The sequence below is a fragment of the Vibrio hepatarius genome (assembly GCF_001274785.1).
Taxonomy (GTDB): domain Bacteria; phylum Pseudomonadota; class Gammaproteobacteria; order Enterobacterales; family Vibrionaceae; genus Vibrio; species Vibrio hepatarius.
The window spans coordinates 692058-807400 of the sequence record NZ_LHPI01000001.1 but is presented as its reverse complement, the minus strand read 5'-3'; the positions used below and the strand labels follow the sequence as shown (position 1 = coordinate 807400).

The window sequence follows — 115343 nt, the reverse complement described above, 5'->3', positions numbered from 1 at the left end:
ACAAACTATGGGGCAAAAGTGTGTTTGCCGTAATCGGCGCTGGCACACCTCTGGACAAAACCTTGTTAGTTACATTACTAAATTAGTAATTAATGGATAACTTCAAGTATAGGAAACTCCGCCAAGAAAAAAGCAAGACTTGAACCTGATAGTATTTGGTGAGGCCGACAATACTAATACCGATGATTTGCCCGTCTTTGTTGTGCAAGAACGCAGGGATGATCTACTTGTAGTTCTCATTTTCGATGAGGCGTTCACCGTCTGAACTGAGTGCAACGGGTGCCTAGGTTTCACCGTCGATCATTTCAAGATCGCTCAACCAACCTTGTGCAGGAGCAGCTTCGTCTTTCGGGCCATTGAGTTCGGTAGCGTGCTCGATATCGAGTGGGATTTGGCGCTTTTTGTTTTTGAAGTGCTCTAGAACGGCGGTTGGGTTGTCGTTGTTAAACTGGCGGCCATCGCTACCCGCTGGCAGTTCAAAGCAAAGTGATAAATAAGTTATGATGGTCATATCTGGCATCCAAGTGGTGGATTGAATGAAGTTTTCTCAAACCTCAAAAGTGGATGAAAGTTATAGAAAACAGAACACAACATACGTTATTTTATGTTCAAGGTTTTAAAGGATGATCCATATAAAATGAATAGCCACCCAAGACATGATTTCCTAAAAAGTACAATCACCACATTAAGAGAAAATGTTGCTGGTCTTTGTTCAAATCCTGACTGTCGTGTTTTAACTGTTGCATCTGTATCCGATAAGGACAAAACGTTAAACCTAGGGGTTGCCGCTCATATATGTGCTGCTGCTCCTGGTGGGCCACGATATAACCCAGTTCAAACAAAGGATGAAAGGCGAGCCTATGAGAATGGTATATGGCTTTGCTCAACCTGTTCGCGGTTGATAGATGACGATGCGGATTCATATTCAGTGGTATTACTCAATAGTTGGAAAAGCCAAACCATTGAATATGTAAGAAGTAATGTCGGAAAACAGATGCTTCCAAAGGACGAAATTGAGACTAGAGCTATAGCTGAAACTTTAAACTATGTCGGAGGTCGAGACCCTGCAGCGCTATTCAATAAAGGTGCTATGGCAGTCAAGCATTTTGACAAGCATTTAAGTCAACTAGACAACAGGTTTTCAGTTCAAACAAATGTCATAAATGGTAATACCCAAACACTTATTACACCAATCGCTGAGAATGTCAGTGTAAAGGTGACAATGGATCGCCAGACTGGTCGAGCTTTCGATAGCCAACTCAAAGAAATGAGAACATCCGGTAAGCCTGTAACGATACCTACGAGTTCAATTTCGTTTTCAGGTTCTAAACTTTTCGAAGCGGTTACTGATGGCCTCGGTGAAAGTGGTGAGCTTCGAATAGAACCACATGCCACCAAAATTAAATTGTCGTTATACGCGATATTGAATGGCAAACATCTTTACTTAGGTGAGTTCAACGGAAAGCAATACATTTTGGACAATGGGATTAAGTTTACGGCTTATGCTTTCAACAAATTCCTCAAGATCACAATGTTCTATGACGCAAACAAAGGGACTCTCCAATACAACTTCGTCGCATCTGTTGAGCAATGGGGTAATAAAAGCCTAAACAAAATTCCGTACTTTAAGAGACTTCTGTCTGCAAAAGATATTTTGCTGAATGGCGGTATCTTAGGGGTCAGTATTGAGTTCGAAGAGGGACATGAACTCAATCCATTTGAGGCCGAAAAAGATTTCTCTAGTGAAACAAAACGTTTTTTTGCCAGCATTGGAGAGTTAGTCCATGTCGTGGATTGCGTTAAAAAACTTTCGTCTCACTTCAAACTACCAGAGCCAACTTTTTGTGGCTTTGAAATCCCCGAAAATGAGTTTAAAGCACTTACAACCGCTAGCGTATTGACTGAGGGGGATATTCACACGAGTGGCACTGATGTCGGCTCATTTGACTTTTCAATGCCAAAAGAACATTACGAACGGTTACCCAATCAGGGAAGTGAATTCCCACTTGATAGGATTTCTTTTGTAGAAAACAGTCCAATCCCTACCGTTTTTGGAACAAGTTTTGATTTTCTCAAAATTGAACATACATACTTCAACATGAATGTTAAAACGGTAGAACACGAAGAATCGGTTTCGGTATATTTAGAGCCAACGGGGCAGTCCAGTAGTGTGGTTAGCTTAATAGATGAAAGAAATAAGACTTCAAAGCAATGACCACTATTGTTTAAAACCCGTTTAATTCAAAAGAAAGCCTTAGACTAGGGCTTTTGCATTTAACACGCAGCAAGCTTAGCTTGTGTGAGTCGGAGTGCTATTTATTAGGCAGATTGGGAGGCCCAACCGTTCGCTCTACTTGTTGCGCTTCCTTCTTAATCTGTTCGCTTTGCCTCGTTACTCGATAGGCGTCTAAAGCTGCTTAGAAATACCCCTTTGCCTGACTTAGTGGCTTTCACTACCGAGACATAGCCCGCTTGCTCGTGAATGTAGGTGAGTGTGGTATCTTGGATCACTTCACCCTGATCTTGCTCAAGGTGAACCAATCCATTGTTGCCGTCGATGTAGCTACCCGTGTATTGGTGCGGCATCAGTTGATCAATTTGCGCACGCATTCCAGATAACATTTTCTAAGAAAAAATGAAGATCAGCATTTTAAGAGAAATCATTCAGCTAAAACGTTTTGGGGCAAATCCCTCTCACCCTACCAACTTCAACGCCGAAGTTGTAATAATCCCCAATAGTACCGTTAGTGTCACCGATAGCATTGAGCCGATTAGCACGTATTCCGTGGCGGCTCTATCGTTTACATTTCTTAGTTCACCAAATCGAAATACCGATTTAGACGCCAGAACAAAGCCCACAGCGGCGAAGCTGCCTTGTAGTGTGAAAGTCAGGATCAGCAGTCTTTCTAGGTACCCGATTAACTGGCCGCCTTCTAATAAGTCTTTGACGCCATTGTCAGTATCGTTTTCAGCTTGTTTAAGACGCTTCGAATATTTGCTGAGTACCAAACCAATCGCGATAGAGGATGGCTTGGTGATGAGCAGGTAGGCAAATATAACGGTGATGATCTGCGTTGAGTTATTGTTGATGGTCAGTAGGGCAAAGAGTTCTTTTGCGGTGATGCCAGTGGCGTGAATAGCGATTAACACCAACACTAGACTGTGCAGCAATTGGTCGAGGACGAAAAAGCGCGAGCGTATATTTTGGTGCGTTTTCCATAGATCAATCAGCCAATGCGAAACGCCAACAATCAAAAAGATGCTTAGCAAACTCTTAAAGTCGCTGGTAACAAAAAGAATAGGTAAGACAGCGAGCGAACCTTGGACCAGCGCGTGAAAGAATAAAGCCGGAGAACGATGTTTGTGTTGGTTTTTGCACTCGACCCATTTATTCGGTTGGAGCCAGAAATCACCAATGATATGAACGGTGAGTAGGGCGAAGATTAAGAATATCAGTTCAGTCATTGCGGCTAACCTTGCATCATTTGTTCGAACAGCTCTATAGATTCGGCAATCAGTCCCCATTCGGAACGCTTTAGTGAGCTACTTATCGTGCCTTCGGTAATGTTAAGCATTTTAGCCAGTTCTTTTTGTTGGATCTTTGCTTGGCTTGCTAACAATGGAACAAGCACCTCACATTGTCTTGAGGTTAAGCCAGTGATTTGTTTATCAATAAACTTGACGATCAGCTCAAGGCTACGATTGGCAATGTTGGCGGCTTGGTCTGTTTGAATCAGCAATCTCTCGTCATTCATGCTTTCAATACCGCGACCAGAGAGGGTAAAAGCCTCACCCATTGAGCTCTCAACATGAAAACGCAGATTTGGCTCGCGTGCGATGGCAATACTCAAGCGGCAATCGAAGTGTTTCTTTATCGATTTCAGGTAGGTGCGCAGGTACAAGGCATAGCGCAGAGCGTTGTGGTAGTCGTGGATAATGACTTGAAACGCATCGCCTCGTTTGTTGTAAAAGTCGTTCTGATCATTGCCACTTTTTATCGTTGCTAAGGCTGACTGTAAGCCATACATGATCATATCGAACTCTTCTCTTGAGAGTTTGGTCGAGTCAACAATATCGCCAGTAATCACGGCAATAGACATGGGTGATTGTGTTGAGCCTTGTTGCGTGGATGCGGAAGATTGTGCCATGAAAGAAACTCACTTTGACGTTTTCGTTAAATTTAGTTTAATTTGACGTTTTCGTCAAATTTAATGGCTTAACTTTGAGAGTTTAATGTGTGAGTTTGATATTATCGTCAAAGTTTTACTGATTTGACGAAAATGTCAAAGTAGAGAAGACTGCCAATTTAAGTGTGATGCTTGAGATTCCGGTGGTTTAGACAACAAAAAAGCGCCTATATGTGAGGCGCTTTTCGTGTACGAGTTTTTAATCGCTCTTAGCGAGACGCTTTAAACTGCGCTTTACGCATGCGGTTCAATGCTGCCATGACGTCTAGCGTTCTCGGCTTGGCTAAGTCACCTTGGTTAGGCATAGTCTTAAACCAATCGCCTTCAAGCATCTGCGCGATTTCTTTTGCAGGATTGTTTGACCAACCTGGTAACTGTGCAAGTTGGAACCACAACCAGCCAATCGCGTTAATTTCGCTGCTTGATTCAAGTTGCTCTAGCGCGCTTAAATCAGTGAACTCTTTACCAAAGCGTAGTGAATCATTGCCTTTTGCTGAAACGCGGAACTTACCGTCAGCCAAGATCTTTTGTAGCGCTGCGCGGTTAAGTGAGCGAGGGCGGAAGGTCTCTAAAGGAGATTCACACTCGTTATGACGCTCACTAGGGTGCTGCGCGATAACTTGCTTGGCTTTCTCTGATACGTCTACTGCTTGGTAGTCATGCATTTGGATAACCGTATCGGCCACATCTAGGTAGTCACCAGAGCCGCCCATAACGATGATAGTCGAGATGCCAATTTCGTCGCGCAGCTGACCAATGCGGTCAACTAATGGTGTGATTGGCTCGTCACCTTTGCTTACCAACGCCTGCATACGTTCGTCACGGATCATAAAGTTGGTCGCAGAGGTATCTTCGTCAATTAATAAACCGTTTGCGCCAGCTTCAACAGACTCTTGCAACCAAGCTGCTTGAGAGGTTGAGCCTGATGCGTCTTGCGTCGAAAAGTCTAACGTGTCTTTACCCATTGGTAGGTGGTTAATGTAGTTAGACAAGCTGAGGTTGTGTACGCAGCGACCATCTTCAGCGCGAATCTTCATCGCGTTTAGACTTGTTACGATACGTTCACGGCCATCACCCGGGATATGGTTGTAGATCGAGCGCTCGATAGCGTTCAAAAGCGTCGATTTACCGTGGAAACCACCACCAACGATCAAGGTGATACCTTTGCGAATCGCCATGCCTTTGATTGGACCTTGGTTTGGCGTGTTGATGGTAATTTCAAATGATTCTGGAGAAGTAATCGCAACCGCGTCTTGCATCGGTAAATCACAGTTACCCGCAACGCGAGGTAGCACTGAGCCGTTACCGACAAATGCAATCAAGCCTAGCTCGTCAAGTTGAGAGCGCATGAACTCTTGGTCTTCGATGATCTCACAGTGGTGAATCAGTGCTTCTTTATCTATTTCGCGCTCTAACGTTGAACGGCGGATGTATTTAGGCAAGTGGAAGGTCAATAGGTTATCGGCTTTCTTACCAAGCGCCGAGCGACCCTCTGCTGGCAAATTGATGCGAAAACGTAACTCAATGCCTTCTTCAGTAAACAACACTGCGGTGCTATCAAGTACGGTTTGGCCTGTTAGCGCAATATCAATCGAGTTGTCTTGTTTTGCAAACTCAGCAAAGCTACGTGCGATAAAGTCGCGCGCGGCGATTTGGTAAGCGGATGACTTCTCGCGTAGCCATTGTAGGCCGGTTACCGACCAAGGTCTTACCGCACGAACGCGCGATGCAGACGCATAAGGATCTGCTTGAACATAATCAATATAGAAAGTGTAATCGCTAAAGTCGTACTGACCTTTAATTTGCTGGTAAGCACGATAGTTTTGTTTTTCGATTTTTTTTAGTTTTGCGGTTAACTGGTCCATACGACGTTCACAAGTCAGATAAATTTTGGGGCGGAATTATAAACCTATCTACACCCAATATGCGAGCGGATAAGCCCATTGATAGTGAGTGTAGGGTAGTTATTTGTTCAAACCAGCTTAAGCCGCTCTATCATAATCCGCTGGCGTGCGCATTCGGCGTATCAGATTGTTGCAGCAGCAGGATGGATTCAAACTCGTCGCAAGGCATCGGTTTACCATAAAGGTAGCCTTGTCCAACTTCGCACTCTTCAGAAATGATGAAGGTTTCGTGCTTGAGCGTTTCAACTCCTTCAATCGTCACCTGATAACCGAGCTTTTTAGCGATGTTAATAATGGAACGGACGATTTCGCGGTCTTCAGAATTGCTCTCCAAATGTTGGATAAAACTCTTGTCGATTTTGAGCGCGTCGAACGGGAATTTCTTCAAATAATTGAACGATGCGTAGCCAGTTCCAAAGTCATCTAGTGACAGTGTCACTCCTAGTGCCGATAGACTATTCAAGGCGTTAAGTGCTTTTACCTCATCTGCGATCAAACAACTTTCGGTCACTTCGAGTTCAAGGAATCTCGCGGGTAACTGATAGGTTGTCAGCAAATCTTGCACAGTTTCGACGAAGTGAGGGTTTTGTAATTGCACCGCAGAAACATTAACACTGAGTTTGAAATCATCAATTTGACCGACCCATTCGCCCGCTTTCTGAATCGCAGAGCGCAAGACGAAATTACCCACCTCGAATATCAAGCCATTTTGCTCCGCCAAGTGGATAAGCGGCTCATTTGATATGTCACCTAAGATTGGGTGTCGCCAACGCAGCAGAGCTTCTGCGCCGACCCATTTGCGCGTCGCAGGCGAGACTTTAGGCTGGAAGTAGAGCAGCAAGTCGTCATTTCTCACTGCTTGAAGTAGATAACTCTCTAACTTGTTGATGTTCTTTTGAATGTCAGACAAGTCCTGAGAGTAGAAACTGAACTTATGCCCCGAGTCCTTACAGGAAAGCATGGCTTCAAACGCGTACTTCAACAGACAAGTACTGCTGGTGGTATCTTTAGAAGTGGCAATACCGATATAACCGTGTAAATGGAGTTGCTCGCCTTCGATGTTAAACTCAAGCTGGCTCACATCCATCAATCGGCTACAAAGCGTGTGAATGTCTTGTTCAAGGTGCTTAGATGAGAAGATAAACGCCAAATCGGTTGATGTCGGCCGAGCGGTCTGCAAATTATAGTCACTTAAATCACCAGCGCGGTGATGGTATTGGGTGAGGACTTGATCCCAAACCTTATAACCGTACTTAGACTGTATACGACGGCCGTTGGCAAATCCCACGTGAACCACGACAACGTGCTCGTTTTCATCTCTTGAAGCTTGTCTAAGCAGCGTTTCAGTTTCGGTTTCCAGCGCGGTACGGTTTAAAAAGCCCGTGGCTAAATCGTGTCTTTGTTGGTAATGGACTTTTTGTTCGGCGGCGCGGCGCTTATCTATCTCGACATTCAGTGAGTAATTTAGGTCAACCAAGTCTTGAGTGCGATTCTGCACGCGAGATTTCAGAATATAGTTAAGCTCTTGCAAGCGTGTGTTTTGGTAAAGCGTCTTTAGGTGCGCCTCAATCGAGTCTTTAAACGACTCAAGTAAGGTTTGGTAAGTCTGAGAAAAATGGTTTTCTTTGTCATCCAGAATACAAATCGTGCCAAACACTTCGCCGTTCGGCCAGCACAACGGAAATCCACAGTAAGCGAGCAAACCAAACTTCATGTCTGGGTTGTCTTTCCAAATTGGATCGTTGCTGGCGTTTGGCACTAACAACTGGCGTTTTTCGTTAATGACGGTTTCACAATACAAGCCTTGTTCGAGCAGCTCGCTGTCGCCAACAGAGTAGGGATGACTGGTATTCGTGTTTGCGGCGAAGACTTCTATACGCTCTGGGTGAACGCGCATGATGAGTGCCGCAGGGACGCTGGTTACTTCTGCGAGCAAATTGACGATGGTTTGCCAACCATCCAGCATTTCACGGGGAATGCTGATGTCGGCACAATTGATCTTTAACATACACTATCCCTATGTGCTTTCTTCTTGTGTAAGAGCATTCCTTGGCTCTTATGTAATCATAGCCTTTATTGAGTAAACATTATTCATTTCGTGGATTTAGCCTTTCGCTCTGTGCGCTGTGCGACAGAAACAAAAGAGCCCTCAATCAAATTTGAGGGCTCACGCAAGTTCGAATGATCCGTCTAAAGATCGTAAACGCTATTCGGTATCTTTTTCTGAGAACATTTTAAGATCAATAGGTTGCGTATAATCGATGTTGTCAAAACCAAAACCGTTTAGCTGCATGAACTCTTGTTTGTAACCAGCATAGTCAGCCAATTGTTTAAAGTTATCACTGTTGAGTGAAGACATCAGTTGCGTCACTTTTTGCTGTGTTGCTGAATCCAGCTCCCAATCATCCATTCGAACTAAGCGTTCGCAATCAACAGGAACTTTGGCTGAGCCGTAGAGCTTGCTGCTGAATAGACGCTGCATTTGTTCAATACAGCCTTCGTGAGTGCCTTGTTCTTTCATCACTTTGTATAGCGAGATGATGTAAGGGCTCAAGCCAGGAATAAAGACACTCGCTTTGGTGACTAGCGCTTTACATACTGTTGCGTAAGCACCGCCGTCATAACAGGCTAACTTCAAGTTAAGAGAATGGCTGGTTTGATGAAGGTCGATCTTCGCGCGGCCAAGTGTACCGTCCAAGTAAATCGGGTGGGTAACTTCAGGTCCCATATAAGAGAAAGCGATCGTTTTGCACCCTTGCGCGATAGAGTCAGAGTTGATCAGTGTATCAACCCAAGATTCCCAATCTTCGCCGCCCATTACTTTGATGGTGTCTTGCGCTTCAGCTTCGGTCGCAGAGGTAATCGTTGTATCAAGCCAGTGGTCATTTTCCAGCAAAATGGTTGCGCCTGAGACATCTTGGCCAATGGGTTTAATCGCAGAACGCCATAAGTCTCCAGTCTCTGGATTCGGTCTTACGCCACTTGCTACGCTGTAAATAATCAGATCCACTTCGCCTTCAAAGTAAGTCTCGATCGCTTCGACCACTTCTTCTTTTATCTGACGTGAAAACGCATCGCCTTGAATATTAACCGCAATTCGGCCTTCTTGTTCGGCGTACTTTTTAAAGAATAGATTGTTGTAATAACCCGCAGAGCCTGTGCCTTTATCTGACGGCCCTCGTTCATAAGAGACTGAAATCGTGTCGGCTTTTGCACCACCAAAAGTCAGTGCGGTACGCGCAGCTAAGCCAAAACCAGACGAACCACCAATAATTAATACACGTTTGGGGCCATCGGTGATCGGTTTTGCTTGTTTTACGTAATTGATTTGTTGGAGAACTGCTTGCTCACATCCAAGTGGGTGGGCGGTACGCGCCACAACGCCGTTGATAACGGGCTCAATAATCATCTTTTCCGTCCTTTACCTAAAGGGATTAGACTAAGTTAGCGTAAAACTAAGTAAAGTTTATTGAGCTAGACCAACTAGAGATGATTAATTAACTCATTGGCAACGAATTCTGCAATCCAAGGCTGAGCTTCAGGCTTAGGGTGTAGACCGTCGGACATCATCCAATCTGGTTTGGTGATAACACCTTCGAGAAAGAACGGAAGCAGTGTGACTTGGTGCTGTTGGGCCGTCTTAGGATAGAGTTCAGCGAAAGCTTCTGTGTAGCGTTTGCCGTAATTAGGCAGAACACGAATTTGCATCAGCAGAGGCGTTGACTCTGATTGGCGCACCATATCAATCATTTTGCCGAGGTTGGTTTGGATTAGTTTTGGTGGGAAACCACGTAAACCGTCGTTGGCGCCTAACTCAATCAACACGTAATCGGGCTGATGTTGGGAAAGCAGTTGAGGTAGGCGAGCAATGCCATTTCCGGTCGTATCACCGGAGATACTCGCGTTGATGACTTCAACAGGCTTACCTTTGTTGGATAACACATCTGGTAATAAAGTTGGCCATGCTTTTTCGATCGGCATTTGATAGCCTGCACTGAGGCTATCGCCCAAAATCAATAATTTGCTCGCACTAGCTGGATTAGTAAAAACAAGAATAATGGCAAGGGAAAATAGACGAAACATGCAAACATCCGTAATTAAAGCAAACTCACTGTCTAAAGTAGTGTCTACTAATCAGGAACAATTAACAATCCTTGATGGTATAAACCTTGATATCAAAACTGGCGAAAGCGTCGCCATTGTTGGCAGCTCAGGTGCGGGTAAATCAACCTTAATGACGCTGCTTGCGGGCTTAGATACCCCAACAACCGGTAGCATCGAATTACTCAACCAAGACATTACCGCTCTGGACGATGAAGCGCGTGCCGCAATTCGTAGTGAGTTTGTGGGTTTCGTCTTTCAAAGCTTCCTTCTTATCCCAAGTTTAAGCGCGCTAGAAAACGTCACACTGCCTTGTTTGTTGAAAGGTGAAGACGAAGACGTGGAACGTGCGAAACAGCTGCTGAGCTCTGTGGGGCTCGAACATCGTATGCATCACTCTCCAGCCCAGCTTTCGGGCGGGGAGCAACAACGCGTCGCGCTAGCCCGTGCATTTATGATCCAACCTAAAGTGCTGTTTGCCGATGAACCGACCGGTAACTTGGATCAGCAAACCGCAGAAAAGGTGATTGAGCTGCTGTTTGAATTGAACAAGCAACATGGCACAACGCTAGTGCTGGTGACTCACGATATGACATTAGCTGAACTGTGCGAGCGACGTATTCGAATGCACGCGGGTCAGCTTGAGGAGTCGTGATGACAGCACAAGTATCAAAAAATCTTAACCGTCGTCTATTTAGCTGGAGTTTGGGTGAGATTCGCCACGGGCAACTTTGGCCAGTTTCAATCGCGTTAACGCTGATCATCGCGTGTATTTTTGCTTTAACTGCACTTGCCGAGCGTATGGAGCAGGTAGTGGTAAAGCAGGGCAAGGATGCGTTAACGGCTGATACGGTATATACGTCTTCCAATCCGATCCCTGAGCAGTTGATTGCCGCCACTCAGCAACAAGGCTTAACTACTTCGCTGCAAACCCGATTTGCGACAATGGCGTTCAGTGACAACGCGATGAAGTTGATTACGGTGAAATCAATCGATAGCGCTTATCCGCTACGCGGTGAAATGGTGCTATCGGACGGAAACGCCACGTATTCCAACATTAAACCGGGTGAACTCTGGCTGGACGAACGTTTATTCAATCAGTTAGACGTTAAAGTAGGTGACAGCGTCACGGTGGGTGATGCCGATTTTGTTGTCTCTGGCCACATTGTTGAAGAACCGGGATTGAGCTTTAACCCCTTCCGCCAAATGCCATCTGCTTTTATCCATGAGTCTGACCTAGACAAGACCGGAGCAGTGCAATTAGGCAGCCGCGTGCGCTTTAGTCTGTATATCAATGGTGATGAAAAGCAGATAGAGCAAGTGAAAGACGTTGTCACGTTGACACCAAGTGACCGCTGGCGTGACCAGAACAGCGCGAGTCGCACTAATGAAGTGTTCCAACGTACTGAACAGTATCTATCACTAACGGTTGCGATTGTCGTGATTATGGCAGCGACGACTTTGGTGCTCACTTGTCAGCATTATGTGACGACACGTAAGAAGACCATCGCAATGCTGAAAAGCTTAGGTGCGAGCCGTTCTTGGATCAGTCGTTGGTTGTCGATTCAGGTACTGATTCTGCTGGTTACGGCCGCTGTACTCGGTGTGGCAATTGGTGTTGTGCTTGAAGTGCTGCTACGTATTCCTTTAGTCGATTTGTTACCCGATCCACTGCCGAGCTACGGAATTGGTCCTGCACTGATTGCGATTATGACTAGCATCTTGATTGCAGTGCCAGCGTTAGGTATTCCGCTCATGAGCTTGTTGAACGTGAGCGCAGCCAATGTGATGCAAGATGCTCTCAGCTACGAGAAAGGTAAATCATACCGTTGGCTTGTATTAGTTCCACTTGTGCCAATGTTGGTCGCGTATTACGACAACACTATGGTGTGGATTGTCTTTGGCGGCATGATCGCGTTGTTCGTGGTGTTAGCGGTGCTGAGTTTGGTGGTGACGAAGAGTATTGCCAAAATGCCGCTCACACCCGCGATTAAGTTGGCGCTTAGCCGAATCAACCGCTCCAGTGTCTCTACTGGAATACAATTTGGCGCGTTGGCGCTCTCATTGATGCTACTCGCGGTGATGTGGTTAGTTAGAACCGATCTACTCACAGATTGGCAACGCACGCTACCTGAAGATGCACCAAACGCGTTTGCACTTAATATTGCCCCTTATGAGCGCGAAGCCTATTTGAAGGTGCTGGACGATAACCAAATCGAACGTTCGCAAGATTATCCGATCATTCGCGGTCGTCTTTCACAAATCAACGGCAAAGACGCCAAAGAATACGCGCAGGGCGGTGAAGGCACAGATGCATTGAGGCGTGAAATTAACTTTACGTTTGCAGATGGCATTCCTGAGCACAACGAAGTGCTTGAGGGACAATGGACTAATACTGAAGGCGTATCAGTCGAATCCGATGTAGCAACTGACCTAGGTCTAAGTATTGGCGACGAGCTAACGTTTGTTATCAATAGTCAGGAAGTGAGTGCGAAGGTCAACTCTATTCGTCACGTTGAATGGCGCGATATGAAGCCAAACTTTTATTTCATTTTCACGCCGGATGTACTGTCTGATATCCCTGCAACGTATTTGGTCAGCTTTAGGCTAAAAGAGCAAGATGACAGCTTGATCAATCAGCTATCGAGAGAGCACCCAACCGTAAGTTTGATGGACATTCGCAGTATGGGTGCAAAAATCCAACAATTGCTGACGCAGATTGTTTGGTCAATAACTGTATTAGCAGGATTAGGTGTTATTGCGGGAGTAATGTTGATATTTACCCTGTTACGCTTGAGTTTGGGGCAAAGACAGTCAGAAATACAACTTTACCGTACGCTAGGTGCAAGTAAAAAACGTGTTACACAAACCATTTGGGCGGAGTATGGATTGATGTCACTTATCGCTGGTGTGATAGCCGCAATCGGGGCAGAAATCGTGGTTGGAGCCTTGATGGTGTATGGCTTTGACTTATCACCCTCGTTGCATATCACGTTATGGTTTGCGTTACCTATTGTCACGTTTTTCACATTAGCGCTTGTTGTTAACAGCATGATTAGAGGCCTATTAGTCCCTATAAATAAAGCATTTAGCTGATGTTACTTAGGCTGAGTTATTCAGTTATCCACAAAATCGGTGGATAAAGTTTGGGATAACTCAGCCTGTAGATAACTCACAAATCGGCACAAGCCTTGTGTTGTGAACGTGTGGAGCAATTTTCTTATTCACACTGGGTAAAAATCTGGAAATCTCGATTTTTGAGTCAAGTGTTTTTTTCATTTTTTTATCATAAAAACGCAATTAATTTTCCTTGCAAAAATTGTGTTTTTCTTCTTAGCCCATAGACAGTAAAATGCACTTAGAATGAATGGATTAACCATATAAATGCAGTCTGAAAAACGTCAAACCACAGCATCTTCCATAGCCGTTATTGGTGGAGGTATCGCCGGTGCTACCGCAGCTGTCCATTTCGCAGAGCTAGGTCTTAACGTCACTCTTATCGAAAAAAAGAGCAGCTTAGTATCAGGGCCGCCGATCTGTCATTTGCACGCTGGTGGAAATTTATACAGAGAGATCTCAACCGAGCAATGTTTGGAGCTATTAAAGCAGTCCATTGATACTGCTCGCCTGTATCCCCACACGGTAAATAACCGCCCAACCATTATTGCTGTCCCTTATTTGGACGGTGGGACACCTGAAGAGCTATACGAACGCCTAATCGCGATTCAGAGCGCTTACAAAGAGCTGGTAGAACAAGATCCGGCTAACAAGGTGCTCGGCGAGCCAGAAGACTACTACCGTTTTTATTCCAAAGATGAAATCGAAGCTTTAAAAGATAAAGTTCAGCCAGAGCAGCCAAAGTCGTTTGATGATTGGTTGATCCCATTCGCGAAACATACCAATCTGGAGACGCTGCGATTCCCAATTGCAGTGGTTCAAGAGCCGGGCTGGAGCGTGTTCCGAATCGGAGCTTCTGCAGCATTAGCTTTAGAGCAAATGCCAAACTGTAATCTTCTGCTTAATACGCAATTAACCGATCTCGTTGAACAAGAGGGCGGTTGGAAACTCACTTGTGTTAATCAACAAGGCGAGAGTGTTGAAGTTAACGCCGACTATCTTGTTAACGCCTGTGGTTACGAAACGGGCAATATTGATGATTTAGCTGAAAAACCACGCAGTCGTTTAGTCGAGTTTAAAGCCGCATACGTAACCAAATGGACGGAGTACAGTGAGCTGTGGCCTGAAGTGATCTTTCACGGCCCTCGTGGCACACCAAATGGCATGGCGCAGTTAACGCCATATGCGAATGGCGTATTCCAACTACACGGTATGACGAAAGACATTACCTTGTTTGACGACGGTTTAGTGGCGTCATCGCAGCATTCGTCTCAGCCTAAGTTGCCAGTTAAACTGGAAGGTAAGATTACCTCTGGTTGGGACCATCAGGTGGCAGTAGAACGTTCCCGACGCGCAATTGAACACATGGCGCGTTTTGTTCCTGATTATCAACACGCGGTTGAGTACGGCACACCTTTGTTTGGTGCGCAGCAAATACCGGGCAGTGATGAAACGCTTCGTGCTGCAGACGTAACCTTTGAAGGCGAGCACTATGCGCGAATTGAAGTGGTTAAAGGTTCCTCAGCACTTGAGGCCGCGATGAAGATCGTTACGCAATGGCATCTGTATCAATACCGTCATGAGTCGATAGAGAGCTTACACCCAGTGAGTATGTCGCTGAGTGAACAGAGTATCGAAGAGAAAGCGACGGAAATGGCCGTTGAACGCAGCTACCCACCAGAACTCGCTCAATACTACGGCGAAGTGCATCAATAAAAAATGGCCCATACAGGGCCATTTTTTTCAACTACCGAATCCTAGTGCTTGGCTATGGTGTTAGTAACCAAAGTATTTTGCCCATTGGCACCAAACGTCTTGCAGTCCGAGCAGGTCGCCACGAACGAATCGTACTTTCTGACCGGGTTTTGCTTGCGCCAGTCTCGGTAGATCAATACGCGCCACGCAACCCAGTTTTGGATACCCACCAATAGTTTGACGATCATTAAGCAATACGATCGGTTCTCCATTGGGTGGCACCTGAATCGAGCCGAGAGCAATACCTTCACTCAAGTATTCTTTGTTGGGTGGGGCTACTTTTCCACCGCACAAGCGATAACCCATACGATCGACAAACTGACTGACTTCGAACTCTTGTTGATAAAAGCGTTCAAGCTGTGCAGGTGAAAAATCCTCAACCTGATAGCCTTCAATCACCCTGAGTTCGAGTGTGAGATTGTAATCGGGTTTAAAGCGAAAGGTCATTTGTATTGGCTTTTCTCTCACTTCATGGGCGGAAAAGAATAGCTCATCACCGGCCTTGAGCGGCTCACCTTTATGCAGTCCTCCCAATTGATCACGGGTGACCGCAGAGCAGCTACCAAGTTGATAATTAGCCTGAAAACCATGTTTAATCGCCAGATAACTACGAAGGCCGTTTTTAGGCAAGCCAAACGTCAGTGTTTGTCCTTTTTTCGCTGCGAATGTACACCAATTTGTCAGCGGAACGCCGTCCAGTTTTGCGTTGAGGTCACCACCTGCGATTGCCAGTTCACAATCATCATTTATCGCAAACTCAGCCTGGCCTAATGTGATTTCTAAGCAAGGGCAACTGGTTGAGTTGCCCAAAAGGTGATTTGCCCAGCTAAAGGCGTAATCGTCGACAGGACCGCCTTGTGTAATGCCAAGATGCGCTAAACCAAAACGTCCGAAATCTTGTAATAGGGTTTGCTGACCAGGTTTGACCACGGAAATACTTGCGATGTTGCTCATTGCCAGCCCTCCAAAATTTCGCCGCCTAACTCAAGAAATGTGGCCTTATCTATCGGTTTGAATTTAACCTTAGTACCGATAGAGAAAGGCAAGATAGGGGAGCCGTTAGGGTTGTATATAGTGACTGGACAGTTACCAATAATGTTCCAGCCGCCGGGTGACTCAGTCGGGTATATTGCAGTCTGGTGATTAGCGATAGCAACGCTGCCTTTTTGTACTTTTAACCGTGGCGACGATTTGCGAGGTAATCTGAGTTTATCATTCACGTTAGTAAGAAAAGCAAACCCTGCTGTGAAGCCAATTGCACCAACGGTATATTCTTGCGCGCTGTGTAGAGCAATGACATCTTCAAGGCTTAAACCTTTGGCCAAATAACTTTCTAAGTCAGGGCCGACATCTTGATGATAATAAACGGGCAACTCAATTTGCTCGCACTCAGGTTGGCCGGGCAGGTGTTCAAGAGCCTCTGTAACGATCTTTTCTAGATAAGGGACAAATTCGAAAATAGAGACTCGGTGCGGAAGGTAGTCAATCAGAATGGAATTGAATGAAGGGGTAACATTCATTATCCAAGAGCCAAGTTGATTCCTTAGATAGAGGCTAATTTCGCCAATTACCCAAGATAGTCGGGGACTTGGCTCAGATTCAAATCGTATGAGTACCGAGCACTCGGCAACGGGATCGATCGTTGTCTCTATATCCAAAGTTATTCCTCCCTGTTTAATGTCTCGCGTATGCGTTCAATCATTTGAATGGCGTCTTCATTGTCTCCATGCACACAAATCGTATCGGCTTCGAGTGATACGGTATAACCATCGAGTGTGCGAACTTTTCCGTATTTGGCAATTTGGGTGATTTGATCCAAGATCTCGTCTTCGTCAGTAATCACTGAGCCGGGTAGGCTGCGTGGAGCGAGTTGTCCGGAGCTTAGGTAACGACGATCGGCAAACGCTTCATACAGCAGTGGGACATCGTAGTTGTCAGCAATATCCAGCCATTCTTGTTTATCTGCGATCGCCAGCATCATTAATGGAACATTAAAGCAAGAAACCGCATCGACGACCGCCTCAAAGATATTAAGATCTTTGAGCATATCGTTATACAGTGCGCCGTGAGGTTTGATGTAGCTTAGCTCGGCGTTAACGCTCTCACACAGTGCTTTCAATGCGCCAACTTGGTAAATCACCATATTGCAGATTTCTTCCGGTGTGAGCGGGATGCTACGTCGACCAAAACCTTGTAAGTCTGGGTAGCTTGGGTGAGCGCCAATTTGAACGTCGTGCTTAAGCGCCATTTTAATTGTTTTGATCATGATGACAGGATCAGAAGCGTGGAATCCACACGCAATGCTGGCTTGATCGACGTATGGCATCACCGCAGCGTCGTTACCCATTTTCCAATGGCCGAAGCTTTCACCCATGTCACAATTTAAATTGATTCGATTCTTTTTCATTAAATGAAAACTCTTTAATCATCATGTTATTAAGATGTTTCAAAAGGCAAAATCAAACAGTGATCGGTTTCATTATTTGATTAAGAAGCTGATAAAAACATGCCGTTCCATATACCAATCTATATTGATAAGTGGAATAATAGCAGCTGCTAATATAGCCAGGAATATGAATGTTTAGGCACTCCATACTATTTTCGTCCCTCTGCTTAACGGGATTCATTGCATCTGCCAATGATAGTCTAGATGAATTAATGTCGATGAGCTTAGAAGAGCTGTCGATGCTAGACATTACAATGGAAACTGCTTCAAAGTTTGAGCAAAAACTTTCAGATATCCCTGCGTCGGTATATGTGTTGAGTGGCGAGCGCATCTTACGTAGTGGTGCTTCTACGATAGCGGAAGCATTGTCGCTCGTTCCTGGTGTTTACTTTTCAAAATGGAATGAAAACTCTTTCCATGTTTCATCCCGCGGTTTTCATGATGGCCTGTACAACAAAATGTTGGTTATGGTCGATGGTCGCAGTGTCTATAGCCCAATCTATGGCGGCGTGTATTGGAGCACTCTGGATTATATCTTGGCAGATATAGACCGAATTGAGGTGCTGCGTGGACCTAGTGGGGCTGTTTGGGGTGGCAATGCAGCCAACGGCGTTATCAACATCATCACCAAACCCGCGTCTGAAACACAAGGCACGTATTTGTCTGCGACGGGCGGGCGTTATGAAGCCTACGATGTTTCGATACGACAAGGCTTTCAAACTGACAGTGGTGTTTCCGCTCGCGCATTCTTTAAAGCTCGCAATAATCCCAATTATTTATCGCACCATACCGATCACTGGCGTACTGACACCGCTGGAATAGTGGTCGAAAATGACTCATGGTCGGTTCGCGCTGGCGGGACTAAAACCAGTACTAAAGAGTATTTCAATTTGGTCGAGTACGATTCAAGTGATCCGTACAACTTACCGATTGAGTTTGAAGATGGGAATCGCGACTACAATACGTCGAGCGTTTACGCGCAGTTTGCTTATTCTAAAACACTTGAATCGGGCGATAAGCTTAGTACCAGCCTTTGGGTTGACCACGTTGATGATGAATCATTGGAAGCACCGGGCAAATACACCACGCTTGATGTTGAGGTGAACTATCTCGCTAAGTTAAGTGACCGCCATGAGCTATTGCTTGGGGCGGGGTATCGCTATGTCGATATGGACTTTGGTTCCCACTGGCTGGATACCGATCTTTATAAACCTTCGATTTATCTGCGTATGTATGATATCGATGGTGCAGATGACTATATCGCCAACGTGTTTGTTCAGTCCGATTACCAATGGACGGACAAACTTAGTTCGGTGTTAGGGCTAAAAGCAGAACACTTCGAGCAAAACGGCGAGACTGAATTAGCCCCACAAGCACGTATGCTTTACCAATTCACACCTGAGCACAGTGGTTGGGGCGGTGTTGGTCGCGGAGTGGTCTCACCGTCTTACATGGACTCAAACGCCATCCAACAGTGGGTGGGTATTGAGGAAATTGGCGGCGATCTTTACGGCTTAACCTTCCTTACGATGCCTAACCGCGACTTGAGCACCGAGTCGGTTTGGACCTACGAGATTGGCTACCGTTTTCAACCCTCTTCATCGTTTGAACTGGATGCAACGGCGTTTTACAGCCACCATAAAAACATTCGCGCTCAAGACTGTAATACTTCGTTTACCCTTGTGGATTATGAGCATCTGAGATTCTGCTTTACCAATGATGACTATGACGCGAGTTCAAAAGGTGTGGAACTCGCATCCCGCTATGCGTTTAACGAGCAGCTAAGCCTATATGCAACTTACAGTTATCTGACAGTCGATGCTAAGTGGCAGGGGGGAGCTTTGTCTAATGGTGAAGCGGAAGCGTTTCTCTCGTTGCCTAAACAGCATATGGCGAGCATTCAAAGTGTTTGGGATATCAGTCGTTCGTGGCAATGGGACTTCATCGTGCGTTACAACGATATTGAGTACCCCGAGGATCCAATAGACGACATACTCGATGAGCTTGACCCACATTTCACGCTTGATACTCGCTTAGGTTGGCAAATGAATGAACAATCACCAACCATAGAAATCATTGCTCAGAAGGTATTTGCAGAAGAACTGTATGATTCTTGGAGCTTATACCCAAATGAGCAACTTTATTTCGTAAGGTTGTCGCATGAGTTTTAAGCTAACGATCGCTGGTACATTTTTGATTTTGGCAGGTATGTCGTTCCAAGCGCTGGCGAAATATACTCCTGAGCAAGTTAAAGCAGTCTATATTTATCGTATTGCCAACTTTATTCACTGGAATCAGGACTCGGTCATGACGCAGGTAAATATCTGTGTACCTGACAACCCGTCGATCAAAGAGATTCTTACCGAGATCACCCAAGACAAACAAATTCGCAATAAGCCAATTCGAGTCGTTGAGCAAGACTGTCATATCTTGTTTATATCGCAACTGGACAATTTACCTGTCTATTCAGACGTACGCCGAAAAACCGTGTCTATCAGTGATATGGATAACTTTACTGATAATGGCGGTGTTATCGAACTGAACCTAAACGATGGACGGATTAAACCACGAGTGAATCTCGATAACATTGGCGACTACTCGATTTCGTCTAACTTCTTACGTGTTTCAGATATTGAGGGAGGCGCTAATGAAGCTTCTCAGTGATATGCCGTTAAAAAGTAAGTTGGTTCTGCCAATTATTATGTTTGCAGCGATGATCTTTTTTACATCGCAGGGGTATGCGTTTTTTAGCGCTCACGAGGTGCAAAAAGAGAATTTAATCAATCGCGTCAGTGTGCTCGCTAAAGGTGTTGCTTACAACCTACAAGCGGCTATTTTGTTTGATGATCGCCTCAGTGCTGCTGAAGTGTTAGATGCGTTCTCTGCAGACAACGATATTGTTTCGGTAAAATTGTATTCTTCTGATAATCAGTTATTTGCGGAATATCTGCAACAAGGTAACGCTGTACCAACGCCGACGGAATCGCAACGCAAAGATATCGATAAACAACAATTTGCTGTGGGCGAAGACTTCATCTTCTTGCTTATTCCGGTAAGAGTTGAACAAGAAAGTATCGCAGAGATGAACATCACCATCTCAAAAGACTCGTTTCAGCAGCTTTACAACACCGCACTGACGAATGGGATGATCTTTCTTTTCCTACTCACCGTCGCGAGTAGCGTATTGTACTTTGCGGTGGATAAGTTCATCGTAAGGCCGTTACACACCTTGAATTTAGGTATGCGTAACTACATCAATAGTCAGCAAAAAGGCGTGAGTATCGAAAGTTCGGCGAACGATGAAATTGGCGACTTGGTTCGAGCGTTTAACACCATGCTGCAACGACTAAACCAACGGGATCAACAGGTGGCGTACACGCTAGATAAATTAGAGGCGGAAAAGTCCTTTGCAAATGAAGTGGTCGAAACAGTTAAACACGCGCTTATCGTTGTCGAGCCAAGCGGTGAAGTGAGGCTCTACAATGCTGCGGCTTGCCGTGTGTTCAAATGCTCAAGTGTCATTTGTCAGGGCGCGAATCTGGTTGATTTGATGTCTGACGATAACCGCCGCTTTATTAAGAATGCGCTAGAGAATGACTTAGAGTTTACTGATGAACAGGTTTGGACTAGAGATGTCTTTGACCAACCTCAGTTACTGCAAATCACCTGTACTAAGCTCACCAAGCGTGAACAGTTCCTTTTCGCGATACAAGATATTACCGAAGTAGAAGCTGCACTTAGTCGTCAGAGGCTCGCAGCTGGCGTGTTTGAAAATAGCCAAGACGGTTTGATGGTGACCAACGAGTCAGACGTTATCACCATGGTCAACCCAGCACTTACTGAGCTGCTTGGTTACCCTCAAGAGAGTTTGCTAGGTAAAATGCCAGAGCAAGTGTTTGACTGGCAGCAATTCCGCTCGCTGATGCCTGCGATTAAAGATGCTGTGATCCAGTTTGGACAATGGCAAGGTGAAGTGTGGGAGAAAGACTGCAACGGAAAGAAAGTGCCAATGTTTGCCAAGGTTTCTCGTATCAAGACTGCGCAGTCTGATAGTAAGTATGACTATGTGTATATCCTGTCTGACTTATCAAGTATCAAAGAAATGGAGCGACTTGAGTACTTGGCGCATCATGACTCGTTAACGGGTGTGGCAAACCGAGCGCAGTTATATCGCGTTTTAGACGAGACATTGAAGCAAGAACACGATGAAACATCGGGCTGGGCATTGCTCTACTTAGATCTTGATGGCTTTAAACAAGTGAATGATAGTTTCGGTCATGACGCGGGCGATGAGGTTCTCAAACAAGTTGCCCAGCGTTTGGTCGCGCAGGTTGGAACCCATGATTTGGTCGCACGCCTTTCTGGTGACGAGTTCGTCGTGTTTGTTAAATCGATAGACAAAGAGGCGCTTACTCCACTTTCTGAACGCATAATGGAAGTAGTCAGAGAAGATATTGTTTACCGCAACCAAATTTTGAACGTGGGCGTCAGTGTTGGTGTAACCTATGTAGATGAGCCAGAACAATCGATGGAATCGATCATCAAACGAGCAGATCTGGCGATGTATCAAGCGAAGAACAACGGTAAGAGTCGCATTGTGATTGAAAGATGATGTTTGGTGTTGTCTCACTTTTGCGCTATATTTCTCGCGCTAGATTCGCTAACATTAAATCAATTTATTCAAAAGGTTATAACAAATGAACGTCTTGGTTACTGGCGGTATGGGTTACATTGGTAGTCATACTTCCATTCAAATGATTCAAGCGGGAATGACTCCTGTAATTTTTGACAATCTATACAACAGTAAGAAAACTGTTCTTGACCGAATTGAAAAAGTTTCAGGTGTGAGACCGACTTTTGTCCAAGGTGATATTCGCGATAAAGCGGTACTGGTTGAAGTACTGAAACAACATAACATCGAAGCTGTGATTCACTTTGCTGGCCTCAAAGCGGTAGGTGAGTCGGTAGCGAAACCTTTGGAATACTACGACAATAACGTTCACGGCACTTTAGTGCTTGTGGATGCAATGCGTGAAGTGGGCGTTAAAACTCTAGTTTTCTCATCATCGGCGACGGTTTATGGCGACCCTGCGTCAGTGCCAATTACAGAAGACTTTCCAACCAGTGCAACCAACCCTTACGGCCGCAGCAAACTGATGGTCGAAGAGTGTCTGACTGATTTCCATAAAGCAAACCCAGAGTGGAGTATTACGCTACTGCGCTACTTCAATCCAGTTGGTTCTCATCCGTCTGGCGAGCTTGGTGAAGATCCTCAAGGCATTCCAAACAACTTGATGCCGTTTGTATCACAGGTCGCAGTTGGTCGCCGTGAGTTCTTGTCTGTGTTTGGTAGTGATTACCCAACCAAAGACGGTACCGGTGTACGCGATTACATCCACGTGATGGACCTGTCTGATGGCCACGTCGCTGCGTTGCAGAAAGTAGGGCGCAAAGACGGTTTGCACGTTTACAACTTGGGTACAGGTAACGGCTACAGCGTTCTGGAGATGGTTAAGGCGTTTGAATCTGCCTCTGGTAAACAAGTGCCATACGAAATTGTTGATCGTCGTCCTGGTGACATCGCGGAGTGTTGGGCAGACCCAGCAAAAGCGATGAAAGAGCTAGAATGGCGAGCAGAGCGTACTCTTGAACAAATGACGGAAGATACTTGGCGCTGGCAGTCGAATAACCCGCAAGGTTATCCAGAAGCCTAAACGAGATATCAAACAAAAAGCCACCGAAAATTCGGTGGCTTTTTTTAGTCGTTAAAACGGTGTAACTCTAAGTAAAGGGAGTTACTTAACTTCTTTGTCTTTACCCAGTGACAGAATCCACAATGAGATTACTGCAACTACCGCAAAACCAGAAAGAATAATAACTGGCATTGCACTGTAGCCAAGTACGTGCCAAATGATCGATTCTAATGTACTCATCTATAGCTCCTTATTGCCAGCCTTCAACGCCGTGCATGTCTGGCAGTTTATGCGCGATGCCTTTGTGACAGTCTACACACGTTTTCTCACCAGATGCTAGGGCTGTTGAGTGTTGATTTGCGCTACGTTCACCCTGTTCTGAGAAGTCCATGTATTCGAACTGGTGACAGTTACGACATTCCAGTGAATCGTTCTTCTTCAATCGAGACCATTCCCGCTCAGCAAGGTGCGCACGACGTGCTTGGAACTTCTCTTGCGTATCGATAGTACCGATAAAGTGGGCAAATAGCTCTTTCGAAGCCTGAACTTTACGAACGATCTTATCTGTCCATTCATGTGGTACGTGACAATCTGAACAGATTGCGCGAACACCTGAGCGGTTAGAGTAGTGAATCGTCTCTTGGATCTCGGCAACAATAGGTGCGTGACAACCAGAACAGAACTCTTCGGTGTTGGTTGCTTCCATACCTGTGTTAAATGCGCCCCAGAATAGAAGACCACCAGCAAAGCCCATAAAGAGTACAACACCTACCGCTGCTTTACTCGGACTCGTCAGCCGCTTCCAAAACGCTTTCAATAGTTTCATAGTTAGCCTCTTACAAACGGTTATTTAAGTGAGTCAACAGCTTCAAAGTTGTTCTTAATAAGCGGCTTAGCGTTTGCTTGTGGAACATGGCACTGTAAACAGAAGTAACGACGTGGTGATACGTCTGACAATACAGCATCTTCACGGTTAACGTAGTGGGTCACACTGATTTTAGTTGCGCCCATTTCTTTCGCATTTTTCCAGCTGTGGCAAGACAGACATTTGTTCGCATTCAATGACACTTCGTAGCCGCGGATGTTATGCGGGATTAGAGGTGGTTGATATACGAAACTTGAGTCTAGCACTTGTTCACGCGGGTACTTTTTGAAGCTATCGGCTGGGCGAGTATCTTCTAGCTCGGTCGCACCACGAAGAGATTCTAATCCACCTGTGCCACCTGGGTTGTCTAGTTCAGCCAGTACACTACCACTTAACAGCGCACCAACAGATAATAGTGCAACAAGTAATTTTTTCATTTTACATTCTCCGCCTTATGGCTAAATTCTTTTGATTGGTCGCCATATTTCAGGCGACCATCGCATTCTCATTAAGCAACTTTGGTGATCTTAACTGGACACTTTTTGAAGTCTGTCTGTTTAGACAGTGGGTCAGTAGCGTCGAGGATCAACTTGTTGATCAAGATGCGTGCGTCAAAGAACGGTACGAATACCAAGCCTTCAGGTGGTCGGTTACGGCCGCGAGTTTCAACACGAACTCGGACTTCACCACGCTTGTTAGCAATAACAACCTCTTCACCGCGGCGAACGCCACGCGCTTTCGCGTCAGCAGGGTGCATGTAACACACCGCATCAGGAACCGCTTTGTATAGCTCTGGTACACGACGAGTCATGGTACCAGTGTGCCAGTGTTCAAGAACACGACCTGTACATAGCCATAGATCGAACTCTGAATCTGGAGATTCTGGTGGTGCTTCGTATGGCGCTGAGATGATCAGTGCTTTACCATCTGGTTTACCGTAGAAGTCCCAACCTGAACCTTTCTTCGCGTACGGGTCAGAGCCTTCTTTAAAGCGCCATAATGTCTCTTTACCTTCAACAACTGGCCAACGTAAACCACGCACTTCGTGGTAACGATCGTACGGTGCTAAGTCGTGACCGTGGCCGCGACCAAACTGTGCATACTCTTCGAAAATACCTTTTTGTACGTAGTAGCCAAAGTGGTGTGAGTCATCATTCAACTCACGCGCTTCTTCAACTGGGAACTTGTTGATTGTACCGTTAGCAAACAGCATGTCATACATAGTTTTACCGCGGTATTGAGGCGCTGCAGCAAGTTGTTCTTCTGTCCACACTTCTTCCATCTTGAAGCGCTTAGAGAATTCCATGATCTGCCAAAGGTCTGACTTCGACTCGCCAACCGTTTCAACTTGTTGGTACCAAGCTTGAGTACGACGTTCTGCGTTACCGTAAGCACCTTCTTTCTCAATCCACATTGCTGTTGGAAGAATAAGGTCAGCGGCTTGCGCAGTCGCAGTAGGGTATGGGTCAGAACATACGATAAAGTTTTCTGGGTTACGGTAGCCAGGTAGACGTTCCGTATTGATGTTTGGACCTGCTTGCATGTTGTTGTTACACATGACCCAGTAAGCATTTAGCTTACCGTCTTTCAACATACGGTCTTGAACAACAGCGTGGAAACCTGGTTTTGGTGGAATAACGCCGTCAGGAATGTTCCAGATACCTTCTGCAATCTTACGGTGTTTAGGGTTAGCAACAACCATATCTGCTGGTAGACGGTGCGAGAATGTACCAACTTCACGTGCAGTACCACAAGCTGAAGGTTGGCCTGTTAGTGAGAACGGGCTGTTACCTGGTGTTGCGATTTTACCTGTTAACAAGTGGATGTTGTAGATCAAGCTGTTCATCCAAACACCACGAGTATGTTGGTTCATACCCATAGTCCAAAGTGACATTACTTTTCTGTCTGGGTCAGCGTACTGTTTCGCTAGTTCGATGAGTTTCTCTTGAGAAACACCCGACATCTCTGACGCTTTTTCTACTGTGTAAGGCGCAACAGATGCTTTGTATTGCTCGAAGCTGATGTCAGACATCGCGCCCGAGTTAGGGTTAGCTGCCGCTTTTTGTAGAGGATCGTCATCACGCAGGCCGTAACCGATATCAGTTGTCGCTTGCTTGAAGTTAGTGTGTTTGTTAACAAAGTCCCAGTTAACCGCATCGTTTTGGATGATGTAGTTTGCAATGAAGTTCGCAATCGCCAAGTCAGTTTGCGGAGTGAAGATGTAGCCAGAATCCGCTAACTCAAAAGAACGGTGGTAGTAAGTCGACAGCACGTTAACTTTAACATGTGGGTGACTTAGGCGACGGTCAGTAATACGAGTCCAAAGAACAGGGTGCATTTCTGCCATGTTCGAACCCCAAAGAACGAATGAATCTGCGTTCTCGAAGTCGTCGTAACAACCCATTGGTTCATCGATACCGAAAGTACGCATGAACGCGCCTACCGCTGATGCCATACAGTGACGTGCGTTAGGGTCGATGTTGTTAGAGCGGAAACCCGCTTTCATCATCTTAGCCGCTGCGTAACCTTCCATTACAGTCCACTGGCCAGAGCCGAACATACCAACGCTAGTCGGGCCTTTCTGCTTCAGTGCTTCTTTCCATTTCTCAGCCATGGTATCGAAAGCCACATCCCAAGAAACAGGAGTGAAGTCGCCTTCTTTGTCGTACTGGCCATCGCGCATACGAAGCAGTGGCTGAGTCAGACGGTCTTGACCGTACATGATCTTAGATAGGAAGTAGCCTTTAATACAGTTAAGGCCTTTGTTTACTGGTGCTTCTGGGTCGCCCTGAGTTGCAACCACTTTGCCATTTTGTGTACCAACAAGAACAGAACACCCTGTACCACAGAAACGACAAGGCGCTTTGTCCCATGTAATTTTAGTTTGGTCTGAGCTCGCGATCAGGTTCGCTGCAGAAGCTGGCAGGGTAACGCCCGCTACTGCCGCAGCTGATGCTGCTGCGTTTGCTTTCACAAACGCTCGTCTTGTCATCTTCATACTTCACCCTCGGTTTGGGAATGTTCGGTTCCAGTGTCTTTATCATTCGATTCGTCATTCAGCTCAGTTTCGATTTGGTGATAAACCAGAACTGTGCTCAAAACGTTCGGTAAATTGTTAATCGCGTCAATGGTGTCGGTAATGAATCCCTGATTTTCTGTTTCCAAAACCACGACAATTTTTCCCTCAGGGCTATCGCCGTAAATCTCAGCATTTTCGAATGCTTCGATTTGAGGTTTAATCTCGTCTAAGTGTTCAGGAGATACATGAACCACTAAGCTAGAAATATGCACTTCGTTAAGTGACATAGTTATCTTCCGTTATTGTTTAAATTGCTCACATTGATGGATGAAGTTGGGCATACCGAAACGCATGCGCCACAGCCATTACATTCATCAAGGTCTAAATTTGGTTGGGCGACTTTACCTATTTCTAATTTGAATCGAATCGCCATTGTTTCGCACGCATCACCACAACTGCGGCATTCAACATTTTGTTTCGCTAAGCAACTATCATTAATCGTCGCTTTTGCGTTCCACGGTGCGTCTGCTTTAGGAAGAAACAGTGATTCAGGACAAACGTCAGCGCACTGGTAGCAAAAAGTGCATTCGTCAATACTAAAATCGACGCTAGGGAAGCCCCCATCGCCTTTTGTGATTATCTTCGTTTCACATTTATCGGCACATTTCCCGCATCGAGTACATAAATCGGTAAACTGCGCTGGGTTAGCTAACCAAGGCAATCGAACTGTCGATTCGTCTACTCGAGTACGCGAAAAAAAACGCCGTCTGGATATGTCGATCACTGTGTAATCCAAATTTTAAGAACCTGAACTAAGCATAGTTCACAGTTCCCATTAATAAACTGTCATTTAAGCTCACATAAATTGTAAGTTTTGACATATTTGTATAAATACCCCTTAGGGGTTAATTGCCAGTAGTTCTTGTTTTAGATCAATAAATTCCGGATGGTTTGATCACATATTGTGCCAGCCGGTTAATAAGAGTATTAATAAAGGCGAAGAAGCGGTTAAGCATGGTGAAGCAGTGTTAAAGTTTGTTAAGAGATCGGTCACAAGTACAGTGGCAAAAGCGATGGGTTTAATCCTCGCTTTGTCGTTGGCGACAACAAGCTTTGCGATCATTACTTTGGCTTCAAGCTTAAACGATGCAGAGGCAGTTAACGTAGCTGGTTCGATGCGCATGCAAAGCTATCGATTGGCGCACGATATTCAGTCTTCGTCGGCCGATTACACCGATCATATTGTGATGTTCGAACGCTCGATTTATTCGCCTTCGATGAAAGCGCTGCAAAGTTGGACCGTGCCAAAAGACATCACGAATGATTACTACATGCTGATCATCCGTTGGCATGAACTAAAACATGTTTTAAGAAGCCAGGACCGAGAAATGTACCTCGAACTGGTGGCTGAGTTTGTTCAGCAAATCGATGCGTTTGTGTTTAAGTTGCAGAACTTTTCAGAGCAGAAGCTCATTAAACTCGCTTGGGTTGGTGGACTTGGTTTAGGTGGCATCCTGATCGTCAGCATGTTTGTCGTACACTATATTCGCAAGCAGATCGTTAAGCCGCTTAACTCGCTCGTGTCAGCGAGCCAACAGATCCAATCGCGCTCTTTTGATGTTGAGCTGAATGTGTCCTCAGAAAATGAAATGGGCATACTCACGCAAACATTTAACGATATGGCGGCGGAGCTCGGTAAACTGTATCGCGGGTTGGAAAAGGCCGTTAACGAGAAGACGCAGAAGCTCCAGCACGCGAATGATTCGTTGAAGGTGCTTTACAAATCTTCGCAAGAATTAACCGTTTCTCGAATCACCCACGACAACTTTGAAGCGATCCTAAAACATATTGTGAGTTTGGAAGGGATTGCGGCGGCCAAATTGGAAATCACTGCCGAGGGTGAAAAGCCACTGATTCTTACCGAAGGCGGCGAGTGCACCAAATGCGGTGATAATTGCCAAAGTAAAGCTTTGTCACTTGATGGGATAGAACTCGGCACGCTTTATTGGAAAGTGACGTTACCGTGCCCAGACCAAGCTTTGATTGATAACTTCGTTCAAATATTGTCTCGCGCCGTGTATTACAATCAAGCACAGCGTCAGGCCGAGCAGTTGTTGTTGATGGAAGAAAGGGCGACGATCGCCCGTGAACTGCATGACTCTCTTGCTCAATCGTTGTCTTATCTAAAGATTCAGGTTTCCTTGCTTAAAAGAGGAATGGCTAAACTGCCGGAATCCAATCAATTGGAGAAGACGACGCCGATTCTTGCAGAATTAGATACAGGATTGTCTTCTGCTTACACCCAGTTGCGTGAGCTGCTAACGACTTTCCGCTTGTCGATTACCGAAGGCAGTTTTGGTTCTGCTTTGAATGAAATGACTGAACAATTGAGCGAACAAACTGAAGCGAAGATTGAACTGAATAATGAACTCTCGTCGATTGAGTTGGATGCCAACCAACAAGTGCATCTACTACAGTTAATCAGAGAGGCGACCATTAATGCGATTAAACACGCCAACGCCAAAAAGATAGCGATTCGATGCCAAGAGACCGAAGATAAGGTCACCGTCTCTGTGATTGATGATGGTGTTGGCTTTGATAAACAAAATGAGAAACTCAACCATTATGGGTTGAGTATCATGCAAGAGCGTGCATCTAGATTAAACGGCAACCTAAGTGTGACGAGCCAAATGGGTGAAGGTTGCCAAGTATTATTAGAATACCCGAAGACTAAGGAAGTAAACGTTGAGCGAATATAAAGTACTGCTGGTGGATGACCATCCATTGATGAGACGAGGAATCAACCAACTACTCAGTTTCGAAGAAGAATTTGAAGTGGTGGCAGAAGCAAGTAATGGCGCGGATGCTGTTGCTTTGAACCACGAGTTGCAACCAGACTTGATCCTGCTTGATCTTAATATGAAAGGCATGTCCGGACTCGATACACTTAATGCGTTGCGCGCAGATGGTTGTGATGCTTCCATTGTTATTCTGACGGTCTCTGACAGCCCAGCGGATATCGAAGCCATCGTTAAAGCAGGGGCTGACGGATATTTACTAAAAGACACTGAACCTGATGAGCTGGTGGATCTGCTAAAACAATCTCTGACAGGCACCAAGTCTTACAGTCAGGAAGTGCAGAAGTACTTGGAAATGAGAGAACACTCGACCGATGTATTTGATGAGCTGACTGATCGAGAAATGCAGATCTTACGTGAGGTGGCGAAAGGCTATCGAAATAGACAGATCGCGGATGCACTGTTTATCTCGGAATCGACTGTTAAGGTCCATATGAAAAGCTTATTGAAGAAGCTCAAAGTCCCATCTCGCACCGTAGCAACAGTGATGTACTTAGAACGCTATGGCGATATGAAATAACAGTCTGTGTACTGAACGAACAATAAAAAAGGGCGCATATTGCGCCCTTTCTTTTCGCTGTCGATTACGCTGTCATTGGTACCAATACCAGTGTTCCGAAGATAACGGTAATCAAGCCACAAAGCACAGGTACTGACGTACGCTTAACCACTTCAAATGGGCTGATCTTAGCCATACCCGATGTCGCTACAACCACGCCAGATACAGGTGATACTGTACGGCCAAGGTTAGATGCTTGAAGCATTGGGATGATTAGGAATGCAGGGTTTAGTCCCATTTTAGCGGCTAGAGAAGGGGCCAGTTCAACAAACGCGTAGAATGGTGCGTTACCTGAGCCTGTTGCAATTGCTGCCGCTACAGTTAGACCCGTTAGGATCAGCATTAGAGCAATACCGCCAGCGCCTGCTGTTTCAGCTAAATGTAATAGGTTGTCGATTGCACCGATAGACATTAGGCCTTGTGCAAATACACCTGCCGCAACCAATAGCATCACCACGCCTTTAAATGCGTCTGCCATACCTGCGTAGCAAGACTCTAGGTCTTCCAGTGTCTCTTTGCCTTTAAAGCGCTTAGTCACGAAATCCACTAGTGCGCCTAGTACGATAGACAGTACAACAATGGTGTAGATATCTAATGAAAGACCAGGGATAGTACGACCGTTAAATAGGAAAACACCGATGATTGGAAGGAAAGGCAGTACCGCATAGTACGCAGGCGCTTTCACTTCGATCTCTGAAACGTCGATGCGTTCCATTGGTGAGTTTTCTTTCTTATCTAGGTATTTGTTCCAGAAGAATGCCGCTGCAGACATCACAATGATTGCGCAGATTGAAACAGGCAACACGGTTTGAACCGCGAATACGTCCAGCGCCATACCTGATTTCTCTGCTGCGATAACCACGTCACCAGAAGTAGGAGAAAGAATGATTGCCGCTGGTGACGCACACACAGCAACAGCTGCTGGACGAGAGATGCCCATCGCAGTCATCATCGGGAACAAGGTTGCCATCAACAGCACACCGAGACCTGTTGCCGAACTTACAGCCAAAGACATCAAACACGCGACAATGTATGCAGCAACTAATAGTACGTATGGCGATTTAATGACGGAAAGGGGTTTAGAAAACTGTTTGACTACAACATTGTTAGCGCCGATATGCGTCATGTACGAAGCAAAACCACATAGCAACATGATCTGCATACCCAAGCCGCCGCCACGGTACTGAAGCATGTATTTCACGTACTCAAGGGAGTCAGTCACCATGTTACCTGTTGACGCAACTTTTGAAGGTAGGACGGTGTGACCGAGGATGCCGGTCAAAATCAAAAGAATCAGACCCGCGGTCAACAGCACACCAGCGGGTTTATAACCCTTCACGATAAAATAGCCGACAGCAATTGTGACGGCCAAACCAATTAATAGCTCAAGCATATAAAGTCCTAAAAATTACATTTTGTAAAAAGTTTTTCAAAGTATGAAAAGGAATTTACAAAAATTGGTCTTGTAGCACGAGTGCTAAATTAGCTTCTGCTGATCTAGAGCAATAAATTGGGTTAAATAACAAATATGGTTATAAATGTTGAATTTTCGTCACAGGATGGATGTTAATAATATGTCGGTAGATGTTTGCAGAACTGCTAACTTAGAGCAAAAGAAGTGAGCGCAACCAAAGGGTTACGCTAGTTAATATATGCAACATCGACAGAGAGTGGTTTAGGCATCGCAAAGTAAAACCCCTGGTACATATCAATATCGAGATGCTGGATCGCTTGGAGCTGCTTTTCGGTTTCTACACCTTCAATAACGGTCTTTGCGCCAATGCTTTTTGCAAGGTCAATCGCGAACTTTAAAGGTTCAGTAATTCCATCGCAGTGTTCCAATAACATTGAACGGTCAAACTTAATGATGTTTGGTGTGATGTCTTTAACGCGCTCAATTGTTGAGGCATTGACACCAAAGTCATCAATCGCAATTTTGAAACCGTGTTGCTTGAACTGGTGCATGACGCGGTTAAGAACTTCAGGATTTTGCGTATCTAACTCGATGAGCTCAAGTACGATCTGAGAGTGTGTGAGTTTTAACTCTTCCACTCTACGAACAAGTAAACCGCTTTTAATGTCACCCATTGCTAATTTCTCGGCTGCAATAGGCAGTACATTCAAAAACAGAATCTTGTTTCTTAGAGCCGAACGGGCAAAGTTACGCATGTGAATAACGCGGCTTAAACGCTCAACATTCACTTTATCGTTGTCACTCACGTCAGTAGAACCAAAGAACAGATCCGGACGGATAGGTTGTTGATTACTATCGAATATACGTACTAGCGCTTCAAGTCCGACGATACTTTGTTGAGTATCGTATATTGGCTGAAATACGCTAGTCAGCGTTAGGCCATCGTAGCTAGCAATGTACTGCTGTTGGTCGTTGAGGGACAGACAACTTTCAAACTGACTTTGGGTATTGAGAATCATCTTAGCTGGTACACCTTCCTGAATATTTGTGAACGCAAATTTGTTAACCAAATGGAACAACGGATGCGCACACATAAGATACGTAAATGACCTAGGGCATTCTTTGGGTAGGAGTTGTTATATTTCAACTATCTACAGCAATATGTTTTTATAGAGTAATTTAAGAATGCCTTAGTTCTAAGGGGTATTTTCTGAAGTAATGTCTCAGAATCGTCATTTAGCGTTCATCAAAGAAATCTTTGTTTCTAATGTATTTCTCCATCAAATGATACGAGAAAGGTCGAATCAACCACGAAGCGAAAGATCGCCCTAAACGTATAAGTGTAGGAGTGTTTTCATATATTCGTCCATTGTATAGCCAAAGCATTTTGCCTGTATGTAGGTACAATCCTGCAAGAGGGGGCAAAAATGTGACGATGTCGAGGTCACAGCATATTCGAAAGGTTTTATGCGCAAGTTGATAGTGCTTTCTTAGCGAGAAACCACCGAATGCAGGTTGGCCAAAAGTCACAACGCGCTTGATGGATTTGGGATATTTATTCTCTAGCGCATCGGCAAGTACACAACCTATTGCACCGCCAGAGGAGTGCCCTGTGAAGGTGACTCTTTTACCTTGTTCGATGTGAGGGAGCAGTATGGTTTGCAAACGATCGTAAACAGAGATCCCTAAGCGATCACTCTTATGACTCGGCATACTCTCTTGGGTAAGTAAGTAATGAAAACCGGCGTGAATTGAATACTTTAAACCAAATTGATGACATTTTTTCTGCCACATCGCTAAGTTAAGCAACCAATCGACAGGGTTGTGAGAACCTTTGATAACGACAATGACTTCATCATTATCATTGCTCCAAAGGACACGAATCATCGGCTTACCGTAACGGTTATTGATGACGCGTTGGCCGTTAGGGGCAAAGCCGTAGCGAGTTTGCTTTAACACGCGTGAATAAGCCAAATTGCATAGAACAGCGTATCTTTCGTATTGATAACGTTTTAGTTTTTTCACTGAATGATGATCATTACTCTCTCTTTGAGCGAGTATGTCTCAGTTAGATGAAAGAACTATGACATCCACGCATCATTCGTAAAGGCACAATTTTTAGCCTAAAACAGCACTTTTGCGCACTATAACTAAATCTATCTTGTATGATTATATTAAGTTGTCCGGTGCAAATAAAACATCAGCGTACCTGATTTAACTAGCGCATCACACAGCGTATAAGCAGAGATGTACTGTTATGTAATTGATGAATTGGTCAATTAATGGTGAGGTATTTACGATTTTCATCAAAAACCTGCAGGGGCTGGAATGAACGTGGTATCAATTCGAATCAAGTTGGCTTTATATATGAGAATTGGCTAAGCAAGGCACTGGAACGCAGCTTTGCTTGAATAAAAATCTTCGCTAGGGAGAGCAGTAATGGGCAAAACATTTGAAGAGTTAACTACCAAGCAAATAGAGTTTATCGATAAACAAAATATCTATTTTGTTGCGACCGCCGCAGAGAGTGGAAAAGTAAACTTGTCGCCGAAAGGTGGTGATTCGTTACGAGTCATCGATTCTAAGAAAATAGCCTGGCTCAACTTAACCGGTAGTGGTAATGAATCTGCTGCGCATGTACTTAGAAACGCCCGAATGACAATCATGTTTTGCGCCTTCGAAGGCGCGCCGTTGATTTTACGTGCTTACGGCAACGCGACGGTGCTACACGAAGGTGATGCAGAATGGCAAAGCTATACTGAACTCTTTCCAACGTATACTGGCGCTCGTCAAATCTTCATATTAGATATTGAGTTAGTACAGGCATCATGTGGTATGTCGGTTCCGTACTTTAGTTATGAAGGTGACCGTGATGATCTCATTAAGTGGGCAGATAAACGCGGCCATGACGGTGTTAAAGAGTACTGGGAAACACGCAATCAAAAGAGCTTAGATGGCTTTGATACAGAAATCGTCGAGCGCACTGGGCTCACATCAAGCAAGTAAAACAAAGTTAGCTAAAGAATTGAGATCCAAACAACGTAGTAGGAAAACATGGCTGTATTAGAAATACTCACCGCACCAGATCCAAGACTTAAAGTCGCCGCAGAAAAAGTAGCCGATATTAATAAGGTTCAAGGTTTAATAGACGACATGCTGGATACCTTGTATGCCACGAGCAATGGAATTGGTTTAGCCGCAACACAAGTTGGTCGACGCGAAGCAATCGTAGTTATCGATTTGTCCGAACAACGCAATGAACCGTTGATTCTGGTTAATCCGCAAGTGGTATCTGGGCAGGACAAAGCCATGGGGCAAGAAGGGTGTTTATCTGTACCTGACTACTACGCAGATGTAGAGAGATACACCTCGGTTGTTGTAGAGGCTTTAGATAGAGAAGGCAATCCGATTCGAATCGAAAGCAGCGAGTTTCTTGCAATTGTTATGCAGCATGAAATTGACCATTTGGCGGGCAACCTCTTTATCGACTATTTATCACCGCTAAAACGACAAATGGCGCTGAAAAAGGTCAAGAAACACGTGAAATCCAACCAAAGAGCGACTGCATAGAGTGCTCAGCCGATTGGTTAGATGTAGTCGATCAGCTGAGTTGTACTACCGAAAACAACTGAACGTATTTTCGAACCAACTGCTGATCGGTCGCACGCTTAAGTGGGTGAGTGAACTTTACGTAGTAAGGACTTAAGTTAAAGTGTTGCTCTAGTGATAACGCCAACTGAGACTCGCTTTCGTACAAGCTTATTCCTTGCGTGCGGTAGTCATCAATCTCATCGGGCAATTGCCCCGTCCACCAATGGAGTAACTCACGGCTTTGTTTGCTGCGGGTGATCCAATGATCTGTCAGCATTAAAAGCAAATCATTTGGCTGCACAGCGAATCCATATTCCTCTTTCCACTGAGCTATCGTTTTAAGCTGCTTTTTGCGGCAAGAAGAGCCTGCGCTGACAAGATGAGAAGTAAGAATCCAAACTGAGCCGATTTCAGAGCTTACCCGATAATGATGTGGGTAATCCGTGCTGCTTATGCTTTCGAGAGGTTTGTATTCGTAGGCGTGGCCAAATTCATTCAACGTGCGCGATAAACGGCGGGCAAACGCTAAACCCAAATGGTGTTCGCTCATTCCTCTGTTATGTATGGTTGGGTAGTGCTTTTCGCACAGTTTCATGCAATCCGCCTGAAACTCATTCACACTTTGAATTAGCACATCCAATAACAATCTTAAAATCTCCATGACTGCATAAAGCAGGGTTAGGTTATCATGCTAGTGTAAAGTTCGGTTACACTTAATTGCCGAAAATTCACGTAGAGTTAATGGTTTATGTCTAAGATTGAATTTACATCACAACAAAAACAAGCGATGTCCAACGCGTTAAAAGGTTATTTAGAAGACGAGTTAGACGTAGAAATTGGTCAGTTTGACGCAGATTTTCTGTTTGATTTTATCGTCGATAAATTTGCACCAGCCTTTTACAACAAGGGATTGAGCGACGCTCAAACGGTTATGCAGCGTAAAATGATGGATATCGCAGATGAACTGTATGAGATAGAACAAATAAGTGAGTTTTAGCATTTTATATAAGTTCCTTCGAAAATTTTGAACGACTTCATCAGCTTGCAGCAGTGTCACCCTTGTAAAGATTGGTAAATAATCTGTTAAACCTATGGGGTGTTAGGTATTCTTTACTGATAAGAAGAATCATTTATTTGTGGAAAGCTTGCGATGAAACCTGAAGTAAAAAACTATAACCCTATTGCTCGAGCGGTACATTGGTTATCCGCTGTTGTGGTAATAGGTATGTTTGGTGTTGGATTGTGGATGGTGGACTTGTCCTACTACAGTGAGTGGTATCGCACCGCACCTCATTGGCATAAGTCTATAGGAATTCTATTAGCTATTCTGACTGTATTCAGAATAGTGTGGAAACATGTGACGCCGTCACCAAAGATTGAAGGTCAACCTTACGAAGTAACTGGCGCTAAGATTGCACACATTTTGATGTATCTACTTTTAGTTGCTCTGTTTGTATCTGGTTACCTGATTTCGACAGAAGATGGTCGTGGAATTGATGTATTTACGTGGTTTACCGTACCGGGGGCAGGCGCTTTCTTTGAAGGCCAAGCTGACTTAGCGGGTGAAATACATTTCTACGTTGCATGGGCATTGATTTTAATTGCGGCAGCACATGCATTGGCTGCGTTAAAACACCACTTTATTAATAAAGACAACACGCTACGCAAAATGATAGGAGCTTCAAAATGAAAAAGACGTTAATTGGACTAGCATTGGCAATGACACTGCCATTTGGTGCAAGCGCAGCGGATTACGTGATTGATACAAAAGGTGCACACGCATCGGTTAACTTTAAAGTAAGCCACCTAGGCTACAGCTTTATCAAAGGTCGCTTTAACAAATTTGATGGCGAGTTTTCTTACGACCCAGCAAACGTTGCGGCTTCTAAAGTGACAGTAAATGTAGACACTACAAGCCTAGACTCAAACCATGCAGAGCGTGATAAGCACATTCGTAGCTCTGATTTTATTGATGCGTCTAAGTACTCAAAAGCAACATTTACCAGCACTAAAGTCGTGGATAAAGGTGACGGTAAACTGGAAGTGATGGGTGATTTGAACCTACACGGCGTGACTAAGCCAGTGACTATCGATGCTGAGTTTATCGGTGCTGGTCAAGACCCTTGGGGCGGTCAACGTGCTGGTTTCTACGGTACAACTCGTCTAGAGCTTGCTGACTTCAACATCGCAGTTATGGGTTCATCTAGCTATGTTGATATGGAACTACACGTAGAAGGCGTGCAAAAGTAATATAAGTTACAGCTAAATATAGAGAAGCCCTCAACAGATGTTGAGGGCTTTTTTGATCAAGCGACTTATTTCCTGACCAAATTCTGAGTGAAACACTACGTCGTTGAGTGCGTTTTACGCTGTTTCTAGCGCTTTTTCTTCAACTAAAGACACGCGCTCGCCGTAAATGTTTCTAAGTGCCGCCAATACGTTTTCACGAGTTACCACACCAACCAATTTGCCGTTATCTAGGACTGGAAGTACATGTGGCTTGCTCACGCGCATTGATTTAGCTCGCTCTTCTAAAGACAAAGTGCTGAAGCGTGTCGCGATGCCAACGCTGGTTGTTGGGTAGAGCTGCTCTTTGTCGATACACAAGAACTCAGCGACGTCGACCAACTTATCAGACACATCAATCGCCACTACGTCACGAGACATTAAGTCGACCACTTTCTGTCCTGATACTGGCAAGTAATCTTGACACCACAAATCGACCATCACGTCGTGAGCAGAGAAGAAACCCACCAGACGACCTTCGACATCAACAACTGGTGCGCTGATGATATGATTGTCTAGCAACGTATCAATCGCAGTAGGGGTATGAACGTCTGCACTTAGAGTGATTGGATTTGGGTTCATGATGTCTTGAACAAGAATGTTAGTGCTCATAGTGGTTTCCTTAACTGACGCTAATTTTGTAGTCGTAGTGATCGTTGAAAGTGATGCTGCTTTAAGTTGTGGACGGCGATAGATACTCCAGTTAGCTAAGCCAACCAGTACTGAACCACCGACGATGTTTCCTATCGTTACCGGAATTAAGTTAGCGGTAACAAATTGCGTAATATTGAGGTCTGCGTATTGCGCTTGGGCGACGCCAACCTGAGTCCAAAAGCTTTCTGGTGCAAAGGTTTGAATGACGATACCAAGTGGCACCATGAACATATTTGCAACGCAGTGCTCAAATCCACTGGAGACGAACATTGCAACTGGTAGGATGGTCATTACCGCTTTAGTCATCGCATTTGCACTGCTGAAAGTTAGCCAAATAGCCAAACAAACCAGAAGGTTACATAAAATGCCTAAGGCAAACGCCTGAATGACAGTATGGTGAAGTTTGTGCTGCGCAATATTGAGTGCGTTAAGGCCCCATTGGCCGTTGTCCATTTGGTACAAACCTGCCGCACTGACAATGGCCAGCAGCAACATCGCGCCAATAAAGTTACCAACGTAAACCTTGCCCCATGTTTTGAGCATTTTGCCAAAAGTGATCTGTTTGTTTGCCCAGGCAATACTGGTTAACACAGAACTGGTAAACAGCTCGCCACCGCATAACACGATTAAAATTAACCCCATACTGAATGCTAAACCGCCTGCAAATCGGCTTAATCCCCATCCAGCACCTGCGCTACCTGTCGTGACGGTAATGTAAAAAAGAAATGCCAGACCAATGAATGCGCCGGCCATTACCGCAAGGCTTAAAGTCATCGAGCTTGTTTTCTTCGCTTTACTAAGCGCAAACTTTTCTGCTTCAGCCATCATTTCCATTGGTGAGAAATATTGAATGTTCGCTTGAGCCTGAGTCATAAATGCTCCCGGGTCTGAAAATGCATAGTTACCTCCTTATGTTTGCAAGAAGAAATCCCTCGTTGCCAATCCAGATTAGGGCGCGGTTTGCTACAGGTAAAATTGATAATTTTTAAAAACCTCATCAAAAATATTGATATAACAACGCCACTCGTTAAAATGAAACGGTTTGCGTATTTGTCGGTTATATCCGAAACATTTAACAACAAGTCCCAAGAAGAAAAATAAGTCCGAAAACAAGGATTGAAGCGGAATGAGATACTCACTAAAACAACTAGCTGTATTCGACGCAGTAGCCGATACAGGCAGCGTTAGCTTGGCGGCTGATAAACTGGCATTAACCCAGTCAGCAACCAGTATGTCTTTGGCGCAATTAGAAAAAATGCTCGGTCGACCGCTATTTGAGAGGCAAGGTAAGCAGATGGCGCTTACCCATTGGGGGATGTGGCTCAGGCCGAAAGCGAAACGTCTATTGCAAGACGCTCAACAGATCGAAATGGGGTTCTACGAGCAGCATTTATTAAGCGGTAACGTAAAGCTTGGTGCTAGCCAAACACCGGCTGAACATTTAGTTCCAGACCTTATCAGTATTATTGATAATTCATTTCCAGAACTGCGTATTCTGCTAAATGTAAAGAGTACCGACAGCGTTATCCAAGGCGTGCTTGATTACAAATACGATCTCGGCATTATCGAAGGACGCTGTGACGATAACCGAATCGAACAAGAGGTTTGGTGTCGTGACCACTTAACGGTGGTTGCCGCAGCCCATCACCCGTTTGCAAAACACAAGACGGTTAGTCTCGCTCAGCTTGAGCAAGCGCGCTGGGTGCTGAGAGAACACGGCAGCGGCACTCGCAAGATTTTTGATAGCTCCATTCATCATTTAATAGAAGACCTCGATGTGTGGCGGGAATACGAGCACGTACCTGTGATCAGGAGCATGGTTGCCAATGGTCAGTATCTAACTTGCTTACCATATCTAGATGTAGAGAGGTTTATTGATAGTGGGCAATTAGTGGCGTTGAATGTTCCAGATCTCAATATGGAACGTACACTGTCATTCATCTGGCGCGCAGACATGGTTGAAAACCCGTTAATAGAATGCATTAAGCGAGAAGGGCTACGAATGATGAAAGGCAAGCCAACGGTACTTTGATCTCCAATCTAGAAAATACTCAGTAACTAAATCTGTTGAAATATCGATTGCATCACGTAATTTGTGACTAACAATAATACTGTTGCGTACTTTATGTGATCTAGGTTGTGATATTTGCTCCATTTAGCACTATGATGCGTCCTTGTACTTTCGATGTGTATAAATCACATGAGGCGTAACACTATGGGCACACTAGTCGCTATTTCACTCACAACAGGTATTTTGTCCGGTCTTTGGGGATGGATTGCCGTCTCACTTGGGTTGCTATCTTGGGCAGGATTTTTAGGATGCACAAGTTACTTTGCATCACCTAACAGTGGTTTGAAAGGGCTAGCGGTAAGTTTGATGACCAACATGACTGGTGTGTTCTGGGCAATGGTGATCATCAATGCGTCGAGTTATGTTTCTTTGGAAATTATGGGTTACGTTATCACTGCTATCGTCTCTTTCATGATGTGTATTCAAGCTAAGAAAGCGTGGCTTGGCTACATTCCTGGTACTTTCATTGGTTGTTGTGCAACTTTTGCTGCCGACGGTAACTGGCAACTCGTTATTCCTTCATTAATTTTGGGTGGCGTGTTCGGTTACACAATGAAAGCGAGTGGTTTATGGCTACATCAAAAGTCAAATCAAACGCAATCAAGTAGTGAGCTTCCTACTCGTACTTAATTGTGAACCCCCGATTGATTTGTATCTGTTTGATACGCGGCATTGGCGTTGATCGTCAATGCCGCTTTTTTATGTGTTGCCGTTAGCCATGGTAACGACGCGTTTGAGTGTCCAGCGGAGTAGGATTGGAATACAATCCATGCCTTTTTTCTCACAGTGAGACACGATCGCGAGTGCTAGATCTGGCTTAGCGAACTTTTTAAGCACTCGGGCAACGACTTTTTTCGCCGGAATTGGGTGCTCAAGCGGGACTTTAACCATGTCTTTGAAGAAAGGTTCAAAACCATTGTTATACAGGAAGTGCTCTATATCGTGATCCGGCAGCTCGGTTAATCGGTGGCGTTCTTGATCGTGTCCAAGTTGACCTCTTACCGTGGTTGCGTATTTCTTACCAGCAGCATCGCCATCGGTCACTACGTGCCAGTCAATACCAAAAGCTTTGGCCACTTTGATCAAAGACTTTAATCCCGACTGAGCAAATTCAATAATCTGTACGCCTTCCGCAGCAAGGTTGTAACCACACTGGTTTGCCAGTTCATTAAACAGCCAAACTTCGGTTTCACCTTCTACGAGTAGCCAACAACGGGCAAATAGAGCGCCAGAGCGGTGGAAACGAATATGGAATCCGATTCGTCGAAGCTCATCGCGACTGAACTTTTGCGACGGTAGATAAGTCGTAATGGTACGGTCAGATTGACGCACTAAACGGCGTACGGAGTTTAATGGTACCTGGCTTAACAAATGGCCACTGTTGGTCGTAAGTATTTTCTGCATTGGTAGCAGTTGTAACAGGCTCCACGCACGGGCTAGGTGAGTAGGGTGTAAACGTCCTTCAGGATCTTCAATGATCAAAATAGGGCGAGCACAGCGACGAAGTTTATTTGGGCCTTTCGCCTGCAAATAGGCATTCAGTAACCCCATAAACAGCAAGCGAGTCTGTTTGTCGTTGGTTTCGGCAAACACCTGAGACAAGCTCTTGTTGCTCGAAGCACTGTTGTAAAAAATGCCGTCGCGCTGTTTGCGTGGATTCTTTCTCGCGCTGGATTTGAACGAAAAGTAGTGATCCACCAGCGTCACCATGGAATTTAGACTACTCTTCATTTCTCCCTTGTTGACGTGGCCTGGAACCGCCATTAAGCGACGACAGGTATTGTTAATCCGCTTCTCGATACGTGTATTCGCCGAGTTGTCATCTACGAACGGACGGTCAAAGCGTCTTGAATCCTTCAATCGAATCACAGGATGCAAGCTAATTAGCTCTTGGGCCAGTTTTTCCGAATGGTGCAATCTGAGTGGGTTTCCGTCTTTATCGAGAAACGTGTAGTGAGTTTCTATGTCGTAATCGGTTCGGGTTGCGCTTAAGCGATAAATGATGCGGTTAACGTTTTGGTCGTCTTTGGTCCAGATAGGTTTAATCCGCCGATATCTGCCTGAATGCAACTCTTGTTTATCGGTAGAGAGAAAACTCAAAACGATTTGTAGGTGTTGGGTTTGCGGATGTGATATCGAGTAATCAACGTGAAAGTCTGTCATTTCAAATTGATACGGAATGCCCTCGGCCGGTAACGCGACGGATAATGCGTCCAACAGAGATGACTTACCCCAGGTGTTTTCACCAATCAGGGTAGTGAGTTCGTCGAACGCAATTGACAGTCTTTTGATTCCTCGGAAACCGGAAATTTCGATCCGTTCTAACAGCATATAAAGATTCCAAATGAACTACTTCAATTTTTAGCATAATAGAAAACTCTCGAATAAGCAGAAGGTTACATCACAAACTCATTGCGCTACTCAGTTGTGAAGCGCCCAAGCACATGATTTACGTCATGTTCATCTATGTATACAGATTTGGAGTTACAACAATTTTGTGAAATTTAATGAATTTGTCATGCAGGATGCGATAGGATGTGCGGATGATGAGAGAAAAAAATATGAAAGATAAAAATAATAAGCCAGTCAAAATCAAACTGGCGCACATTAACGACACACACTCGTACTTTGAACCAACGTCACTTCAACTGACATTACATGTCCATGACCAAGAACTGACTCCTTACGTTAGTGCGGGCGGTTTCGCACGCATTGCAACCCGCACCAAACAACTCACACAGCTTGCACAAGAGCAAGGTAGCGAGTTTCTATTTTTGCACGCCGGGGATTGCTTCCAAGGCACACTGTACTTTTCCTTGTTTAAAGGCGAGGCAAACGCAGTAATGCTTAATGAACTTGGCATTGATGCGATGGCACTAGGTAACCATGAGCTAGATATGGGTAACTTGCCTGTTGCACAGTTTGCGAAACGAATTGATTTTCCTCTGCTTGCCGGCAACTGGGACTTGTCGAATGAAGACAAACGCAAAACATGTAAGCTAGGCGATAACCCCAAGGTTTACTCCTACCAGCCAGAGACTCGTGCGGCGAGTTGGATAACAAAAAACGTTCACGGCGAAGAGATCGCTATCTTCTCTTTAGCTCTTGATAAAATGGCGGATATATCCAATCCGGATTTTGATACGCCTTTTGTCAACGCGCTAGAAACCGCGAAATCAACTGTCGCAGCAATTCGCCAAGCTGGGATTAACAAAATTATCTTACTCAGCCATATGGGCTATGAAGCGGACTTAGAGTTTGCTGAAAAAGTCGACGGTATTGGCTTAATTGTTGGCGGTCATAGCCACAGACTACAAGGTGATTTCAGTGATCTTGGGCTGACGAAAGATGACCCTTACGGTGTACATATCAACGGTACGTATGTTGTGCAAGCGGGCTATCACGCGTTGAGCATGGGGCACTGTGATATTGAGTTCTCGGCCGACGGCGAAGTGATTTCCTTTAACGGAAAGAACGAGCTATTGCTTGGTCGACGTATCTTCTTGCATGCCAGCATGAGTGAATCTTGCGATGAAAATCCGTACAAGATTGCCCGTGAATACGTTGACCAACACCCGAACGTATTGGTGTGTAAAAAAGACCCTGAACTGCAACAGTTGTTACTCGACAAGTACACCAATCAAGTTAGAAAGTTGCAACGTGACGTAATTGCCGAAGTGAATAGCAAGCTTCGGCATGTGCGAGTACCGGACGAACAAGGGGGCAGTGAACTTGCGCCTTTAGTTGCGGAGTCATTTGCTTATCGAATGCGTAAAGATGGTCACGCAGTAGAGTTTGCCATTCATAATGCAGGCGGAGTGCGAAATTCACTTAATGCTGGTGACGTATCGGTAGCGGACATTGCCGGTAAGTTACTGCCGTTTGCAGTACCGATTGGCGTCTACGAACTTCAGGGTAAGGATATTGCCGCATCGATAGAAGGGGCGATTAATAACGCTCTGAACAACGGTGTGGAAGGTACAGGTGATGGTTCATATCCGTATACCTATAACCTAAGTTACGACTATAAATACGATGCTCCACTTGGAAAGCGTATTACCAATCTGCAGATCTTTGACTCAGAGTTAGGTTGGCAAGCAGTTGATGAATCACGCTTTTATGTTGGTACATCATCGGCGTACACCATGAAAGGTAAAGAAGGTTATGAAGCGATGACCAACATGAAAGGTGAAGGTGTCGTTACCTCTGCCTCAATGGCCGATTGCTTTATTGATTTTCTCAAAGACAACCCAAATATACTCAATCGCCGCGAAGACGATTCAGTATGCCAACACGGCACAAAGATTGCTGGTTCTTCTTCGAAATAACAGTATTTATTGTTATGGGGGAACTATGGGTAAAGATTGGACAGATATTGCCATGATAGTCAGTTGGATTGGTGCGTGGTCCGCACTGGTTTATTTGATTCCCATCAGTGGCATCTAACTTAAAGGAGCAATTTTGCTCCTTTTCTGATTTATCTATGGACGAAATTACTTAAGAGTAATACGATGCGGATCGTTTGGGGAGTAGTCGCCTCTGGTTTACTTATCGTCATCTCGTTAGATATTCATCTATCCGGTAAGTATAAGTCCTGACACTGTTTTCAGCACTTCGACGAGACCAACGTAATCAATTTGTCTGCGTTTATTTGAACGCAGTCAGTGTTGTTTGCGGCGGGATCGTTCTTATCATTCCTTATCGATCCCTCTGCTTTTGGAGGAATTATGACCCTAACTACTTACATTTGCTTCGCAATGCTGACCGTTTCCATGGTCTTGCTCGATATCTGGCAAACCCGAGGCGGAAATATCACGCTCAAAAGGGCGACAGCATGGAGCATCTTTTGGTTTGTACTCGCGTTTGGTTTTGCTGCGACTATCTATCTATTCTGGGATTTCTATGCCCCAAACAGCAGCTACAGCGCCGAAAAAGCGACATTATCATTCTTAACGGGTTATCTACTCGAGAAGTCACTCAGCGTCGATAACTTGTTTGTATTTGCGATTATCTTCGCGCAATACTCAGTACCTGAACATTTGCGACCTAGAGCGCTGCTATTAGGTGTTATCGGTGCATTGGTACTGCGGGCAATTCTAATCGCAGTGGGCGCGCAGCTCTTGGTTCAGTACCATTGGTTGTTGTACATATTTGCGCTGTTTCTGATTTGGACAGGTGTGCATTTAGCGTTTGATAAAGGGCAAGAGCAGGTTAGTCCACTGCCTGAAAAACTAATTCGAAAGTGGGCGAGCGTAACTAACGATTTTCGTGGCAACGCATTAACGGTGATAGAAAGCGGTCAACGCTTGTTAACACCGATGGCAATCGTCATTGGTGTGATTGCCTTCATGGACGTGATGTTCGCACTGGATTCTATACCTGCGATTTTTGCTGTGACACGTGAGCCGTTTCTTGTCCTCGCTGCAAACGTATTTGCGTTATTGGGGTTGCGTTCACTGTACTTTGTGTTGCAAGGGATGATGGATAAGTTTTTGTATCTGAAACCAGCGCTGTCGTTCATCATGGTATTTATCGGTATCAAGATGCTATTAGTCGGCTCTGCGTGGGAAATTCCTACGTTGGTTTCATTAGCGGTATTGATCCTTACCATGACTATCGCTGTGATTGCTTCAATGTTAAAACAGCGACAAATCACACAAGTCGACGCGCTAAGTAACGATAACCAAACTAATTAATTTGCGAGTAACAACCCGATTTTTACGCGGTATTTTTGTAAAAAATATGTGATGCAAGATCGGGTTGGTTACTTAAAAATAAATATGATTGCAGTTATTTTGGATATTTAGTTAATATGGCGCGGTTTCGATGAATAATTGGAATTTGGCGTTGTTAATCACTTGTTTCATTAGAAAAAGTAATCTGAATATCCAAATTTTGTCATTTTTTGAGCAATTAAATATTGCTTATTATTAGCCCATCGAAACGAATCATGCGATTTATAGAGAGGCAATCATGGCGCAAGTAATGCAAATGGGAGCTATCGAAACTCCTATCTCTATGGATAAAAAAACCTACGCGGTTTCTTTCAAAGGATTGATTGCACACCTACTGGATATTCTTTTCACTGACAATACACCTCGTGCGTATTACGCGAACGATTTGTCTGGTCACATGCAAAAGGATATTGGTCTATATCGTTGATATAAAGACTAATTTTTGAAAAGCGCTAACAATGTTGTTGGCGCTTTTTTATTTGCTCTAATAATTAGAAAATGAGCGAGGTTGGTTTAAAGCCAAGCAATATACAATACAAACAAAAAGGGCACCTGAAATGGTGCCCTTTTTTGGAAGTTCAACGTAAGGATTACTTCTTGCGGCAGTATTCAGCGATTACGTACATTGATTGACCGCCGTTAGCTTTACCAGAAACAAGCTTAGGATCGCTGCCAATGCTGATACCACGGATAACAGTACCTTGTTTGATAACTTGGTTAGTGCCTTTAACAGGTAGGTCTTTGATTACCGTTACGTCGTCACCTTTTTTCAGTTCAACGCCGTTGCAATCAAGTGGTTTGTCGTCTGCAGACATACCTTGCATTGCCCAGTTCATTTGCTCTTCTTCCATGTACATCATGTCTAAAGAATCTTGAGCCCAGCTTTCGCTGTTTAGACGAGTAAGTTGACGCCATGCAGTAACTTGTACCGCTGGTACTTGGCTCCACATGCTGTCATTTAGGCAACGCCAGTGGTTGATGTCCTGCGGGTCTTCGATTTCACCTAGACACTTATCACAGACCATGATCGCTGTATCAACAGTTACGTGGCTGTGAGGTGGTACTGCGTATGCCGTAAGTGGTGCATCAGCAGCACATAGTTCACATTTAGATTCGCAGCGTTCTAGCATTGTAGCTTCAGAAGACATAAAGGACTCACATATAATAGGGTGTAAATGAAGGTCGCTATTATGCACTTTATCCACAAAAAATAAAGGGGGTAGAGGCTTAAGAACATGATTTGCGGTAACTTAACGCTTGAGCCTACTTGGTGTTGGTCTCCGTAAAGTATTGTATTTTCGTGATTTGTTTTGCTTGAGTGACAATGTCACTAAATAGAGAATTCTTTACCTTAATCTGTACTCTCGGCATAATCTGACACATTGAAATACACATATTTGGGTACACCTTGGAATTACTGTCTATTGATTTTTTGGGCAAGCCGTTAAGGCTTGAAGCCTCGATGGCGGGCTGGCAACAACTGTTTTGGAATAATCAGTTGGTCTCACAACTCGATGCTGACGCAGAACGAGGCAGAGACTCTGTTCACGAGTTTAAGCTGTTGAATGGAGAAGACGAGTTACATTGCAAACTCGAGGCGAGCTTAGATTGGCAACCGTTTCTTATTGAATATCGAGCGACGCTTAATGACCAGTTGGTTGAGCAGGGAAGTCGTAATAGCAAAGACATTGAGCGACAAATTCCTTTTCAACCGCCAGTGCCAGAGCGACGCTTTAGCCTTGTCGGACTCGTTTCCCTTGGGTTTAAAGCACTAAAGAGTGCAAAACTGATCAAAGTGGTGCTCGCATCGGCGAGCCTTGCAGCGTATTCCTGGTTGTTCTCATTCCAATTTGCGTTGTCGTTGTTGGCATGTTTGATCTTTCACGAGTACGGCCATGTGAAAGCAATGAAGTACTTTGGGATGAAAACCAAAGGTATTTATCTCGTGCCATTCTTAGGCGGACTCGCGCTGAGCGATGAGAAAATCAACACCCGATGGCAAGATGTGGTCATTTCAATCATGGGGCCGATGTTTGGTTTTGTATTGTCTTTACTTCTAACGGTCGCCTACTTGGTAACTGGCGAGATGTTCTTCGCTGGATTGGCGGTGTTTAACGCTTTTCTCAACCTGTTCAACTTGCTGCCAATTTTGCCACTTGATGGTGGGCATGTGTTGAAAAGCATCAGTTTCTCGATGAATAGCGTTGCCGGAATCGTATTGTGCACATTGGCTGCGCTCGGTGGCGTCGCGCTTAGCTATTCACTCGGCCTGACGCTGTTTGGTTTCTTGTTAGTCATGGGCACATTAGAAATCGTATTCGAATGGCGAGGACGTCATTACAGTCATTTATTGCCACTCGACCGTTATGGGCAAATTGTATCTGCGGTGTGGTACATCGCGTTGGTAACGGGGTTGATTGGAATCATTTGGTACTTCGCTGGCACCGGCGATCAACTGCTGCAGTTGCCGTTAATGATTCTAGGAACATAAAAAAGGGAGCCATTGAGCTCCCTTTTTATTGATGGACTATGAGCAATTTGGTCGCTGCGTACCGTAATTGGGTAGCTTTTTGATTGTCGCAGAAAGATCTTTAATCCGCGTACTGTGCGACGGGTGAGTTGACAACAACTCAGGAGGATTGTTACCACCCGATGCTGCGGCCATGTTTTTCCACAAGCTGATGCTCTCGTTAGGGTTGAAGCCTGCTTTCGCCATTAATTCTAAGCCTACAACGTCCGCCTCAGATTCCTGAGTACGACCATAAGGAAGCAGAACACCGTATTGGATACCTAAGCCAAGCGCCGCCATTGTCGCGCTTTGATACTGTGCATATTCAGACGAACCTAACACTACCCCAGTGATTTGCAGACCTGTGTTGGCAAGCTGTGTTTGAGAGAGTCGTTCGTTGCTGTGATCTGCTAATACGTGCGCAATCTCATGACCAATAACGGTGGCGAGTTGGTCTTGGTTTTTCGCCACATTCAGCAGACCTGTATAGACGCCGATCTTACCACCCGGCAAAGCAAAGGCGTTGACTTGGTCACTATCAAAAACGACCACTTCCCAGTTTGTAAAACCAGGCTGAGCTGGAACGTATTGAGTCACACTCTTAGCGACGCACTGAACATACGCGTTGACCTTAGCGTCTTTGTTTACTTTCTGCTTTTGCTTCATCTGTTCAAAAGATTGAGCGCCTAAACTACTCATGTCTTGATCAGAGAAAAGCAGTAATTGGTTACGACCCGTAGGAGAGGAGCTGCAAGCAGCTATACCGATTGAAGCTGCTACAACTGTCAATTTCAGCCAATTACGCATCGAATTCTCCGTTTCATCCTCGATATTTTTCTCATCATAGCATTAGGTTACAATGCGGTGTACCCGAACATATTGAGAATAACGATGACTATTTGGAAACGACCAATCGATTTAGAACGCTTAAATGCCACTTCTGAAAATACTCTGATAGAACACTTAAACATTATTTATAGTGATTTTGGTGACAATTACATTGAGGCAACCATGCCAGTTTGTCACTTTACTCATCAACCGTTAGGCATGCTTCATGGCGGCGCTTCGGTTGTGTTGGCAGAAACATTAGGCTCAGTCGCGGCTAACTTCTGTGTGGATGAAGATTCTTATTGCGTCGGCCTAGATATTAATGCCAACCACGTACGCTCAATGCGCGAAGGTAAAGTGATTGGTCGTGCAACACCAATTCATCTTGGAGTGTCGACGCAAGTTTGGCAGATCAATATTACTGATGAGCGCGAACGTTTAGTTTGCACCAGCCGCTTAACCATCTCTGTGCAAAAGAAGCGCAACGCTAAGCAATCCCTTAAGGCGAGTCAATAATGGTGATTGAGTTCAGGTCTGGCAAAGTTATTGTCACTCCCCATGAAGTGGTGATTAAACTCAATGGTGAACACATGGTAACGCTACAGGCACAAGTCGATGCGGTGCAGCTGATTGGTCGCGGCGCTAACGTAATTGCGGCAAACGGCAGTGAAACTAAGTGGTCAATCAAGCTTGATAATGCTGAGCAATTATCTGAAATTGCTCAGCAAATCGGTTGTAAAGTGGAATAACCTTGAATTCATCGCCTTAAATAGGGAAACTTAGTACAGCATCCATTTAAAGAGATTTCCCCTTTATGAGTAGTCCTCGTCTTCGCGTTCAATTTGAAACCTTGTTTGAACATTACCAAGGGCAAGATTGCGGTGTACAGCTAGAAGAAATCACCGAGATTCTGTTTTGTACCCGACGTAATGCGCGAATCGTACTCAACAAGATGGAAGAAGAAGGGTGGATTGAATGGCACCCGGCGCCAGGACGAGGAAAACTATCTGAGCTGATCTTCAAGCGCAGTCGCTCTGATGTCAGCGAAACATTGGCAAGGCGATACCTTGAAGAAGGGAAGCTTGGTCAAGCGTTAAAAGTGCTAGATAAAGACACAGCAAAGCTGGCGCAAGTTGTTGAAAGCTATCTTGGTGTACAACATCAAGAAGGTTTGCAAGTGATTCGCTTGCCTTATTATCGACCGCTTTCCATGCTCAATCCGACTAAATTGGTTCGACGCTCAGAGCAACACATCATTAGGCAGGTATTCAGCGGTTTAACCCGTTTGGATGAAAATGAGAAGCTACAACCCGATTTAGCGCATTCTTGGGATCGGTTGTCTGCTACTCATTGGCGCTTCTACCTAAGACCAGCCGTACGATTCCACAATGGTGATCTACTCACGCCAGAAACTGTTATCGCGTCGTTGTCTAAACTCAAGCAGAAACCGCTGTTTTCGCACATCAACGATATTCAAATCACTGGTCATAACACAATCGATATTATGTTGGATCGCGCTGATTATCACCTGCCTCTATTGCTCTCTGAATCTTGCGCTAAAGTGCTGCTTCCTGAAAATGCACGTGGAGACGATTATGATCAGTTTCCTATTGGCACTGGACCATATAGAGTTACACAAAACGACGATAAACGCCTGATATTACGTGCCTTCGACAACTACTTTGGCTTTAGACCGTTACTGGACTGCGTAGAAGTGTGGGTGATAGATGATGTGCATTCAACCATGGTGTTCCCGAGTATCTCGAATCCAATCAAGCCTAAGACCGGCACGTTCAGTGATGATGTCGAATTAGATCCAGGTTGTACGTATCTATTGTTAAACCGCAAAAGTGGCTTGGCTAAATCTAACGATTGGGCGAGTTACTTTAGTCAGCGTTTGGGAGCGTTAAACCTCTATCAACAACTGCCGCAAGACAAAATTGTCGAACTTGGTGTGTTACCCGCGCATGGCTTGAAGCCGGGTTGGTATCACCATACTCGTCAAGGGAGTTACACCTCACCGCCGTCTTACCGCAAAGTGACCATTGCTTATCACGGCCAACACCCCATGTTTCCCACGCTTGTTAAGTGCATCGAGACGTTGCTAAAGCAAGACAATTTAGAGGTTGAGCTGATCAAATACGATTTAGAAGCGCCAAATATTGAAGATATCGACATTTGGGTAAAACCGATGGGGATCGCCAACAACCGAGACGATGCTCTTGCTGGTTGGTTATTGAATTACAGCGATATTTCTTTGTTGAGTAAGAACGAAGACTTCGAATTTTGGACAAAAGTGGTCGAGCAGTGGCAATCAGAAGAAAATTCCAACTTTCCGGCGAAAGATTTGGGTAAATCGCTAGTAGAAAAGATGCAAATTATCCCGATGTTCCACTGCTGGCTAGGTGTGAGCAAGGATCAATGTGGATCGCTGCAAAATGCCAAGTGTAATGCACTGGGTTGGTTCGACTTCAGCCAGGTTTGGGTGAAGCCAAACCAAAATGAAGGTTAGAGAAGTAACAACATGGCGAAACCTAACAAAAAGCAGCCTACAAAGACCGTAGATATTTATTGTGCTAAATGTAAAAGCCAGCTGTTCAAATACAGAAAGGGAGGTAAAGGAGCCTTGGTAAAGTGTTTTAAAGAGCGGATTGTTGAAGATTTCACAACGGAAAGCTGTAAGTGTCCTAGCTGCGGGCAGGAATTTGCTCGCGACACATTAGTTCGAGGTACTCCAGCGTACAAAATCATTGGCGGTAAAGTCACTATGAAGTGATAGTGAAACAGCATAACTTATTAATAAATTTATCGCTAAATTGGTTAAAGAAGTTTGTGTAAAATGAACGTGACAGCTGCGATTTTGATCTGAGTCGATAAAAATCGTAAAAATCTCGTTAACGGCTATCATTGTTTTGTAAAGGTGTTAGAATAACCGCAGTTTCAATTCGGTTTTTCCAACAATTTACTGAGGGTCGTCATGGAATTAGCTCTAATTGTAGCTTTCATCGTTGCTGCAGCCGTAATGGTTAAAAAAGAGATGGCAAGCGCTAAGTAATCGCTCATTCATACCAATTTTTCTTTTCTTTTTGATGAATGACTTAAAAGCTCCTTGAATGGGAGCTTTTTTATTGCGTGTAGTGAAACGTATAAAATCAAAGCCAGCTAGATGCTGGCTTTTTGCTAAGCAGATTTAGAACTCGTAGCTAGCTGTAATCGCCCAATTTCTGCCAGGTTGGCTGTGGAAATCAAGGTTATCATCGCTGTCTTTGCTTTTTAAATCGTTATATGTCCAATATTTTCGGTCGAATGCGTTAAATAGGCCGGCACGTAGGGTTAGGTCTTCTACTGGCATGTAATACATCGTCAAGTCTAGGATGCCATAGCCGCTAGCCGTGACATTATCTTCGTCTGACCACTTATCTTTGCTGTCTACCAATGTAACATTTGCCAAACCACCAAAGTTGTAGCCTAGGTTGTCGTAACCGAAACCTAATACTGTAGTTAGCGGCGCAACTGAGTCTAGATGTTTACCCGTTTTCTTATCTTCACCTTCTGCGTAACTCACTGCCAGTTTTGTGTAAGTACCTGTTGGAGCACCGAAAGCTCCATCAAGTAAGACAGTAGAGCTGAACTCCGCACCGCGAATCTCAACTTTATCTCGGTTTACTAATGTTTCAGAGTCCTTGTTAGGATCGCTGCTCACAAGCTCTTGTGAATCGATGAAGTCTTTGTAATCGTTGATAAAGCCCGTTAGTTCGAACTTAGTGTGCTCATTTTTACCACGGAAACCGATCTCATACGACGTGCTCTTTTCTGCTTCTAAATCAGAGTTAGGAACGAAAATAGTTCCGGTATCGTATTCGTAGTAAAGCTGCTCAACTGTTGGCGCTTTAAAGCCTTGGCTTACTTGAGCAAAAGTACTCAGGTTTTTGTTGAAGTGATAGACCGCACCCAATTTACCAGTGAATGCATCATTGTTGTTCTTAACGTGTTCAGACGTAAAACCATCATCTGTTGATGGATCGGCTTCGAACTTGTCATAGCGGATACCCGCATTAATGACTAACGCTTCATTTAACAAGAAAGCATTGTCTTGTAGGTACACGCCCCATTGGACAACTTTTGCGTCAGGGATTGTGGTTGAGCCTGCCTTATTTTTGCTTGGGTCATCGAGGAAAATATCTTTGTTATTAAGTTCAAAATCGGAATGCTTGTAGTTCGCGCCATAGGTTAGTTCATGTGACGAGCCCGATATATCAAGCAGTTTATCAAACTGGACATCGAACTGGATGTTATCGTCTTTCGCTTGGCGTAAACGGGAGCGGTCGCCGGCATAATTGCCTCCGAAACGATTAGATGGATCAACAATCTCGACATAAGAAACGTTGTTGTTTACGGTTTTGCTAGTTTGGTAGTTTAATTGCCAAAAAAGTTTATCGAATATGGCATTGTTGGCCTGATATTCGTGGTTGACGCCGTAACGTGTGCGAGTCGATTCGTCATGGCTTTGCGCGTTGTCGTAAGTAAAACTGCCTGCTGGCCCCATACTGAGGGTGTAGTTTCCGCTTAGTCGATTCTCATCGTATTTGTAATTGTAACGCTCGAATAGCAAGCCGATGCGATGTGCGTCATTGACTTGATAGTAAGCTTTAGCGAGTACGTTACTTAGATCTTTGTCTGCTGGGTTTTCTAGCCCACGATCGTCACCCTCAATATCGTCGCCGTCTCCAAATGTCTCGGTTTCATGGCCGTCGGCATACGTACCGATAAGCAACGTTTCCAAGTCACCTTCTCGCATAGCCCAAGTGAGGGTATTCTTAAATTGTTCGTCGTCAGAGGTGTAGCCAGTTTTAACGACAAAACGATGTTCATCACCATCAGTTTTCAGTACGTCTTCAGGATCTTTAGTGGTTAAGACAACGGTACCACCCAGAGAATTTGAACCATAAAGAGTGGAGGAGGGACCTTTATTGATTTCGATACTTTTCAGTGTATCAATCTCAACCATGTTTGGATAAATGGCTTGTGTACCACCGCCACCCGGATTAAAAGGTGTAGACTGTGCAACACCGTCGACAACGATTTGTACGCGATCACCATCCATGCCACGAATGTTGAAACCTGATAGACCAAAGCGTCCTGAAGTCGTTGCTTGAACTCCTGGTGTGTATTGAACTGCATCCTTTAAGTCGCTGGAAAGGCGCTTTTCCATATCTTGAGAAGATACTGATTCAATAGACGCTGAAACATCAGTTTTGTTTTGTTCAGTACGGGTAGCCGATACCACAACTTCATCTAATAGTGCATACTCTTTAGCATGAGCAGTGGGTGTGAGAGCCAAAATGATTGAGGCGGACAGTATTGAGCGTTTATACATCTTATAATTACCTTAAATCCAAAGGGTGACTTATTTATTTGCCACGAATTCTATTGGATCTAAATGATAATTACTATCATTCGTAATATTAACTATTGCGTTTTTACATATTAAGAAATATAGGATAGGATGAAATTTCCTTAGTATTCATAAATATATGACTGTTTTTGTAGCCTTGGTTGCGCTGCTGTTTTTATCTTACTTGTGATTAGTGTCACATAGATATCGAGGCTATAAGGAGCAAACATGCAAAGCCCCATTACATTAGAAGCATTACACATTCTCGATGCTATCGATAGAAGAGGCAGCTTCGCGTCTGCTGCCAACGAGCTAGACAGGGCACCTTCGTCGCTGAGTTATCAAATTCAGAAGCTAGAACAAGATCTCGATATCATGATTTTCGACCGTTCTGGTCATAAAGCCAACTTTACCGATGCTGGAAAGCTAATTCTTGAAAGAGGAAGAACCATTCTTTCGGCGACACAAAAGCTGGTTAATGATGCCAGTTTGCTGGCTAATGGTTGGGAGCTGGATATCACGCTGGCGTTTGACGGGATTATTCCAATCGAGAACTTTTTTGACTTGGTGGATGAACTCGGTAAAGTGAGTTCGACACGCATCAAACTCCAAGAAGAAATTTTGGCAGGCTGTTGGGAATCCTTAAATGATGGTCGTTCTGACTTGTTGATTTGCCCTAAGATGGACATCCTGCCGCATGACGTAAAAGCGGAAACCATTGGTTCTATGGAAATGGTTTGGGTCGCAGCAACGGATCATTACGTGCATAAACGTTCAGGTGAATTCAATGATGACGCGAGAGCGAAATACCGAGTTATCGCTATTGCAGATACTGCTCGAGAACAGCCGCCGATCAGTGTGAATATCACACAGAAGCAACCCCGTCTAACCGTGACAAATTTCGCCGCCAAAGTAGCTGCGTTAGAAAAAGGGCTTGGAATTGGCACTTTGCCGAGAGCGCGCGCGGAAAAACTGATTGAGCAAGGCACAATCAAGCGAATCGCAGGAACAGAGGCGCAACCTATAGAGGTGATACTCGCCTGGAAACGCAATAAGATTGGTGAAGCGAAATCCTGGTGTATTCAGTATCTTAAAAAGAACTTCAAGAACAATTCAGTGATATAAAAAAAGGGGAGCATTAAGCTCCCCATTTTGGTTCTGTGTATGTTTACTCGTTGAGTGGTAGCACCATGTCAGCAACGCCATCTTCAAACTGCACGTCTAACTTAAAGCCCATCTTTTGAGCCAGCATTAACATGCCTCTATTAGTCGGCATTGTCATACCTGACATCTGCTTCGTGCCTTTTTGACGACAGTAGTCGATGATCTTCTGCATCAATATTTTGCCGAGTCCGTAGCCCTTTAAATCTGAGCGGATAAGAATGGCAAACTCTGCGTCGGTATTTTCTGGATTAATCAGTGCGCGCGAAACGCCGATAATTTCCGTACCTCTTTGCGATTGTATTACCGCAACAAAAGCCATTTCTCGGTCATAATCAATCTGCGTCAAGTTGGCCAGTGCTTCATGGTTAAATTCACCGACGTCGGTAAAGAAACGCTTGTACAGATCTTCTTTGGTGACATTGCGAATAAACTCCGCATGTAACGGCTCATCTTCAGGAAGAATAGGGCGTAGTAGCGCTTGATCGCCGGTCTTTAACGTGACGGTTTGTTCGTATTCAACGGGATATGGGCGAATCGCTAGGCGTTCTTGTGCATCACCTTCATAGCGCTTGAGGATCAAATCCGCATCTAGAATGGTAAACTCATTGCCATTCGCCAATAGTGGATGGATATCCAGTTCATGGACTTGAGGGCAGTCGACTATCATCTGCGAAATACGCACCAACAGCTCAGACAGGCTATCAATGTTCATCGGAACAGGTAATTTTTGCAGTCTGATCTTGCCTTTTTTGAACGCTCGAACGATCAAATAACGTGCAAGCGCCATATTAAGTGGTGGAAGTGCAGACGCTGCATCTAGCGATTCATCCCACTCTGAGCCGCCTTGTCCTAATAGGATGACTGGACCGAACGTTTCATCCGTTTTGACCTTTATACGCAGCTCTTCACCGCCGGCAAGTTTCGCCATGCCTTGAACTAGCAGGCCGTGGATGTTTGCTGAAGGATAGAATAACTTCGCTCGGTCGAGAATAGATTCAGCAGCACTCGCCACTTCAGCGCTATTGCGTAGGTTCAGCATCACACCTTGAATATCGGACTTGTGTGCAATATCTGGTGAACGCAGTTTTACCGCGACGGGATAGCCAATCTGCTCTGCAACATGTACTGCTTCGCTGACGTCAGACGCAATCCAAGTGGGCAGAACGTTAAAGCTAAAGTTTTTCAAGAATGGACCAATTTGGTGTGTATCCAATGACACTGTATCTTTATCCAGTAATTTTTCTTCTATCCATTTTTTTGCTTCGTTCAACTCGGCGATATGCACTGGTTCAGCAGTTGTAGGTGTCTCCATCAACTGCTTTTGGTTACGTCGATACTCGACCAAGTGCATGAATGCAATAACTGCACTTTCTGGTGTGCGATAGGTTGGGATCCCTGCTTGAGTGAGAATGTGTCGTGCTGGTTTAGCGGTTTGTTCACCTGACCAGTTTGTCAGTATATTGAAGCGTTTATATCTAGGGTGTGATTTAATTGCATCGACAATCGCTTGCGCTGTCTGTTCTGAATGGGCTACGGCAGATGGGCTGTGCATGATAAGGATCGCGTCAGCACAATCTGCATCCATAACGGCATTTAGCGCCTTGATATACCGCGTATGGTCGGCGTCACCCACGATGTCAATAGGGTTACTGTGGCTCCAACTTTTCGGCAGTATTTCACTCAAAGAATCAATCGTTTCTGGTGCAAGCGTCGCGAGCTTGCCACCGCGCTCTAGCAGAGTATCCACCGCCATGATCGCTGGGCCGCCACCATTGGTAATGATCGCTAATCTTTCACCGCGCAGTGGCACTGAGTGGGTGAGTGTTTCTACCGCAGCAAACAGTTCATGAGAGTTCTTTACTCTCAACATACCGGTACGACGAATCGCAGAGTCATAAATAATGTCCAGTGTGTCACTGCCGCCAGTGTGCGCTTTCGCGGCTTTGCGGCCTGCTGCAGTACGGCCACCTTTCAACACTAGAATACGTCGGTTACGAGATGCGGCACGAGCGGCGGACATAAAGCGTCGTGCATCAGTAATTGTATCGACATAAAGCAGGATGGCCTCGGTGTGGCTATCAGTACTCAAGTAATCAAGTAAATCTGCAAAATCGATATCTAGTGCATTGCCGAGAGAAACAAACGCTGAAAAACCAATATCTTTGTCATTAGCCCAATCAAGAATGGTGGTACACATCGCTGCAGACTGAGATATAAACGCAATTTTGCCTTTTTGTGCAGTCACGGGAGAAAAGGAAGCGTTAAAGTTTTCCCACGGCAGCACAATGCCAAGACTATTTGGCCCAAGCACTCTCATATTGGCTGCTTTAGCGATTTTCAGGCAACGGTCTTGGATACTTTCGCCGTTATCCATGGCGAAATGCATATCTGCTGACAGGACAATAGCGGCTTTGACTTTCTTCGCCGCTAAGTCATGAAAAATCTGAACATTACGGCTAGCGTGAGTACAAATAATTGCGATGTCAGGCACGATAGGGAGCTCAGCAACAGAGCGGTAAGCGAGTACACCACAAACTGCTTCATGATGGGGTGTAACGGGCATGATCACACCTTCAAATCCACCGTGCAGTAAGTTTTTCATAATGATATTACCGGCTCGCATTGGTTTTGATGATGCACCGATAATCGCGACGGATTTAGGCTTTAGTAACTGGACTAATTGATTCATATAAGAGCTCCGGAGAGGTTTACCCCACAATCGTAACCAAGGTGTGACAACAATGCTGCAAAGATTTGACGTTGTTTTAATCAGATCACGAGTGAACACGTTGAGTTTGTGTTATGTGTCACAGAGTATCTGAACATTTATAAAATGGTGGGTTGATTCTGCTCGTGTCTAACGGCATGATTTACAGTAATTTCTAGTTAAGGCATTCGAAGATTTCATGAAAAAAATAGCAATTGTTGGCTTATCTGCCCTGTTGAGCGCTTGTGTTTCAAGTGATTACGTAACAGATGTTAGCTCTGAGAGTTATCGCGAAGATTACCAAGCACCTAAAGTTGTTGAGCCTGTTGTTACTCAAGAGGGTGTTTCGGAAGGTATTACTGAAACCAACGTCCAGCCTACAGTCGTTAAGATGTCACCAAAACCTGAAAAACAGGTCGTGAAGATGACACCTAGCAAGAAACCGACGGTTGCAATCACGCCTCCAACAGAAAAACAGAAATCGGCAAGCGCGCGCTTCGGTTACACGATTCAAGTCGTTGCCGTTGGTTCACAAGCTAAAGTAGAGCAGTTTGCACGTAAACTTCCTCAAAACGAACAGCCAATTTGGGAAAACTACAAAGTCGTAAACGGTACTAAGTGGTACACAGTTCTTTACGGTGATTACGCAACGCCTGCAGATGCGAAAGCAGCAATTGGCTCACTTCCACAGGATTTCCAATCTTTGAAGCCATTTGTTAAGAGCATCGATACGATCAAAAACTCTGACTACCCATCATTAAACAAACTTAATTAACTAAAAAGGGGCGCTTGCCCCTTTTTAGTGTCTGTTTATTGGCCGGTTAATTAGGATCCTGTACGAGTAAACACGCTAAACCCGTGTAACTTTCGTTGCTTTCTATTATCATAACCGCACCAATGCACCTGTTGTATCACGGAAAGATCTTTAATGACTAATACGACAATCTTACTACTTTGTGGTGGCGGCTCAGCTGAGCACGAAGTGTCACTGATTTCTGCTAATTTTCTTCAACAACAACTCGAGCTGACTCCAGAGTTTAGTGTGGTTAGAGTGACTATGGAGAAAGACGGCTGGTATACCAATGAAGGTAAACTTGTCTACCTAGATACCAACAGTGGTACATTGAACACAGAACAAGAGTCGATCAAATTGGATTTTGTTGTACCTTGTATTCACGGCTACCCAGGTGAAACGGGTGATATCCAATCGATGCTGGAACTGTCTGGTATTCCTTATCTGGGCTGTGGTCCAGAAGCGAGCACCAACAGCTTTAACAAAATCACTTCAAAACTTTGGTATGACGCATTAGGCATCCCAAACACGCCTTATATTTTTCTATCAGAAAACAACCAGCAGTCATTCGAAAGTAGCAAGCAAGCGCTTGAACAATGGGGCACGGTATTTGTTAAAGCGGCGCGACAAGGTTCTTCGGTAGGTTGTTATAAGGTATCTGAAGAAGCGCTGCTTCAAAAAGCGCTCGATGATGCATTCAGATATTCAGACCAAGTGCTGGTTGAACAGGCGGTAAAACCTCGTGAACTTGAGGTGGCAGCATACCAACTGAATGGCGAGCTGTTCATTACTAAGCCTGGTGAGATAAAAGCCCCTGAAGACGCATTCTACACGTACGAAGAAAAATACAGCGAAGCCAGCCATTCAACAACGGATGTCGAAGCAACGAACCTGACGGAAGAGCAGCAAGAGATGATTCGTGCAAGTTCGGAAAAAGTCTTTACTCAAATGCGTTTGCGTCATTTGTCTCGTATCGATTTCTTCCTGACGCCTGATGGAAAGATCTACCTGAACGAAGTAAATACCTTCCCGGGAATGACGCCAATTTCAATGTTCCCGAAAATGCTTGAGCACAATGGACATAAGTTCTCTGAGTTCTTAGCCGATTGTGTACGAAACTCGCTTTAACTCCAGGGTTTAAATCGTTTAAACACCATACGTTCAGCGCTGGCTTGTGCCTTGTTACCAACATAGTAATAGGGCATTGCAGCGCTTAGCCAACGACCTTGCTGCTGTATATCCTTCACTCGACTTCCTCGTTTGGCCAATTCTTTTGCCGCACCTACACGCAGTGATTGACCAGAAAACTTCAAATCTAAGCCAAGCTTATCGCTAGCGTGACGTAAAATTCGATAAATTGAAGAATCATCAAGTCGGCGATCATCGATGTTGCCGTGTTTACTAATCGCATTAAATAGTACGGAGCTGTTTGGGTTTCGAAGTGCAAGCCATTTGCGCAAACATAGCTCGGCAGTTTCAGACAGTGGATAGGTTTGGTTACCCAACATGACTTGAATACCTTCAGAAGAGAACAATAGATTGTCATCGGTTAAATCGCGGAGTTCACCGCGTTTGAGAAGACATTCAAACATAAGGTGATAAATGGCTAAGTTACGTATATCTCGCGGGTGTTCAGAACCAGAAAGTAGTTTAGTTAATTGCTCAAGGTGTACTTTTTCAAAAGCGTCTGTTGCCTTCGCATCTCCCGCTTTATCCAACCTAAGTTTCGATATTGCAATCTTGACCGAAGAGCTTGCACTAGGGTCGAGTAATTGCAGTATACGATGAATTAAACCAATAGTGACCGCGTAACGTTTGATGGTTGCATACTTTCTTGATGCGGACTCTTTTTCTATAAACAAACGCATCGCTGTCGCAGCAGCAGGAAGAGGGCGTACGGATTTCTTCTGACAGAATTCAACAAATAAATTCCAATCTTTTGTCATTGCCAACAAAGAGTTTCGTGAATACTGTCCATCAGTAAGAACATCCATTTGTTCGACAGATATCTCCTTCGAAAATTGATTCACATATTGACTCTTTTCGACTTCACTGGTTATCAGACGTATCTTTTTTTGCATTTTAGTGCACTATAACAACTTTATTGAGTACAAATATACTTGATAATGAGTTAGATACAATTATTATTAAAAGAAATAATACCAATAGAATGACGATTATGGCTGCTGCTTCTTATAGAGGTTTTACCCTCAAAACGGCTGGAAATTCGACGGATGTCTGGCAGGTGCAAATAAAAAGACACGTGTTGTCAGGTAGTCTGGCAGCCGTTAAGAAGAGTATCGATTGGTTTTGTGATACTGCGACGTTGATTGACCCAAAGGAGTTTAGTGCCTTAGAAGCATCAAGGCAACAAGCTTCAAAGGCATCTCAAGAAACCTTTAACGGCTTTACGATAAAGAACGATACCGGTGAAGCTAACGGTTGGTATTGTATGTTTAACGGCAAGTTGATTAAGGGCGGCAAGCTTGCGATCCAAAAGCATATCGAGGCATACTTAGTCGCGAAGCAGAAAGCTGAACAACAGCAAATAAAGAAGTAATTTAATATGACTCTTGTATATTCGACCGATGTGGGTCGCATTAAACCAGAAGAAGAAAAGCAACAGCGTCCTAAAGGCGACGGCATTGTACGTATTCAACGTCAAACTAAAGGCCGCAAAGGTAAAGGTGTTTGCATAGTCACTGGTTTGGATCTTGATGACGCACCGCTAAAACTCATGGCGGCAGAATTGAAGAAAGTTTGTGGCTGCGGTGGTTCAGTTAAAGACGGAACCATTGAGATTCAAGGCGACGCACGTGAGAAAATCAAAGCGCACCTAGAGAAAAAAGGCTTCACAGTTAAACTAGCAGGTGGCTAAACCTAACAATTGGTTTGTTAATCTCTGATTATCAAACTGATTATTAGGTATTTTATGGTAAATCTTTATGTTGAATGAATTGCCATATAAACGCAGCACTTACCAAACAATAGAATAGAGCACCGATGTGCTCTATTAATTAACGAATATCATTTAACATAACGTACATAATGCGCACTGAAAGAGGTAAAAAAGAAAGGTAACTTATCCAGCTTATTCAATCAGTTACCTTTACTTTTTACCCTTAAAATCAAGCTGATTTTTTTTGATTGGTAATTCGTTCAATGGCCTCTACAACACGACCATTTTTGGAACGTTCAGCCATGATAGCCAGCAACGTTAAATCAGGGTCTAAACCCAAAATAACTGCTATTTCACACGCTAGATCGTCACTCATCGTCTTACCATTTCTCCAGTTAGCCACTGTTGCATGACCGATACCGAGGTATTTAGCTACTTCTCGCGTGCTATATATCTGTTTTTCAACACATAATCGATTTAACAAATCTAAAGTTGTAATCATCTTTTTACCTCCTAATCGAAGTATATGACAAAACCGTGCTGTCTAGACCATATAGACACCGATAAGTAAATGATCTTTAATCTGATCCGTTCAAGACTTGCTGACTAACGCCGGCGAAGATTGAACTCTGTCAAGTCGTGAGACTTTGCGAAACATCACTACGTTCATGTATCCCTTATGATGAACACCCCCCACGATTTGAGGTTCGAAACTCTTATCGTGGGGCTCTTGAGATGTTTCCTAAAGCTTAACCAATGACCAAGAGCATCATTAAGGATCATCACCATGCAGAATATTACTCAAAGCCTAAGTACCGATTCTCGCCAAGACACACCAGAAAAACGCTTGTTACTTCAATCTCTTGCTCAAAAACTGTTTAGCCGCATCTGCGAAATCAACTTAAACACGCCACACAATGTCGTCTTTGCTGTCCGTTCGCACGAACTGGGCGAAATCAGCGTCGACGTGTACTGGTTTGTAAACAATGCGTTCGACCAGACACGCGCTAAAACTGAGTTTGATTCCTGCTATTACTGGCTTTCAAGCGACAGGATCGAACAATGGTTTTTAACCGTCCATAGCGGCCTCGATCAGCTTGAAGCGGAAACTAAAGCGGCGTAGTCCTTATGAATAGCCAGCGCGTTAAAAAGTTCATCAGCCTTGTGGCTATCTATTTACTAGCATCCACCTTTTTTAAGGTGGTTGAAGTCGCTGTGCATTATCCAGTAAAGCCCATCACTTACCATATGCTTGTATGCGTATTCGTGAGCCTAATCTTATTCATCCGTGAATACATGAGGTTATGCGAATCATGAGCAAACCGGATTACCTCCAACTCGTCACCAAATACAACTACTTTGCGCGTGAAAGCGTTAAGAACGGTGGCAAAGCTTACTTAGTTAAGGGGAAATCCGACGTATTCCGCGCCATTATGAAGCACGGCGCGCTCTCTAAACCTTCCTTTGTTCAACGTCTATACAAAAACCACGGTATCGACACGTTTAAACGTCGAAACCGCCGCGACAATTTCACGCAATTGTGTCTTTGGATCACAGCGAACGTGAGCCTGGAAACCCGTACCTTTTCGCGTAACGGGACGCAAGGCCAAATCGCTAAAGATATTGGCATAAGTCAGTCGACAGTGTCACGTTTGCTCGAGCTGGCAGTAAAAATGGGTATTATCTCCCCTGCTTTCCCTGGCGATAAAGTGGCCACCGATAAAAAAGCGGGACTGGTCTATGATGGACATGGCCTACCATACAACCAGGTCTATAAGGTTGAGGACGATTTCTGTTATCTCGCTGGCCCCGTGGCGGGTAAGAAGCTCGAGAAAGCGTTCAGAGATGCCGATGAGAAAGCCTACGCTGAGAGCGGCTGGCGCTTACATGAGCGTCTTTTAACCGTGCGTAACTACTTGTGGGAAAAGACAATAGAAAGACGTATAGCGGCGATTTCAGAGGGGTGTTTTAAGAAGACGATTTCCAAGATATCGAATCGCTCGAGAGCCGTTAAAATCATCCTAGACCGCATGATAAAGCGCGGTGAACATCTGTTACTATCCGACATCGAGCTCGACCGCATGGTCAATACCAGGCTCAAATCCTGCGGGTTCTCCGCGTAATCTCCTGTCTATCCGGTTAGCTCCGGAGCTCACGCGATCGCCCTATCGTTTCGCTGGCCATTTCTTGTGCGATGACCCATCAACAAGGCGGTTTTCCCCACTGAAATTCTCCCATTATTCAGAAAATTACCCTAGCGATCCGCTATCTCTCATCGAGTTATTTTTATTACTGCATACGGAGTTTGTTTAGTTATTGAATCCAACGGGAAAAATAGCGCATTACCTTTTCTTCCTACTTAAGAAGTGAAAAAGAAAGGTAGAACGTCCACATGCTGTGGACAAGTGATACCTCCCATTAAATCGCCCTCCGGCTTATGGCGTTAAGGATAGTTCACTCGAGCGATTTAATGGGCCCCGAAACGCAGCACTCCAATACAATCGATCGGCTTTCTCAATGGCGGTATGGACAGTGGCCGTTTTATCGCTGCGCGATGGCCTAGCAAGGTGAATGGCGAGATTTAAAGCCATAGTATTTTAATGGTTATTGCAACTACTGTATACTTTCACACTGATGACTTCGTAAACGCTTTCGACTTGTTTCTATAACGTCCGTTAAGGAACAAGGTATGGCTATTCTAAAAATCCACTGTCGGTTACAACAAGAACGCACCAAACTCGCGCTCTATCTTCCGGTTGTCTCGCAACCCCTCCCATTACCTCAAGTGTTTAGTTTTGTTCGCATTGGTGGCCAACTCACCGGTGAACTGTCGGCCGTTCATACCCAAACCTTAACGCACCTCCGTTCTGTCGACGCGGCCAACGATCCGATTTACTAATCGCGAGCTCTCTGCAGAACGACTCACCACGAGACCACCATGGATAAAGAGAAATTCATCAACAAGGCTATCGAGCTGCATAAGGAAATGGGCGAGATACGCAAAGCGGCCAGTGAAACCAGTGCACTGCTTTCACCGAAGAAGAAAACCGAACTGATCGAGAAAGGTTTAGACAAGGCGTTCGAAATCAGTTCAATCCAGCTTGTCCTACTCAAGCAGTTAGTTAAGGAGTCATCCGATGGCACAACTACCTAGTACTCATCCAGGCATCAAGAGTAAAAATCCCATCGCCGGTTATATGGTGTGTGCGTGTGACAGCGTCACCACCCTGCACCACTTTCGCGGTGACGACCGTCAAGGGTTATACAGCAACTGTCCCAAGTGCGGCACATCCGTGAGCAAAGCGGCCGAATACCAAGCGCGATTAAAGGCCGCGTTAGTCCCTGATCTTGACCAATTACCCGCGTCAGTTTTGGCTGCGCTTTCAGGGAACGATTCACGGACCGAACCAGGCGACACACTGGTGATCGAGTCACCGATTGTGGATGCGGTCGAAGTCAGTGAAATCAACGAGCCGCCAGGGACTGATCCGCGGACTAGTCCCCGACTCCCGGCCACGGCTGAAACGGTCGACGCCAAGCCCAATGAAACTACCGAAGAACCAGGGATCGAACCGCGAACCACTCCGCGAGTGGCCAAGTGGCTGCTTGGTCTTGGCCTATTAGTCACAGCTGCGATTGGTGGCCGTGTCGCTTACGTAAAAATCAAAGGATAACCCCAATGGACGAAACACTACTCGAGACAACCGAACCGACCACGGAATTTACTAGCGACGAGTTGGCGCTCCTCGATGAGCTCGCACCAGTGGCCACGGAAGAAACTGGCGAACCTGGAAGCGAATCCGCTACGCCTGAACAAGCCGACGACGCGGCAGAACAAACCGCGGAAATGTTCTTAAGCATTTGGGAACGTGGCTTTCAAATGGCCGCGCACCCGAAGTTTAAGTTCGACCAGGGCGAGATTAACAGCGCGGTTCGAGACATTGCGCCTGCGCTAGACGAATACGGTCTTGTGTTACCTCAGTCGGTACTGCGTCACGGGAAAGCACCGGTTGCACTCGCGGCTATCGGTGGACTGTGGAAAGCCTCGATGTTGCAAGCGACCGAGCTGCGTGCAAGATAAGGTCGAGACGTTAATCGGCCAAATCCAGGCTGGCCAAGAGCAGCTGGCCGCGCTGCAGGAGCAAATCAATCAAATGCACCAAATGGTCAATACTGAGGGCGCGTAATGAGAGAGCCGATTAACCCCAACAATGCCCTAAAAGGTTTGCACACGTCCTATATTGCGACCACTGGCGGCGGTAAGTCTCAAGCGGTATTGCAAATGGGGTTAATCCCTCGAGCAAGCCAGGTACTTTTATTTGACCCTGCCGAGGACTATCACACGCTATCGGGGCTAAAAGTCCACCGCTACTATGACTTGCGTTCATTTATGATTGCGGCCATGAAAGCCAGGCGCAAACGCGCCAGCTTTCGTATTGCACTTACTATCGAAGCCACCAAAAGAAACCTAATGGCCTTTTGTGCGTTCGCTTGGACATTGGGCGATGGTGGCCGACTTCTGCATGTCGTTCTCGAGGAAATGGCCGTGTGTGAACTCGGTAGCGGCAAAGCCGAGGGCGCGCTCAATAAACTGTGTGTCTTAGGCCGAAAGTTTGACTTTATCCTTCACAGCGTTTACCAGCGGCCGCAACAAGTACCAAAAACTGTACTCTCCCAATCCAACCGCGTTTGGTGTGGCAAACAAAAGACCTCTCTCGATGCCAAGTACATCTCGAACGAGATTGATCTGACCGTCGAACAAATCAAAACGCTTAAGCCGCTCGAGTACTTCTACTCCGATGAAATGGGTAGCGTCAAACGAGGACGGCTACGAACGCCAAGACGATAACAACACAAGGCCGCATTTGTGGCCTCTATAGTTATGAAACACAAAGTCGATTAACTCACAAAGTTGTGCCCTAATCCTTTGAGTTTTAATTGCATATAAAAGTAAAAAGCTACATCATTCTATGTAAAATAAGTTGCTTAATGTGGATTAGTTAGCGTTATACGCAGAGTGAGTTTTGCTGATTATTCCTTGTATCAAAGTCACCTTTTCTTGTGGTTCATCGCTTTGTATTTTCTTGTGCTTTCGTTAAATTATCAGGTAATGTCCCCGAAGCCTTCAGGCTCAAATTCGACGCGGTAGTGTTTGTTGAAACTCAGCCCTATCAAGTAGTCTGCCCAAAAGCTTACGTGCTTGCTGAAGTGCTGTTTTCTTTGGTGTTGTGTGTTTCAAGTGCGCTTCAATCAAAAATCGCTGCATGTCTTAGTCTCACAAAAGTGCATCAATACACATAAAAATTCGTGCTTACAAAGTGGGGCTTGGCTTAAAATCATAGCTTCAGCGTTGGGCGTATAACAAAGCATTTAAGCGCGATTCACAACGCGTGGCATTTTTGGTTTGCGTAGAATTTTGTGTTTAAGGCGCAATGCGGTAGCCGTTGTGTATTGCGTTGCTCACGCCTTAATGCGGCGTTAGCCGTAACGGAGATTTGGATGATAAAAATAAGACCAGCAAGCGTTGAATCCATTTTTGAAGATTGGCCTGAACATTGGCCTAAAAAAGAACATTATGTATCGCAGCATGACGTTACGGAAGAGCAGTACTTTGAGTTTGAATCATTAGTAAATGGTAAGGTTAGTGAAACTGAAGTTGAAAAGTATTTTGCCCGCAATCCGGAAGTATTAGCTTTAACCGCATTTTTGTTTTCGACAGGACACCACGCAACTTGGATATACCCTAAACTAGAGCTACGCCCTTCTGCGGGTGACGCAAAAGGCGGAATGATTCCAGATTACGTCATTTCTGGCGCAAATAGTGATGGTGTGCAGTGGTTTATTCTCGAGTTAAAAGGCCCTCGCCAAAACGCTTTTGTTCACAAAGGTAAAAGAGTCTATCTTTCTGCAGATTCTAACAAGGGAATCTGTCAATTAATTAGCTACATCGATATTGCATCAAAATCTCAAGCATATTTGCGTGATGAACTAGGTCTTAAAGGTTTTCGTGAGCCTAGAGGTATTATTCTGATAGGCACGGAAGAAGAGTCCGAAGCAGAAATGGTTAGAGAATTTAAAGCAGCTTGGAATCGGATGCATCCGAATGTTCAAGTAATATCTTATTCTCGATTGTTGCGGAAGCTTAAACAAAAAGTGTTCCCAAATTACGGCTAACAAAGCGTTTAAGAGCGATTCCTTAACGCGCGTTAGGTTTACGGCAAAAACAGGAGTGATATATGCCAGCAGTTAGAAATATTGTAAAGGACTTTCGTGTAGAAGAAGCAAAGGCAGAAAGGAAGTGCCATGCGAACTCCTCACACAAGATTCTCGCAGGAGAAAAGCACTTTGCATACGATGATCCAGGTAGAATTAACATATGCAAAGAGTGCGCGGATGGAGTACTTAAAGTTGCAGCGGATCATTTAGAAAAGGTCAGGGTTGAGTTGTCTAAGTAACGTAATAAATAGGATGTTCAAATGAGTAAAATATGCGGTATTGAGTTAAAGGGACATGAAGCAATATTCACTGTTTTAGAAAATAAAGGCGATGATAGTTTTGCAGTCAAAGCAGTTGATAAAAAGAAAATTTCATTAAAAGACAGTGAAAACAGAGAATGCATCAAAGAGTTTAAAAAAGAAATAAATGAGTTTTTTGATACTAACGACGTAAGTAAAATTTATATTAAAAAACGTAATAAAAAAGGAGATTTTGCTGGAGGTGCTGATACCTTTAAGATGGAAGCTATTATTCAAGATTCAGATGTCGAAGATGTAATATTAATTTCTTCTCAAGCGATTTCTTCATACCAAAAAAAGAATGACGCAGATATGCCTAGTGAGCTAAACAAGTATCAGCACAATGCGTATTTAACAGCTGTGACTGGTGCGAAAAAATAAACCTAACAAACGCTTCAAGAGGGACAGCTAACGCGTGGCATTTTCACTATGCGTTGGCTTTTGTGATTACGGTGTTATGCGGAAAGTTAGTAGTAGCGTTGTCTGCCCCTTAAGCGGGCGTTATATTTCTTTCAAGCTAGGTGTTAATAATGAAAATAAAATCGATAAAAATTAAAAACTGGCGCTCGATAAAAGAGTTGTCTATTTCTTTCCAAGATCTAATGATTCTTATTGGACAGAACAACCATGGAAAATCTAATGTATTGAATGCAATAATGTTTTTCTTTGGTGAGATTAAACCACAGGAATTAGACTTCAATGATGGGCAAGATGAGCTTTATGTTGAAGTTATCTTTGAAGCTCTTGGTGAGAATGAGCGTTCTACATTTACTAAATATGTAACTGCTGAGGGTACAATAAAAGTAAGACGCACTGCGTCTAAATCCACTGGTGCTGTGATTTATCAAGGTTATACTCAGTCACCAGTAGATGACTCTTTAAAAGAGTCCAATGCTGGCTCTTACACCAACAGAGCGATTGCAGAAGCGACAGTGTTTGCCTCTCTATTACCGGAATCAGGTCGTCTAACAAAAGCAATAATAACTGAAGCTCAGTCAAGCTATATTGTACAAAATGCTTCGAGTATTGAGTTTGTTTATGAGCTTGAGAGTACAAACTTTTTAGGTGCAAAAAACGTTGCTAAAGGAAGTTTTGGCGATGTGTTTCATATTCCTGCTGTTAAAGTTGCATCGGATGACTACTCAAATAAAGATAATAGTTTGTTTAGCAAGCTTTACGGTCGTGTGATCTCGGAGCTTTCTACTAGTAATTCTGATTGGGATGAGGCTAAAGAGCGAATGTCGGCTCTTTTTAAGTTATTAAACAAAGAGGACGACGAAGGTAACGAGAACACTGCTAGACCAGTCGAGCTTACGAGTTTTGAAAGTCAGCTTAATCAGCATTTGCTTGATTGGGGTGCGAATGTAGAGCTGGAAGTTGAAGTTCCAAATGTTGATGATGTATTCCGTTCAAATACAAAAGTATGGATTAATGATGGCTTCAGAACAGACATCACGAGGAAAGGAAATGGACTACAACGTGCGCTGAGTTTTGCTCTAATAAAAACTTTAGCTGATAAACTGCGTGAACAGCAAAATACCTCGGAGGCATCCTCAAGCTCTTCATCACAGTCAATGTTTTTTATATTAGAAGAACCAGAATTATATCTACACCCACAGGCTCAGAGAGCACTATTAGACTCACTTGTCGCTTTATCAGAATCAGGTGCGCAGATCGTTCTTTGCACACATTCTAGTGCATTAATTGACTTAGCTAAGTATAAATCTATTTGTATTGTGAAAAAAGCGTCACCTCAAGAGGGAACAAAGGCGTTTCAATGTACAGATGACTTATATATTGGGGATGACAAAAAAGATTTCAATTTAAGCTATTGGATTAATCCCGACCGCAGTGAATTGTTTTTCGCCAAAAAAGTAATTCTGGCTGAAGGAGCTACTGAAAAGACTGTAATTCCGTATTTAGCACAGTCACTAGGGGTGTTTAAACATGACTTATCGGTCATTGATTGTGGGTCTAAAAACAATATTCCAATGTACTGTCGCTTATTGAATAAATTTAGTATCCCCTATGTTGCGGTGTACGATCGAGACCATCAAGCAGGAAAAAATCAACAAGCGCTTGATGTTTCAAATCGTGACTCTCAAGCTATTGAAAATGTCATAGACTCAGAGTTTGGCTCAACCGTAGTGTTAAATAACGACATCGAAGAAGAACTAGGAATGCCTAGAGGGCATGGTGGAAAACCATATGCAGCACTAGAGCATATTTCAGCGGAAGGTTTTTTAATCCCCGAAGCGTTTCAAGAGAAAATTGTTACTATCTACGAATAGAAATATAACAATCTGTTTAAGAGTGATTCGCAACGCAATACTATACTCCAAGTAACGGTCGCACTCGCGGCCTTTTTCTTATCATTTCCTAACGATTTTCTTTGTGCTCAAGACGATTTTTCATGACTTCCTGATTGGGTAATTGACAGCCATCGAGTGGCATTTTGTAGCCTGTAGTCCGATTCATTAGCCCTGAAAAGGACACAGATAGCATGAAATACGCAAAGAAATATGTGCCTATGGTTGCCATTGCGACCGCCGTTGGTGGCGGTGTCGTGTGGGCAGCATTCAACACCAAACTAGGCCGTAAAATCATGGGCAACCAGACCCTATCCGACAAAATTTGGGGGTAAGCCATGAGCAAGTTAATTGTTTCCCCTCGCCCTACTCTGTCAAAGCTCAATACCATTGATGGCATCGCGCCAGGCGAAACCGCTAAGGTACGTTTGCACAATGCTCCACGCTATGAAGAAATCAGCATCAAAGCCAACTACGATATTGCGGCCAGTGCCTCACGCATTCGCTTTTCGTTAACCGCCGATGAGATTTTAAATGGCGGTTACAACAAAGTCAGTGAAGAAACGGGGATTAGCCAAAGCACCCTTGTACGCAGTGCTGCTGGAAAAACAGAACCCAAATTTAAAGACGTTGTTGCCATCGCTAAAGTCACTAAGACATCATTAAATTATTTAGCTTATGGAGAAGAAGATGATGAACCCGCTAAAGCTATATCTGGTATGGGTAGCGTTCTTGAGTTCATGATGAAACAACTTAATGCTGAAACTAATAAAGTAATCAACGAAAGATTCGAAGAGATAGAACATAAAATTGCTAACGTAAAAAGCAAGCTTGAAGCTGAAGAGTTAGAAATCGCTGCAAAAACACTCTCCGAAGATGCAAACAAAATAGTTCAAAAAATGTCTCATGAAGCAGAAAGACAAAACAACGAGATACAAGAGTCTTTAGCCCAAAAGACAAGTCGATAAATCAAAATGACAACATAAGCCGCTATTAGAGCATGCGGCTTTCTGACCAAATCAGCGCATCGAGCATCCGTTCGGTGCGCTTTTTTATTGCCGAACGGAAATGACTTCTAGATTTTGAATCTAGAATGCTCAGCATTACCCCTCCAAACGGATAAGAGGTTTAATTAATCTGCAAGCTGTGGAGCTGGGAACGCCTTACCCGATTGCCCTCTGGCGATTTTGTTTTATCTTATGGTTTAGTCGTTAAAAGCAACCCTATTTTCGAACGCCGCTAAAAAAGGATATTAAGTAGGCAAGGGTTCTCAGGGAGATGGGTTAACGTAGGTAACAATCTCAACTCAACGGTAATTTAGGAAAAGTAGACCTAACTGATATGTTGGGATTAAAGAAAGGAAGACCTCAGCGCGACCTGAGGTCTTTGAGACAATCAACTTAACTAAAAGGAGACTGCTATGAATATACAACTTGTAATCGAGTTGCTTAATTCAGTTGTAGCATTGCTACAAGTGCTTGAACCGTTCATGCGATAAAAACCCTAAGCAACAAGCCCCATGCCCTTGGGGCTTTTCCATATCTGCAGTCATCAACAGATATCTACACATAATATTCCTGCCTTCAACAATTTTAAAGGACAAGGACGATACTTCTTCTTCAATAGCACAGCGATAAACTTCTTCGTGCGCTTCAGCTTTAGGTGAACCATGGACTGGATTCTGGCAGGGGGAAGCTTTTTCCGTGGCGTGTTGAGTCCCGTCAGTGAGTGACTCCAGCGTTCGTCTCGATTTGGTACTGACCTTCTCTACGTGCTGAGACCTTTGTATATTAGCCGTTGCGTACTGCTTGGCATTCGTTGCCAGTTCTGGCTAGTCTACGCTTCGCTATCCCTGCGGGGCTGTTCCCTGAACGCTGAAAAGGGATCGATAAACGATCCCTTTTCTATCCGTTCAGCTCTCTAGAAATTGCAGGACTGCAATTTTGTATCTGCGTATTATGGGAATTATGTGTACGGGCTTCACTTGCAAAGCGATTCTCTCTCCCCATCCGCACGAACTGCGCTCCGCTTGTCCGGCTGGGCTACGTCATTCGCCCACCCTTTGCGAATCGTTCAGGCCAGAGGCAATCCCTCAACATAATTCCAACCACATAATGCGCACTGAAAGTGATTGAGAAATTTAACAATGTCCGATTTGGGCAACTTAGAAATGTCCTCTTAGCCTACTGGATTTCCATTAGCTTGAGGACCGAAACCGATGCTAATGCCAATGATCGACCGAGACATCCTACGATTTAAAGTTTTTAAAGACCTACGTAAGTTGATGCTGCACAAGTGTTTCTTTTTGTTCGCATCAGTCGCCGGCTCACTCACGAACTATCGTTCGTTAATACCCAAACTTGAGAACCAATGTACTTTTAAACAAAGCTAGTCCGATTCATTAGCCCTGAAAAGGACACAGATAGCATGAAATACGCAAAGAAATATGTGCCTATGGTTGCCATTGCGACCGCCGTTGGTGGCGGTGTCGTTTGGGCAGCCTTCAACACCAAACTAGGCCGTAAAATCATGGGTAATCAAACCCTATCCGACAAGATTTGTGGGTAAGCCATGAGCAAGTTAATTGTTTCCCCTAGCCCTACGCTGTCAAAGCTCAATACCATTGATGGTATCGCGCCAGGCGAAACCGCTAAGGTGCATTTGCACGGTCCACGTTCCGCTTTTCGTTAACCGCCGATGAGATTTTCAATGCTAAGCAAAGTCATCGTGATAGCTCAGCGTTTTCGGTTCGTTGATTCTGAGCTACCAAAAGTGTTGTATTTCGAATCTAGTAAAGTCACTTAGAATACTTACTAAGTGACATTGTCACCATGTCATTCCTACCAACCACAGCCGCCATCATTTCATAGATACACTTTTGATCAGTTAGCTTCATACCATGTAGCCACAAAAAATAGTTTCAACTTTCATTGTTACACTGCCACACCACAGAATAATACTCTAGGTGAAAGTAAGCGCTTGCAGACATGAGTTACAGGTTTGTAATTTTGTTACAGCTAGCGATAACTCAAAAGCTACTGTAGCATAAAGTTCTTTTATAACTTGTTGTTTATATTGGCTTATTTACTTTTGGTTGGTGGTTTATTTGGGGTTGCATAAAACTTTCAAAAACGTATGAAACACTTAGATTGGTTGATTCTCAAGTATTCGGATTAGTGAATTCTGCTACTAATGACTAGTCGGATTATGGTTATAATGCGTATAGAGATAAGTGCAAATCACTAGTTTGGGGATAGACTCAAAAGACAAAAAAGCGGGCAGTTGTGAAAACAACTGCCCGCTTTAAACTGGGAGAAAAGAAATTGTGGTTAGCTACCCTACTCTGGTTTGCTAGCTGCTTGAGCTCGAATTTCTTCGGCGACCATTTTTATTGCTTGCGCAGTACTGATCCCTTCAGACATTAATTGCTGGATTTTCTCGACAGCTTTTTGCTGCTCTTCGTGGCTCAGTGTTGGTAAATCGTCAAACATTAAAAAGGCTCCTAATCAAATTAGGAGCCGACTATAGTACGAAACGGAGTTGAATGCTAGGCGCAGTTCTAATAGCTGGTTAAGAAGTTAACGTACGCACCCATCGAGTTTTCGTTGGTATAACTGGCACCGATATCCATCTGGAACAGGTTAAGTGGTGACAAACCAATACCAGCTGTCAAGGTATCGTCTAGGTCATCATAAGCTAGGTTGCGTTTCCAACCGGCACGTAGTTTCAACTGACGCAGAATATCAATTTCACCACCAACTCGAATCATTTGTGTGTTGTCATCGAAATCTGTGTAGCGCTCTGCTTCGTTAAGATCATAATCAACGCTAAGTGTTGCGTAATCACCGACTAAACCAAAACCAACCGTGTAAGATGGTCTCAATTCATAAGCGTACGTCTTGGAAGGATTTGATGGTAACGATTCAGTGTCAATGTCTCGGCCAACTAAGTTAGTCGCAGAGATACCAGCACGCAACGGGCCGTAAAACCAAACGAAACCAGCGTCTAAGTTAAAGACTGTTTCGCCCGTGTCATTTTCACGAATGTCTTTGATATCGTAACTTTCAAGGCTTGCTTCATAAACATAGGTGTATACACGCTGGATTTTAGGTGATACACCAAACGCAATATGTTGGCCAAGGAAGGTTTGATACTTGGCTAGCGCTAAGCCTACCTCAGCAACACCGACTGATACGGCTCTAACTCGGCTGTTATTCGCGTCTGCTACGGTATCTCCAGTATCTGGGATCTCCGGGCTAACAAATGATTCCGTATACGCTTTACCAAATAAGTTTGCAGCGACAAAACGGTTTGGCAATGCAAATGCAGCGGCAGCACCTAACTCAACTTTCAATTGGTCGCCACGCATATTATCTAAGGTAGTTTGAAGCTGTGAGGCTTTCGAAGGATCGGATGATGCCCCTTTGATTAAATCACTCGCATCGTCGATGCCGTCAATTAGTTCGCCATTGTCGGTGTAAGATCCACCAATACTTGGCAAGAGCATGCCGATGTCATCATTACGACGGTAAATAGCAGTAAGAGCTGGATTGTAAAAAGGAGCAGTGAGAAAGTTTGCTGATACAACCCCTACGCCACCCATAGCGTCACCACGGGCTTCAACTGCGTAGTTTGCAGCGGTTGCTGACGATGCGGTAATTGCCAGCGCGATTGGAAGTAATTTAATTGAGTTTTTCATGCCGATATCAAGTTCGCGTTATTTTTTAGTTATATCGGCATATTCTCCAATAAATTTAGTTAATCCTCTAGAGAAACGTCGTACGTTTTGCTAATCATTTGGGATTGCTCAACAATTATCGGACCTTGCCACCGAACATGGTTCACTGCAACGGCCAAAACATAGCGTCCAGGTGAGACTGTATTGGGAGCGATCACGTTTGGATAGTCAGATTCATAAGTGCTATTCCAAACTCGATTGTATTTCCCATCGACGTAGTCATAAATAGAAGTATCGAGTTTAGGTAATGGACAGTGTGGGTTTAACAGAGCATTTCTCTCCACTTTCCATTTGTCTTTGGACTGCCATCTTACGGATACTTTTGCTTGAGGTTCGCCCAATACCAGCCAAGAACTCCAAGAGGTTTGGTCCGCCGCGGTAACGTCAATTCTATATAATCCCATCTTCAAACGACTATTAAGGTTATAACGCTTAGTATATTCAGTGACAGTGTCACCAATTGCATTTGAAGTTAGCGTATTATCAGAAGAAATAGAACGCGACACCCATTTGGTTAAGGTGACATCAGACAGCTCTTTCTGTGACTCAACTTTGATTGTCGCGCGATATGAGTCTCGGCCTGGGCTTTGGATGTCGGTTCGACGAACAGTGACGCTATCGAGCCAGGTGGGCAATGGTTTGGTATCTAAACCTTTTCCACAATCCACTTGTAAAGACTGAAGAAAAAGTTCATTAAGATGAGGAGCGAGAGTTTGATTTTTCTCTAACTGCCACACTTCGACGAGCGAAGAAAACATCGCCGGCAAGTCATTGTTGAGAAGATGCTTATGTGCTTGCGTTAGAGGTGTATTACTCTGAAACCAAGGACTATCTTGAGCTGAGATAGATGCACTCATTGCGAGTGCACCTAGTAATACGTATTTCTTTACCATTACGCTTTCATTTTGTAGCCAACACCGCGTAGAGTTTCAATCTCTAAGCCAGGAAGCTTCTGACGCAACTGCAATACGTGGGTATCAACAGTACGTGTTGTTGGGAAATGGTTGTAACCCCAAACATGATCCAATAGTTCGTCACGAGTAAATACGCGACCAAGGTTGCTTGCAAGGAACAACAGTAGATCGAATTCAGTACGCGTTAGCGTAATTGACTCTTCTTTATAGAAAACTTCTCGTGTTGCTTTGTCGATCACAAGGTGCTCTGTTTTCACTTTCGAATCGTCTTGTAGTTCGCTTTCTGGTGCACGTAACTGTGCACGAACACGAGCAAACAACTCTGCTTCTGCAAATGGCTTGGTCAAGTAGTCGTTCGCACCAGCATCTAAGCCCATTACTTTGTCTTTTACTGTAACAAGTGCAGTCAGCAAAATAACAGGAACGTCTTTTAGCTTCTTCCATTCTGGAAGGTGTTGAACTGAATCACCATCTGGCAATTGTCGGTCTAGAATAACGAGATCTGCTTTATCCCAATACTGGGCAACATCCGCGATAGTTTCTGAATGAAAGCACTCGTATCCCGCTTGTTCAAGGCTGACCAATAGGCCATCAGCTAAGTTTTTATCATCTTCAACGAGAAGCAGTGTCTGTTTCACAAGGTATCTCCAAAATAAACGTTGTTGGTGGTCCTATAAGCGACATTTTACCGCCCATGCGAGTCACCATCGATTCAACGATTGTTAAACCTAATCCTAATCCACTCTTGCTTACGAAAGGCTTACGTAATTGTCGCCAGTCTTTCTTTGTTAAGTGGCCTTGGTCAATAACTTTTACAGTGATCATCTGCTTAGAAGTGATAACTTCTAACGTCACGGGTGCCACACCGTATTTCACTGCGTTGCGTATCAAGTTGTCGATACAGGTACCAAGCCAGTAAACATTTAGCTTGGCAGCAATATCGTTATTAATAATGAAGTCGATGTCGTTAGAAAACTCTTCCTCGACTTTATACTCCAACCACTCTTGCACCGATGGTACCCATTCTGTGGCAAGAGGCTTACTGTCTGACTGCAAATAATCTTTACTTGCTTCTGCCAGCTGTCGCAATCTACGTGAATCTTCACATAGACGACGGAACTCATCATATACTGATTCGGGCAGTTTCTCGAATTCTCTTCTGAATCCTTCCACTGTCAACGACAAACTGGCGATTGGCGTTCGCAGTTCGTGCGTTAGAATTTGTAAGATGAGCATTCGACTTCTCATCTCTTGTCGCTTGGTATTCCAGCGATAAGCAGACCATCCGATCACCAATAAGATATTGGCAATCACCAGCGCGACCATGGTCACGCGCAGAATATCTGAACTGTCTTTTACGTCCCAACAAAGATTTCCCCGTTGGACAAAACAACTGTTGGATTCGTTCCGTAAAGTGAACTGAAGTCCGGCTTCATCGACATTTTTAGACCAAACATTCGCAGGATATACGAGATAGCTATCATTTTGTCGTAGCCACAGTTCATTCCGTTCCAAAAACATGCTGGAGCCAGCGATCAACGCGAGAATCGTATCTTCGTTCATGCGTTGCAGTCGCCCTAACAAGCTATTTTCAGTCGCCAGTGGTCGCTCTTTGATGTGCATGTATTGTGTCAGCTGCTCACTTCTATCGGGATGAACCGCTGCATAGCGACTAGCATAAGTACCACCACCTGGGTGGATAAGTGCACTTCTCGCGAACCATTTCTCGCTTAGTTTGTTTCCATTACACATTGCACGGGTAAACACGAGCGGTTCGGTAACTAGCGGACTAAGCGGTAATTTCCCAGTACAGCTCTGAGCTAGCGAATATAACCTCTGAATATCACGCAATGGGTAGACGGAAGTTTGCGGTAGCATTGATTCTGGCGTCAACAAACGTGTTGGATAGTCAGACTGTAAGTTTCGGATGTCGTAAGACACGATCGAGTCTGATTCATCAAATGAATCCATAAACGTGTCGATGCGCTCTGGCAGAGAGTTAGCTTGTGCGCTAGCCACTCCCATCGAGAAACATACGAAAACTAATTTAAGTGCAGCCTTAATCAATGCAAATATTCGCTAAATCAGTGAGTTAGGTAAAAAGTCGAAACATTATGCCAAAAATATAAATTTATAATGTGATATCTGTGTCAATAATGTTTTAACAAAAAAGAAGCCAGCTAAATGCTGGCTTCAAGTTAGTTTTATGAGTTTACAGAGCTTTCGATATTGCGTCCACACTATCCTTCGCGTCCCCAAATAGCATTTGGGTATTCTCTTTGAAGAACAATGGGTTTTGTACGCCAGCGTAACCTGTATTCATTGAGCGCTTGAATACGATAACGTTTTTCGCGTTCCAAACTTCCAGTACAGGCATGCCTGCAATTGGGCTGTTCGGGTCTTCTTGCGCCGCTGGGTTAACCGTATCATTGGCACCGATAACCAATACCGTATCAGTTTCACTGAAGTCGTCGTTGATCTCGTCCATTTCAAGCACGATATCGTATGGCACCTTCGCTTCCGCTAGCAGTACGTTCATGTGACCTGGTAAGCGACCCGCAACCGGGTGGATACCAAAGCGAACGTTGATGCCTTGAGCACGCAGCTTTTCAGTGATCTCGTGAACTGGGTACTGAGCTTGCGCTACTGCCATGCCGTATCCCGGAGTGATGATGACTGATTTAGAGTTCTTCAGCATCTCTGCCACTTCTTCTGCAGACGCTTCACGGTGCTCGCCGTGGTCAACGTCGCCAGAAATCACTACTTCTTGACCGAAACCGCCAGCAATAACACTCACAAATGAACGGTTCATTGCTTTACACATGATGTAAGAAAGAATTGCACCTGATGAACCAACTAGAGCACCAGTTACGATCAATAGGTCGTTCGCTAGCATGAAACCTGCTGCCGCTGCCGCCCAACCTGAGTACGAGTTAAGCATGGACACCACAACTGGCATATCTGCACCGCCGATAGATGCAACCAGATGGTAACCAAATGCAAACGCAATCAAGGTCATTACGATCAGAGCAAACATGCTGCCATCTGCTTTCACGAAGTAGATCATTAGCAGTGTTGAAACGACAATCGCCGCCAAGTTCATTTTGTGTTTGTGCGGAAGGTTAAGCGGTGACGATGAAATAATGCCGCGTAGCTTACCAAACGCTACAACCGAACCTGTAAAGGTAACCGCACCGATGAATACGCCCAAGAACACCTCAACCATATGGATAACGTGCTCTGCGTGCGTCGCAACTTGTGGCGCATCTAAGTAGCTGTTGTAACCAACTAATACTGCTGCCATACCCACAAAGCTGTGTAGAATCGCAACAAGTTCAGGCATTTCGGTCATTTCCACTTTCTTCGCGAAATGGATACCGATACCACCACCGATCACCATAGCAACGATGATCCAAACTAATCCTTGAGAATCTGGGCCAAAGATCGTCGCGATCAACGCGATCGCCATACCCGCGATACCATAGTAGTTACCTGACCTTGCAGATTCCTGCTTTGATAATCCCGCGAGACTTAAAATAAAGAATAATGCAGCAACAATATAAGCTGCTTGTACTAATCCTGCAGACATCTTGTTACTCCTTAATCTTTACGGAACATTTCAAGCATGCGCTTGGTTACGGTGAAACCACCAAATATGTTGATACTTGCGATAAGTACGGCAATGAAAGACAAGAAAGAGACTACGCCATTTCCTTGACCAATTTGCAGTAATGCACCAACAACGATAATGCCCGAAATCGCATTCGTAACAGACATCAGTGGCGTATGTAGAGCGTGTGTCACGTTCCAAACCACGTAGTAGCCCACGACACAAGCGAGAACAAAGACAGTGAAGTGCGACAAGAATGCTGCCGGAGCAACAGACGCAACCCATGCAAATGCGCCAACAGCGGCAACCAATGCAGCGATTTTTTTCGCTGGTGAAGTTGGTTCTTTTACTTTTGGCTCTGGTTTAACTTGTGCTTGAGCTGGTTTTTGCTCTGGTTGAGCAGACACCTGAATAGGTGGAGCCGGCCAAGTCACCTCGCCTTCTTTAACCACGGTTACACCGCGTAGAACCACATCTTCAAAGTCAATGTTGATGTTGCCATCTTTTTCTTTGCTAAGTAGTTTCAGCAAGTTGACGATGTTAGTTGCGTAAAGTTGAGAAGATTGCGTTGGTAAGCGACCAACCATATCGGTGTAGCCAATGATCTTAACGCCGTTAGCAGTCGTGATCACTTTGTCCGCCACTGTGTATTCGCAGTTACCACCGTTAGCCGCAGCTAAGTCAACGATAACGCTGCCAGCTTTCATTGAATCAACCATCTCTTTGGTGATCAATTTAGGCGCAGGGCGACCAGGAATCAGTGCGGTTGTAATAATGATATCAACGTCTTTTGCTTGCTCAGCGTAAAGCTCAGCCGCTTTTTTGTTGAATTCATCTGACATTTCTTTTGCGTAGCCGTCGCCAGCGCCTGAGTCTTCTTTGAAGTCGACCTCAAGGAACTCAGCACCCATCGACTGAACTTGCTCTTTTACTTCAGGACGAACGTCGAAAGCACGAACGATTGCACCAAGGCTACCAGCAGCACCGATAGCCGCCAAACCAGCCACACCAGCGCCTGCTACAAGTACTTTTGCTGGTGGCACTTTACCTGCCGCCGTGATTTGACCAGTGAAGAAGCGACCGAATTCATGTGCAGCTTCAACAACAGCGCGGTAACCTGCGATGTTCGCCATTGACGATAGAGCATCAAGTGATTGTGCACGTGAAATACGCGGTACAGAGTCCATCGCAAGCACGTTAATGTTTTTGCTAGACAGTTTTTCCATTAATTCAGGATTCTGAGCTGGCCAGATAAAGCTGATTAATGTCGCGCCTTCCTTGAGTAGTGCAATTTCATCTACGGGTTCAGTTAAAGGGGCATTAACTTTTAAAATCAGGTCTGAACCCCAGACATCATCTTTGGATCCGACTTTTGCTCCAGCAGCTTCAAAAGCCGCATCGTCAAAACTCGCTAATTCCCCCGCTCCGGTTTCGACAACGACCTCGAAACCCAATTTCAATAACTGCTCGACCGACTTTGGCGATGCAGCCACTCGCGTCTCACCTGCGAGTATTTCTTTTGGCACACCAATTTGCATTAGCTATTCCTTGACTATTGGCAACAATGATTATTTTGATTCTTTATCCAAACAATTTTATACACTTAAACCAACCTATAGAAAAATAGGTAAATCATCATTACATATAACTGTTGGTAATGAACCATTCTGCTTATAGAACTGTTTTAAACAAGACCTAACGAACTACGCGGAGGTCAAACCAGTAAAGCAAACGGCTATCAAAACAATAGATTATCTCATCGCGCATGAAAAAAGAGCCACCAGCATAACGACTAATGGCTCTTAAAATTATGATGTTTGTCAACTTTGGCAGGTATCTTATTGAAAAATGCTATCGCCCATTTGATCGATAAACATTTGCGCCTTTTTCAGCATAAACTCATCTGCGTCACTTTGAGTTGGCAACAGATCAGAACGTATAAATTTGTGGGTTTTTACTTCCCCATCAATTTCCTTGGTAATTCGCCCTGCGATTCTAAATTGCCCACCTTCCCCAATGGCTTCTTGGTAAATTAAGAAACCTTTGTATTCGATCGGATCTACCTCTATTTGGGTTGGTTGAGTGTTTTTGTTACCAAATAAGCGAGAAAACAGTCCCACAATATCTCCTTATCGTTTCGTATTGCGCGGCAAAATTGGCGTTTCGTACCATTCCAACTCTTTATCTTCATCAAATTCAGGTTTGGTAAAAACAGCCGGAACGTCGGCGCGATTACTGCGTGGATCATTAATGATCATTTCTTTTGCGACATCTAACGCCGTTAAAGCCGAATTCTTTAAGGCGACTAAACGGCTTTCAGGAAGCGAAGAAAGAAAATCAACATCATGCCGAATGTAAACTGGCTTCAATTGATTTAATGCAATACATGCCATGTCTGCTAGCTGATCGTCGTCAAATCTATCACTAAACTCAGGTTGTGCAAGTGCTTGACCTACCAAAGTTTCCATGTAGTTATGTACATCTTCGCTAATTTGCATACGCATATAGTTCCTATCAAGAGTCTTGTCAAAAACAAGCGAACGTAAGTATCGGCTTTGAGCATATTTTGTTCATAAATTATTCATACGCTCAAATTTATATTGTTAGTTTAGTAAAAAGCTTGGAAATTCAATAAATCAAAGTATTCTAGACAACTTAACATTAACGATTTACTAGTACTTCCAGGCTAATTCCAATGTCTTTTTCTGTCGTCACATCAAATTGGTTTCGTTTGACGTTACCGTTATTGTTGTTGGCGTTCGTCTATCTTGGACTTGATTCCATCATCGATTTTACTAAGTCCAACCTTGGTATTCTGTCGAATTTGCCGTTTGTACTGTTTTTCTGTTGCTTAGCGCTTTCTTATGCATTCAAACAGAACCACATCGCTATGGTCTCGTGCGCAATGCTCACAGCCTACTGGTTTATCCAAGAAAGACTACAATCACCTCTTTCAACTGGAACGACGATCTTAGAACTGTCGTTATTGGCCGCACTGCTGCCTGTAACCTTAGTATTAGTCTTTGTTTTCAAGCGCAACTCGACTTTTATTAAGTCCCTAGTGCTTTATTTGATGACACTAGGCTGCATCGTAATGTGGTGTTACTTAATCTTGACCCACTTTTATGATGGTGGCTTTGAGAACATCAACGACACTTTCTTATTCGTCGTACCAACAGTCTCGAAACTACCACTGATTCTTGTGTTGTATTCATCAACTATGGTATTGGTTTTTGCTATGTTTGTTATGAGCTTAAACCGTATATCAGACGTTGTCATCTACTCCGCGTGTTTATTGTCTTCAGTGACATTCATTTTTTTCCACATTCCTCATATCTCCAGCATGATGTTTTCACTTTCTGGCGTGTTGATGCTTACTTATTTACTCTCTGCAAGTCATGAACTGGCGTTTAAAGACCAATTGACCAATATACCTGGACGGTTAGCGTTGGAGTCGGATCTCCGTCACTTAGGTAGACGTTACACTATCGCTATGATCGACATTGACCACTTTAAGTCATTTAATGATACCTATGGGCATGATACAGGTGATGACGTGTTACGTTTGGTCGCGAGTCAAATGGAACGTGTTGGTGGTGGTGCGCGTATTTATCGATATGGAGGTGAGGAATTTACCGTTCTGTTCAAAGGGAAAACAGCGGAACAAGCCAAAGTTCACCTTGAAAACCTTCGTGCGTCCGTTGAAGCCTATGATCTAGTATTGCGTGATGTCGATAACCGTCCAAAAGATGAAAAAGAAGGGGCGAAAAAGCGCAGTGGTCAGCGCAAAGGTGAAGTGACCAACATTACGATCAGTATTGGCGTTTGTGATAGCACTAAAGCTAAAGGCGTTTACCAAGTGATGAAAAGTGCCGATGTCGCGCTATATTTGGCCAAACAAAAAGGCCGCAACCAAGTTTGTTTTACTTAATCGATTTGGTTAAAGAAGAAAACAATACTTCCGCCTTTAAATGCGCTTCCGTAGTTGATACTCAATCCTAAGCCAACGTTGTCTATCCAAGACGATTCAAACGGCGGTGTCAGTAACCAACCTATAGACCCTTCGTAATAGTGAGGCGTATCCAACGGTTCGTCTGTGTCGCCGCCCAAGTCGATTCTTCTCAAGCTAGCATAAACCGACTGGACGCTTGGCCCCCAACGAGTCACGTTATAGTACATTTCAATCCCATTAGCGGTGTACCAGCCTTCTGGGTTGCCAATATCACCTAGGTTAGCTTCCCCCCAGCCAGTGCCGTAAAAATAGTGGAACGCAGAAGAAAAGTTCCAACTGCCCCATTCTGTCGGCTTAGTATATTTTGCTTCAACATGAGGCTCATAGCTCAGCGCCCATGCATCGGTATTGAATAGCACGTCATCCAATACAGGCTGTGCGACTTGGCGGGAAAATTCGCTTTTGTAATCGTGTTCGTTTCGGAAATACTGCAAATGCAGACCAATCCCCGGAGTGAGTGTCCACCCATCGGTAAGTTGATAGCGGTATCGATAGGCGGCGAACGCGCCAAATACGTATTGGTCGTTATAATCCGCTGGGTCTTGTGATCTCAAACTAAAATCTTGTTCAGAGCGGATAATGGAGAAGCGAGTAAAGAACGAGTGTTTATGCGGGTCGTTTTCATCACTTAGTTCAAATGAATACGGTAACGTGGAAACAGCGACTTGCTGGCGCAAAGACACCGATTCGTCCGAACCGATGGCTTCATTTTCCAGACTGAACCATTCATTTGGGTCAAAATCATGAATGCCGACAGTAAACACGTCACTATCGGTTAATACAATAGAGGTAGCGAATGTCTGCTCTACATAGGTTCTAACAGAGTTATACCCTTCTGCCAAAGAAACAACAGGCAAACCGCAATATAAAACAACAATATAGCGTGAAGGAAAAAGCTTCTTCATATAAGTCTTTTGTAATTGTCAGCGTATTAATAAGACCAATTGGCGTCAGTCTGCCAACTCGTAGCAGTCCCTACCTGCTAATTTAGCACGATACAGTGCTTTATCTACCCGAGAATAAATCTCTTCGGTGGTTTCATGACCCGTTGGCTCAATAAAGAGAAGTCCTTGTGACACGGTAACTAAATAAGAGGTTTCACTGAAGTCATGCGGTATTGCCAGTCCTTCAAGCGCTCCTTTTATTCGTTGCGCATCTTCTATCAGTTTTTCTCGGCTTGGGTGGCTGAGCAAAATAATAAACTCTTCACCGCCATACCGCCCTACTATTTCACTGCTACGCACAAACAGCTCGGACAGCGCGTTGGAGATCAAAACCAAGCACTTATCACCTTCGATATGCCCGTAATTATCGTTGTACGCTTTGAAGTGGTCGACATCGAGTAAGATGACGCTAAGCGGTAGACCGTAACGTCCGTTAGTAGCGATCATCTCTTGGAATTTTTGGTCAATATAACGACGATTCGCGACTTTAGTTAATCCGTCTTCTTGCGCCAAGCGCGCCAGCTCTTCATTCGCTTTCGCGAGTGCTCGTGTTTTTTGCTTTAACTCACGTCTCATAAACGCGATACGTTGCATCGCGATAAGCTTGGAGTTCAGAACGACTTTATCCACTGGCTTGATCAGGTAATCATCCCCACCGGCCTCAATTGCACTGGCGATCATCGTTGGCTCATCATGACTGCTTAGGAAGATAATCGGAACCCATTCAGGATACATAGCGCGGATTTTAGCCGACAACTCAAAGCCATCCATATCCGGCATTGAAATATCCAGAAGAATGACTTCAGGCTCGAAATCAGCGTAGATCGCGAGCGCTTCATGACCTGAGCTTGCCGTCTCTACGATATGACCAAGTTGTTTTAGACGAATAGCCAATTGCATACGCTCTAGTTGAACATCGTCCACTAGCAGTATCTTCATCGATGAGCCAGATGCTAGCATCATACTGTTTATTCATTCTCTGTTAAATCAAATGCATATGACAAATGATACTCTACACCGGTGGAATCAGCCAATCATGGTTGACATTTATCGCCATTTTTTTACGATAGCGCCGACACATACACACTTTTAAGAGAAATAGATAATGTCTGACGTTAATCAACCAGAACAACCAACAGTCGACCTCGCTACGGTTTCTGCTGAACTTCGCCAAGTAATTGAATTTGATGAAGTGCCGGAAGCGATGCACTACATGGTAACGTCAATCCACGAAGTTTCAGAAGAAGCGGTTCGTGAAGCATGGGAAGAGCTGCCTAACAGTGCTCAAAACGTTCTAGATAACTTCGAGCAGTTCCATGCACTTATTTCAGTAAGTCAGGCATTTGCAGGCATCAACGTGATGGAAGAGTTCCCGACTCTAAAATTACCGGAAGGCATGACAGATGAAGAGAAAGAAGAGTACCGTGCGCAGCTACTAGACCAAGTTCTTCACAACTGCGTGAAAGACATGGTTAAGCAAATTAAGAAAGCGCGCCGCGACCCTATCTTAAAGCGTGACTTCACTGACGTGTTCGCGAAGTAACCGATAAAAAAACGCCGCAGAGATGCGGCGTTTTTATTAAGACAATACCACGTCTTTTTGCGTCACACTGACGCCTTTGATTTGAGTGAAGACATCCATTCCGACTTTAAGATCTAAGTCGTCACATGCCCAACCAGTAATGGTTGCAACGAGCAAACAGCCTTCAGCGAGCTTAATGGTCACTGAGACGCTCTTTTTGTCCTCACCGTGGCTATGCGCCTCTATACTGGATATCACGCCTTTAAGCACGTTACGTATCGAAGTTCGGCTTGGTGGATCAAGCACAAGGGAAACGTCATTGGCTCGAACTTGCAAACGTACACTGCTTCCTGGCTCGCCTTCAATCTTCTGCACCCACAAGTTGACCTCTGGCGCCAATTGAACTTGAGAAAGCGCATATTCGTGATTGTGCTTTACAACATGGGCTTCAAACAGCGAGCTCCTCTCAGAGAACGACTGCCAGGGTTTCATTTCATTCGACGCCCACACTTCTTCCAGTGTCCCGCACGCGGCGACCTTGCCGTTATCAATCACAACTAAGTTCTGCGCCAAACGTAAAACTTCGTTGAGGCTATGAGATACATAAATAATTGGCACTTCAATGCTATGCGCAAGTTGCTCAAGAAACGGCAGCACTTCTCTTTTTCGTGGTAGATCCAATGACGCGAGTGGCTCGTCCATCAACAAGATATCAGGTTTAGATAGCAAAGCTCGACCAATCGCCACACGTTGCTTTTCGCCGCCAGACAGTTGATGAGGGAAACGGTGTAGCAATGGTTCAAGTGCTAACAGCTCGATGATTTGTTGGTAATAAGCTTGGTCCAGTTTAGCGGCACCATACAACAGATTTCCCTTCACCTTAAAATGCGGGAACAAACGTGCGTCTTGGAACACATAACCCACGTTGCGCTTATGGACAGGAACATCAATGCCTGCCTGGGAATCGAATAAATGACGGCCATTGATATCGATAACACCACTGGATGGCGTTTTTAGACCAGCAACCACATTGATCAGTGATGTTTTTCCCGCTCCAGAGCGCCCAAAAATCGCTGAAATACCTTTCGCGGGTAGCTTCAGGTCGATATCAAAGAATTGCGTGCCTAGCTGCTGCTGGTAACGTATTTGAATTCCGGTCATATCAGCCTCTTAAACGCTTGTGCGTATAGCGTGACATCCACTCAGAGAGCATCATAGACGCTAAAGCAATCACAATCGATATGATGCACAAACGCATCGCTTCGGTTTCAGAGCCTGGGGTTTCGATAAAACTGTACATTGCCAAAGGAATGGTTTGCGTTTCTCCAGGAATATTAGAAACGAAGCTGATGGTTGCGCCAAATTCGCCAAGGCTGCGAGCAAATGACAGCATAGTGCCAGTGATGATACCCGGAGCAATAAGAGGCAAAGTGATAGTAAAAAACACTTTGACAGGTGAAGCTCCAAGCGTTGCTGCCGCTTGTTCGAGTTTGTGGTCAACACTTTCAAGACTCAAACGAATCGAACGAACCATTAGTGGCAAAGCGACGACGATGCACGCCAGTACCGCACCCTTCCAGTTGAACGAGAATACAATCCCTAAACTGTCGTATAGCCATTTACCTACAACGCCCTGTCGTCCCATTGAAATCAGTAGCAAATAACCAATCACAACAGGTGGCAATACCAAAGGTAAGTGAATTACGCTATCGAGCAGGTTTTTACCAATGAATTCCTTTTTCGCTAATACCCAAGCGATCCCTACGCCTAAAGGAATGAGCCAAACTATGGTGTATGTCGCGACGCGCAAACTCAACAAAAGAGCTTGTGTTTCATAGTCTGTTAGAAAATCGAACATATTAGTTAAAACCAAACTTAGCTAGAGTTTCTTTACCGGATTGGCTAATAACAAACTGGTTAAAAGCTTCTGTCAACTGTCTGTCATTCAATGTCGCCATTGGATAAGTGATTTTCTGATGGGACGATTCCGGCAATGTCGCAAGGATAGTAACTTTATCGCTGAGCAACGCATCAGTTCGATATACAATGCCTAAGCTTGCTTCTTGTCGTTCTACTAGTGCCAAAGCAATACGTACGTTGTTGGTTGGTGCCAATTTATCACTCAGTGGCTCCCACAGTTTCATGCTTTGTAGTGATTCTTTTGCGTACATTCCTGCAGGAACCGCGTCAGGTTGGCCAATGGCTAGTCGGCTATCACCTACGAGATTTAACCATGAATCGACATTGGTCTGGTCTAAACTCTCTTTATTCTGTTTTGCTGTGATCACAACTAAGCTATTTGATGCGATATTAGTGACACTGTCACTCTTGGTGGCTCCCTGTTCTACAAGGTATTGTGCCCATTTTTGATTAGCTGAAATGAAAATATCGGCAGGTGCGCCATGGGCCAGTTGTCTAGCCAACGAAGAACTCCCAGCAAACACTGTCGTCACAACTACATCCTGCTGCTTTTCAAACTGTTCAACAAGCTCTGTTACTGCGTTCGTCATTGATGACGCTGCGTAAATAGTAAGCTTCTCTTTTGCGTTTGACGCGAAACTGATACCGAGCAATACAGGGATGAGTATCGATTTGTGTATTTTCATTGAGTGGTTAGTCCATTTCAGGCCATAGCAGTTTTAAGTTGAGGTGTTCTTCGACCGCATCTGCGATTCGATTAATCGCATCTTCCTGATTTTTCGTATGATTAATACTAGTGACATTGTCACCTATCACCCAGTTTGCGACAGTGTTCAGAACACCTGAAGCGTCAAAGATACCATGTAAATAGGTTCCTATCACTTGATTGCAATCACTGATCGCGCCATCAGTTTGACCATTGCTCAATGTCATTAACGGCTGTTCATTTACCTGTGTTACGCCAGCATGAATTTCATAGCCTTTAACTTTGGTTTGTAGGCCTTGCAACGTCATAGTGCCAACAACATTAGTCAACGTTTTCTCTGCTGCAAGTTCAGTCATCAAATCTAAGTATCCGAGTCCGTCAGAGCTGCCTGCTTCGCCTTCAATGCCTAATGGATCGGAAATGGATTTGCCCAACATTTGGTATCCACCACAAATACCCATGACTTTACCACCTAGACGGATGTGGCGAGCGATATCCTTATCCCAGCCTTGCTCTCTCAAATGAGCAAGATCGTTGCGTACCGATTTTGAGCCTGGTAGTACAATCAAGTCCGCACGGTCTAAACGTTCTCCCGGTCCAACGTAGCGCAGGTTGATATCTGGATTACTTCGCAAGATATCAAAATCGGTGTGGTTGCTGATTCGCGGGAAAACGGGAACAACGACATTTAACTTTGCTTCACCTTGAGTGACTTGTGAGCTGTTAATTGCGTCTTCCGCCTCTAGGTCAAAACCGTGTAGATACGGCAGCACACCAATAACAGGTTTGTTGGTCTTTTGTTCCAACCAATCTAAACCTGATTGGAGAAGGCTCAAATCACCACGAAAGCGATTGATCACAAAACCAATTACACGCTTTTGTTCGCTTTCAGACAACAATGCCAGTGTACCGTACAAGTGGGCAAACACGCCGCCCTTGTCGATATCTGCAATTATGATTACCGGGATATCCGCTTCCTCAGCAAATCCCATATTGGCGATATCGTTTTCACGCAGATTGACTTCGGCTGGGCTTCCCGCCCCTTCGATAACGATGGTATCAAACTGTTGTTGTAGCTTGTGGAATGAGTCCATAACAAAAGGTAACGCAAACTCTTTGTAGCTTTGGTAGCCAATCGCATTCATGTCTGCCACCGCTTTACCTTGCACTATCACTTGGGCGCCCATATCAGTGTTTGGCTTCAACAACACAGGGTTCATATCGACGCTAGCTGGTATGTTTGCTGCCATTGCCTGAACGTATTGCGCGCGCCCAATTTCGCCGCCATCTGCAGTCACCGCGCTGTTTAAAGCCATGTTCTGCGGTTTGAACGGTGCCACATTGACACCTTTGCGTGCTAAAACGCGGCACAAAGCTGCCACTAATACACTTTTTCCGGCATCTGAGGTCGTTCCCTGCACCATCAGTGCTTTTGTCGTTGGCTGCATAATTAACTTTATGATCTATGAGGAGAATAATGACCGATGATAGCGTGTTGCACGCAATACACAACAATGAATCGAATATGAATAGTTCACTCACTGTAGGTTCAAAGCACAAGTTGTTTAATAGCACTCACACCAACTAACAACACTTAAGTAAAGGCAAAGGTGAATTTATGAAAACTCTTCCAATTATTGCTGCAACATTAATTTCGGTATCGGCATTGGCAAATGCATCAGACAAACAATCAGATGTGGTTAAGTATCAAGGACCTGTCAGCTTAGATACCATCGATTCGTTACTCCAAGACACGAGCTACTTCGCGGAAAAAGACGTTGTTGTTGAAGGTCAATTAATCCGTCAGATTAGCGCCGATACGTTCATACTGAGCGACGGAAAATCTGAAATCCAAGTTGAGTTGGACGACGACATCAAACTCGAAGCACCATTAGACGAAAAGCAGAAATTACGCCTATTTGGTGAATATGAAGGCGGCAATACGCCAGAAATTGAGGTTGAGCACATCCAAATCCTGTAAAACTGTTTCATTATCTGATAATTACGTTAGTATTCTGGCTTGCATATTGCATTGTAACCTACAGTCAAAAAATTGATGCAAGTCGGAGACTGCTTTGAAAAAGTTAATCATAGCCAGCGCTATTGCATGCGCTGGCTTTACTGGAATCGCAAACGCTAACAACTTCAACTACAACTTCATGGAAGTCCGCACTGCTGTAAACCCTGAAATGGTCGGTGTTGAAGGCAGCATGTTTCTTACTGAGAACTCTCACCTAGTCGCACGTATCGACACTCAGTTTGAAGACGACTCAGATATCGCGGCAGGTATTGGCTTTAATGGCCCAGTAAACCAGTTTGCTGATGTTTATGGGCAACTACTACTTCACTACGTTGACTTCCCAGATGATTCACATCGAGATAACGATACTCAGATCGAGATGAATATCGGTGTGCGTTTATGGTTAACAGACCAAATTGAAGCAACTGGGCGTCTTGGTCGAAATGACGATGCATCGGTTGTTCACGCAGGCGTACGATTCCATTCTACTGAACAGTTATCACTGTCTGCAGAAATGCGAAATAACGGTTTGTACGGTCCGCAAGCCACCATGTCTGTTCGATTCCAGTATTAAAAAAGCGCCGTTTGGCGCTTTTTACTATCTTAACGACGTACAACTATCTTTCTTGGCACCAGCTCGATTCCAGGTTGATAGCGTTTTGACGCTGCATTCAATGCTAGTGCCATTGCGCTGTCGGCAATCAATTCGAATTGCTGCGGAAGAGAGTTGATTTTCACAGGCAGAAAATCGAGTAAGCGATTATCACCAAAGGTGGCAATGTTTAGCTTCTCAACCAGTTGTGGCTGTTCCAACAGTACATCAAGCACCCCTTCTAATAAGGTATACGAAGTCGTAATGATCGCGTCGGGTACGGTTTGCTCCTCTATCCACCGCTTAAGAACCGCTTTACCATCTTCTCGGTTAAAGTGCTTGCCATAGCCTATGACCGTTTCGACATTCGCTTTGTTCGCTGCTGAGTTAAAACCTAGTTCACGCTCACGCGATATGTTCAAGTCTGGCAACGCACCGATTAAACCAATTTTAGTGACATTGTCACTGAGCAATGATTGCGTTAAATCGTACGCAGCACCAAAGTCCTCGCTAATAACACAAGAAAAGTGTTCATCATCTAAAGGACGGTCGAGAGCGATTACAGGTGTTCCGCTTTTTTGCAGTTCCAAATAAAACTCGCTTGCTTCAGGGATCACGCTGGCAACAAACAAAGCATCGACTTTTCGGCTAACTAACGCTTGTACGACACTTCTTTCTGTTTCTGGATTGTCGTCAGAGCAACCAATAAGGATTTGGTAACCTGCTGAGCGCGAGTTCTGTTCAAGTAATTTGGCTAAACGTGCGTAACTGGTGTTCTCCAAGTCTGGAATAATCAAACCAAACGAACGACTTTGCCCTGCTCTTAACGTGCTCGCAGCTAGATCTGGTCTGTAGTTATGCTCTTCAACCACCGCCATCACTTTACGCTGTGTCTGCTCGCTAATGCGATACTTCTGCGCTTTCCCATTTATCACATAGCTCGCAGTGGTTTTAGAAACCCCAGCTAACTTTGCCACTTCATCTAGTGTCATATCATTAACCTTGTTCTGTGCGCGGGATCATAATTACCAATTAAAGATCCTACCTTGAGTTGAATTATATGCTGAACCGATTCAGTATTAAAGCTGAAAGGATTCAGCAAAACCTGAAAAATTGAACGAGGTCACCTTAATACTCCATTTCGGACTATGCTAAAAACCGATCGCTAAGATATGGATTTTTCATCAAGGTTTCGCTGAATTCTTTTATTTTACTTAGCTGCTGAATCGATTCAGTTAATGAGGCTGAATCAAGAATAACCGAATAACGTAAAGCTGGGAGAAGCACCATGCTTAAGCTGAATACAAACGATATTACTCTGTCGCAATCTGCGAACGATAAGACTGAAGCAATTAAGAACGTTGCAATAAGCCTTAGCTCTAAAGGGCTGGTGGAAGAGGCTTATGTCACTGGCATGTTGGATCGTGAAAACCAAAATTCAACATTTTTGGGTAACGGTATTGCTATTCCTCACGGAACAACAGATACGCGCTCAATGGTGAAAACAACCGGTGTTGCCGTACATCACTTCCCTGCTGGCGTTGATTGGGGTGATGGCAATGTTGTGTATCTCGCCATTGGTATTGCTGCAAAATCTGATGAACATTTAAGCATCCTTAAGCAGCTGACCAAAGTGCTTGGTGCTGATGGCGTTGAAGAACGTCTACGTAACTCTAAATCTGCTGAAGAGATCATTGCTCTGCTCAATGGTGACGTACAACTGGAAGCAGAGTTCGATGCTTCATTAGTTCAACTAAACTTCCCTGCCAATGACATGGTTCAACTGAGCGCCGTCGCTTCTGGTTTGTTGAAAAACGCGGGGTGTGCTGAAAGTGCGTTTGTTGCCGATGTAGTTGCAAAAGCGCCGACGCATTTAGGCAAAGGTATTTGGTTAGTGGGCAGCGATCAAAGTGTTTCTCGCAGCGGAGCAGCGTTTGTTTCAAGTGTAGATGAGTTTACATATGAGCAACAGCCAGTACGCGCTTTATTTGCATTCGCAGCGTGTAATGGTTCTCACCAAGCCTTGCTAAATACACTATCTAAAATGGTTTTTGAGAACCAACAAGACGAGCTACTTAGCGCAGATACAGAGCAGCTTCTGGCGCTGTTAAAAGGCGAACAAGTTGCCACTCAAGAATCAGAAACTGGCAACCAAGCAGTATTCAAAATTAAAAACGCGCATGGTTTACACGCTCGTCCGGGTGCAATGCTGGTTGCAGAAGCGAAGAAGTTTGAATCCAACATTCGTGTTTCCAACCTTGATGGTGACGGTAAAGCCGTGAATGCGAAGAGCTTAATGAAAGTTATCGCACTAGGCGTTAAACACGGCCATCAACTTCAGTTTACCGCCGAAGGACCGGACGCATCATTAGCGCTTGAATCAATCGGTAATGCCATTGCATCTGGCCTTGGTGAAGGTTAAGGGGCGAGTTATGCAGAGCTTAAAAACTAACAAAGTTGTCACCATTACGCTGAACCCAGCGCTCGATCTGACCGGTAGTCTCGACGAACTCAACGTCGGCTCAGTCAGCTTGGTGAATAACAGTAACCTACATGCGGCAGGTAAAGGCGTTAACGTTGCCAAAGTTCTCAGCGATTTAGGCGCGCAAGTCACCGTGACGGGGTTTCTAGGTAAAGACAACCCAGAGCTATTTCATCAACTATTCGACGAAATTGGTGCAATCAACGAGTTCATTCAAGTTGAAGGCGCGACTCGAATCAACGTCAAACTCGTCGAAAAAGATGGTCAAGTTAGCGATATCAACTTCCCTGGCGTGCAGGTCTCTCCGTTAGAAATTGATCGTTTTGAAAAGGTACTGTTTAAGCTAGCCGAAGAGCACGATTATTTCGTCCTCGCAGGCAGTTTGCCGAGCGGCGTTACACCAGAGCTTTGTGCCTCGTGGATTAGCAAATTACGCCATCAAGGCAAAAAGGTGTTGTTCGATAGTAGCAAATCCGCACTGGCAGCTGGTATCGAAGCCCAACCTTGGTTAATTAAACCTAACGATGAAGAGCTGAGTGATTTACTCGGTCAAGAACTTGGCTCTTTTGAAGCGTGTCGCGACGCAGCTCAATCTTTGGCCGGAAATGGCATCGAAAACATTGTTGTTTCAATGGGTGCTGACGGTGTGATGTGGTTAAACGACGGTGAATGGCTCCAAGCTCAACCACCAAAGATGAGCGTGGTTAGTACAGTCGGTGCGGGTGACACCCTAGTCGCAGGTCTATGCTGGGGTCATATGCAAGCACTACCCAATACAGATTTACTACGCTTTGCAACGGCATTGTCGGCAATGGCCGTCAGCCAAGTAGGCGTAGGATTGACCAGCCAACAAGAGCTGGATGAGATCAAGCTAAACACTCAAGTCAAACAGATTTGCTCTAGTACGAACGTGAAAGCAAACTAAGGAACAGAAGGTTATCACTATGAATATCGCTATTATTACCGCTTGCCCGAGTGGCGTAGCAAACAGCATTCTCGCTGCGGGGTTGTTAGAACAAGCTGCAGCAAAGCTTGGCTGGAATGCATCCATTGAGTGCCAGTCTAGCGTAGTCAACGCTAATGCTCTGACTCAAGACCAGATAGAACAGGCTGAATGTATTGTTATTGCGGCAAATACTCCGGTTGATACATCACGTTTTGTCGGCAAAAAAGTCTACCAAGCGCCGATTTCTGACGTAACTGCTGATGCCGTCGCGTTTCTACAAAATGCTCCAGCGAAAGCGGAAACATTGACTCAAGCGACACAACTCGCGCAAGCACCGGCTGGCTCAGCGACGAAAAAGATCGTTGCGATTACTGCCTGTCCGACCGGTGTTGCTCACACGTTTATGGCGGCTGAAGCTCTTGAAGAAGAAGGCAAACGTCGTGGCCATCAAATTAAGGTTGAAACCCGTGGCTCTGTTGGCGCGAAAAACCAACTGACCGATCAAGAAATTGCCGAAGCAGACTTAGTGATTATCGCAGCGGACATCGAAGTACCACTTGAACGCTTCAACGGCAAAAAGATGTACCGTACGAAAACTGGCCCGGCGCTTAAAAAGACGTCTGAAGAAATGGACAAAGCGTTCGAGCAAGCTAGCGTTTATCAGCACACTGGTGGTTCTAGCTCATCAGCTGCCAGCGATGAAAAGAAAGGTGCTTACAAACACTTGATGACTGGTGTATCTCACATGCTTCCAGTAGTGGTTGCCGGTGGTTTGATCATCGCCCTATCCTTTGTATTCGGTATCGAAGCATTTAAAGAAGAAGGAACATTGGCAGCGGCATTGATGACCATCGGTGGTGGCTCCGCTTTTGCACTGATGATTCCTGTTCTAGCCGGTTACATTGCCTTTTCTATTGCTGACCGTCCGGGTCTGGCTCCTGGTTTAGTCGGCGGCATGCTGGCGAGTTCAACTGGTGCTGGTTTCCTAGGTGGTATCGCTGCTGGTTTCATCGCAGGTTACGCAGCCAAACTTATTGCCGACAAAGTACAGCTACCACAGTCAATGGAAGCGTTAAAACCAATCTTGATCATTCCGTTTGTTGCCACACTATTTACTGGCTTGGTCATGATTTACATCGTTGGCGGTCCAGTTTCTGGCATCATGAACGGTCTGACTGACTTCTTGAACAACATGGGTTCTGACAGTGCAGTAATGCTTGGTGTTCTATTGGGCGCAATGATGTGTTTCGACCTTGGGGGGCCAGTGAACAAAGCCGCGTATGCATTTGGTGTTGGTCTATTGGCTTCGCAAACTTACGCTCCAATGGCAGCAATCATGGCCGCAGGTATGGTACCAGCACTAGGTATGGGTTTGGCGACTTTTATTGCTAAAAACAAGTTTGAACAAAGCGAACGTGAAGCAGGTAAAGCGTCATTTGTGCTAGGCCTGTGCTTTATCTCAGAAGGTGCAATCCCATTCGCGGCGAAAGACCCAATGCGCGTGATTCCAGCGTGTATGGCAGGTGGTGCTCTAACAGGCGCACTATCTATGTTGTTTGGTGCGAAATTGATGGCTCCACACGGTGGTTTGTTTGTACTGCTTATCCCGAACGCGATTACACCAGTACTTATGTACTTAGTCGCAATTGCAGCTGGTACAGCGGTAACAGGCTTTGGCTATGCGTTCCTAAAATCACGCAGCGAACAAAAGCAACTACAAACTGAAGCATAATCCTACTGAACTTTAAAAAAAAGCACCTCAATCTTGAGGTGCTTTTTTGTTTCATGTAGGTAGACGAATGATGTTAGGTAAAGCATATTTTTACGCAATTAAATTTGTGACTTTCATTCAAAATATATACCTTGGCAACGGAAAGAGGATTAAATATAAGTTTGTCGTTATAAGTACTGGATTAAATGCATAAGTTTAGGTTACCGTAGCCCCATAATACGGTGATTGCTATGAATTTTACTTCATATAACTCTTATAATTCAGCAACATCTGAAATTTACTTATACAACTTTAGGTTTAGTTTGCATTCGATGTCTTTTACACGCTACAAAGTTTGTCTTCAATTTATTGTTACCTTCGCGGTGTTAGCGTGTGTACCTACCCTATATTTCCTCAACGAGCACGCAAAAATAGATAAGCGTGCGCTGCAGACCGTTGAACAAAACAACATCCATAAACTCGAATACGCTAAAGCTGAGTTGCAAGTCTCAATTGATCAGATCATTACCGCCGCAAGCTCTCTGTCTAATAATGGTTTGTTGCATCAAGCAATCCTCAATCCAACACAAGAGAACTTAGAAAATGTAAGCTATCTTTGGCTACTCGTTGCTAAGACTCAAGGTGTTTATTCGCAATTGCGATTCATTGACAGTCAAGGTATGGAAAAGATTCGCGTTAACACGAGTGAATTACGATCTGAAATCGTCGCCCCATACGATCTGCAGTACAAGGGCGATCGCAAGTATTTCGCTTATGCGCAATCATTGAAAAGAAACCAAGTTGGCACATACGGTATCGATTTAGAATCAGAACGTGGACAAATCGTTTATCCGTTAACTTTAGGTTATCGCGTTATTGTTCCGATCGAACTGGGAGGTAAACGACAAGGTTACTTTGTCGCTAATCTCGATTTAAAGCGTATATATAAATCTCTCGCTTACAAACGCAATACCAATAACTTACCGACAATATTTAGTGGCAATGGTTACTATATTCTGCCAAATGACGGTACACGTATCTTAGGCAATATTATTGATGAACATAAAGAGTACAGTCTCAGCAAACAGTACCCTAGCCTATGGCGCAGAATCCAATTGACTAACTCGGGAACGGTAAAAGAAGGCGATTCTTGGTTCTCGTTTATCAAAACAGATATTACTCATACTTCAACGAAAGAGCCGCTTATCTTTGTACTTGAATCGGATTTAAGTGATATCCGACCAATCGCCGATGAAGAGCGTAGCGAGCTCAATACTCAAGCGGTATTTCTGCTCATTATTATTGCTCTGATTACCTTTTCTTTTGTTACTTGGAATTACAATCACGAGAAAAACAGCATGGCGAGTAAAATTGCCCGCGCAGCGATGAACGGTATGTCTGCAGTTGTGATCACCGACCACAACAACCGTATCATTCAAGTCAACGAGCAATTCACTAAATCCAGCGGTTACACTCTCGATCAAGTGAAAGGAAAGCAGCCTACCGTATTCTCTTCAGGACGCCATAACCAAGAATTCTATATGAACATGTGGAAAGCGTTGGAAACAAAAGGAATATGGGAAGGCGAAGTGGTGAACAAGCGCCGTGATGGTTCGTTGATTACGGAAATTCTTCGTATCCAAACGGTAACGGATAAACAAGGCACGATTCAATTTTACGTTGCGTCGTTCATTGACATTTCACACCGTAAAGAACTCGAAGATCAACTGAGAGAACTCAGTGAAAAAGACCCACTCAGTGGTCTGTGGAATCGCCGCAAGTTTGATACTGAGATAGTCTCTCACAGCCAAAGAATTAAACGCTACCCAGACAGTGAACACGTTTCGCTTGCCCTAATCGATATTGACCACTTCAAGCGAGTCAACGACAAATATGGGCACGACATTGGTGACAAAGTCATTGGCGAAGTGGCACAAACCCTTTCAACCCATCTACGTGAAACCGACATTATCGCGCGTATTGGTGGTGAAGAGTTTGCTATCATCATGCCCCACACGTCTCTAGATGAGGCTGAAGTTGTCGTGAACCGACTGCGTATAGCCGTAAATATTGAAAGCGATCTGAACATCACTGTCAGCGGTGGTGTGACAGATATATGCAGTAAGCCTGGTGACAGCTATAAGCGTGCAGACATTGCACTATATGAGTCCAAAACGCTGGGTCGCAACCAAGTGAATGTCATGGCGTCAGCGGAAGCAAACTCGATTGCATGATTTTAGTGCATATATAATTTGTTATGCACCAATACCGAGCCTACTTTCACACATGACCAGTGCAAGCCCTGTAAAACCGTGTGGTTACAACATGGCGTAATTCTTGTACTACTCTGATATGGACACATCGCACCATATGGAGATTAGCATGCAAAACACCCTTACCATAGTTCTCGCCGGAGGTATGGGATCTCGCCTTAGCCCACTCACTGACGACCGTGCCAAACCTGCTGTTCCCTTTGGCGGTAAATACCGAATCATCGACTTTACTCTCACCAATTGCTTGCGTTCTGGTCTTCGACGTATTTTGGTGCTGACTCAATATAAATCGCACTCCCTACAAAAACACTTACGTAATGGTTGGTCAATCTTCAACCCTGAACTCGGCGAATTTATTACTGTTGTCCCACCGCAAATGCGTGGCGGCGGTAAATGGTATGAAGGTACGGCTGACGCCATTTATCATAATCTATGGTTGCTCTCGCGAAGTGATGCTGAATACGTGGTTGTGTTGTCTGGCGACCATATTTACCGCATGGATTATGACGTAATGCTTCAGGAGCACAAAGCCAATCAAGCCGATTTAACCATCGCCTGTATGAACGTTGATCGTAAGGAGGCAACGCAGTTTGGTGTGCTCGACACAGACGAAAGTGGCCGTATTACCTCATTTATCGAAAAGCCCAAAGATCCACCTTCTGTTCCTGGTCAACCAGACCGTAGCTTAGCCTCTATGGGGATTTACATCTTCAGTTGTCAGGTACTTCAAGACGCGCTCCATAATGATGCAAACAACCCCGAATCTTCACATGATTTTGGTAAAGACATCATTCCGGAGCTAATCAAATCTCACGGTGTCTACGCATACGATTTTTGTAACGACAAAGGACGTGTTGCTAAAGATTGTTATTGGCGTGATGTCGGCACGATTGATTCATTCTACGATGCAAATATGGACTTACTTGAACCTGTTCCGCCAATGAATTTGTATCAAGCTGACTGGGCAATTCGGACTTATGAACCTCAATGTCCACCAGCGCGTACTGTCTCTTCTGAAACGGGCAATGAAGGGATATTTATTAATTCGATTATCGCTGATGGTGTGGTCAATTCTGGTGGCTCAGTGCAGCATTCGGTCGTATCACCGAATGTTAGGATCCATGATGGTGCAACCATTGTTGACAGCATTTTGTTTGACGATGTCCATGTTGGTGAAGGCTCTCAGTTGGTGAACTGCATCATCGATAAACACGTCCGTATACCACCCCATACGCAGATTGGCCTAGATCGCGTTGAAGATGCTAAACGTTTCCACATTTCTGAAAAAGGTATTGTGGTAGTGCCGGAAAGTTATCAGTTTTGATTAGCAAACTAAGAGATAAAAAGCCTCTACACATTACTGTTTAGAGGCTTTTTGAAGAGACTGACTAGATCTCCTATAGGGGGCGTAGTAACCAAAATTAGTTGTTCTACATCTAAGTGGTTAACTACTCAGACAGTATGAACGAGGTTTCATCGGAAAAAAACAGTAATTTTGTAAAGCGATTTTTCCTCTTTTTCCTACCTTCGCGATCAACTCGCCAATTTTAAGCCGCGTGGCGTCTCATTGAAATGACGTTTGTACTCGCGTGAAAATTGTGAAGAACTGTTATAGCCAACCAAACGCGCTGCATCGTTGACTTTCTTTCCTTCTAAATGGATCAACTCTTTTGCTTTGTTGAGTCTGACTTTCTTGATGTATTGGATCGGTGATTCTAACGTTACTTCACGAAAGGCATTGTGGAATGCAGATGCACTCATGTTAGCTTCTTGTGCCAACTCTTGGACGGATAAGTTTCCTGCGTATTCGCGGTGTACTTTTTCTAACGCTTTCGCTACGCGGGCATAATGGCCTTCATGGTGCGCTAAATCGAACAATATATGCCCTTCATCACTGGTCAAAGCGCGGTAAACCAGTTCTTCTTTGAGAGCGTCGGCAAGCAATGCGGTTTCGTAAGGGTTACACAAAGCCTGAACCAAGCGCTTGCTCACATCGAGTACACTGGCTTCCATACGAACTGACTTCAAACCGCAGCGTTGTTCGTTGCTCGATTTATCCGGCCTGTAACCCAATGATTCAAGTTTATGTACTTGGCGATGCAATACCTGTGGATCGATATCGATCGACAATCCAAGTAATGGTTCGCCATTTTCTGCGATCGCTTCGCACTCTAAAGGCATTGGTACACCCACAACTAGATAATCATTCGGCCCGTAATGGACGGGTTGATTACCAATGTAGATATTCTTACTGCCCTGACCTAACAGGATAATGCCTGATTGATAAATGAAGGGTTTGCGCTCATTGCCGCGGCTACTACGATAAAACCATACGCCTTCAATTTGCGTTTGATAAATGCCTTCAAGTTGATGCAATTGCTGATAATCAACGTACTGTTGTAAAAGTTGCGCTAGGGTCATACTGCCTCCGTTAATGCACTAATAGTAATAAATTTGTAGAAATAGGCAATAACAATGGAGGAATGGACGTTCGATTCTGTGTTTTCAGATAGTATTATGCATTTCATAAGATAAACACTGTTCATGTGTTAGTGGACAGAACTAGGAAGCAAGAGGAACAACAATGCAATTCACTTACGTTAATCCTACTCAGATCTTCTTTGGCCAAGGTCAAATCTCTTCAATTACTCAAGCGATAGCTGGTGCTAAAAAAGTACTCGTAACCTACGGTGGCGGCTCTATCAAACGAAACGGCGTTTACAACCAAGTTGCAAAAGCACTCGAAGGCGTAGAGTGGGTAGAATTCAGTGGTATTGAACCAAACCCAACCAAAGAGACGCTAGATAAAGCGGTTAAGATCGTAAAAGAGCAGAATGTGGACTTTATTCTCGCTGTTGGCGGTGGTTCAGTCATTGACGGTTCAAAATATGTTGCCGCAGCAGCAAAATACGATGGTGATGGCTGGGATATCCTAACTGGCGCGCACAAAGTAAGCGATGCGGTTGCACTAGGCGCCATTCTTACGCTACCAGCGACAGGTTCTGAATCAAACATGGGTGCGGTTATTACAAAAGCGGAAACTCAAGACAAACTTCCGTTCATGTCTCCGTTCGTACAGCCTAAGTTCGCGGTGCTTGACCCAGATGTAATGAAAACGCTACCAGAAAAGCAACTACTTAACGGCGTTGTTGACGCTTGGGTACACGTGTGCGAGCAGTACATTACCTTTCCGCATGGCGCAATGGTTCAAGATGGCTACGCTGAAACCCTGCTTCGCACACTGAAGACATTGGGCGAATCCTTTGCTGAACGTGATAACGATGAATGGCGTGCAAACCTAATGTGGTCAGCTAACCAAGCACTAAATGGCTTGATCGGCAGCGGCGTACCACATGACTGGGCAACACACATGATCGGTCACGAGTTTACTGCACTATGGGGTGTTGACCACGCACGCTCACTTGCTATCGTGCAGCCTTCTCTGCTTCGCAATCAGTTAGAAGCGAAAAAAGCGAAGTTGGAACAGATGGGTGTGAACGTATTTGGTCTAGAAGCAGGCGACGACCTTGCTCTACGTACTATCGAAGCAATTGAAAAGTTCTACCACTCGCTCGGTGTAGACACTCAATTTGCCGAGTACGAGACAAACAAAGATGACGCTATTGAGTCTGTGATTAAACAACTTGAATCGCACGGCATGACCAAACTTGGTGAACACGGTGCAATTACACCGGATGTTAGCCGTCAAATCTTAGCGAATGCTATTGCGTAGCTAACCGCCACTCATTACTCTAATAGCAGCAATTTATTGCTGCTATTTTTTTTATTGAGACAGGAAATATGTGGTTAATTATCGTTTTACTGTGCGTTGTGCACGTATGGAGCATAGATAAAAAATATCGTTGGATCTTTTATCTATCCAAAGCGACACCTGTTTTCCTGATGTCGGCGCTTGTTTTAGTCGATAGTCCGAACTCACAAGATTATGCTTATTGGATTGGCGTGGGATTAATTGCGTCAGCCATTGGCGATCTTTTTTTAATGCACCCGAAAGACAAGTTTATTGAGGGGTTAAGCTGCTTTCTTTGTGCGCACATTTTATACAGCTACGCGTTCTTCACTCAAATAGAGCAACCTTTAACGCTGTGGCTGCCTGCGGTGTTATTTAGTGTTGGCTTGATTGTCTACTTACTATTACTTCCAACACTCGACAACATGAAACTGCCGGTTGCGGTATACACAAGTGCAATATTGGTAATGGCGTGGGGAGCGACAGAAGTTTGGTTAGAAGCTGAACACCCGCTCGCCGCTTACGGAGCGATGGGCGCGTTTATATTCATTGTGTCTGATTTAGTGCTGGCGATTGACCGTTTTCGTACCACCTCAGCGTTTTCAAGGCATGTCGTCATGGTGACATACTACACAGCCCAAGTTTTACTGACACTTTCAGCACTAGGTATCTACAGGCCGACCTTAAGCATTGGCTAACAGATTTACACCTCAAAACTGTATATCAGATCGTCGTAATCAACCCCACCAATCTGATACGCATTGGGTTCACGCTCGCACAGCACAAAACCCACTTTTTCGAGCACTTTGCATGATGCTATGTTGCCATCGGTGACAATCGCGTTGAACTTCTCAATCGGGAAATTAGCTTTTGCGTACTCGACCAAAGCTAAAAGCGATTCTGTACCAAAGCCTTTGCCATGATATTCAGGAAGCAGTAAATATCCGACTTCCACATACTCTTGCTGCTCTTCAGAGCGGCACAAACCCATCACGCCCATCGGCTGTTTTGTGTCACGGTGAATAATGACGAGGCAAAGCCAATGCGTACTTCCCCATTCCCACTTGGGCAAGCGGCTTTCGAAACGCGAGCGAATCTGTTCCGTCGATGGTTTGTCAAACGCGTATCGAATCACTTCTTCGTCTTCATGCAATCGCTCAAACAGCGGCCAGTCGCCCTCGTTGATACTGCGCATAAAAAGATTGGAAGATTCGATAATTGGCATAGAGAAGTCCTTATTCCATCAGCGCATCAAGCGCTTGCTTTGACGCCGATACAAGCTCGGTTAGCTGCGATTTGTTGTCAAGATAGCAAGATAGCGGTTCATTGTCTTTTTCAATCTGCAAACACAGATCAAATAATGCCAATAGACCCAAACTCCCCGCAGAACCTTTCAGCTTATGCGCTAACTGTTTGATTAGCATATTATCTTGGCTTTGCTCGCCCGCCTGCATCTCACGCAGAATTTGCTCACTACCTTGGGCAAACAGTTCGTATATCTCACGCATTTTGTCTTTACCCAGAATCGACATATCTGAGGTCACGACACTGCTATCAATAACCGGTTGATTTGGAGCATTCTTTGGTTCGTTGATAGACCCTTGGGGAAGTATCAGTTGTTGACCTTGCAAACAGTTTTGGATCAGTAAACACAATGCGTCTTTATCCAGCGGTTTCGGTAAGTAACCATCAAAACCTGAAGAGAGATACTTCTCTACTTCTTCATTGAATACATGCGCCGACACCGCGACCATCGGTGTTGGGTTTATAGCGTCGAGATCGGCTTCGATTGCGCGCAATTGATTCAACAAACTTACGCCATCACAATCGGGTAAGTTAATGTCGAGTAACACGATATCAAAGCGCTGTTGCGTGAACTGTTCCCTCGCTTCTCGCCCATTTACTGCGGTCGTCACGTCGTGCCCCAAACTATGTAGGAACCCTTCTGCGACCATGCAGTTGACTGGATTGTCTTCAACCAATAACACTTTTGCACGCAGTTGGTTTTTAGTGACAACGTCACTAGATTCAATCTCTTTGCCTACTGTTAATGGAACCGAAAACCAGAAACGGCTCCCTTCACCGACAATAGATTCAACGTTTAGCTCGCCGCCCATTGCTTGCACAAGTTTGCGACTTATAGCTAGGCCAAGGCCAGTGCCGCCTTTACTGCCAATCCCGCCAGAAGCTTGGGTAAATGCCTCAAACAGTGTTTCTTGTTCTTGTTCAGAAATACCCATTCCTGTGTCAGATACTTCAAACAGGATATTGCCATCGTGCTCTGGATCGCTCGCTACATAGATATCGACGTGGCCTTTCTCGGTGAACTTAATCGCGTTCCCTACCAAGTTATTTAGGACCTGACTGATTCGGGTGCAGTCACCAAACCAAAAATTATTTAGGTCACTTTCAATACATACACTTAAATCGATGTGCTTTTCTTGCGCGCGGCTTGCCAATAGCTGCGTAACATCATCGACCATGGCGTGAAGGTTAAAATCGACCGGCCTTATCTCCAAGTGCCCAGCTTCAATCTTTGAGTAATCTAACACGTCGTTAAGGATTGCCAGTAACGTAGTACCGCTGCGGTTGATCACATCCACATAGTGACCTTGCTGCGGATTTAAACCTGTATCTTTAAGCAATCGCGCGGTACCTAACACGCCGTTCATCGGTGTGCGGATTTCATGGCTCATGGTTGCGAGGAACGCCGATTTCGCGCGGCTCGCTTGCTCTGCTTCTTGTCTTGCCTGGGCGTGATTCACCACCTCTTCGTTCAAACGTTCATTCGCTTGCTGAAGCTGCAATGTCCGGTCAGTGACCAACTCTTCTAAATGTTCTTTGTGTTGTTGCAGCTCACTCCTTGCTTTGGCCTCGCTTTCTGCCACAACTTTCAGGGCTTTTGCTGTATCTCTCGCGGTAATGATTGCTTGCCCCATATGTGCTAGCTCGTCATTTCCTTTGATATTCAGATCCACCTGTAACTGCCCTTTGGCAATTGAGAGCAATGCCGACGAATACTCAGCTAAACGTTTGAGAACCGATACATAAACAACTTTCCAAACAATCAATACCACGATCACTAGACCAAGTACGGTGATGATGGTCAGCGTTAACTGCGCGTACTCTAATGTGGTTTTTAGCTCTTCCACCGCATGGGTTGTCGCAATGTTGGACTCGTCGACCAACTGACTTACGGTTGTGTTCAACGTGGTGAACTGATCCAAGGTATCTTGCATCAACTGCTGAGCGGCTAAGTCGTTGTCATAGCGCTGTCTCAGTACCTCGAAAACTACGGTGCGCTTGTCTAGGTCATTTAATAGTTGAGTCATTTGAATTGAGCGTGTTGGGTCTTCAACCGCTTTCACACGTCGCTTCATTATCGTTAAATTGCTATCAAACTCTTGGTGAATCGTCTTGATACGGTCGATATCCGACACTGTACGTACTTCTTCAATTTGATTGAGCATCTTAAACGCCAACAAATGAAGTTCGTGTAAACGTTCGGAAAGGTCTAAGTCGACTTCGACCAACGCATCAAGCGCCTTGTATGCGCTTTCTGTCTGTTTGGTTTCGAGAAGGTCGTAGATGTGAGTGACATTAGCAACCGCAATCGTTGAGGTATTGGCGACTTGTGTGCGTGTAAGACGCTCAAGCTCTGAAGCGAGTTCGCGCATTTCTTGCGTGCGACCAGCAAGATCTTTGGCGAGGAACAATCGTTTCTCAACCACAATACCGAGTTGCGCGAGAGTATCGATTACACTTTGCACATTGGCTTCTAACTTACTCAGCAGTTGTGAGTCAAACGAGTCAGATCCCAGTTGTTTAATGTGCGTCAGTAACGTTTCTAGCTGAGCAAACAACTCTTGCCCAGATTGTTTACGCTGCGCTTCTGTCTTTGCATTTGATAACACCTGAACGGAGGAAATGATCTTTGAGCTAAGCTCTGATACCTGACGGGCTTCGAGCATTGAAGGGATCGCTGAGTTAACGACGTTTCTCTCGGTCTTAGCCACAGAATTGAAACCAAACACACCAATCAGCGCGGAACTTAGCACCAGTAAAGCCATCGCCAAAAAGGCAAACAACAGTTTACGTCCGATACTGGCTTTCGCTAATAACATCGAGATACTTCACTTTTTAACTCTGGTAGAATGCAGTATATTTTGCAGTGTTTACCCCTTATTTACCAATGAAATACCGTATGTCTTTGCGCTCAATTAAGAAAAAGCTTTCCTCCGCGACAATGACCCTCGCTCTCGGTTCGTTGGCGGGTACTGCAAGCGCGGCGGAGCCTCCTCGCTTATGTGCTATCTATCCTCACCTTAAAGATTCGTATTGGCTATCCGTCAACTATGGCATGGTTGACGAAGCGCGTAAGCAAGGTGCTGATTTGAGAGTGCTGGAAGCCGGCGGTTACATGAACTACGACAAACAAAAGGAACAGTTGTCTTTGTGTGCCCGTTGGAACGCTGATGCCATCATCTTGGGTACAGTGGCTCCCGAACTCTATGACAACTCGTTACGCCAATACACGGGTGCTATTCCCGTTTTTGCTGCGGTAAACAAGCTCTCACTCAATGAAGAAAACCAAGTCAACTTGAAAGGCGAAGTGGGTGTAGATTGGTACTGGATGGGCTTTTACGCTGGTGACTATCTTAAACAAAGACACCCGTCAGGTTCTGGCATCACAAATATTGCGCTACTGCCCGGCCCTCGCTCTAGCGGAGGAACCAAACCCGTACTGAAAGGGTTTTATGACGCGATCAAACACAGCGATCTTCGCATTATCGACACATTGTGGGCGGATAATGACAAAGAACTACAAAGAAACCTTGTACAAAAAGCGATAGATAACGATGATGTTGATTATATTGTCGGTAGTGCGGTTGCCATTGAAGCGGCGATTAGCGAACTTCGCGCTGCGGGTAAAACTGAGCAAATTGGACTGGTTTCAACCTACTTAAGTCACGGCGTATACCGAGGCTTACTACGTGATAAAGTCGAATTTGCCCCAACGGATAAGATGGTCAAGCAAGGGCGTCTGTCCGTACAACAAGCTGTTAGCTATTTACGACATAAAGATTATCAACGCGTTAGTGCACCGAAAATAGAGCCACTGACGCCTAAGACACTGAATAAAAAGGTCATTGAGGACTCACTTTCTCCCTCTGAATATCGACCGACATTTTACGTTCATAACGGAAACAATTAGGAAGTCTGAATGGAAAAGACAATTCGTACCATCCCTGCACACAAGCACATTGCCCTAGTGGCGCATGACAACTGCAAGCCAGAACTTGTACGCTGGGTAAAAGAGAATAAAGATAAGTTACAACGCCACTTTTTATACGCGACAGGCACAACGGGTTCAATCTTAAGTAAAGAAACGGGTCTTGCGATCAAGAGTTTAATCAGTGGCCCTATGGGCGGCGACCAACAATTGGGTGCGCTGATTTCGGAAGGTAAAATCGATGTATTGGTGTTCTTTTGGGACCCACTGAACGCCGTTCCACATGATCCAGATGTAAAAGCCCTACTTCGTATTGCGAGTGTGTGGAACATCCCTGTGGCAACCAACCGTGCTTCGGCTAAATTCCTATTTGAGTCAAACTTAATGGAACAGGAAGTCGATATTGAAGTTCCAGACTACGAAGCTTATTTGGCAAAACGTACTTAATAGCCTGACAAATAAAAACGCCTGCTTTCGAGCAGGCGTTTTTATTACTTCATTCAGCAGAACATGTTTGATTCGTTTTCACGCCAAACAGCCTTGGCTTTTTAACCACCAAATACACGGCCACCGCTGCAAAAGCGAACCCTAGCATACCTGTCACATCAAATGATTCACCAAACGCTAACCAAGCCTGAATTGCCGTTGTGGGTGGTACAAGATAAAACACCGAAGCAACGCTCGATGCCGCACCATTTTTTACCATATAAAGCAGCAATAAGATTGCCACACACGACAGTACCACCACCAACCAAATCAAAGTTAAGATAAATTCTTGAGTCCACTCGACGTGCATGGTTTCGAATTGAATCGCCACAGGTAAAAACAAAGCACCAGCTGCTAAATACTGCACCATTGCACTGCCGACCATGTCACTGGTGTTGCAGTATTTCTTTTGATACAGCGTTCCTAAGGTAATGCCAACCAACGCGCACAAACAAACGGCTATCGCCAGCACTTTATCACTCTCAGACTGCCATTCCATTTTTCCGCCAAGCACAAGCGAAATTCCAATAAAGCCCATCACCAAACCAAGCCATTGCACCGGTTTGAATTGCTCTCGGGTAAATGAAACAAGCAGTACCGCGGTTAATATCGGTTGTATCCCAACCAGCAATGAGCTTAATCCAGCCGGCATACCTAGCGCTATAGCGAAATAGGTTCCGCCCAAATAAAACCCGTGAATCAGTATCCCTACTACGCAACTGTGTAGAAAGTCTTTGCCTGTTGGAACTCTACGACGCAAGAAAGCAATCAACACAAGAAACAGCAGCACATTTCCCGCCATACGAATCGACAGCAGAGTCGCAGGCTCGGCGTATTGCAGACCAAAACGTGCTCCGACAAATCCGGACGCCCAAAGAATGACGAAGACAAATGGGATAGCTCTAATAAGCATGACTGATGTTCTCTAATTGTTTTACCTTTGTTAATGGTGCTAATCTAACTGGGTACAATAATTACAGTAAGTCACAGTTGGGCGCATTTTTATGGGTACAGATTTATCTAAATCGACTGATATGAGCAAATATCTCCAAGTTGAGCGTATTTTAAGAAGCGCGATTGACAATGGCGTCTATCAACACAACGACAAGCTACCTTCGATTCGTCAGTTGGTTGACGAACTTGGATTCGGCAAAAACACCATCATTCGCGCCTTTCAGGAGCTTGAAGCTCAAGGGTTGATTTACTCTATGCCTAAATCGGGTTATCGAGTTAACTCACTCAAATTGGTGCAAACATCACACGTCAAACCGACTAGAGTGGACTTACTCTCGGTGTGTAAAGAGGTGCTTACCTACCCCAATTACAAGGAATTGCTACCAACGGGTTCGGCTCATCCCAGCACAGACACACCAGCGATTAAAAGTCTTTATGCCGAGATAGGTCGTCATAGTCGGCGCCAGACCCATACCGCCAGCCACTATCAGCTGCCACCTGGTGACACTTTGTTAATCAAACAACTGGCGAAGATAACGCAAGATCTTGGTACTCCTGCAAACGTAGATGAAATCTTAGTAACCCACGGCGCGCAGCAAGCGATCAGTCTTGCACTAAGGGCTATAACAGTACCTGGGGATATTGTTGCTGTTGAATCTCCGTGTTATTTCGGCAACTTATTGTTACTGGAATCTCTTGGGCTCGAGGTGTTAGAAATCCCAAGTTGCGACTTTCAAGGAATGGATCCACTTGCTTTAGAATCGGCACTGGCTAAATGGAACGTCAAAGCGATTCTGGTTACGCCAAATTTTACCAATCCTAGTAGCGCAGTTATGCCACTTGAAAGACGCAAACAGCTTCTGAACGTATCCGGTGCTATCCCTATTATTGAGGATGACGTTTTCGGCGCACTTTCCTTTGGTTCACCGATCCCAAGTTTGCGTGCCTTAGATGATAAACAAAGAGTCATTTACGTGAATTCGCTGTCTAAAACACTAGATTCAAGGCTTAGAATTGGTTGGATGCTTGCTGGCCGCTATCGCGAAAAAGTCGAAAAGTACTTGTTATGTGAAAATATGGGCAGCTTAAACTTGATGCAGTCTGCGGTAGGTGAATTTTTAACGTCTGGAAAATATCGAAACCATATTTCAAAGATGCGACGTTGTTATCAGAATAATGCCAAGCGATATATCCAGTTATTTAAAAATGCTATGGACGCGTACCCAGAACTAATAAACCAATATCATATTTCAGGAGTTCAAGGTTCCTTCTTACTTTGGATTCGACTGCCAAAAAGTATTGATAGTTATCAGCTTTATCAAGCTTGCAACCAACATAAGATCAGTATCTTACCTGGCTTTATGTTTGGTACCAGTGACCAGTTTAAGCATTGCATTCGAGTCAGTGTCGCGAATTTTGATAGTGACAAGAATTGGCAAAGCGCGATGGAGTTGTTTGCTAAACTCATTGCCGAGCAAGCAAAATAAATCCGGAGCATTTTATTCAGCGCTTCGGACTTTGATACTCATTCCAAACCAACAACGCAATATTTTACAGTATAGTCAGAAGAATATATGAATTGACTCTCACAATTTCTATAAGTAACTACCTTACAATCAAGCTTCGAGCTAGTTTTAGCGTATAGAAATTAATTACTCGCCTAATAATTATATTAAGAGTAATTCTAAGAATAATTAATAAACACAAAACCCTATATTAGATCGCTTTAAAGCTGCTGGAGAACTTACCTATGACTCAACAAAATAAAGAGACGACTTTGTGCTGCCCGCTATGTGGGAGCGAAGAATACTTACTGTCTGAAAAAAACAGCATGCTTTGTGCTGAATGTGGCTCATTTTTTGAAGACTTAGAACAAGTCGTCGCATTCGAACCGCATATCAACTTAGTGATGGCTGAAAGAAAGACCGTGATTCCCCTTCACGCTTGTCACTAAGTCGTTACCTTTATAAGCACGCTTCTAAATCACGAAGCGTGCGAATTTTATCGATATCGAACTGATGAGGCTTTTCGTTAAGTCCAAGCAAATGAACGGTTCGAACCCCTGCTCTTACACCAGCTTCTAGCCCTTTCGGCGTATCATCTACATACAGACACTCGTCTAAACGAAAGCCCATATTCATTGCGCTGTACAAAATGAGATCTGGTTCGGGCTTCCAACTGTTAGTTTCAAACGCAGAGAAAAGCTTACCCTCAAAGTAAGGTAGTAACCCGGTCAGTTGCAGTGAGCGCTCAATCTTGCTACGCGGCCCATTTGACACCACACAATACTCAATATTTTTGGCGTCTAATGAACTGAGCGTTTCGAACACGCCTTCCATAGGTTGCAATTGTTGCTCGAATAACTGATCCAGTTTGTCACGGTACAAAGGTTCCAACTTATCGAGCGAGATATCGACGCCAAGATGCTGATTAAATTTCGCCAGTATGTCCGCCAGCTTTCCGCCCTCGAAATAATCAATCGCGTCCTGCATTGATAACTCGACATCAAACTCTTGAAACACTTGGCAAAGCGTTTCGCAGCACAGACGTTCACTGTCAACCAAGGTACCATCGCAATCAAAAATTACGCATCTAGTTTGTGGTTTCGCCATATTCACGCCCATTTATTTCAACTCAAAAAATAATAAAGCAGTTGAGCATGTTTAACATGATTGGCTTAACAAATTGGTGTCAAAAATGGGTATGAATCAGCAAAATTCATAGTTAAATCACCCTTTGAGCAGATATCTGTGTTGATTCATACCTTAGCTATGGTGTTTCAAAGATGAAATAGCTCACTAGACACCAAGAAAGTGTCTAGGTTACGAAGAAAAATATTAAGGGGTGACTTCGAGATAGAGTTCGCAAGATGATGAGCTATTCAGCGATAACTTGTTAGCGATCGAGAGAGCAAAGCGCGTGCAGTTCTCGATATCACTGGCTTGATTCACCACAACATCAGAGATCAGAAAAGCATCGTCAGTGGTGGTTACTACCGCTGCGGCAACAGGCTCACCATTGCTGAAACCCAAATAGAGCTGGCATGGTTCGGAATAGATAATTTGAGTAAGGAACTCGACAATCAGTTCTTGTTCTTCGGGCTTATCCCAGCGTTGAGACTGTAGAAGTGAGAACATGACAGTCAAACGATGAAAGTCGACAAGGAAAATATCTTCTTGCGCAAAATTCGACTCACACTGAATGTCAGTATCCAGAGTGGTGAAATGTTGTTGCTCCGCTTTCGCTAGATAGAGCTTGCGTCCCGCTAAACTTTCTTTCGTTGGGTACTGTACGTCAACTTGCTCAGCGAGCCATTGGTTTTTGATTTTAGCGATGTGCGGAATGGTGTCTGTCATTATTATCTACAACTCGAGCAATTTGGCGTCAGCTTATCGGTAAGCTGGTCATCTCACAAGTGTTTTACGTGATTATTCAATATACGACAGAAAAGCTGATATGCTATGTCAATCAGTTAGATTAGGTTTATCGCTTCTTGGCAGATTTGCCCTTAGTTTTTAGGACACATTATTATGATTAAAAAGTTAACCTTAGCCGCGGTAATGGCGCTTAGCCTTTCAGCTTGTGATAGTGGTGAAGTGGGCGACGTGAGCCTAGGTCTATTCACAATGAAAGATATCAAGCTCAATCATATGCAAGACCCAATCGTAACGGGTGTTACCTGTCATGTGGCTTCTATAGAAGCGGACTTTAGCTTAGCAGACCCAAGTGATAGCTCGATTTCATGCCGTCAAACGGGCGAAATTACACCGGAAATGATTGCACAAATCGACAAATCTAACGATGGCGAAGTGGTCTTCAAAAAATCAAAGAGTATCTTCTTCAAGAGCATGAAGATCCGCCGTATTCTTGATGTTGAAAACCAAACTCTGATGTACATCTCTTACTCGACAAAAGAAACCTCCGGTAGCTTCAAACACAGCTTGTCAACCGTGCCACTTTGGGGAACCAAAGCGTTTGGTGCGTATACCGATAAAGAATAGAACCTTACAGTGCCAGGCCACGTGGTCTGGCACTGTTTTATGTAATAAAAATGAAAGCATTCTTACCGTTGTGTGATATCATGCGCGAAAATTTCCTACTTACCTGTAAATATGAAGTTCCCAGGACAGCGCAAATCTAAGCACTACTTCCCTACGCACGCTCGTGACCCACTCATCAACCAGATGATAGAAACACCAAAACTCTATCGCCCGATCATTGTTGGTGTTGGACAAACCATTGTTGATATCGAAGCTCGTGTAGACGATGAGTTCCTTGAAAAGTATCAATTGAGTAAAGGTCACTCTCTGGTCTTAGAAGAAAGCAAAGCTGACGCTCTATATGACGAACTGGTTGAACGCGGTTTGATCACACACCAATACCCTGGTGATACGATCGGTAACACGCTACACAACTACTCTGTCCTCGCAGACAGCAAGTCAGTGTTGCTTGGTGTTATGTCGCGCAACATCGAGGTAGGTTCTTTTGCTTACCGTTACTTATGCCGAACTTCATCGCGCATGAACTTAAACCACTTACAGACGGTTGAAGGTTCAATTGGTCGTTGTTACACCCTTATTTCGGATGACGGCGAACGTACATTCGCTATCAACGAAGGTGAAATGAATAACCTTCGTCCTGAAAGCATTCCAAGTGAAGTATTCGAAAAATCGTCTGCGTTGGTTGTCTCTTCTTACCTGATGCGCGGTAAACCTGAAGATCCAATGCCTAAAGCCGTCGCGCGCGCGATTGAGCTGGCGAAACAGAACAATGTTCCTGTGGTGCTCACGCTAGGTACTAAATGGGTTATCGAAGGCAACGCTGAGTGGTGGCAACAATACATCAAAGAGAACATCTCTATTGTTGCGATGAACGAAGAAGAAGGTGAAGCGCTGACGGGCGAAAAAGATCCCCTACTAGCGGCTGATAAAGCCCTTGAGTGGGTAGATTTAGTTCTTTGTACTGCAGGCGCAGTCGGTCTTTACATGGCGGGTTACACAGATGACTCTGTTAAACGTGAAACAGAACTGCCATTGTTACCGGGTAACATCCCTGAGTTCAACAAGTACGAATTCAGCCGAGCAATGCGCAAAGAAGACTGCACAACACCCGTGAAAGTATACTCTCATATTGGCCCTTACCTAGGTGGCCCGCT

112 protein-coding genes (1 of these 112 only partly in view) are annotated in these 115343 nt (G+C 44.5%); 61 read left to right on the top strand and 51 right to left on the bottom strand.

From position 1 onward, the window contains the following. Positions 1-283 precede the first annotated feature (283 nt). Positions 284-511, bottom strand: a complete 228-nt coding sequence (locus tag AKJ31_RS03605; protein ID WP_053407707.1) for a phage protease — start codon at positions 509-511, stop codon at positions 284-286. A gap of 93 nt (positions 512-604) precedes the next feature. Between AKJ31_RS03605 and AKJ31_RS03600 the strand changes: the two genes are divergently transcribed. Next, positions 605-2215 (top strand): hypothetical protein, encoded by a 1611-nt coding sequence (locus AKJ31_RS03600; protein ID WP_053407706.1) that lies wholly within the window; start codon positions 605-607, stop codon positions 2213-2215. A 155-nt stretch (positions 2216-2370) separates the two neighbouring features. On the opposite strand, the gene AKJ31_RS03595 is transcribed toward AKJ31_RS03600, so the two are convergent. The 7 genes from AKJ31_RS03595 to AKJ31_RS03565 all read right to left on the bottom strand — a co-directional run bounded on the left by AKJ31_RS03595 (position 2371) and on the right by AKJ31_RS03565 (position 10174). Continuing rightward, positions 2371-2610, bottom strand: a complete 240-nt coding sequence (locus tag AKJ31_RS03595; RefSeq protein WP_053407705.1) for a hypothetical protein — start codon at positions 2608-2610, stop codon at positions 2371-2373. 84 nt (positions 2611-2694) lie between these two features. Further along, complete coding sequence (locus tag AKJ31_RS03590; RefSeq protein WP_053407704.1) at positions 2695-3465, bottom strand: DUF3307 domain-containing protein; 771 nt, start codon at positions 3463-3465, stop codon at positions 2695-2697. 5 nt (positions 3466-3470) lie between these two features. Beyond that, positions 3471-4148 carry a MarR family transcriptional regulator gene (locus AKJ31_RS03585; RefSeq protein WP_053407703.1) on the bottom strand — a complete coding sequence of 226 codons (678 nt, stop codon included), beginning with the start codon at positions 4146-4148 and terminating at the stop codon, positions 3471-3473. A gap of 248 nt (positions 4149-4396) precedes the next feature. Continuing rightward, positions 4397-6052 (bottom strand): ABC-ATPase domain-containing protein, encoded by a 1656-nt coding sequence (locus AKJ31_RS03580; RefSeq protein WP_053407702.1) that lies wholly within the window; start codon positions 6050-6052, stop codon positions 4397-4399. Between the two features lie 130 nt (positions 6053-6182). Continuing rightward, positions 6183-8099, bottom strand: coding sequence for a sensor domain-containing phosphodiesterase (locus AKJ31_RS03575; RefSeq protein WP_053407701.1), 1917 nt, complete (start codon positions 8097-8099; stop codon positions 6183-6185). A 198-nt stretch (positions 8100-8297) separates the two neighbouring features. Continuing rightward, positions 8298-9500 carry an enoyl-ACP reductase FabV gene (gene fabV, locus AKJ31_RS03570; RefSeq protein WP_053407700.1) on the bottom strand — a complete coding sequence of 401 codons (1203 nt, stop codon included), beginning with the start codon at positions 9498-9500 and terminating at the stop codon, positions 8298-8300. 74 nt (positions 9501-9574) lie between these two features. Beyond that, positions 9575-10174 (bottom strand): arylesterase, encoded by a 600-nt coding sequence (locus AKJ31_RS03565; RefSeq protein WP_053407699.1) that lies wholly within the window; start codon positions 10172-10174, stop codon positions 9575-9577. On the opposite strand from AKJ31_RS03565, the gene AKJ31_RS03560 reads away from it, so the two are divergent. The 3 genes from AKJ31_RS03560 to AKJ31_RS03550 all read left to right on the top strand — a co-directional run bounded on the left by AKJ31_RS03560 (position 10149) and on the right by AKJ31_RS03550 (position 15025). Beyond that, positions 10149-10847 carry an ABC transporter ATP-binding protein gene (locus tag AKJ31_RS03560; RefSeq protein ID WP_416340957.1) on the top strand — a complete coding sequence of 233 codons (699 nt, stop codon included), beginning with the start codon at positions 10149-10151 and terminating at the stop codon, positions 10845-10847. The genes AKJ31_RS03565 and AKJ31_RS03560 overlap by 26 nt on opposite strands. After that, complete coding sequence (locus tag AKJ31_RS03555) at positions 10847-13288, top strand: ABC transporter permease (RefSeq protein ID WP_053407697.1); 2442 nt, start codon at positions 10847-10849, stop codon at positions 13286-13288. Before AKJ31_RS03560 ends, AKJ31_RS03555 begins: the two co-directional genes overlap by 1 nt. A gap of 288 nt (positions 13289-13576) precedes the next feature. Further along, the gene (locus AKJ31_RS03550; RefSeq protein ID WP_053407696.1) at positions 13577-15025 is read left to right on the top strand and encodes an FAD-dependent oxidoreductase; all 1449 of its coding nucleotides are present in this window, start codon (positions 13577-13579) and stop codon (positions 15023-15025) included. Between the two features lie 60 nt (positions 15026-15085). On the opposite strand, the gene AKJ31_RS03545 is transcribed toward AKJ31_RS03550, so the two are convergent. The 3 genes from AKJ31_RS03545 to AKJ31_RS03535 are packed head-to-tail and all read right to left on the bottom strand — an operon-like array spanning position 15086 to position 17471. Continuing rightward, a complete protein-coding gene (locus tag AKJ31_RS03545; RefSeq protein WP_053407695.1) occupies positions 15086-16018 on the bottom strand; it encodes a 5-oxoprolinase subunit C family protein in 933 nt (310 codons plus the stop codon). Continuing rightward, positions 16015-16722 carry a 5-oxoprolinase subunit B family protein gene (locus AKJ31_RS03540; RefSeq protein ID WP_053407694.1) on the bottom strand — a complete coding sequence of 236 codons (708 nt, stop codon included), beginning with the start codon at positions 16720-16722 and terminating at the stop codon, positions 16015-16017. The genes AKJ31_RS03545 and AKJ31_RS03540 overlap by 4 nt, the downstream gene beginning before the upstream one ends. A gap of 2 nt (positions 16723-16724) precedes the next feature. Beyond that, a complete protein-coding gene (locus AKJ31_RS03535) occupies positions 16725-17471 on the bottom strand; it encodes a 5-oxoprolinase subunit PxpA (RefSeq protein WP_053407693.1) in 747 nt (248 codons plus the stop codon). Between the two features lie 251 nt (positions 17472-17722). Here AKJ31_RS03535 and AKJ31_RS03530 point away from each other — a divergent pair, with 251 nt between their 5' ends. From AKJ31_RS03530 to galE, 4 genes are all read left to right on the top strand, one after another. Further along, positions 17723-19681, top strand: a complete 1959-nt coding sequence (locus AKJ31_RS03530) for a TonB-dependent receptor plug domain-containing protein (protein ID WP_245639015.1) — start codon at positions 17723-17725, stop codon at positions 19679-19681. Next, positions 19671-20174 (top strand): YfiR family protein, encoded by a 504-nt coding sequence (locus AKJ31_RS03525; protein WP_053407691.1) that lies wholly within the window; start codon positions 19671-19673, stop codon positions 20172-20174. The genes AKJ31_RS03530 and AKJ31_RS03525 overlap by 11 nt, the downstream gene beginning before the upstream one ends. After that, positions 20158-22122: a diguanylate cyclase gene (locus tag AKJ31_RS03520; RefSeq protein WP_053407690.1), complete on the top strand. Its 1965-nt coding sequence runs from the start codon at positions 20158-20160 to the stop codon at positions 22120-22122. Before AKJ31_RS03525 ends, AKJ31_RS03520 begins: the two co-directional genes overlap by 17 nt. 85 nt (positions 22123-22207) lie before the next feature. Next, complete coding sequence (gene galE, locus AKJ31_RS03515; RefSeq protein WP_053407689.1) at positions 22208-23224, top strand: UDP-glucose 4-epimerase GalE; 1017 nt, start codon at positions 22208-22210, stop codon at positions 23222-23224. 81 nt (positions 23225-23305) lie between these two features. Here galE and AKJ31_RS22430 read toward each other — a convergent pair whose 3' ends face one another. The 6 genes from AKJ31_RS22430 to napF form a co-directional block, all read right to left on the bottom strand. Further along, positions 23306-23443 carry a TIGR02808 family protein gene (locus AKJ31_RS22430; protein ID WP_072161209.1) on the bottom strand — a complete coding sequence of 46 codons (138 nt, stop codon included), beginning with the start codon at positions 23441-23443 and terminating at the stop codon, positions 23306-23308. A 10-nt stretch (positions 23444-23453) separates the two neighbouring features. Beyond that, a complete protein-coding gene (locus AKJ31_RS03510) occupies positions 23454-24029 on the bottom strand; it encodes a NapC/NirT family cytochrome c (protein WP_053407688.1) in 576 nt (191 codons plus the stop codon). Positions 24030-24049: 20 nt separating this feature from the next. After that, on the bottom strand, positions 24050-24505 hold the full coding sequence (locus AKJ31_RS03505; protein ID WP_053407687.1) for a nitrate reductase cytochrome c-type subunit: 456 nt from the start codon (positions 24503-24505) through the stop codon (positions 24050-24052). Between the two features lie 71 nt (positions 24506-24576). After that, positions 24577-27066 (bottom strand): periplasmic nitrate reductase subunit alpha, encoded by a 2490-nt coding sequence (napA, locus tag AKJ31_RS03500; protein ID WP_053407686.1) that lies wholly within the window; start codon positions 27064-27066, stop codon positions 24577-24579. Beyond that, a complete protein-coding gene (locus tag AKJ31_RS03495; RefSeq protein ID WP_053407685.1) occupies positions 27063-27374 on the bottom strand; it encodes a chaperone NapD in 312 nt (103 codons plus the stop codon). The genes napA and AKJ31_RS03495 overlap by 4 nt, the downstream gene beginning before the upstream one ends. Before the next feature lie 2 nt (positions 27375-27376). Beyond that, positions 27377-27871 carry a ferredoxin-type protein NapF gene (gene napF, locus AKJ31_RS22425; RefSeq protein ID WP_072161208.1) on the bottom strand — a complete coding sequence of 165 codons (495 nt, stop codon included), beginning with the start codon at positions 27869-27871 and terminating at the stop codon, positions 27377-27379. A gap of 241 nt (positions 27872-28112) precedes the next feature. Between napF and narQ the strand changes: the two genes are divergently transcribed. Both narQ and AKJ31_RS03485 read left to right on the top strand, forming a co-directional pair. Continuing rightward, positions 28113-29846 carry a nitrate/nitrite two-component system sensor histidine kinase NarQ gene (gene narQ, locus AKJ31_RS03490; RefSeq protein WP_053407990.1) on the top strand — a complete coding sequence of 578 codons (1734 nt, stop codon included), beginning with the start codon at positions 28113-28115 and terminating at the stop codon, positions 29844-29846. Then, positions 29833-30465: a response regulator gene (locus AKJ31_RS03485; protein WP_053407684.1), complete on the top strand. Its 633-nt coding sequence runs from the start codon at positions 29833-29835 to the stop codon at positions 30463-30465. Before narQ ends, AKJ31_RS03485 begins: the two co-directional genes overlap by 14 nt. Before the next feature lie 64 nt (positions 30466-30529). Here the strand turns inward: AKJ31_RS03485 and dcuC are convergent, their stop codons facing one another. From dcuC to AKJ31_RS03470, 3 genes are all read right to left on the bottom strand, one after another. Beyond that, on the bottom strand, positions 30530-31897 hold the full coding sequence (gene dcuC, locus AKJ31_RS03480) for an anaerobic C4-dicarboxylate transporter DcuC (RefSeq protein WP_053407683.1): 1368 nt from the start codon (positions 31895-31897) through the stop codon (positions 30530-30532). A 248-nt stretch (positions 31898-32145) separates the two neighbouring features. Then, on the bottom strand, positions 32146-32937 hold the full coding sequence (locus tag AKJ31_RS03475) for an EAL domain-containing protein (RefSeq protein WP_053407989.1): 792 nt from the start codon (positions 32935-32937) through the stop codon (positions 32146-32148). A 217-nt stretch (positions 32938-33154) separates the two neighbouring features. After that, complete coding sequence (locus tag AKJ31_RS03470; protein WP_053407682.1) at positions 33155-33943, bottom strand: lipase family protein; 789 nt, start codon at positions 33941-33943, stop codon at positions 33155-33157. Positions 33944-34357: 414 nt separating this feature from the next. Between AKJ31_RS03470 and AKJ31_RS03465 the strand changes: the two genes are divergently transcribed. Together AKJ31_RS03465 and def are read left to right on the top strand one after the other, a co-directional pair. Beyond that, complete coding sequence (locus AKJ31_RS03465; protein WP_053407681.1) at positions 34358-34924, top strand: pyridoxamine 5'-phosphate oxidase family protein; 567 nt, start codon at positions 34358-34360, stop codon at positions 34922-34924. Positions 34925-34972: 48 nt separating this feature from the next. Continuing rightward, the gene (gene def / locus AKJ31_RS03460) at positions 34973-35488 is read left to right on the top strand and encodes a peptide deformylase (protein WP_053407680.1); all 516 of its coding nucleotides are present in this window, start codon (positions 34973-34975) and stop codon (positions 35486-35488) included. Positions 35489-35519: 31 nt separating this feature from the next. Here def and AKJ31_RS03455 read toward each other — a convergent pair whose 3' ends face one another. After that, complete coding sequence (locus AKJ31_RS03455) at positions 35520-36155, bottom strand: hypothetical protein (protein WP_053407679.1); 636 nt, start codon at positions 36153-36155, stop codon at positions 35520-35522. Between the two features lie 102 nt (positions 36156-36257). Here AKJ31_RS03455 and AKJ31_RS03450 point away from each other — a divergent pair, with 102 nt between their 5' ends. The 3 genes from AKJ31_RS03450 to AKJ31_RS03440 all read left to right on the top strand — a co-directional run bounded on the left by AKJ31_RS03450 (position 36258) and on the right by AKJ31_RS03440 (position 37759). Next, positions 36258-36506: a DUF2164 domain-containing protein gene (locus AKJ31_RS03450; protein ID WP_053407678.1), complete on the top strand. Its 249-nt coding sequence runs from the start codon at positions 36258-36260 to the stop codon at positions 36504-36506. A 153-nt stretch (positions 36507-36659) separates the two neighbouring features. Further along, the gene (locus tag AKJ31_RS03445) at positions 36660-37199 is read left to right on the top strand and encodes a cytochrome b (protein ID WP_053407677.1); all 540 of its coding nucleotides are present in this window, start codon (positions 36660-36662) and stop codon (positions 37197-37199) included. Further along, on the top strand, positions 37196-37759 hold the full coding sequence (locus tag AKJ31_RS03440; protein WP_053407676.1) for a YceI family protein: 564 nt from the start codon (positions 37196-37198) through the stop codon (positions 37757-37759). Before AKJ31_RS03445 ends, AKJ31_RS03440 begins: the two co-directional genes overlap by 4 nt. A gap of 114 nt (positions 37760-37873) precedes the next feature. Here the strand turns inward: AKJ31_RS03440 and focA are convergent, their stop codons facing one another. Then, the gene (focA, locus tag AKJ31_RS03435) at positions 37874-39322 is read right to left on the bottom strand and encodes a formate transporter FocA (RefSeq protein WP_053407675.1); all 1449 of its coding nucleotides are present in this window, start codon (positions 39320-39322) and stop codon (positions 37874-37876) included. Positions 39323-39575: 253 nt separating this feature from the next. Between focA and AKJ31_RS03430 the strand changes: the two genes are divergently transcribed. Together AKJ31_RS03430 and AKJ31_RS03425 are read left to right on the top strand one after the other, a co-directional pair. Then, positions 39576-40481: a LysR substrate-binding domain-containing protein gene (locus tag AKJ31_RS03430; protein WP_053407674.1), complete on the top strand. Its 906-nt coding sequence runs from the start codon at positions 39576-39578 to the stop codon at positions 40479-40481. Positions 40482-40664: 183 nt separating this feature from the next. Next, positions 40665-41150: a DUF1097 domain-containing protein gene (locus AKJ31_RS03425; protein WP_053407673.1), complete on the top strand. Its 486-nt coding sequence runs from the start codon at positions 40665-40667 to the stop codon at positions 41148-41150. 69 nt (positions 41151-41219) lie between these two features. Here the strand turns inward: AKJ31_RS03425 and AKJ31_RS03420 are convergent, their stop codons facing one another. Next, on the bottom strand, positions 41220-42851 hold the full coding sequence (locus tag AKJ31_RS03420; RefSeq protein WP_053407672.1) for an ATP-dependent endonuclease: 1632 nt from the start codon (positions 42849-42851) through the stop codon (positions 41220-41222). 230 nt (positions 42852-43081) lie between these two features. Between AKJ31_RS03420 and AKJ31_RS03415 the strand changes: the two genes are divergently transcribed. From AKJ31_RS03415 to AKJ31_RS03405, 3 genes are all read left to right on the top strand, one after another. Continuing rightward, positions 43082-44848: a bifunctional metallophosphatase/5'-nucleotidase gene (locus AKJ31_RS03415; RefSeq protein WP_053407988.1), complete on the top strand. Its 1767-nt coding sequence runs from the start codon at positions 43082-43084 to the stop codon at positions 44846-44848. A 399-nt stretch (positions 44849-45247) separates the two neighbouring features. Then, positions 45248-46216, top strand: coding sequence for a TerC/Alx family metal homeostasis membrane protein (locus tag AKJ31_RS03410; RefSeq protein WP_053407671.1), 969 nt, complete (start codon positions 45248-45250; stop codon positions 46214-46216). A gap of 277 nt (positions 46217-46493) precedes the next feature. Continuing rightward, positions 46494-46682, top strand: coding sequence for a hypothetical protein (locus AKJ31_RS03405; RefSeq protein ID WP_053407670.1), 189 nt, complete (start codon positions 46494-46496; stop codon positions 46680-46682). Positions 46683-46845: 163 nt separating this feature from the next. On the opposite strand, the gene AKJ31_RS03400 is transcribed toward AKJ31_RS03405, so the two are convergent. Continuing rightward, complete coding sequence (locus AKJ31_RS03400; RefSeq protein ID WP_053407669.1) at positions 46846-47403, bottom strand: PhnA domain-containing protein; 558 nt, start codon at positions 47401-47403, stop codon at positions 46846-46848. A gap of 260 nt (positions 47404-47663) precedes the next feature. Here AKJ31_RS03400 and AKJ31_RS03395 point away from each other — a divergent pair, with 260 nt between their 5' ends. Then, complete coding sequence (locus tag AKJ31_RS03395) at positions 47664-48746, top strand: site-2 protease family protein (protein WP_053407668.1); 1083 nt, start codon at positions 47664-47666, stop codon at positions 48744-48746. 36 nt (positions 48747-48782) lie between these two features. On the opposite strand, the gene AKJ31_RS03390 is transcribed toward AKJ31_RS03395, so the two are convergent. Next, positions 48783-49571: a M48 family metallopeptidase gene (locus tag AKJ31_RS03390; RefSeq protein WP_053407667.1), complete on the bottom strand. Its 789-nt coding sequence runs from the start codon at positions 49569-49571 to the stop codon at positions 48783-48785. A gap of 84 nt (positions 49572-49655) precedes the next feature. On the opposite strand from AKJ31_RS03390, the gene AKJ31_RS03385 reads away from it, so the two are divergent. The 4 genes from AKJ31_RS03385 to AKJ31_RS03370 all read left to right on the top strand — a co-directional run bounded on the left by AKJ31_RS03385 (position 49656) and on the right by AKJ31_RS03370 (position 52368). Beyond that, complete coding sequence (locus AKJ31_RS03385; protein ID WP_053407666.1) at positions 49656-50108, top strand: hotdog fold thioesterase; 453 nt, start codon at positions 49656-49658, stop codon at positions 50106-50108. After that, positions 50108-50341 carry a DUF3389 domain-containing protein gene (locus tag AKJ31_RS03380; protein ID WP_053407665.1) on the top strand — a complete coding sequence of 78 codons (234 nt, stop codon included), beginning with the start codon at positions 50108-50110 and terminating at the stop codon, positions 50339-50341. The genes AKJ31_RS03385 and AKJ31_RS03380 overlap by 1 nt, the downstream gene beginning before the upstream one ends. 65 nt (positions 50342-50406) lie before the next feature. Beyond that, positions 50407-52104, top strand: coding sequence for an SgrR family transcriptional regulator (locus tag AKJ31_RS03375; RefSeq protein WP_053407664.1), 1698 nt, complete (start codon positions 50407-50409; stop codon positions 52102-52104). 12 nt (positions 52105-52116) lie between these two features. Next, positions 52117-52368 carry a hypothetical protein gene (locus AKJ31_RS03370; protein WP_053407663.1) on the top strand — a complete coding sequence of 84 codons (252 nt, stop codon included), beginning with the start codon at positions 52117-52119 and terminating at the stop codon, positions 52366-52368. A gap of 414 nt (positions 52369-52782) precedes the next feature. Here AKJ31_RS03370 and AKJ31_RS03365 read toward each other — a convergent pair whose 3' ends face one another. Then, positions 52783-54969 (bottom strand): TonB-dependent hemoglobin/transferrin/lactoferrin family receptor, encoded by a 2187-nt coding sequence (locus AKJ31_RS03365; RefSeq protein WP_053407662.1) that lies wholly within the window; start codon positions 54967-54969, stop codon positions 52783-52785. A 246-nt stretch (positions 54970-55215) separates the two neighbouring features. Here AKJ31_RS03365 and AKJ31_RS03360 point away from each other — a divergent pair, with 246 nt between their 5' ends. Continuing rightward, positions 55216-56112 (top strand): LysR family transcriptional regulator, encoded by an 897-nt coding sequence (locus AKJ31_RS03360; protein ID WP_053407661.1) that lies wholly within the window; start codon positions 55216-55218, stop codon positions 56110-56112. Positions 56113-56155: 43 nt separating this feature from the next. Here AKJ31_RS03360 and AKJ31_RS03355 read toward each other — a convergent pair whose 3' ends face one another. Further along, positions 56156-58840 (bottom strand): bifunctional acetate--CoA ligase family protein/GNAT family N-acetyltransferase, encoded by a 2685-nt coding sequence (locus AKJ31_RS03355; RefSeq protein ID WP_053407660.1) that lies wholly within the window; start codon positions 58838-58840, stop codon positions 56156-56158. Between the two features lie 217 nt (positions 58841-59057). Here AKJ31_RS03355 and AKJ31_RS03350 point away from each other — a divergent pair, with 217 nt between their 5' ends. Together AKJ31_RS03350 and AKJ31_RS03345 are read left to right on the top strand one after the other, a co-directional pair. Next, positions 59058-59633 (top strand): SPOR domain-containing protein, encoded by a 576-nt coding sequence (locus AKJ31_RS03350; RefSeq protein ID WP_053407659.1) that lies wholly within the window; start codon positions 59058-59060, stop codon positions 59631-59633. Between the two features lie 153 nt (positions 59634-59786). Continuing rightward, the gene (locus tag AKJ31_RS03345; protein ID WP_053407658.1) at positions 59787-60779 is read left to right on the top strand and encodes a D-alanine--D-alanine ligase; all 993 of its coding nucleotides are present in this window, start codon (positions 59787-59789) and stop codon (positions 60777-60779) included. On the opposite strand, the gene AKJ31_RS03340 is transcribed toward AKJ31_RS03345, so the two are convergent. Continuing rightward, complete coding sequence (locus AKJ31_RS03340) at positions 60776-61681, bottom strand: tyrosine-type recombinase/integrase (protein ID WP_342665526.1); 906 nt, start codon at positions 61679-61681, stop codon at positions 60776-60778. The two genes, AKJ31_RS03345 and AKJ31_RS03340, sit on opposite strands and share 4 nt — an antisense overlap. A 149-nt stretch (positions 61682-61830) precedes the next feature. On the opposite strand from AKJ31_RS03340, the gene AKJ31_RS03335 reads away from it, so the two are divergent. Then, entirely contained in the window at positions 61831-62211 is a 381-nt protein-coding gene (locus AKJ31_RS03335) for a DUF3319 domain-containing protein (RefSeq protein WP_053407656.1), read from the top strand. A gap of 6 nt (positions 62212-62217) precedes the next feature. Beyond that, the gene (gene yciH / locus AKJ31_RS03330) at positions 62218-62529 is read left to right on the top strand and encodes a stress response translation initiation inhibitor YciH (RefSeq protein ID WP_053407655.1); all 312 of its coding nucleotides are present in this window, start codon (positions 62218-62220) and stop codon (positions 62527-62529) included. Between the two features lie 250 nt (positions 62530-62779). On the opposite strand, the gene AKJ31_RS03325 is transcribed toward yciH, so the two are convergent. Beyond that, complete coding sequence (locus AKJ31_RS03325; protein WP_053407654.1) at positions 62780-63052, bottom strand: helix-turn-helix domain-containing protein; 273 nt, start codon at positions 63050-63052, stop codon at positions 62780-62782. Positions 63053-63337: 285 nt separating this feature from the next. Between AKJ31_RS03325 and AKJ31_RS03320 the strand changes: the two genes are divergently transcribed. From AKJ31_RS03320 to AKJ31_RS22935, 14 genes are all read left to right on the top strand, one after another. Beyond that, a complete protein-coding gene (locus tag AKJ31_RS03320) occupies positions 63338-63673 on the top strand; it encodes a hypothetical protein (protein ID WP_053407653.1) in 336 nt (111 codons plus the stop codon). A 190-nt stretch (positions 63674-63863) separates the two neighbouring features. Continuing rightward, positions 63864-64673 (top strand): hypothetical protein, encoded by an 810-nt coding sequence (locus AKJ31_RS03315; RefSeq protein ID WP_053407652.1) that lies wholly within the window; start codon positions 63864-63866, stop codon positions 64671-64673. 566 nt (positions 64674-65239) lie between these two features. Next, positions 65240-65449, top strand: a complete 210-nt coding sequence (locus AKJ31_RS03310; protein ID WP_053407651.1) for a hypothetical protein — start codon at positions 65240-65242, stop codon at positions 65447-65449. Between the two features lie 39 nt (positions 65450-65488). After that, the gene (locus AKJ31_RS03305) at positions 65489-65704 is read left to right on the top strand and encodes a hypothetical protein (protein WP_053407650.1); all 216 of its coding nucleotides are present in this window, start codon (positions 65489-65491) and stop codon (positions 65702-65704) included. Continuing rightward, positions 65688-66224, top strand: coding sequence for a hypothetical protein (locus AKJ31_RS03300; RefSeq protein ID WP_053407649.1), 537 nt, complete (start codon positions 65688-65690; stop codon positions 66222-66224). The genes AKJ31_RS03305 and AKJ31_RS03300 overlap by 17 nt, the downstream gene beginning before the upstream one ends. 5 nt (positions 66225-66229) lie before the next feature. Next, positions 66230-66631, top strand: coding sequence for a hypothetical protein (locus AKJ31_RS03295; RefSeq protein WP_053407648.1), 402 nt, complete (start codon positions 66230-66232; stop codon positions 66629-66631). A 105-nt stretch (positions 66632-66736) separates the two neighbouring features. Beyond that, on the top strand, positions 66737-67399 hold the full coding sequence (locus AKJ31_RS03290; protein WP_053407647.1) for an ATP-binding protein: 663 nt from the start codon (positions 66737-66739) through the stop codon (positions 67397-67399). Between the two features lie 650 nt (positions 67400-68049). Further along, entirely contained in the window at positions 68050-68724 is a 675-nt protein-coding gene (locus tag AKJ31_RS03285; RefSeq protein WP_053407646.1) for a Shedu anti-phage system protein SduA domain-containing protein, read from the top strand. Between the two features lie 62 nt (positions 68725-68786). Next, positions 68787-69005: a hypothetical protein gene (locus AKJ31_RS03280; protein ID WP_053407645.1), complete on the top strand. Its 219-nt coding sequence runs from the start codon at positions 68787-68789 to the stop codon at positions 69003-69005. Between the two features lie 21 nt (positions 69006-69026). Continuing rightward, positions 69027-69446: a DUF3010 family protein gene (locus tag AKJ31_RS03275; RefSeq protein WP_053407644.1), complete on the top strand. Its 420-nt coding sequence runs from the start codon at positions 69027-69029 to the stop codon at positions 69444-69446. Between the two features lie 149 nt (positions 69447-69595). Further along, positions 69596-71356 (top strand): ATP-dependent nuclease, encoded by a 1761-nt coding sequence (locus AKJ31_RS03270; protein ID WP_053407643.1) that lies wholly within the window; start codon positions 69596-69598, stop codon positions 71354-71356. A 212-nt stretch (positions 71357-71568) separates the two neighbouring features. Beyond that, positions 71569-71709 carry a hypothetical protein gene (locus tag AKJ31_RS22940; protein ID WP_157052303.1) on the top strand — a complete coding sequence of 47 codons (141 nt, stop codon included), beginning with the start codon at positions 71569-71571 and terminating at the stop codon, positions 71707-71709. 3 nt (positions 71710-71712) lie between these two features. Then, positions 71713-72342 carry a helix-turn-helix domain-containing protein gene (locus tag AKJ31_RS03265; RefSeq protein ID WP_053407642.1) on the top strand — a complete coding sequence of 210 codons (630 nt, stop codon included), beginning with the start codon at positions 71713-71715 and terminating at the stop codon, positions 72340-72342. 1459 nt (positions 72343-73801) lie between these two features. After that, the gene (locus AKJ31_RS22935) at positions 73802-73942 is read left to right on the top strand and encodes a hypothetical protein (protein WP_157052302.1); all 141 of its coding nucleotides are present in this window, start codon (positions 73802-73804) and stop codon (positions 73940-73942) included. A 770-nt stretch (positions 73943-74712) separates the two neighbouring features. On the opposite strand, the gene AKJ31_RS22415 is transcribed toward AKJ31_RS22935, so the two are convergent. The 9 genes from AKJ31_RS22415 to AKJ31_RS03225 all read right to left on the bottom strand — a co-directional run bounded on the left by AKJ31_RS22415 (position 74713) and on the right by AKJ31_RS03225 (position 83134). Next, positions 74713-74865: a YoaH family protein gene (locus AKJ31_RS22415; RefSeq protein WP_072161207.1), complete on the bottom strand. Its 153-nt coding sequence runs from the start codon at positions 74863-74865 to the stop codon at positions 74713-74715. A 68-nt stretch (positions 74866-74933) separates the two neighbouring features. Then, positions 74934-76073, bottom strand: a complete 1140-nt coding sequence (locus AKJ31_RS03260) for a conjugal transfer protein TraF (protein WP_053407641.1) — start codon at positions 76071-76073, stop codon at positions 74934-74936. Between the two features lie 59 nt (positions 76074-76132). Further along, the gene (locus tag AKJ31_RS03255) at positions 76133-77005 is read right to left on the bottom strand and encodes a DUF2861 family protein (RefSeq protein WP_053407640.1); all 873 of its coding nucleotides are present in this window, start codon (positions 77003-77005) and stop codon (positions 76133-76135) included. After that, positions 77005-77664 carry a response regulator transcription factor VxrB gene (gene vxrB, locus AKJ31_RS03250; protein ID WP_053407639.1) on the bottom strand — a complete coding sequence of 220 codons (660 nt, stop codon included), beginning with the start codon at positions 77662-77664 and terminating at the stop codon, positions 77005-77007. Before vxrB ends, AKJ31_RS03255 begins: the two co-directional genes overlap by 1 nt. Then, positions 77639-79051 (bottom strand): sensor histidine kinase VxrA, encoded by a 1413-nt coding sequence (gene vxrA, locus AKJ31_RS03245; RefSeq protein WP_157052301.1) that lies wholly within the window; start codon positions 79049-79051, stop codon positions 77639-77641. Before vxrA ends, vxrB begins: the two co-directional genes overlap by 26 nt. A gap of 187 nt (positions 79052-79238) precedes the next feature. Beyond that, positions 79239-80615: a Re/Si-specific NAD(P)(+) transhydrogenase subunit beta gene (pntB, locus tag AKJ31_RS03240; RefSeq protein ID WP_053407637.1), complete on the bottom strand. Its 1377-nt coding sequence runs from the start codon at positions 80613-80615 to the stop codon at positions 79239-79241. An 11-nt stretch (positions 80616-80626) separates the two neighbouring features. Further along, positions 80627-82174 (bottom strand): Re/Si-specific NAD(P)(+) transhydrogenase subunit alpha, encoded by a 1548-nt coding sequence (gene pntA, locus AKJ31_RS03235; protein WP_053407636.1) that lies wholly within the window; start codon positions 82172-82174, stop codon positions 80627-80629. Positions 82175-82474: 300 nt separating this feature from the next. Further along, complete coding sequence (locus AKJ31_RS03230) at positions 82475-82756, bottom strand: HlyU family transcriptional regulator (protein ID WP_053407635.1); 282 nt, start codon at positions 82754-82756, stop codon at positions 82475-82477. A 9-nt stretch (positions 82757-82765) separates the two neighbouring features. After that, a complete protein-coding gene (locus AKJ31_RS03225) occupies positions 82766-83134 on the bottom strand; it encodes a late competence development ComFB family protein (RefSeq protein WP_053407987.1) in 369 nt (122 codons plus the stop codon). Positions 83135-83331: 197 nt separating this feature from the next. Between AKJ31_RS03225 and AKJ31_RS03220 the strand changes: the two genes are divergently transcribed. Further along, positions 83332-84567 carry a GGDEF domain-containing protein gene (locus tag AKJ31_RS03220; RefSeq protein WP_053407634.1) on the top strand — a complete coding sequence of 412 codons (1236 nt, stop codon included), beginning with the start codon at positions 83332-83334 and terminating at the stop codon, positions 84565-84567. Here the strand turns inward: AKJ31_RS03220 and AKJ31_RS03215 are convergent. Beyond that, positions 84564-85553, bottom strand: a complete 990-nt coding sequence (locus tag AKJ31_RS03215) for a Solitary outer membrane autotransporter beta-barrel domain (RefSeq protein WP_053407633.1) — start codon at positions 85551-85553, stop codon at positions 84564-84566. The two genes, AKJ31_RS03220 and AKJ31_RS03215, sit on opposite strands and share 4 nt — an antisense overlap. Positions 85554-85598: 45 nt before the next feature. After that, positions 85599-86552, bottom strand: coding sequence for a GGDEF domain-containing response regulator (locus AKJ31_RS03210; protein ID WP_053407986.1), 954 nt, complete (start codon positions 86550-86552; stop codon positions 85599-85601). 145 nt (positions 86553-86697) lie between these two features. Here AKJ31_RS03210 and AKJ31_RS03205 point away from each other — a divergent pair, with 145 nt between their 5' ends. Further along, the gene (locus tag AKJ31_RS03205; RefSeq protein ID WP_053407632.1) at positions 86698-87135 is read left to right on the top strand and encodes a DUF3069 domain-containing protein; all 438 of its coding nucleotides are present in this window, start codon (positions 86698-86700) and stop codon (positions 87133-87135) included. A 36-nt stretch (positions 87136-87171) separates the two neighbouring features. Here AKJ31_RS03205 and modC read toward each other — a convergent pair whose 3' ends face one another. Genes modC through AKJ31_RS03185 form a run of 4 tightly spaced genes read right to left on the bottom strand, consistent with a single transcriptional unit; the run spans position 87172 to position 91188 of the window. Continuing rightward, the gene (gene modC, locus AKJ31_RS03200; RefSeq protein ID WP_053407631.1) at positions 87172-88275 is read right to left on the bottom strand and encodes a molybdenum ABC transporter ATP-binding protein ModC; all 1104 of its coding nucleotides are present in this window, start codon (positions 88273-88275) and stop codon (positions 87172-87174) included. A gap of 1 nt (position 88276) precedes the next feature. Continuing rightward, the gene (gene modB, locus AKJ31_RS03195) at positions 88277-88972 is read right to left on the bottom strand and encodes a molybdate ABC transporter permease subunit (RefSeq protein ID WP_053407630.1); all 696 of its coding nucleotides are present in this window, start codon (positions 88970-88972) and stop codon (positions 88277-88279) included. Between the two features lies 1 nt (position 88973). After that, on the bottom strand, positions 88974-89720 hold the full coding sequence (gene modA, locus AKJ31_RS03190) for a molybdate ABC transporter substrate-binding protein (protein WP_053407629.1): 747 nt from the start codon (positions 89718-89720) through the stop codon (positions 88974-88976). A gap of 7 nt (positions 89721-89727) precedes the next feature. Beyond that, positions 89728-91188 carry a cobyric acid synthase gene (locus AKJ31_RS03185; RefSeq protein WP_053407628.1) on the bottom strand — a complete coding sequence of 487 codons (1461 nt, stop codon included), beginning with the start codon at positions 91186-91188 and terminating at the stop codon, positions 89728-89730. A 170-nt stretch (positions 91189-91358) separates the two neighbouring features. Between AKJ31_RS03185 and AKJ31_RS03180 the strand changes: the two genes are divergently transcribed. Both AKJ31_RS03180 and AKJ31_RS03175 read left to right on the top strand, forming a co-directional pair. Continuing rightward, positions 91359-91721, top strand: coding sequence for a YgiW/YdeI family stress tolerance OB fold protein (locus AKJ31_RS03180; RefSeq protein ID WP_053407627.1), 363 nt, complete (start codon positions 91359-91361; stop codon positions 91719-91721). Positions 91722-91815: 94 nt separating this feature from the next. Continuing rightward, a complete protein-coding gene (locus AKJ31_RS03175) occupies positions 91816-92334 on the top strand; it encodes a hypothetical protein (protein WP_053407626.1) in 519 nt (172 codons plus the stop codon). 29 nt (positions 92335-92363) lie between these two features. On the opposite strand, the gene cra is transcribed toward AKJ31_RS03175, so the two are convergent. Beyond that, the gene (gene cra / locus AKJ31_RS03170; RefSeq protein WP_053407625.1) at positions 92364-93344 is read right to left on the bottom strand and encodes a catabolite repressor/activator; all 981 of its coding nucleotides are present in this window, start codon (positions 93342-93344) and stop codon (positions 92364-92366) included. 296 nt (positions 93345-93640) lie between these two features. Here cra and fruB point away from each other — a divergent pair, with 296 nt between their 5' ends. From fruB to glgC, 5 genes are all read left to right on the top strand, one after another. Next, positions 93641-94774, top strand: a complete 1134-nt coding sequence (gene fruB, locus AKJ31_RS03165) for a fused PTS fructose transporter subunit IIA/HPr protein (RefSeq protein ID WP_053407624.1) — start codon at positions 93641-93643, stop codon at positions 94772-94774. Positions 94775-94784: 10 nt separating this feature from the next. After that, positions 94785-95759: a 1-phosphofructokinase gene (pfkB, locus tag AKJ31_RS03160; RefSeq protein WP_053407623.1), complete on the top strand. Its 975-nt coding sequence runs from the start codon at positions 94785-94787 to the stop codon at positions 95757-95759. 19 nt (positions 95760-95778) lie between these two features. Next, complete coding sequence (fruA, locus tag AKJ31_RS03155) at positions 95779-97512, top strand: PTS fructose transporter subunit IIBC (RefSeq protein WP_053407622.1); 1734 nt, start codon at positions 95779-95781, stop codon at positions 97510-97512. A gap of 311 nt (positions 97513-97823) precedes the next feature. Then, a complete protein-coding gene (locus AKJ31_RS03150) occupies positions 97824-99725 on the top strand; it encodes a GGDEF domain-containing protein (RefSeq protein WP_053407621.1) in 1902 nt (633 codons plus the stop codon). Between the two features lie 136 nt (positions 99726-99861). Then, positions 99862-101088 carry a glucose-1-phosphate adenylyltransferase gene (gene glgC, locus AKJ31_RS03145; RefSeq protein ID WP_072161206.1) on the top strand — a complete coding sequence of 409 codons (1227 nt, stop codon included), beginning with the start codon at positions 99862-99864 and terminating at the stop codon, positions 101086-101088. Between the two features lie 209 nt (positions 101089-101297). Here glgC and AKJ31_RS03140 read toward each other — a convergent pair whose 3' ends face one another. Continuing rightward, positions 101298-102185, bottom strand: a complete 888-nt coding sequence (locus tag AKJ31_RS03140) for an AraC family transcriptional regulator (RefSeq protein WP_053407619.1) — start codon at positions 102183-102185, stop codon at positions 101298-101300. 163 nt (positions 102186-102348) lie between these two features. On the opposite strand from AKJ31_RS03140, the gene AKJ31_RS03135 reads away from it, so the two are divergent. Then, a complete protein-coding gene (locus AKJ31_RS03135) occupies positions 102349-103497 on the top strand; it encodes an iron-containing alcohol dehydrogenase (RefSeq protein WP_053407618.1) in 1149 nt (382 codons plus the stop codon). Between the two features lie 68 nt (positions 103498-103565). Further along, on the top strand, positions 103566-104213 hold the full coding sequence (locus tag AKJ31_RS03130; RefSeq protein ID WP_053407617.1) for a lysoplasmalogenase: 648 nt from the start codon (positions 103566-103568) through the stop codon (positions 104211-104213). A 5-nt stretch (positions 104214-104218) separates the two neighbouring features. Here the strand turns inward: AKJ31_RS03130 and AKJ31_RS03125 are convergent, their stop codons facing one another. Both AKJ31_RS03125 and torS read right to left on the bottom strand, forming a co-directional pair. After that, the gene (locus AKJ31_RS03125) at positions 104219-104740 is read right to left on the bottom strand and encodes a GNAT family N-acetyltransferase (RefSeq protein WP_053407616.1); all 522 of its coding nucleotides are present in this window, start codon (positions 104738-104740) and stop codon (positions 104219-104221) included. 10 nt (positions 104741-104750) lie between these two features. Beyond that, complete coding sequence (gene torS, locus AKJ31_RS03120) at positions 104751-107639, bottom strand: TMAO reductase system sensor histidine kinase/response regulator TorS (RefSeq protein WP_053407615.1); 2889 nt, start codon at positions 107637-107639, stop codon at positions 104751-104753. A gap of 80 nt (positions 107640-107719) precedes the next feature. On the opposite strand from torS, the gene torT reads away from it, so the two are divergent. Continuing rightward, a complete protein-coding gene (torT, locus tag AKJ31_RS03115; protein ID WP_053407614.1) occupies positions 107720-108730 on the top strand; it encodes a TMAO reductase system periplasmic protein TorT in 1011 nt (336 codons plus the stop codon). 9 nt (positions 108731-108739) lie between these two features. Continuing rightward, the gene (locus tag AKJ31_RS03110) at positions 108740-109195 is read left to right on the top strand and encodes a methylglyoxal synthase (RefSeq protein ID WP_053407613.1); all 456 of its coding nucleotides are present in this window, start codon (positions 108740-108742) and stop codon (positions 109193-109195) included. Between the two features lie 49 nt (positions 109196-109244). Here AKJ31_RS03110 and AKJ31_RS03105 read toward each other — a convergent pair whose 3' ends face one another. After that, positions 109245-110147, bottom strand: coding sequence for a DMT family transporter (locus tag AKJ31_RS03105; protein WP_053407612.1), 903 nt, complete (start codon positions 110145-110147; stop codon positions 109245-109247). A gap of 91 nt (positions 110148-110238) precedes the next feature. On the opposite strand from AKJ31_RS03105, the gene AKJ31_RS03100 reads away from it, so the two are divergent. Further along, positions 110239-111675 carry an aminotransferase-like domain-containing protein gene (locus AKJ31_RS03100; protein ID WP_053407611.1) on the top strand — a complete coding sequence of 479 codons (1437 nt, stop codon included), beginning with the start codon at positions 110239-110241 and terminating at the stop codon, positions 111673-111675. 263 nt (positions 111676-111938) lie between these two features. Next, a complete protein-coding gene (locus AKJ31_RS03095) occupies positions 111939-112142 on the top strand; it encodes a hypothetical protein (protein ID WP_053407610.1) in 204 nt (67 codons plus the stop codon). A 10-nt stretch (positions 112143-112152) separates the two neighbouring features. Here the strand turns inward: AKJ31_RS03095 and AKJ31_RS03090 are convergent, their stop codons facing one another. Both AKJ31_RS03090 and AKJ31_RS03085 read right to left on the bottom strand, forming a co-directional pair. After that, positions 112153-112800 (bottom strand): HAD-IA family hydrolase, encoded by a 648-nt coding sequence (locus AKJ31_RS03090; protein ID WP_053407985.1) that lies wholly within the window; start codon positions 112798-112800, stop codon positions 112153-112155. Positions 112801-113025: 225 nt separating this feature from the next. After that, positions 113026-113544 (bottom strand): hypothetical protein, encoded by a 519-nt coding sequence (locus AKJ31_RS03085; RefSeq protein WP_053407609.1) that lies wholly within the window; start codon positions 113542-113544, stop codon positions 113026-113028. A gap of 174 nt (positions 113545-113718) precedes the next feature. Here AKJ31_RS03085 and AKJ31_RS03080 point away from each other — a divergent pair, with 174 nt between their 5' ends. Beyond that, positions 113719-114189: a CreA family protein gene (locus AKJ31_RS03080; protein WP_053407608.1), complete on the top strand. Its 471-nt coding sequence runs from the start codon at positions 113719-113721 to the stop codon at positions 114187-114189. Between the two features lie 111 nt (positions 114190-114300). Further along, positions 114301-115343 carry the 5' portion of an inosine/guanosine kinase gene (locus AKJ31_RS03075; protein WP_053407607.1) on the top strand. The gene runs 262 nt beyond the window's last position, so the window shows 1043 of its 1305 coding nt (coding positions 1-1043); the start codon lies at positions 114301-114303; its stop codon lies off the right edge, out of view.

What these genes read in the sequence shown, in the direction of transcription:
- AKJ31_RS03445 (WP_053407677.1), top strand. Translation starts at nt 36,660, where the DNA reads ATGAAACCTGAAGTAAAAAACTATAACCCTATTGCTCGAGCGGTACAT.
- fabV (WP_053407700.1), bottom strand. Translation starts at nt 9,500, where the DNA reads ATGATTATTGAGCCCGTTATCAACGGCGTTGTGGCGCGTACCGCCCAC.
- AKJ31_RS03525 (WP_053407691.1), top strand. Translation starts at nt 19,671, where the DNA reads ATGAGTTTTAAGCTAACGATCGCTGGTACATTTTTGATTTTGGCAGGT.
- AKJ31_RS22430 (WP_072161209.1), bottom strand. Translation starts at nt 23,443, where the DNA reads ATGAGTACATTAGAATCGATCATTTGGCACGTACTTGGCTACAGTGCA.
- AKJ31_RS03535 (WP_053407693.1), bottom strand. Translation starts at nt 17,471, where the DNA reads ATGAAAAAGAATCGAATCAATTTAAATTGTGACATGGGTGAAAGCTTC.
- AKJ31_RS03100 (WP_053407611.1), top strand. Translation starts at nt 110,239, where the DNA reads ATGGGTACAGATTTATCTAAATCGACTGATATGAGCAAATATCTCCAA.
- AKJ31_RS03285 (WP_053407646.1), top strand. Translation starts at nt 68,050, where the DNA reads ATGATAAAAATAAGACCAGCAAGCGTTGAATCCATTTTTGAAGATTGG.
- napA (WP_053407686.1), bottom strand. Translation starts at nt 27,066, where the DNA reads ATGAAGATGACAAGACGAGCGTTTGTGAAAGCAAACGCAGCAGCATCA.
- AKJ31_RS03575 (WP_053407701.1), bottom strand. Translation starts at nt 8,099, where the DNA reads ATGTTAAAGATCAATTGTGCCGACATCAGCATTCCCCGTGAAATGCTG.
- AKJ31_RS03580 (WP_053407702.1), bottom strand. Translation starts at nt 6,052, where the DNA reads ATGGACCAGTTAACCGCAAAACTAAAAAAAATCGAAAAACAAAACTAT.
- AKJ31_RS22415 (WP_072161207.1), bottom strand. Translation starts at nt 74,865, where the DNA reads ATGTTTGACGATTTACCAACACTGAGCCACGAAGAGCAGCAAAAAGCT.
- AKJ31_RS03530 (WP_245639015.1), top strand. Translation starts at nt 17,723, where the DNA reads ATGTCGATGAGCTTAGAAGAGCTGTCGATGCTAGACATTACAATGGAA.
- def (WP_053407680.1), top strand. Translation starts at nt 34,973, where the DNA reads ATGGCTGTATTAGAAATACTCACCGCACCAGATCCAAGACTTAAAGTC.
- AKJ31_RS03375 (WP_053407664.1), top strand. Translation starts at nt 50,407, where the DNA reads ATGAGTAGTCCTCGTCTTCGCGTTCAATTTGAAACCTTGTTTGAACAT.
- modB (WP_053407630.1), bottom strand. Translation starts at nt 88,972, where the DNA reads ATGTTCGATTTTCTAACAGACTATGAAACACAAGCTCTTTTGTTGAGT.
- AKJ31_RS03345 (WP_053407658.1), top strand. Translation starts at nt 59,787, where the DNA reads ATGACTAATACGACAATCTTACTACTTTGTGGTGGCGGCTCAGCTGAG.
- AKJ31_RS03420 (WP_053407672.1), bottom strand. Translation starts at nt 42,851, where the DNA reads ATGCTGTTAGAACGGATCGAAATTTCCGGTTTCCGAGGAATCAAAAGA.
- AKJ31_RS03430 (WP_053407674.1), top strand. Translation starts at nt 39,576, where the DNA reads ATGAGATACTCACTAAAACAACTAGCTGTATTCGACGCAGTAGCCGAT.
- AKJ31_RS03335 (WP_053407656.1), top strand. Translation starts at nt 61,831, where the DNA reads ATGGCTGCTGCTTCTTATAGAGGTTTTACCCTCAAAACGGCTGGAAAT.
- AKJ31_RS03590 (WP_053407704.1), bottom strand. Translation starts at nt 3,465, where the DNA reads ATGACTGAACTGATATTCTTAATCTTCGCCCTACTCACCGTTCATATC.
- AKJ31_RS03180 (WP_053407627.1), top strand. Translation starts at nt 91,359, where the DNA reads ATGAAAACTCTTCCAATTATTGCTGCAACATTAATTTCGGTATCGGCA.
- AKJ31_RS03220 (WP_053407634.1), top strand. Translation starts at nt 83,332, where the DNA reads ATGTCTTTTTCTGTCGTCACATCAAATTGGTTTCGTTTGACGTTACCG.
- AKJ31_RS03260 (WP_053407641.1), bottom strand. Translation starts at nt 76,073, where the DNA reads ATGAAAAACTCAATTAAATTACTTCCAATCGCGCTGGCAATTACCGCA.
- AKJ31_RS03440 (WP_053407676.1), top strand. Translation starts at nt 37,196, where the DNA reads ATGAAAAAGACGTTAATTGGACTAGCATTGGCAATGACACTGCCATTT.
- pntB (WP_053407637.1), bottom strand. Translation starts at nt 80,615, where the DNA reads ATGTCTGCAGGATTAGTACAAGCAGCTTATATTGTTGCTGCATTATTC.
- AKJ31_RS03565 (WP_053407699.1), bottom strand. Translation starts at nt 10,174, where the DNA reads ATGTTTCGTCTATTTTCCCTTGCCATTATTCTTGTTTTTACTAATCCA.
- AKJ31_RS03415 (WP_053407988.1), top strand. Translation starts at nt 43,082, where the DNA reads ATGAAAGATAAAAATAATAAGCCAGTCAAAATCAAACTGGCGCACATT.
- AKJ31_RS03365 (WP_053407662.1), bottom strand. Translation starts at nt 54,969, where the DNA reads ATGTATAAACGCTCAATACTGTCCGCCTCAATCATTTTGGCTCTCACA.
- AKJ31_RS03325 (WP_053407654.1), bottom strand. Translation starts at nt 63,052, where the DNA reads ATGATTACAACTTTAGATTTGTTAAATCGATTATGTGTTGAAAAACAG.
- AKJ31_RS03390 (WP_053407667.1), bottom strand. Translation starts at nt 49,571, where the DNA reads ATGCGTAATTGGCTGAAATTGACAGTTGTAGCAGCTTCAATCGGTATA.
- AKJ31_RS03450 (WP_053407678.1), top strand. Translation starts at nt 36,258, where the DNA reads ATGTCTAAGATTGAATTTACATCACAACAAAAACAAGCGATGTCCAAC.
- AKJ31_RS03280 (WP_053407645.1), top strand. Translation starts at nt 68,787, where the DNA reads ATGCCAGCAGTTAGAAATATTGTAAAGGACTTTCGTGTAGAAGAAGCA.
- torS (WP_053407615.1), bottom strand. Translation starts at nt 107,639, where the DNA reads ATGTTATTAGCGAAAGCCAGTATCGGACGTAAACTGTTGTTTGCCTTT.
- AKJ31_RS03205 (WP_053407632.1), top strand. Translation starts at nt 86,698, where the DNA reads ATGTCTGACGTTAATCAACCAGAACAACCAACAGTCGACCTCGCTACG.
- AKJ31_RS03095 (WP_053407610.1), top strand. Translation starts at nt 111,939, where the DNA reads ATGACTCAACAAAATAAAGAGACGACTTTGTGCTGCCCGCTATGTGGG.
- AKJ31_RS03555 (WP_053407697.1), top strand. Translation starts at nt 10,847, where the DNA reads ATGACAGCACAAGTATCAAAAAATCTTAACCGTCGTCTATTTAGCTGG.
- AKJ31_RS03585 (WP_053407703.1), bottom strand. Translation starts at nt 4,148, where the DNA reads ATGGCACAATCTTCCGCATCCACGCAACAAGGCTCAACACAATCACCC.
- AKJ31_RS03135 (WP_053407618.1), top strand. Translation starts at nt 102,349, where the DNA reads ATGCAATTCACTTACGTTAATCCTACTCAGATCTTCTTTGGCCAAGGT.
- AKJ31_RS03310 (WP_053407651.1), top strand. Translation starts at nt 65,240, where the DNA reads ATGGCTATTCTAAAAATCCACTGTCGGTTACAACAAGAACGCACCAAA.
- AKJ31_RS03085 (WP_053407609.1), bottom strand. Translation starts at nt 113,544, where the DNA reads ATGACAGACACCATTCCGCACATCGCTAAAATCAAAAACCAATGGCTC.
- AKJ31_RS03090 (WP_053407985.1), bottom strand. Translation starts at nt 112,800, where the DNA reads ATGGCGAAACCACAAACTAGATGCGTAATTTTTGATTGCGATGGTACC.
- AKJ31_RS03080 (WP_053407608.1), top strand. Translation starts at nt 113,719, where the DNA reads ATGATTAAAAAGTTAACCTTAGCCGCGGTAATGGCGCTTAGCCTTTCA.
- vxrA (WP_157052301.1), bottom strand. Translation starts at nt 79,051, where the DNA reads ATGGGAGTGGCTAGCGCACAAGCTAACTCTCTGCCAGAGCGCATCGAC.
- AKJ31_RS03150 (WP_053407621.1), top strand. Translation starts at nt 97,824, where the DNA reads ATGTCTTTTACACGCTACAAAGTTTGTCTTCAATTTATTGTTACCTTC.
- AKJ31_RS22935 (WP_157052302.1), top strand. Translation starts at nt 73,802, where the DNA reads ATGAAATACGCAAAGAAATATGTGCCTATGGTTGCCATTGCGACCGCC.
- AKJ31_RS03385 (WP_053407666.1), top strand. Translation starts at nt 49,656, where the DNA reads ATGACTATTTGGAAACGACCAATCGATTTAGAACGCTTAAATGCCACT.
- glgC (WP_072161206.1), top strand. Translation starts at nt 99,862, where the DNA reads ATGGAGATTAGCATGCAAAACACCCTTACCATAGTTCTCGCCGGAGGT.
- AKJ31_RS03300 (WP_053407649.1), top strand. Translation starts at nt 65,688, where the DNA reads ATGGCACAACTACCTAGTACTCATCCAGGCATCAAGAGTAAAAATCCC.
- AKJ31_RS03465 (WP_053407681.1), top strand. Translation starts at nt 34,358, where the DNA reads ATGGGCAAAACATTTGAAGAGTTAACTACCAAGCAAATAGAGTTTATC.
- AKJ31_RS03380 (WP_053407665.1), top strand. Translation starts at nt 50,108, where the DNA reads ATGGTGATTGAGTTCAGGTCTGGCAAAGTTATTGTCACTCCCCATGAA.
- AKJ31_RS03600 (WP_053407706.1), top strand. Translation starts at nt 605, where the DNA reads ATGTTCAAGGTTTTAAAGGATGATCCATATAAAATGAATAGCCACCCA.
- AKJ31_RS03275 (WP_053407644.1), top strand. Translation starts at nt 69,027, where the DNA reads ATGAGTAAAATATGCGGTATTGAGTTAAAGGGACATGAAGCAATATTC.
- cra (WP_053407625.1), bottom strand. Translation starts at nt 93,344, where the DNA reads ATGACACTAGATGAAGTGGCAAAGTTAGCTGGGGTTTCTAAAACCACT.
- AKJ31_RS22940 (WP_157052303.1), top strand. Translation starts at nt 71,569, where the DNA reads ATGAAATACGCAAAGAAATATGTGCCTATGGTTGCCATTGCGACCGCC.
- AKJ31_RS03400 (WP_053407669.1), bottom strand. Translation starts at nt 47,403, where the DNA reads ATGTCTTCTGAAGCTACAATGCTAGAACGCTGCGAATCTAAATGTGAA.
- AKJ31_RS03360 (WP_053407661.1), top strand. Translation starts at nt 55,216, where the DNA reads ATGCAAAGCCCCATTACATTAGAAGCATTACACATTCTCGATGCTATC.
- AKJ31_RS03125 (WP_053407616.1), bottom strand. Translation starts at nt 104,740, where the DNA reads ATGCCAATTATCGAATCTTCCAATCTTTTTATGCGCAGTATCAACGAG.
- AKJ31_RS03105 (WP_053407612.1), bottom strand. Translation starts at nt 110,147, where the DNA reads ATGCTTATTAGAGCTATCCCATTTGTCTTCGTCATTCTTTGGGCGTCC.
- pfkB (WP_053407623.1), top strand. Translation starts at nt 94,785, where the DNA reads ATGCAGAGCTTAAAAACTAACAAAGTTGTCACCATTACGCTGAACCCA.
- torT (WP_053407614.1), top strand. Translation starts at nt 107,720, where the DNA reads ATGTCTTTGCGCTCAATTAAGAAAAAGCTTTCCTCCGCGACAATGACC.
- AKJ31_RS03290 (WP_053407647.1), top strand. Translation starts at nt 66,737, where the DNA reads ATGAGAGAGCCGATTAACCCCAACAATGCCCTAAAAGGTTTGCACACG.
- AKJ31_RS03315 (WP_053407652.1), top strand. Translation starts at nt 63,864, where the DNA reads ATGAGCAAACCGGATTACCTCCAACTCGTCACCAAATACAACTACTTT.
- AKJ31_RS03295 (WP_053407648.1), top strand. Translation starts at nt 66,230, where the DNA reads ATGGACGAAACACTACTCGAGACAACCGAACCGACCACGGAATTTACT.
- AKJ31_RS03520 (WP_053407690.1), top strand. Translation starts at nt 20,158, where the DNA reads ATGAAGCTTCTCAGTGATATGCCGTTAAAAAGTAAGTTGGTTCTGCCA.
- AKJ31_RS03560 (WP_416340957.1), top strand. Translation starts at nt 10,149, where the DNA reads ATGGCAAGGGAAAATAGACGAAACATGCAAACATCCGTAATTAAAGCA.
- AKJ31_RS03215 (WP_053407633.1), bottom strand. Translation starts at nt 85,553, where the DNA reads ATGAAGAAGCTTTTTCCTTCACGCTATATTGTTGTTTTATATTGCGGT.
- AKJ31_RS03410 (WP_053407671.1), top strand. Translation starts at nt 45,248, where the DNA reads ATGACCCTAACTACTTACATTTGCTTCGCAATGCTGACCGTTTCCATG.
- AKJ31_RS03130 (WP_053407617.1), top strand. Translation starts at nt 103,566, where the DNA reads ATGTGGTTAATTATCGTTTTACTGTGCGTTGTGCACGTATGGAGCATA.
- AKJ31_RS03255 (WP_053407640.1), bottom strand. Translation starts at nt 77,005, where the DNA reads ATGGTAAAGAAATACGTATTACTAGGTGCACTCGCAATGAGTGCATCT.
- AKJ31_RS03595 (WP_053407705.1), bottom strand. Translation starts at nt 2,610, where the DNA reads ATGCGTGCGCAAATTGATCAACTGATGCCGCACCAATACACGGGTAGC.
- AKJ31_RS03355 (WP_053407660.1), bottom strand. Translation starts at nt 58,840, where the DNA reads ATGAATCAATTAGTCCAGTTACTAAAGCCTAAATCCGTCGCGATTATC.
- AKJ31_RS03425 (WP_053407673.1), top strand. Translation starts at nt 40,665, where the DNA reads ATGGGCACACTAGTCGCTATTTCACTCACAACAGGTATTTTGTCCGGT.
- AKJ31_RS03550 (WP_053407696.1), top strand. Translation starts at nt 13,577, where the DNA reads ATGCAGTCTGAAAAACGTCAAACCACAGCATCTTCCATAGCCGTTATT.
- pntA (WP_053407636.1), bottom strand. Translation starts at nt 82,174, where the DNA reads ATGCAAATTGGTGTGCCAAAAGAAATACTCGCAGGTGAGACGCGAGTG.
- AKJ31_RS03270 (WP_053407643.1), top strand. Translation starts at nt 69,596, where the DNA reads ATGAAAATAAAATCGATAAAAATTAAAAACTGGCGCTCGATAAAAGAG.
- AKJ31_RS03185 (WP_053407628.1), bottom strand. Translation starts at nt 91,188, where the DNA reads ATGCAGCCAACGACAAAAGCACTGATGGTGCAGGGAACGACCTCAGAT.
- AKJ31_RS03370 (WP_053407663.1), top strand. Translation starts at nt 52,117, where the DNA reads ATGGCGAAACCTAACAAAAAGCAGCCTACAAAGACCGTAGATATTTAT.
- AKJ31_RS03495 (WP_053407685.1), bottom strand. Translation starts at nt 27,374, where the DNA reads ATGTCACTTAACGAAGTGCATATTTCTAGCTTAGTGGTTCATGTATCT.
- fruB (WP_053407624.1), top strand. Translation starts at nt 93,641, where the DNA reads ATGCTTAAGCTGAATACAAACGATATTACTCTGTCGCAATCTGCGAAC.
- dcuC (WP_053407683.1), bottom strand. Translation starts at nt 31,897, where the DNA reads ATGCTTGAGCTATTAATTGGTTTGGCCGTCACAATTGCTGTCGGCTAT.
- focA (WP_053407675.1), bottom strand. Translation starts at nt 39,322, where the DNA reads ATGACTCAGGCTCAAGCGAACATTCAATATTTCTCACCAATGGAAATG.
- modA (WP_053407629.1), bottom strand. Translation starts at nt 89,720, where the DNA reads ATGAAAATACACAAATCGATACTCATCCCTGTATTGCTCGGTATCAGT.
- AKJ31_RS03320 (WP_053407653.1), top strand. Translation starts at nt 63,338, where the DNA reads ATGCAGAATATTACTCAAAGCCTAAGTACCGATTCTCGCCAAGACACA.
- AKJ31_RS03265 (WP_053407642.1), top strand. Translation starts at nt 71,713, where the DNA reads ATGAGCAAGTTAATTGTTTCCCCTCGCCCTACTCTGTCAAAGCTCAAT.
- AKJ31_RS03605 (WP_053407707.1), bottom strand. Translation starts at nt 511, where the DNA reads ATGACCATCATAACTTATTTATCACTTTGCTTTGAACTGCCAGCGGGT.
- AKJ31_RS03305 (WP_053407650.1), top strand. Translation starts at nt 65,489, where the DNA reads ATGGATAAAGAGAAATTCATCAACAAGGCTATCGAGCTGCATAAGGAA.
- galE (WP_053407689.1), top strand. Translation starts at nt 22,208, where the DNA reads ATGAACGTCTTGGTTACTGGCGGTATGGGTTACATTGGTAGTCATACT.
- AKJ31_RS03225 (WP_053407987.1), bottom strand. Translation starts at nt 83,134, where the DNA reads ATGCAAATTAGCGAAGATGTACATAACTACATGGAAACTTTGGTAGGT.
- AKJ31_RS03505 (WP_053407687.1), bottom strand. Translation starts at nt 24,505, where the DNA reads ATGAAAAAATTACTTGTTGCACTATTATCTGTTGGTGCGCTGTTAAGT.
- yciH (WP_053407655.1), top strand. Translation starts at nt 62,218, where the DNA reads ATGACTCTTGTATATTCGACCGATGTGGGTCGCATTAAACCAGAAGAA.
- AKJ31_RS03110 (WP_053407613.1), top strand. Translation starts at nt 108,740, where the DNA reads ATGGAAAAGACAATTCGTACCATCCCTGCACACAAGCACATTGCCCTA.
- AKJ31_RS03210 (WP_053407986.1), bottom strand. Translation starts at nt 86,552, where the DNA reads ATGCTAGCATCTGGCTCATCGATGAAGATACTGCTAGTGGACGATGTT.
- AKJ31_RS03405 (WP_053407670.1), top strand. Translation starts at nt 46,494, where the DNA reads ATGGCGCAAGTAATGCAAATGGGAGCTATCGAAACTCCTATCTCTATG.
- AKJ31_RS03510 (WP_053407688.1), bottom strand. Translation starts at nt 24,029, where the DNA reads ATGAAACTATTGAAAGCGTTTTGGAAGCGGCTGACGAGTCCGAGTAAA.
- AKJ31_RS03140 (WP_053407619.1), bottom strand. Translation starts at nt 102,185, where the DNA reads ATGACCCTAGCGCAACTTTTACAACAGTACGTTGATTATCAGCAATTG.
- AKJ31_RS03350 (WP_053407659.1), top strand. Translation starts at nt 59,058, where the DNA reads ATGAAAAAAATAGCAATTGTTGGCTTATCTGCCCTGTTGAGCGCTTGT.
- modC (WP_053407631.1), bottom strand. Translation starts at nt 88,275, where the DNA reads ATGACCGGAATTCAAATACGTTACCAGCAGCAGCTAGGCACGCAATTC.
- AKJ31_RS03475 (WP_053407989.1), bottom strand. Translation starts at nt 32,937, where the DNA reads ATGATTCTCAATACCCAAAGTCAGTTTGAAAGTTGTCTGTCCCTCAAC.
- fruA (WP_053407622.1), top strand. Translation starts at nt 95,779, where the DNA reads ATGAATATCGCTATTATTACCGCTTGCCCGAGTGGCGTAGCAAACAGC.
- AKJ31_RS03545 (WP_053407695.1), bottom strand. Translation starts at nt 16,018, where the DNA reads ATGAGCAACATCGCAAGTATTTCCGTGGTCAAACCTGGTCAGCAAACC.